This window comes from Nitrospirillum goiasense (assembly GCF_034427435.1).
Lineage (GTDB): Bacteria > Pseudomonadota > Alphaproteobacteria > Azospirillales > Azospirillaceae > Nitrospirillum.
In genome coordinates this window covers 1,197,447-1,295,000 of record NZ_JAXQNP010000004.1, presented here as the reverse complement: position 1 = coordinate 1,295,000, position 97,554 = coordinate 1,197,447, and the positions used below count along the sequence as shown (strand labels likewise).

Below are 97,554 nucleotides of genomic sequence, written 5' to 3'. Positions count from 1 at the left end.
GCCCCTTCAGCACCTCCACCTTGTCGAAGACCACCAGGTCGGGTGGGGAGAAGATGCGGTCATCCATGGTGGTGGGGATGCCGTCGAACTGCAGGTTGGTGATCTCGAACCCACGCGAATAGAAGTTCACGCGATTGCCGTCGATGGGCTCCACGATCACGCCCGGCGTCTGGCGCAGGGCGTCGTCCAGGGTGACCAGCTTCTGTTCCTGCAACTGCTCCGCCCCCAGGACGGAGAGGGACTGCGGCAGTTCATGCGGCGTCATCGGCAGCTTGGCCGTGACTGTCCGGGCCTTTTCCCGATCCGCGGTGATGATCACCGTCGCCGCGGTATCTCCACTGTCCGTCACGGCCCCGTCCGGCGCCGCCGCATCGGACGCCGCCTGGGCCGCCATCACCGGCAGCAGGGCGATCAGCGCCACGGTCCCCATGAGTCCCCAAGCACGCGCCGGATTCCCGACCTTATTCATGTCTCGATATCTCCAATTTCAGAAGGCTTGCGCCGCGTTTCGGCGCTCCGGCGCCCCCGCGCCGGAATGAGGGGCGGCCAAGGCCGCAGTGATCTCGCGCGCCCGGATGGGCAGGACGGACAGAAGGGTGTCGCTGAGGCCGTGCGTCGGCTCGTTGCAGCCTTGAAGGAAAATCCCCGCCGTGCAGGCGTCGGTGGTGGCCAGGCGATAGTCGCGCCGCACCCCCTCCCCCGTCAGCCAGGGGGTCAACGGCTCCAGCAGCCGGTGATGCTGCTGGCGACGATAGCCGGTCGCCAGCACCACGCCGCCATAGCGGCGGGTCCGGCGCTCGCCCCCATCCAGGCTCGCCAAGTCCAGCAGCACGCCGTCAGGCCCGCTGGTCAGCCGCACCTCGCGCACCTCATGGCGTGGCAGCAGGCGGTGCCGGTCCAGCCGTTCCACCTTTTGCTGATAGAGGATGCCGTAGACCGTCTCGATCAGGTCGGGGTCGACGACGGCGTAATTCGTGTTCTGGAATTCCCGCAGTATGCGCTCCCGTTCCTCCACCCCGCGGCCGTAGTGGTAATCGGTATAGGCCGGGTCGAAGATCTGGTTGACGAAGGGGCTGCTGTCGGCGGGCCGCATGGCCGGCGCCCGGGCGATCAGGTCCACCGCCACGCCCCGGGCATGCAGATCCAGGAAAATCTCCGCCGCACTCTGGCCGAAGCCGATGACCGCGACGCGGCCGGCCCGGGCCAGGGTTTCGGCGCTGGCGAGATAACTGCTGGAATGGATGACGCGGGCGTCGGCCAGGGCGCCGGCGAAGATTTCGGGCACACGGGGGGTGGCGCCCACGCCGATGACGACATTGCGCGCCAACCAGGTCCGCTCACGCCCACCACGGCCGCGCGACCGCGCCCGCAGACGCAGCACCCGGCCGTCCTGCACCTCCGGCTCCAGCGCCACCACCTCCTCGCCATAGTCGCAGCGGTCGGCGAAGTGACCTGCCACCCAGGCCAGGTAGTCGTTGAACTCCCGCCGCGTGGGAAAAAAGGTGCGCAGGTTGATGAAATCCTGCAGCCGACCCTGGACATGTAAATAGTTGAGGAAGCTGTAGGGGCTGGTCGGATCGCGCATGGAGACCAAGTCCTTCATGAACGAGATCTGCATGCGGCTGCCGTCCAGCAGCATGTTGCCGTGCCAGACGAAGCTGTCCTGCCGTTCCAGGAATCGGCAGGAGAGGTCAGGCCCGCCCTCGGCCAAGGCGATGGCCAAGGCCAGGTTGGATGGGCCGAAGCCAATACCCAGGACATCCAGCGTCCGGGGCGGCTCATTCAGGCTGACGGTCGTTCCCATGACTCAGCCCCCGGTCTTGGGCGCGGGATCGGCGCGCGGCAGCCACAGCCGGTCATCGAAGAAGCGTTCCCGCAACAGCATCACCAGCAGGGCGCGCTTGTGAGGAAAGTTGAATTCCTTGACCTTGGCGAAGCCGGAACGATCGAGGTTGCGGATCTGCTGGTGGTGATCGGCCCGCGGTTCACCCACGATGCGCTGGGTGCGCACATCGTCCAGGAACATGAAATGGACCAGCGACGGCAGCCAGGCGCTGACATAGGCCTTGCCCCGCACGCTCTCGTCCCCGATCAACACATGCCAGCCACGGTCATAATCCTGGGCGTCGTAGAAGGCGCCGATGCGGTTTTCCTTGGCCCAATAGACCTCGAAATAGCCGAAGGCCTCACCGTCCAGGCTGGCGATCAGCGGCAGGGTGTGCGGGTCTTCCAACTGGTTTTCCAGATAGGCCCGGTGCTGCTCCAGTTCGCCCTCCTCCTGCCAGAAGGCGGCGACGCGCGGATCATTCATCCAAGCGTGGAAGCGGTTGAGGTCGCGGTCCATGTCGGTCAGACGGAACGACAAAGTGCGGTCCAGCCAGGGGATGCGCCGCTCATACAGCAGGCCCGGCACCTTGGCCGGACGGCGCGGGTGGTAGCGGCCGTGGCTCAGCATATGAACCTGGGGCTGCAGACTGCCGCCGGGGCCGCGCAGCCACAGCTCCGGCTTCTGGTACAGGGCGGCGGCCAACACACGCGCCACACCACCCGGCGCCATCGTCAGGACGCCTTCAGCCTCCAGCGCGGCCCGCAGGTCGGCCGGCAGGGACAAGCTCAGGTCAGGCGGGTCGCCCGCCTGGGTCAGGGCAGCGTCCAGCGCCGCCAGCGCCGCGACGGTGCGGGAACCGGCGCCGCCCATGTCGTGCAGGAAGGCCAGGACCGGCCCGCCCTCCGCCTGATCCAACCGCCAGCGCTGGCGGACGGCGCCGCCCATCTTCACCACCAGGGTATCGCCTTCCCATAGGCAGCGCGGTGCGACACCTGAAACGTAGGGAATGGTGCCCGCGGCACGGTTATGCGGATCGCCTGTCATTGCTGTCGCCCTCCCGGCGGCGCCGACACTTGCGACGCCCCGTCGTTGAAGGTGTGGCCCAGGAGTTGGCCGGAGCCGGCGTCGGCCGGCGCGGCCGACCAGGGGGTCAGCACGCCGCCGTCGCAGCGCAGGACCCGGTCGGCCAGGGGGAAGTAGCGGTCGTCGTGGCTGACCGCGATGATGGTGCGACCGCCCCGCTTCAGGTCGGGCAGCAGCTCCTCATAGAAAAAGCGGCGGAAGGCGGGGTCCTGGTCGGCCGCCCATTCGTCCAACAACAGGATGGGCCGCCGCTCCACCACGGCCGACAGCAGCGCCAGACGCTTGCGCTGCCCTTGGGAAAAGCGGGTGTCGGAAAGGCGGCCATCGGCGATGGCGACCTTGTGGTCCATGCGCAAGCGCCGCAGGAAATCCCGGGCCAGATCCTCATCCAGGCAACCGTCGGGCCCCACCAGATGATCAAAGAGATAGGCCGGGGACAGGACGGCGCTGACCTGCTCACGGTGCCAGCCGCGCAAATCCTCCGTCACCGCCACCCCGCCCAGGCGCAGGTGGCCGGCGGCCGGCCGGCGCAGGCCCGCCAGCAGGGCCAACAGCGTCGACTTGCCGCCGCCGTTGCCGCCGACGATGAACAGTGTCTCCCCCACCGGCACCGTCAGGTCGACAGGGCCCAAGTGGAAGCCCGCCTCCCCATCTTGGCCGGGGTGGTCGTAGGTGACGCCCGACAGCTCGAACAAGGGCGGCGGCAGGGCCGTGGCGCCGGCGGGGGTGGTGGCCGCCAGGATGGGGCCACACGGCACGTCGAAGCCGGCGCGGTGCGGCGCCAGGTTCAAGCTTTCCACCTTGGCCAGCGCCACGCCACCCGCCATCAGGATGGGCAGCGTGCCCACCAGGTCGTTCAGCGGCATGCGCAGGAACAGCAGCACCAGGACGAAGCCCGCCACCTGTTCCCGCGCCAGACCCAGACCGGTGCCGACGACGAACAGGCCGACAATCAGGCCCAGAATGACCAGGGCCGTCCAACTGAGGCTCAGGACCCAGTAACGGTCGGCACGGGTTTCGGTGGCACGCGCATGGTCGGCCGCCGCCTCCACGTCCAGGCGATGGAAGACGGCGCGGCGGGCGGCGTTCAAGGCCAGTTCGCTGCGCCCCTCGATGGCCCCCCGATAGCCGGCGAACAGCCGATCGTCGGTGGCGCGCACCTCCATCATCAGGCGGCGCATGGCCATGACCCAGCCCTGGGCGCAGGCCACGGCCAGGCCCAGGACGATGGCGCTCAACAGGAACAGCTGCCACGACAGCCAGGCCAGATAGGCGAAGCCGCCGCCCAGCAGGATGCCGTTGTAGAAGACGAAGGGCAGGCGGTTGAAGGCCTGGCCCACCGCCGTGATGTCCTTGGTCAGGGTGGCGTACAACGCCGCCGCGCCGATGCCCTCCAGCCGGTCGATGTCGGTGTCCAGCAGGCGTTTCACCGTGGTGGTCCGCATGTCGCGCACCACGCGGTGGCCCAGCGCCGTCAGGATGGCCTGTGAGGCGAAGCCGCAACCGAACACCAGCAGCAGGGCCACGCCCAGGATGGCGAAGGTAGTGGCGTCGGCGGCCAGCGAGCCGGCGATCAGGCGGTTCACCAGGGCGATGACCACCAGGCCGGCCACGGCACCAACGGCGCCCAGCGCCAGGGCCAGGGGCAGGCGCGCACCGAAGCGCCGCATCAGCGTGGACAGCAGTCTCATAACGTATCCAGCAGATTGGCCATGAAGGCGATGTCCTCGGCCTCGTCCACGGCACCCAGGGCGTCCACCAGGGCCGCCATGGCCCCCAGGGTCGGCGCCTGGAACAGCCGGGCCAGGGGGATGTCGCGGCCGAAGGTGGTGCGGATGCGGGTCTGCAGGCGGGCCAGGCGCAGCGAGTGACCGCCCAGCAGGAAAAAGTCAGCGTCCAGCCCGGTGACCGGCCGGTCCAACACCTCCGTCCACAGCCCGGCCAAAGTGGCGGCCACGCCGGTCAGGGGGGCAGTATCGGCGGCAGATGGCGGGGCCGTCGCCTCCGGCGGCGGCAAGGCGCGGCGGTCCAGCTTGCCGCTGGCGTTGAGCGGCAGGCGGTCCAGCCGGACGTAGATGGTGGGCACCATGTAGGCCGGCAGCCGCGCGGCCAGGAAGGCGCGCAGGTCGGTCGGAACGCCTTCCCCTCCGGTCATGAGATAGGCGCACAGGATGGCCTCCCCATCCGCCGGCATGTGGGCGGTGACGGCGGCCTGGCGCACCTGGGGGTGCGCCTCCAGCGCGCCTTCCACCTCCGCCGCTTCGATCCGGAAGCCGCGCACCTTCAATTGGTGGTCAGCACGGCCCAGGAATTCGATGGTTCCATCCGGGCGGCGGCGGGCGCGATCACCGGTGCGGTAAATCCGGCTGCCAGCGCCGCAGCCGGGCACGGCCCCATCGGGAAAGGGATTGGGTGCGAAGGCCGCCGCCGTCACCCCCGGCTGGCCGGCATAGCCACGCGCCAGGCCAATGCCGCCAATCCACAGATTCCCCGCGGCGCCAGGGGGCACGGGCTCCAACTGACTGTCCAGGATGAACAGGCGGTTGTTGGCGATGGCGCTGCCGATGGCCACGGCAGGTGCCGCCCCGTCCGCCGGCGTCACGGCATGCGCCGCCGACCAAACGGTGGTTTCGGTGGGGCCGTAGACGTTCCACAGGCGGACACCCCGGTCCAGCAGCCGGCGGGCCAGGTCGCCGCGCAACGCCTCACCCCCGCACAAGGCGCGCAAGCCCGGCCAGCGGCGGTCCGTGGCATCCAGCAGCATGCGCCAAGTGGCCGGTGTCGCCTGCAGGCAGGTGACACCCTGATCCCGGATAAGCCCATCCAAGGCGATGGGATCCAGCGTCTGCGACCGGCTGGCCAGCACGACTGCGCCACCGGTGGTCAGCGGCAGGAACAGTTCCAGGCCGGCGATATCGAAGCCCACGGTGGTCACGGCCAGCAGGCGGTCATGCGGCCCGGCCGCCAGGTGCGCCCCCATGGCGCGCAACAGGCTGGAGATGGCCCGCCGGTCGATCTCCACCCCCTTGGGCACACCGGTGGAACCGGAGGTATAAAGGCGATAGGCCAGTTGCCGGGGATGAACGGGCAAGCCCAAGTCGCCGCCGTCTTCCTCCCCGCTGGCCCCGTCCCCATCGGTGACCCCATCGCCCTCCAGCACCAGGTGGGGGCGGGCATGGGCCAGGATGGTGTCGATACGGGCGGCGGGCTGGTCGGGGTCCAGGGGCAGATAGGCGCCGCCGGCCTTCAACACCGCCAGCAGGGTCACCACCAGCGCCGGCCCCCGGAGCAAGCGCACGCCGACCAGGGTGTCGCGGCCCACGCCCCGCGCCACCAGGCGGCGGGCCAGACGATTGGCACGGCGGTTCAGGTCGCCATAGCTGACGGCGGCGCCGTCGAACACCATGGCGGCACGGTCGGGCGCCCGCATGGCCTGGGCCTCAAACCGGGCCAATAGGTCGTCGGCCGGCCCCAGATCCAGGGCTGTGTCGTTGCCAATGGCCAGTTCGTGGGCCCGGCCCACTGTGTCCAGCAGCGGCAGCGTGTCCACCGCCGCGTCGGGGTTGGCCAGCAGGCCGGCCAGCAGCGTGGCGAACGCGCCGGCCATCGCGGCCACGGTCGCCGGATCGAACAGATCGGTGGCGTAGTCGATGGCGCAGTGGATGGCCGCCGGGGTGAGCGTGACCTCCAGCGCCAGGTCCACCTTGGCCGTCGTCTCCGCCACCGGCATGGGCTCGATCGCCAGGCCCGCCAGACGCACGGTCGCCGACGCGCCCATCTGCACATTGACCATGGTCTGGAATACGGGCGCGCGGCTGGGATCGCGCGGGGAAGACAGCCGGGCCAGCACTTGGTCGAAGGGGGCGGCGCCGTTGCCGATCAGGGTGCGGGCGGCATCGCGCAAGCGGCGGCACAGCGCGCGGCCGGTCAGGCCCGGCTCCATCGCCGCCGGGAAGATGGCGGTGTCGACGAAGAAGCCGATCAGCTCCTCCAGTTCCTCATCCTCACGCCCCCCCAGGGGCACGCCCACGGCGAAGCGCCGCTGCCCGCCCCAGCGGGACAACACCACCTGCCATGCGGCCAGCACCAGGATGAAGGGGGTGCAGCCTTCCGCCCGGCCCACCGCCTTGAGCACCGGCAGCAGAGGGGCCGGCAGGTCGAAGGCATGACGGGCACCCCTGCCAGACCACACCGCCGGGCGCGGCCGGTCGGTGGGCAGGTCCAGGGCCGGCAGCGGTTCACCCAGTACGGAGAGCGCACCATCCACCGCGCGCGCCACCCGCCGCTGCGCCCCGGGCCCGCGCTGGGCCGCGGCGTAGTCGGCATACTGCAGGGCCAGGGGCGGCAGCAGGCCGGCGACGTCGGCCCCCTCCTCCTCCATCAGCGCCGCCTGATAGGCCCGCATCAGGTCCCGCGCCAGGATGGGATTGGACGCGGCGTCGGACAGGATGTGGTGCAGCGCCAGGATCAGGGTGTGGTCGGTGGGGCCGGTTCTCACCAGCGTGGCGCGGATGGGCGGGGCCGCCGCCAGGTCGAACGGCCGCATCGCCTCCGCCCCCGCCCGCGCGGCGGGATCGCCCACCTCTTCCAGGACCAGGCGCAGGGCGGGTGCGCGCTGGATAAGCTGGATGGGCCCGTCCTCCCCTTCCGCGAAGCGGGTGCGCAGGATGGCGTGGCGCCAGACCACCGCCTGCAGCGCCCGCTCCAGCGCCGTCCTGTCCAGCGGGCCCGCCAGGCGGAAGGCCCGGGTCAGGTTGTAAGCGGTGTCAGCGGGATTGAAGCGGTGCAGCAGCCACAGGCGCTCTTGCGCATGCGACAGCGGCGCCGTCCGTTCCACCTCGTTCACCAGGCCATCCATCGGACCCACCTCATACGCTAATCAGACTTAGTCGCGATTTGGGGGCGCGCTATTCCGCCGCCAGGGCGATGCCCGGCCGGTCGGCCAGGGCCGCCTTCAGCCCGGCCCGGAAGCGGGCGGCGATCTCATCCACCTCCTCGGCGGTGACGATCAACGGCGGCAGGAAGCGCATGACGGCGCCATGGCGCCCCCCCACCTCCAGGATCAGGCCCCGCTCCAGGCAGCATCGCTGTATCTGGCGGGCCAAGTCACCGTCGGCCGGCCGCGCGCCCAGGCGCAATTGCGGCCGGCGTTCGTCCACGACCTCCACCCCGACCATCAGGCCCAGCCCGCGCACGTCACCCAGGCAGGCGTGATCGACCCGCAGGCCGTTCAGGTGATCCATCAGCCGCCGCCCCAGGATGGCGGCCTGTTCATCCAGGCGGTCGGCGCGGATGCGGCGCAAGGTTTCCACCCCGGCCGCCATGGCCAGTTGGTTGCCGCGGAAGGTGCCGGCATGGGCGCCGGGGGCCCAGCGGTCCAGGTCCTGGTTGTAGACCACCACGGACAGGGGCAGCCCACCCCCAATGGCCTTGGACAGCACCACCACGTCCGGTTCGATACCGGCATGCTCGAAAGCGTAGAGGCGGCCGGTGCGGCCCAGGCCGGTTTGCACCTCATCCACGATTAGGGCCACGCCATGCTCACGTGTCAGGCGGCGCAGGCCCTGTAGCCAGCGCACCGGCGCGGGAATGACGCCGCCCTCGCCCTGCACCACCTCCACCACCACAGCGGCGGGAAGCAGCACGCCCGATTCCGGGTCGGTCAGGATTTGCTCGATCAGGGACAGGCCGGCGTCCACCCCCGCCTCCCCGCCCAGCCCGAAGGGGCAGCGGTAATCATAAGGGTAAGGCAGCATCTGCACGTCCGCCCCCATGGTGCCCAGCGGCTCCTTCGGGGCGCGGTTGCCCATCAGCGCCAAGGCCCCCTGGGTCATGCCGTGGTAGGCGCCGGAGAAGCCCAGAACGACGCGCCGGCCGGTGGCGGTGCGCGTCAGCTTCAGCGCGGCCTCGATGCCGTCGGCGCCGGTGGGGCCGCAAAACTGGATGCGCGCCTTGGCGGCGAAGGCCGCCGGCAGGCTGGCGAACAGATCCTCGACAAAGCGATCCTTGACCGGCGTCGTCAGGTCCAGCGTGTGCAGGGGCAAGCCTGACTCCAGGGTCTCACGCAGGGCCGTCACCACATCCGGGTGGTTATGCCCCAGGGCCAGGGTGCCGGCGCCGGCCAAACAATCGATGTACACCTGCCCCGCCCCATCGCGGACATAGATGCCGCGCGCCTCCCTCAGCGCCAGGGGAATCCGGCGAGGATAGGAACGGGCGTTGGATTCCCGCGCCGCCTGCCGGCGCAGCAGGGGATCGTCCTGCAGGCGGATGGGCGGCTGGCCGCGAAACCCGGTCAAGGTCAACGGCACAGCACCCTGAAGGTCGCGAGACATCGCGCATCTCCCTTGGTCTTGCGAAGACGCCGGCCCATTGGCGCGGGCCGGCGGCGAGGTCAACGCGCTTGGCCCGCCGCTTCCAGAGCGCGGCGCAGGCTCAACGGCCGCATGTCCGTCCACACCGTCTCGATGTGGGCCAGGCACTCATCCCGCGTGCCGCTGACGCCAACCGCCTGCCAGCCGGCGGGCAGCGGCTTATGGTCCGGCCAAATGGAATATTGCTCTTCCCCGTTGATCACGACGTGGAAGCGGGTGTCAGGGCTATCCCAGCTCATACGTGGTCCCCATCGTTGCCTAACAACTTCTTTATAATTGATAGTGATTCTTATTTGCAAGTCATTTCAGGCTGGGGTAGCGTTAGCCACGTTCGGGGACGATCGGTACGTCAACAGCGGAAAGCTTGATCACATCGGATTGGGCGGTGGCGCGTGCTGGAGAAAAACCACCGATGGTTTTACGGGAATTCCTGCCCCGGTCAACTGATGAAAGTGATTCTCATTCCTAAGACATAGGCCCCAGCATGTCCCCTGGCGGGATAGTCGCGCCGATTCGGGGGCGTCCTCAGCGGTGTCTGGGAAGCAGGCAATCACACGGAATGGATTGAAATGGATACACTTCCTTCCCCCACCATCCCGCCCGCCGTAGCAAGGGCTCAGCCCCTGCAGTTGACCCCCCTGCTGGGGGACCGGGACGCGCCCCTGCCCCTATTGGTAACGCCTAAGGTGCCGGGCACGGTTTGGCGTGAGGTCTTCACAGACATCAAAAGGGTTGTGGCCCAGGTCCTGCCCACGGTGGGGGGTGTGGTGTTCCGGGGGCTGGATATCCAGGGCGACGCACCGTTTCGCGCCTTCGTGGAAGCCTTCAGCCGGCCACTGCTGGATTACGACTTCGGCTCCACCCCGCGCTCGATGGTGGAACCGGGGGTCTACACCTCCACCGAATACCCGGCGCACCAGTCTATCCCCCTGCATAACGAGCAGTCCTACACCCTGCGCTGGCCGGGCACGATCTGGTTCCATTGCGTGACGGCGTCGGAAACCGGCGGCGCCACACCCATCGCCGACAGCCGCGCCATCTACCGCGCCCTAGATCCCGATGTCCGCCGGCGTTTCGCGGAGCGGCGGCTGATGTATGTGCGCAACTACGGCAACGGCTTGGACCTGCCATGGCAGCGTGCCTTCAACACCGACGACCCGGCGGCGGTGGAGCGGTTCTGCCGCGCCAACGCCATCGAATGGGAATGGAAGGAGGATGGCGAGCTGCGCACCCGCCAGATCTGCCAGGCAGTGGCCCGCCATCCCACGACGGGGGAGATGGTGTGGTTCAACCAGGCCCATCTGTTCCACGTCTCCGGCCTGCCTCACGCCGTGCGCGATACCCTGCTGGCGGTGGTGGAGGATGAGATGGACCTGCCCCGCCATGTCTTCCACGGCGACGGCGCCCCCATCGCGGAAGCCGACTTGGCCCACATCCGCCGCGTGCTGGACGCCCACACCGTGTCGTTCCCCTGGCAGGCAGGCGACGTGATGATGCTGGACAACATGCTGGCGGCCCACGGCCGCGCGCCCTTCACCGGCGCCCGCAAGGTGGTGGTGGCCATGGCCGACCCCATCCATGCCCCTGAACTGTCCGCCGCCGCGCGCTGACCGTTCCCGCACACAGCGCCCGCCCATTTGCCCGTCACCTTGCCCGTCACCTTGATGGATGCACCCATGACCACGACGCGCACGGCGCCCGCCGCGCCGGACTGCCCGCCCGACCACGCCCCCGCCGCAGCCCATCCCCTGGGCGAGGAGCAACGCGCCCTGTGGGCGGCCTATCGCGCCGCCCCGGGCGAGGCCGGATACATCATGGCCTACGCCGGCGCCTTGCTGCCAGGCATGGACCCCCATCACCTGGCCGCCGCCTTCACCCATGTCATCGCCGGGCATGAGACGCTGAGCAGCGCCTATGACGAGGATGCCGATGGCACGCCGGTGATGCGTCCGCTGCCCGCCGTCGTGCCGGACGTGGCCATCGTCACCATCCGCTTCCCGGATGATGACGCCCGTGCCGCCTGGCTGGCGGCCCAGGCGGACGCGCCCCTGGATTTGGAGGCCGGCCAGGTCTGCCGCGTAAGGGTGCTGGTGGAGGACACCGGCGCCCACGTCGTCGTGGCCGTGCACCATATCGCCGGTGATTTCCTGGCCATGGAATCACTTACGGAACAGGTGATGCTGGCCTATGAGCAGTTGGCCCAGGGGCTGGCGCCCGCCCCGGTCGTCCCCGGCCGGTACTGGGCCTGGCTGGACCGGCAGCGTGCCGCTTTGACGGGACCGCGCGGCCTGAAGCTGGAAACGTTCTGGCGCGGATTGCTCACCGATCCGCCGCCGGAACTGGAGCTGCCATCGGATGGTGGCGACGACACCGGGCCGCACGAATCCGAGATCACCTTGCCCCCCGGAACCACGGCGGCGCTACGCACCTTGGCGGAGCGCCTGGGCGTCGGCCTCTTCCCCCTGCTGACCACCCTGTACCACGTGTACCTGGGACGCTGGAGCGGGCGGGATCGTTTCCTGATTGGCACGCCCGTGTCCGGTCGCATGGGGGCGGCGGACCGCGACCTGATCGGTTGCACCCTGAATGTCCTGCCGTGGCCGGTGGACCTGCGGGACGATCCCACCTTCGCCGATCTGGCACGTCGCACCCAAGCCACCTTCAAGGCCATGCTGCGACACCACCGCCTGCCCTTGGCGCGCATCGCCGCCGCCATCGGCCGGGGCGGTGCCCTGTTCCAACACATGACAACCTATGTGGCGGCGGGGGAACGGCGGCTGATGGGCCACTACATCCCCCATCTGCGGTTCGCCACCCAACGCGGTGGCGCCAATGACCTGAACCTGCGCTGGGTGGATGGCGGCGACCGCCTGACCCTGCAATGGCGGCAGGACACCGCCCGCTACAGCCCCGCCACCGTCGCCCGCATGCAACGGGGCTTCCTGGCGCTGATGGAGCAAGCCCTGGCGACGCCCGGGGTTCGCATCTCCACCCTGCGCGCCCATGCTGAGGGTGACGGCGCAATACTGAGAGGCCCGGCGGCCGGGACGGGCACGGCGCTGGCCCTGTTCCACCACCACGTGGGCCGCACACCGGGCCGCTTGGCGGTGGAATGCGGGACGGACAGCCTGAGCTTCGCCACCCTGGACGCCCGCGCCGCAGCCCTTGCGGGCCGCCTGGCCGCAGCCGGGGTGCGACCGGGTGACACCGTGGGCCTGCATCTGCCGCGCGGCGTGGATTTGGCCGTGGCCATGATCGCCGCGTGGAAGACGGGCGCCGCCTATCTCTGCCTGGACCCGGCCCTGCCGGCCGCGCGCCTGGCCTTCATGGCCACCGACGCCGCCGTGCGCCTGGTTGTGGGCGATGAGAGGTCGGCGACGCTGGCGCTGCCCTGGCTGGGCATGACAGGAGCGCAGGCACCCAGCGCCCCGCCGCCACCCGCAACACCCTCCCTGCCCGCCTACGTCATCTACACATCCGGCTCCACCGGCACACCCAAGGGCGTGGTGGTGACCCAGGGCAACCTGGCCGCCTATGCCCTGGGCGTGCTGGACGCGCTGGACCTGCCGCCGGAGGCCACCCTGACCACCCTGGCCGCCGTCACCGCCGACCTGGGCTACACGGCCTGGTTCGGCGCCCTGCTGGGCGGCCGCACCCTGCGCATCATCGACACGGCCCTGGCTGACGACCCCGACGCCCTGGCCCACCATCTGGCGGAACGGCCGGTGGATGCGCTGAAAATCGTGCCATCGCACCTGGCGGCCCTGATGGCGGTTCCCCAGCCGGCGCGCCTGCTGCCCCGCCGGCGTCTGGTGCTGGGCGGGGAATCCCTCTCCGCCGACTTCGTGGCGCGGGTGCGGGCCTTGGCCCCCACGTGCCAGGTGGTGAACCATTACGGCCCCACGGAAACCACGGTGGGCTGCCTGACCTGGCAGGCCGGCGACGCCGATGACGCCAGCGTGCCCGTAGGGCGGCCGCTGGCGGGCACCCATGTGGCCGTATTGGACCGCCATATGGAACCGGTGCCCACGGGCGTACCCGGCGAGCTGGCCGTGGGCGGTGCCGGCGTGGCCAGCGGCTATCGCGGCCGTCCAGCCCTGACCGCCCAGCGCTTCGTGCCCGACCCGGCGGTCCCTGGCGGCCGCCTATACCTGACGGGCGACCGGGTGGTGATGACGCCGGACGGCGCCATCCGCTTCCTGGGCCGCGCCGACGACCAGGTGAAAATCCGGGGTTTCCGCGTGGAACTGGGCGAGGTGGAGGCGCATCTGCGCCGCCTGCCCGGTGTGGCCGAAGCGGCGGTGGTGGCCCGTCCAGTCCCGGGCCTTGCCGCACTGCGGCTGGTGGCCTTCATTGCCGGCAGCGACCTGCCGGAGCCCGCCGCCCTGATTCACGCGCTGGCCGCCCAGGTGCCCGACGCCATGGTCCCCGCGAACCTCACGGTATTGCCGGCCCTGCCGCGCCTACCCAACGGCAAGATCGACCGCGCCGCCCTGCCGGCGGAAAACACGCCACATGACGCCGCCCCCACGGCCGGGGCCGCCTTGTCGCCGGTGGAGGCAAGCTTGTGCGCGCTTTGGGCGGACGTGCTCGGCCGCCCCACCGTCGGGGTGACGGATGACTTCTTCGCCATTGGCGGTGATTCCATCCTGGCGCTTCAGGTCATCGCCAAGGCTCGCCCGCAAGGCCTGCCGCTGACGCCCAAGATGCTGTTCCAGAAGCGCACCGTGGCCGCCGTTGCCGCGGCCCTGGCGGCGCTGCCGGCCAAAGCGCCCAGGAAGGCCGCCACGCCCGCGGCCGACCTGCCCTTCGCCCTCAGCGGCCTGGGGGCGGAGGCGCTGGGGACGCTGAAGGCCGACCGGCCGGACGTGGTTGACGCCTATCCCCTGTCACCCCTGCAGCAAGGCCTGCTGTTCCACAGCCTGCTGGATGGCAAAAGCGGCGCCTACGTCAACCAATTGGTGCTGGACGCCACCGGCCCCTTCGCCCCCGAGGCCTTCGCCCACGCCTGGCAGGCCACCGTGGACGCCCACCCCCTGCTGCGCACCGCCTTCCGGTGGGAGGGGCAGGACGCGCCCCTGCAACTGGTGCAGCGCATGGCCACCCTGCCGGTCAGCCGGCATGACTGGCAGGCATGGGACGACGGGACGCAGGAAAAGGCGCTGGCCGATTTCCTCACCGCTGACCGGGCCTCAGGCTTTGTGCTGGAGGCGGCCCCCCTGATGCGTCTGGCGATCATGGACCGGGGTAACGGCCGCTGGTGGCTGGTATGGAGCCGGCACCACCTGGTGGTGGACGGCTGGTGTTCCATCCTGCTGCTGGACGAGGTGCTGGAGCGCTACCGCGCCCAACTGGCGGGAGAGGCGCCCCACCTGCCCCACCGCCGCCCCTTCCGCGACCACATCGCCTGGCTGGCCCGCCAGGACGCCGCCCAGCCCCTGGCCTTCTGGGCCGACTTCCTGGCCGGCGCCCAGGATGCGCCCCCCCTGCCCATGCTGCGCCCCGTCCAGCCGGGTCCGGCCGTGCCGCTGAACCGAACCGTGGTGCTGGACCGGTCGGAGACGGCGCGCCTGACGGCCGCCGCCCGCGACCTGGGCGTCACCCTGAACACCCTGGTGCAGGGGGCTTGGGGCCGGACCCTGGCGGCTCTGTCGGGGCGTGACGACGTGGTGTTTGGCGTCACCTCCGCCGGCCGGTCCATGGAGCTGGCGGGCGCGGACGCCATGCTGGGCGTCTTCATCACCACCCTGCCCCTGCGGATGAAGCCAGCCGCCGGCCGCCGGCTCGGCGACTATCTGCGCGCGGTGCAGGCCGACAACGTGGCCATGCGCGAGCATGAGCACGCGGCCCTGGCCGACATCCAGAAACAGCTGGGCGGCGGGGTGCTGTTCGACACCCTGCTGGTCTTCCAGAATCTGCCCATGCTGGAAGGACGCCAGCGCCGCGTGGGGGCCCTGGAGCTGCGCCAACGCCAGAATGTGGAGCGCACGCATTACGGCCTGACAGTGGAGGTGTTCCCGGGGGAGGAGCTGGGGGTGGCGCTGGACGCGGACGCCCGTCGCATCGACGCGGCCGCCTTGTCCCGGGTGGCGGACGGCTTCCGCGCCACCCTGCTGGGCATGACCCGGGGGGCTAACACCCCCCTGGGCGGCCTTCCCACCCTGGGTGCCGCGGAAATGGCGCTGCTGCGCCGCTGGCGGACCAGCGCCGCCGACTATGCCCTGCAACCCGACTGGGTCGCCCGCGTGGCCGACCGGGCGGCCCGCCATCCTGACCGTGTCGTCGCCCGCTGCGACGGCGCCACCCTCAGCTATGCCCAGCTATGGGAACGGTCGGAGCGGTTGGCCCGCGGCCTGGTAGCCGCCGGCCTCACGCCGGATGGCGTCGCCGCCCTGCTGCTGCCGCGCGGACTGGAGTTGCTGACCCTGATGGTGGCGGTACTGCGCGCCGGCGGCGCCTGGCTGCCACTGGACCCCGCCCATCCGCCCGCCCGCTGGGCCCAGGTGATCGGGCAAGCGAAAGCCATTCTTGTCCGTGACCCAGCCATCCCCTGCGACCTGCCGGCCCTGACGCCAGCCGACCTGCTGGACCGGGTGGCGGAGGGGACATTGCCGATGGCCGCCCCGGACGGGCGGCAGTTGGCCTATGTGCTGTTCACCTCCGGCTCCACCGGCACGCCCAAGGGGGTGATGGTCAGCCGCGACGGCATGCTGAACAACATGCTGGCCAAAGTGGCCCCCCTGGGGCTGAGCGAGGGCGACGTCATCGCCCAGACCGCGCCGGCCTGTTTCGACATCTCGGTCTGGCAGACGCTGATGGCGCCCCTGCTGGGCGCGGTGGTGGAGATCATTCCCGACGCGGTGGTCAAGGACCCCGACGCCCTGCTGGACCGGCTGCGCACCGCCGCCGTCACCGTGTTCGAACCGGTGCCGTCGCTGATGCGCGCGCTGGTCGAGAGGGATGCGGTGGGGGGTGCGCCCCTTCCCCTGCCCGCCCTGCGTTGGGTGCTGCCGACGGGGGAGGCGTTAAGCGCCAACGACGCCCGCGCCTGGTTCGCGGCCTATCCCAACATCCCCTTGATGAACGCCTACGGCCCGGCGGAGTGTGCCGACGACGTGGCTTTCCATCCCCTGCGCCATGCGCCGGAACCAGGCGCCGTCATCCCCATCGGCCGGCCCACCGCCAACGCCGACCTTCGCGTGATGGACGACGACCTGTCCCCAGCGCCCGTGGGCGCGGTGGGGGAGATCGTCGTGGGTGGTGTGGGCGTGGGCCGGGGCTACAGCGGTGACCCGCGCCGCACGGCGGCGGTCTTCGTGCCCGACCCCGACGGCCCGCCCGGCGCCCGCGTCTACCGCACCGGCGACCTGGGCCGCTGGACACCGGATGGCCTGCTGGAATGGGCCGGCCGCAAGGATTTCCAGGTCAAGCTGCGGGGCTTCCGCATCGAACCGGGCGAGGTCGAGGCCGTGCTGGAACGCCATGCCGGCGTGCGCCGCGCCGCCGTGGTGGCCCGCCGCGACCGGCTGGTGGCCTACTGGCAGGCGGCGGGGAATGAAGTCGCCCCCGACGATCTGGCCCGCCACGCCGCCGCCCACCTGCCGCCCTACATGGTGCCGGCGCACTGGGTTCCCATGTCCGCCTGGCCGCTGAACGCCAACGGCAAGCTGGACCGCACGGCCCTGCCCGAACCCGGCATGGACCCGGCGGTGGGTGAGGCGCCAGCCACGGAAACGGAACGACGCCTGGCCGATGTGTGGCGAGAGCTGCTGTCCATCGAGGCCGTCAGCCGCGACAGCGATTTCTTCGCGGCGGGCGGCCATTCCCTGCTGGCCGCCCGGCTGGTGGCCCGGCTGCGGCGCATGGGGTGGGACGGCCTCGCCCTGCGCACGGTGTTCGAGGCGCCGACCTTGCGCCGGCTGGCCGCGCGGCTGGATGCCGGCACGGCCACCGACGGGGTGGGTGCCCTGCCGGCGCTGCGCCCCGTGCCGCGCATGGGGCCCCTGCCCCTGTCGCCGGCGCAACAGCGGCTGTGGCTGGTCGACCGGCTGACGGGAGGCGACGCCGCCTACAACATGGCCGCCACGCTGGACCTGCGCGGCGACCTGAATGCCCAGGCGCTGGAGACGGCGCTGAACGCCGTCATCGCCCGGCATGAGATCCTGCGCACCGCCTATCCGGAGAACGACGCGGATGAGGATGGGGTGCCCATGGCCGTACCGGCGGCATCCCTGACCCTGCCCTTGCCCGTGGAGGATCTGTCCGGTCTGCCGGCGGCGGAGCGGGACGCCTGCGCCCTGGCCCTGCGGGAAGGGGATATGGGCCGCCCCTTCGATCTGGCCCAAGGCCCGCCCCTGCGCGCCCGCCTGCTGCGCCTGGCGCCCGGCCATCACCAGTTGGTCTTCGCCATGCACCATATCGTGGCCGATGGCTGGTCGGTGGGCGTGCTGACCCGCGACCTGTCCACCGCCTACCGCGCGGCACTGAACGGAACGGCACCGGACTGGCCCGCCCTGCCGGTGCAATACGCCGACTATGCCGCCTGGCAGCAAGCCGTGCTGTCCGGTGACGGGTTGCGCCGCCGCCTTGCCTTCTGGCGCGGCCATCTGGCCGGCGCCCCGACGCAATTGCGTCTGCCCACCGACCGGCCCCGGCCGCCGGTGGCGCAGACGGCGGGCGGCTCCCTACGCTTCGCCGTGCCGCCGGACCTGCTGGTCCGCTTGGGCGAGTGGGCGCGGACACGGGGCGCCACGCCCTTCATGGCCCTGCTGGCCAGCTTCCAAGCCTTGCTGCACCAGGTGACGGGCGACGATGATCTGGTGGTGGGCACCGATACCGCCGGCCGGCCCGTGCCGGAGGTGGAGGAACTGATCGGCTTTTTCGTCAACGTGGTGCCCCTGCGGTCCCGCCGCCGGCCGGGCATGACGCCGGCCGACATGCTGGACCAGACCCGGCATACCGCCCTGTCCGCCTTCGACCAGGACGCCCTACCTTTCGACCGCATCGTGGAGGCGGTGGGCGTACCCCGCGACCGCAGCCGCAACCCCTTGGTCCAGGCCTTGTTCGTGCTGCAGAACGTGCCGGAAGGGGGGTTCGAGCTGCCCGGCCTGGCCGTCACCCAACTGCCGGCGCTGGAGCGACGCAGCAAGTTCGACCTGGCCCTGTTTCTTGAACCCCAGTGGGAACCCCAGTGTGAACCCCAGGGAGTTGGCGGAGCGGACGGCATGGCGGCCGATTGGGTCTACGCCACCGCCCTGTTCGACCCCGCCACCATCGCCCGCTTCCACCAGGCCTGGATCGCCCTGCTGCGCCACGCGGTGGACGCGCCGGACCAGCCCCTGCCCATCGCACCGCCGGAGGCATCGATCATGAGCACCGCCACCCAGCGCCTGAACGCCAAGCTGGCCCGCCTTGGCGCCCCAGCCACGCGCCCCGCCATCACCCCGCTAGGGGCGGAGGCTGTGCGCCAGTCCTTCCTGACGCCCGGCGCCACCTTCCCCGTGGTGCTGGAACCGGCGGCGGGCGGATTGGACCCCAGCGGACTGGACCCCAGCGCCTGGGCGGCGGCCAACCGGCCGCTAATCGACGGGCTGCTGGCCCGCCACGCCGGCATCCTGTTCCGGGGCTTCGACCTGCCCGGCCCACAAGCCTTCGAGGGCTTCGCCGAAGCCATGGAGCCGGGCGGCCTGTTCGGCGGCTATGGCGACCTGCCCAAGAAGGAAGGGGGACGCAACACCTATCGCTCCACCCCCTATCCGGAGCGGCAGATGATCCTGTTCCACAACGAAAGCGCCCACCTGGACCGCTGGCCGCGCAAGCAGTGGTTCTATGCGGAGCAGGTGGCCCCCGTGGGCGGTTGCACCCCCATCGTCGATGGACGCGAGATGCTGCGCCGCCTGCCCGCCGACCTGGTCGCCGATCTGGAACGCCGAGGCCTGCTGTATGTGCGTACCTTCACCCCCCGTCTGGACGTGAGCTGGCGCGATTTCTTCAAGACCGGGGACCGCGACGCGGTGACGGCCCGCTGCGCGGCCGGGGGCATCGAGTGCCGCTGGCTGGACCCGGAGACGCCGCAAACCCGTAGCCGGGGGCCGGCCGTCATCCGCCACCCCCTGACGGGGGAGCGCAGCTTCTTCAACCAGGTGCAATTGCATCACCCTCATTGCCTGGAGGCCGACGTGCGCGAGGATCTGCTGGACCTGGTGGGCCTCGACCGCTTCCCGCGCAATGTCCTCTATGGCGACGGGACGCCCATCCCCGACGCGGTCATGGCGCGGATCGGGGAGGCGTATGAGGCCTGCGCCGTGCGCTTCGACTGGCGCAATGGCGATGTCGTGATGCTGGACAACATGCTGGCCGCCCACGCCCGTGATCCCTATGAGGGGCCGCGCCGCATTGTCGTGGCCATGGGCGCCATGACGGACCGTGCCAGCCTGGCCGCCCCTGGCACGGCGGAGGTGGCGTGATGACCATCGCCCTGACACCCCGCCAGTCCGAAATCCTGACCTCGCTGGGCACGGGCGCACCGGATGGCCATCCCTGGCGCCTGACCCTGGACATCCAGGGCCAAGTGAATGAGGCGCGCTTGCGCCAAGCCCTGAATCAGGCCGTGGCCGCCCATGCGGCCCTGCGCCTGGAAATCACCGACGGCGGCCAGCGGGTGCGCGCCGCCGCGCCCATCGCCTGGGCAACCACCGCCTGGACCTCGACGGACCGCCCCCCGATGCAGGCCGCCTTCCAGCGCATGGGTGGCGATTCCGGCCGCCTGATCCTGACGCTGTCGCCCTTGGTGTTCGACCGGGGCAGCGTGGCGCCCCTGCTGCGCACCCTGGCGGCGGCCTATGCCGGGCGGGCGGAGGAAAAACCCCGGCTGGACTTCACCCGCTACGTCGCCTGGCGGGAGGAACTGGCCCAGGCGCCGGAGGCCGCCGATGGGCGCGCCTATTGGCGATGCCAGACGGGGCCCGAACCGCGTCTACCCTATCGTGGCGCCACAACGGCCAGCGGCCGGGACCAGCATCAGGTCCAGCGCCCCTTGCCCGACATCGGCCCCCTGACCCAGGCGCTCATCGCCCGGGGCACAGCGCTGGAGGCGGCCCTGCAGGCGCTCTGGTGGGTGGTTGCCGCCCGCGTCATGGGGCAGGAAAGCTTCCGGGCTTGGTGGCGGCACGATCCGCGCCGCGACTACGACGCCTTCCAAGGGACCGTCGGCCTGCTGGAAGATTGGCTGCCCGTGGCGGTCACGGTGCCGGGCGACAGCACCCTCGCCGACATCCTGGCGGGCGCGACGGCGCTGCTGGAGGAACACCGGGCACAGCAGGAATATCGTTCTGAAATCGTAACGAATATGCCTTCCCTTGGCTTCGCCGTGCATGAGCCCCTTCCCGCCGTGGCGATGGGCGGCCTGGTCTGGACCGCCGCCACGCTGGAACGGCCATTGGGCGCCGTGGCATTGGCCCTGGACCTGACGCTGGACGGCGGCCGTCCCACGGTGGCCACGTTGCGCTATGACCCGGCGCTCTACGGGGACGGCGCCATGGCGGCCCTGCTGGACCAGTATGCCACCGGCCTAGCGGCGTTGCTCCCTCATCTGGACGGCACCGTGCGCGACCTGCCCCTGCTGGGCGACCGCGACCGCCGGGCGCACGCGGCCTTGGATCAACGGGCGACGGCGATCGCGGCACCCGGCGTGGTCGACCTGTTGCTGCGTTGGGCCACGCACCAGCCCAGCGCCCCGGCCCTCTGCGAGGGCGACGCGGTGTGGAGCTACGCCGAACTGCTGCGCCGGGTGGACCATCTGGCCCGCCACCTGCGCCACGCCGGCGTGACGGCGGAGACGCGGGTGGCCTTGGCCCTGCCACGCGGGGCCCCGCTGGTCCTGGCGCTATGGGCGGTGCTGCGCGCTGGCGGCACCTACGTCCCGGTCGATCCAGCCTGGCCCGAGGCACGCCGCGCGGCCACGCTGGCGGCGGCCCGTCCGTTCCGGGTGCTGACGGCGGAGGACGTGGCCCAGCTGCTGGCGCAGCCGGCGCCGGACGTGCCTCTGCCCCCACCCGGCGATCGGGACGCGGCCTATGTCATCTTCACCTCCGGCTCCACCGGCACGCCCAAGGGGGTGGTGGTGGAACATGCGCAGTTGGCGGCCTATGCCGCGGGCATCACCCAGGCGCTGGACCTGACCCGCAACCGGCGCTTCGCCCTGACCTCCACCGTGGCGGCCGATTTGGGCAACACCACCCTGTTCGGCGCGGCCGCCACCGGCGGCTGCCTGGTGGTGGCGGATGACGCGGCCATGGCGGACGGGGCGGCCTTCGCCCGCTTCATCGCCGACCAGGACATCGACTGCCTGAAGATCGTGCCGTCCCACCTGGCGGCCCTGTTGGACACGCCCGCCCCGCGCCTGCCCCGCACCTTGGTGCTGGGCGGGGAGCGGGCACCGGCGGCCCTGCTGTCCGCCGTGCGGGCGCTGGATGCCGGCGTGCGGATCTTCAACCACTACGGCCCCACCGAAACGACGGTGGGGGTGATGGTGCACAAGCTGGATGGCGACGACACCCTTCCGGACGGCCTGCCGCTGGACCGCGTGCTGGCCGGCACCGTGGTCCGGCTGCTGGATGCCGCCGGCCGGCCCGCCCCCCTGGGCGCGGTGGGTGAGGTGCATGTGGGCGGCGCCCAGGTCTGCCGCGGCTATCTCGATCGGCCGGAAGATCCGGCCTTCATCGCCGATCCCCTGACCCCCGGACAGCGCCTGTACCGCACCGGCGACCTGGGCCGCCTGGGACCGGACGGCGCCCTGCGCCTGATCGGCCGGATCGACGACCAGGTCAAGGTGCGGGGCTATCGGGTGGAGCCGGCGGAGATCGAGGCCGCGGCCCTGGCCCAGGACGGCGTGCGCCAGGCCGCCGTGCGCCCCTGGGGCGAGGGTGCCGACCTGCGGCTGGTGCTGTACGTCGTGGGCACAATGGATGCCCCTGCCCTGCGCGCCGCGCTGGCGCGGCACCTGCCCGACGCCTTCGTCCCCGCCCAGGTGGTGACGCTGCCCACCCTTCCCCGCCTGGGCAACGGCAAGGTGGACCGCGCCGCCCTGCCCGCACCCGATGCCGGAACCCCCGCCGCTGCGGCCACCGCCACCAGCGACCCGCTGGAGGACATGGTGGCCGGCCTGGTGGCGGGGCTGCTGGAACGCGGTGCCGTGGGGCGGATGGACAATCTGTTCGACCTGGGCCTGCACTCCCTGCTGGTCATCAAGCTGGTGGCGCGGCTGCGCCGTCGCCTGGGGGTGGAGGTGACTCCCGCCCTGGTGTTCGACCACCCCACCGTGGCCGCCCTGGCCGGGCAGCTGCGGGCCCTGGGCGCTGATACGAACGCCCTCCAGCAGGCTGTGGCCTGACCCCCTTCTTCCCATTTCACGGACGGTCCACCCCATGGCCCAGACGACCTTGGACATCGCCCAGCGCTTCGCCCAGCTTCCGCCAGAAAAACGGCGCGGCTTCCTGGAGGCGCTGGCCGCCCGGGGATTGCCCTTCACCCGCCTGCCCATCCCGCCGCGGGCCCCGGACGCGGCCCCCCTGCTGTCGCCGGCGCAACGGCGGCTATGGGCCCAGGCGCAATTGGACCCCGCATCCGCCGCCTATACCATGCCCGGCATTTTCCGCCTGCGCGGCGCGCTGGACATCGCGGCCCTGCGGACGGCACTGGGTGGCCTGGCGAGCCGGCACGCCATCCTGCGCACCGTCTACCGGCCCGACGGCGCGGGCGGCAGCCATCCCCTAGTCCTGCCCCCCGGCCCCGTGGCCTTGGATCATGTCAATCTCGACGGTCGGGCGGACGCCGACACCGCGGCCCGCGCGATGGCGGAAGAGTTCGCGGCCCGGCCCTTCGACCTGGCGACCGAGGCGCCGCTGCGCGCCCGGTTGCTGACGCTGGCAGCGGATGAGCATTGGCTGGTGGTGGCCCTACACCACATCGCCGCCGATGGCGCCTCCCTGCCGCTGGCTCTGGCGGACCTGGCGGCAGGCTACGCAGCGGCGCGGCGGGGTGAGCCTCAAGCAGCCGCGCAAGCCGTGCAATACGCCGACGCCGTTGCCTGGCAGGCGGCCTGGCTGGAGGGTGGTGAGGCCGACCGGCAGCGGGACCATTGGCGCGCCCGAATGGCGGACGCGCCCCCTGCCCTGGCCTTACCGGCGGATGGCAGCCCGCGCACGACGGCAACAGACACATCCCAAGCCGGCGCAGAATGCGCCGTGGCCCTGCCGCCGGCCCTGGCCCATGATCTGCGCCGCCTGGCGCGCGACGGCGGGCACACTCTGTTCACGGCCTTGCTGGCGGCCTACGCCATCCTGCTGTCCCGGCTGACCGGGCAGGATGACCTGATCATCGGCATCCCCGCCGCCGGCCGCCGCCAGCGGGAAGCGGAAAGCCTGATCGGCTGTTTCGTGAACACCCTGCCCGTGCGCCTGCGCCTGGACGACCGCGCCGGCTTCGCCACCCTGATGACCCAGGTGGCCACCGAGGTGGCGGCGGCGCTGGACCATCAGGATTTGCCGCTGGAGGACATCGCCACCCTGGCGCCCGCGCGGGAGGGCCACCCCCTGGTGCAAGTGATGTTCGACCATGCGCCGGCGCCGCTGGGAACGCTGAGCATGGACGGACTGACGGTGGAATCCCTTCCCCTGCCGGTGCGCACCGCCAAGTTCGACCTGGCGCTGGGCAGCGTGGAGCAGACGGACGGCGGCATCCTCGGCCGGCTGGCCTATCGCACCGGATTGTTGGGCCCCAAGTCCGCCCAGCGCACGGTGGAGCGGTGGCGGGCGCTGCTGGCGCAAGCCGTCGCCGCCCCCGACCGTCCCATCACCAGCCTTGATCCCCGCACCCCCGCCGAGGTGGCGGCCATCACCGCCTGGCATCGCGACCCGGCCTGGGCCCTGCCGCCACCGCCGGCCGTGCCGCTGCTGATCGCCCGCCATGCCGTCACCCGGCCGGACGCGCCCGCCGTGCTGTTCGACGACAGCACACTGACCTTCGGCGCCCTGAACCGCCGCGCCAACCGCCTGGCCCGCCGCCTGCGCACCCTGGGGGCCGGGCCGGAGGCGCGCGTGGGCGTCTGCCTCAACCGCACGCCGGACCTGATCGTCACCCTGTTGGCGGTGATGAAGTCGGGCGCCGCCTTCGTGCCGCTGGACCCGGATTATCCGCTGGAACGGTTGCGCGCCATCCGCGCCGGCGCCGGCCTGTCGCTGATGGTGGGCGCCCCTCTGGACGACCTGCCCACGCTGGCCGGCCCCGGCGACGGCACGGCGGGGCTGGATGATGGCGATCTGGACGTGACGCCCCATCCCCGCAGCCTGGCCTACATCATCCACACCTCCGGCTCGACTGGCGTACCCAAGGGGGTGGCGGTGGAGCATGGGGCGCTGGCCATGCACTGTGTGGCCACCGCCGCCCTCTATGACATGACGGCGGGCAGCCGCGAGCTGCATTTCCTGTCCTTCACCTTCGATGGCGCGCAGGAGCGCTGGATGACCGCCCTGACCCAGGGCGGCAGCCTGGTATTGCGTGACGACAGCCTGTGGACGGCGGAACAGACCTATGAGGCCATCCGCCGCCATGGCGTGACCCACGCCGGCTTCCCGCCCAAGTATCTGCAGCAGTTGGCAGCCTGGGCGGAGACCCAGGGCGATCCGCCGCCCGTCCACCTCTATTCCTTCGGGGGGAGGCCATGCCGCGCGCGGGGCTGGAGCGTCTGTTTGCCAGCCTGCGCCCCCGCCGGGCCATCAACGGCTATGGCCCCACGGAAACGGTGGTGACCCCGCTGGTGTGGAAGGGCGATGGCACCACCCTGCCGGACACGCCCTATGTCCCCATCGGCCGGCCGGTCGGCGACCGCAGCGCCCACATCCTGGATGGCGACCTGCGCCCCGTGCCCCTCGGCGTGCCGGGGGAACTGTGGATCGGCGGCAGCGGCCTGGCCCGGGGCTATGTCGGCCAGCCGGCGGCCACGGCCGATCGCTTCATCCCCGATCCCTTTGGGGACACCGGCGCCCGGCTGTACCGCACCGGCGACCTGGCCCGCTGGCGCGAGGACGGTACGGTGGAATATCTGGGCCGGCGCGACACCCAGGTGAAGATACGGGGCTTTCGCGTGGAGCCGGGAGAGATCGAGGCGCAACTCATGGCGCAGGCGGGCGTGCACCAGGCCGTGGTGGTGGCGGATGAAACGGGCGGCGCCACCCGCCTGGTGGGCTATGTGGTGCCGGTCGCTGGGGCCACGGTGGAGGTGGCGTCGCTCGCCACCCGGCTGGCTGAAGTGCTGCCCGCCCATATGGTGCCGGCGCGCCTGATGCTGGTTCCCGCCCTGCCGGTGACCCCTGCGGGCAAGTTGGATCGCACCGCCCTGCCCGCCCCCCGATGGGAGGCGGACGGCCAAGTCGCCCCCCGCGACGCGCGCGAGGCCATACTGGCCCGGCTGTGGGCGGAGACGCTGGGCCAGGCGAGCGTGGGTGTCACCGATAACTTCTTCGAGATCGGCGGCGATTCCATCCTGGCCTTGCAGATCGTGGCCCGCGCCCGGGCGCAAGGACTGCGCTTCACACCCAAGCAGTTGTTCGACCGGCAGACCATCGCCGCCTTGGCCCCCGTGGTGGTGGAGACGGGAAGTGCCGCCCCGGAGTTGCCGGTACCGGACGGCCCGTCCCCCCTCACCCCCATCCAGTCCTGGTTCTTTAGTCAGCCCATCCCCCGGCGCCAGCGCTGGAACCAGTCGGTCCTGCTGGCCAGCGACCGGCCGCTGGACGCGAAGGCGCTGGCCGGCGCCCTGGCCCTGCTGGGCCGCCATCACGACGCGCTGCGCCTGCGCTTCACTCAGGATGCGGACGGCGCATGGTGGCAAAACCATGCAGCCGAGGCTGACATCCCACTGGATGAGACAGCGGCCCAGACGGCGGCTGACATCACCCGGCTGTGCGATGAGGCCCAGGATGGCCTGGATCTGGCGCACGGGCCGCTGATGCGCGCCCGCCTGATCCGACAGCCCGACGGTGGCCAGCGTCTGTTCCTGGTCGCCCACCATCTGGTGGTGGACGGCGTGTCCTGGCGGGTGCTGCTGGACGATTTGCGCGCCCTGAACACCGGCCCCTGCCAGGACCGCGCCCTGCCCGCCCGCACCGCCCCCTATGCGCTATGGGCCCGGCGGCTGGCCGACCTGGCCCGGACGCCGGCCATTCAGGCGCAATTGCCCCGCTGGCGGGCGGCCCTGGATACGGCCCCCCTGCCGGTCGACCGGCCGGGCGGCCCCAACACCCGGCGCCACGCCGTCACGCGCACCCTGCGGTTGGACACCGCCGCCACCCAGGCCCTGCTGACCACCGCGCCCGCCGCCTATCGCACCCGCATCGACGTGCTGCTGCTGGCCGCCTTGGCGGAGGCCGTGCGCCACACCTGGAAACGCCCCGCCATCACCGTCCACCTGGAGGGGCATGGGCGCGAACCGTTGTTTCCCGAGTTGGATCTGGAGCGCACGGTGGGATGGTTCACCAGCGTCTACCCCGTGCGCCTGGAGACCGCCGGAGACTGGGACGCCACCATCCGCCGAGTGAAAGAGACCCTGCGCGCCGTGCCGGAGGGCGGCATCGGCTTCGGCCTCCTGCGCCATCTGGCCCCGGACGCGGCGACACGCGACGCGCTGGCGGCCCCAGTGTCGCTGTCCTTCAACTATCTGGGCCAGTTCGACGGCGCGCTGCGCGACGGCCCCTGGCGGGCGGCGCTGGAGGATTGTGGCGTCGGCACGGACCCCGACTCCTCCCTCGGCGCCCTGATGTCACTGGACGGGCAGGTGCTGGACGGTGTGCTGGCCCTGCACCTGCGCTATAGCACCGCCCTGTTCCGCGAGGACACGGCCGCCGCCTTCCTGGCCGCCTATGAGGCCGCGCTGACCGGCGTCGTCCAGCATTGCCTCGCCACGATTCCGGGCCAGGCGACACCGTCGGACTTCCCCCTGGTGGAGCTGAGCCAGGCGCAGTTGGATACCCTGCCCGTGCCGGCGCCCGACATCGCCGACATCCTGCCCGCCACCCCGCTGCAGGCCGGAATGGCGCGGCACCATCGTCTGCATCCCGATAGTGACGCTTACGCCGTCCAGGTCTGGGCCTTGATCGATGGCCTGGACCCCACGCGCATGGTGGCCGCGTGGGAAGCCATGGCCAGGCGCTGTGACATCCTGCGGGCCAGCTTCGCCTGGCCACGCGGCGATTGCGACGATCCGGTGCTGCTTGTGCGTCGGGCCGTGGAGCTGGACGTACAATATCCGGACTGGCGGGGTGAGGCCGATGTCGACACCGCCTGGAACAGGCACCGGGACGCCGAATGGCGCCGCGGCTTCGTGCTGGACCGGGCGCCACTGATGCGCCTGACCCTGGCGCGGACGGGTGACCGGCAGTACCGCTTCCTTTGGACCTGGCACCATGCCCTCTTGGACGGATGGAGCATGTCGCGGCTGCTGGGCGACATCCTGCGCCTTTATGACGGCGAAACGCCGCCACCGCCCGCTGGCAGGTTGCACGACCTGGTTGCCTGGAAACAGCGGCAGGACGGCGGTGCCGCTGACTTTATCTGGCGGGCGGAGCTCGCTAACCTGCCCGAACCCACCCGTGTCCGCGACCATCTGGCACCTCCAACCGAAGCGGAAGCCGATGGCGCCGTGGAACACGTGCTGGATGAGGACGCCGTACACCGGCTGAACACCGTGGCGGCGCGGGAGCGGGTGACACCGAACACCTTGGTGCAGGCGGGCTGGTTGCGGGTGCTGTCCCAGGTGACAGGCCGAACCACGGTGGCCTTCGGCGCCACCATGTCGGGCCGCGGCCTGGACATGCCCGACATCGACAGCGTCATGGGCCTGCTGGCGGGCACCTTGCCCGTGGTCCACACCCTGGCGGCTGGGGAGGACAAGGGCACCGCCCTACGCCGGCTGTTCGAGCAGAACCTGCGCCTGCGCCAATTCGAGCACGCGCCGCCGCCCCACCTGCAGTCGTGGAACGACCCGGCAAACGCCCCCTTCGACAGCACGCTGGTGTTCGAGAACTATCCGGTGGACGAGGCTTTGCGTCATGAGGTGCGGGGAGACATGAGTTTCAGCGACGTCAGCAACCGCGGCCGCCTCAGCTATCCCCTGGCCCTGGTGGTGGTTCCCCGCGCCACCCTGGGGCTGCGGCTGGAATATTGCGGCCGGACAGTGGGGGAACGGAATGCCCGCGCGCTGATGGACAGCCTGGCGGCGCATGTTCTGGCACTGGCGGCGCATTAGAGTTTTTCTGACTTTCGTCGAAGCGTCAGGAAAACTCTAAGCGTCTGTTACCCCCGCCCCCCCCTCAACCGTGCCGCCCGAAATCGAAGATCAGGGGCTGGGTGATGGGCACCTGGCGGTTGCGGCACACCGCCAGCAGGCCCGTGCCGCCCAGTTCCCCCATCCAGCGGGTGTAGACCCCCTCCAGCATGTAGGACATCCAGGCGGGCGACATCGAGGTGGGCGCGGTGTCACCGGGGTGGTGGGATGGCCCGGCATGGGGCACGGGGTAGGCGCCGTGGCTGATGCGCAGGAATTGCCCCTCATCCACCAGCCGGACCCAGCCCCAGTCCAGCGCCACCCAGCAATCCCCGATGGCCCGTTCCAGATCTTCCAGGGATTCGCAGGGCGGCAGGGCCATGCCTTCGGCGAAGCGCAGACCGACCGACCGGTAGAAGGCCTGCGCGGCCGCCGGTTCCACACCGCTTTCCAGTTCAGCGAACAGGGTGTGGATGAAGGCGCGCCACTGAAGGGCGCAGGATTGCCACCGATGATGGCGGAGCGTCACGGCATCCGGTGATTCCGGCGCGGCGGGCGACGCCTGCAGGGCGGCGAACCGTTCCTGAAACGCGGCAAGCATGGGGGTCAGTCTCCAAGAGGGGTTTTCAGGGTGATGCGGCCGGTGCTCTCGGTCCAATCGGCGGATCGTTTCACGGACAGCGAACCACCCAGCGTGAGGAAGGGGCTGATCCGGTATTCAAAGGTGCCGTTCAGGCCATACCCGATGTTGGTCGTTTCCTGCCCACCGAAGCGCGTGCGGAACAGGCTGTCGGTGACACGGTCGGCCGAGAGCGCCACCAGCGCCGCCTGGCTGGTCGGATCGTCCGGGAACAGGTCCGTCGCCTCTTCCCGGAAATGCTGGACGCCCAGGCTGCCACCCAGCGAATACCGGAAATTCGCCCCCTGCACGGTGTAATTGACAGGGAACGTCAGGGCGTAGAACTCCTGCGGGCTGAAATAACCGCCCTGGCCGTAGGTGAAATAGCGCAGGTTGCGGTCATAGCCCATGCCCGTGGCGTTCACGCCCAAGGTCAGGTCGGAGGCGGACGTTTTCGCCAGGTGCATGTAGGCGCCCAGCGTGGCCTGGACATCCCGATTGGCGGTGACATGGACACCGCGCAACTCGCCATAGCCCACATCGCCGTAGACGCCCAGGCTTCCATCGTCATAGGCCAGGCCCGCCTGGGCCGCCGTCTTGGTCACCCCACCCCAGGTCTGGCCGGTGACGGGATCACGGGCACCGGCGTAGCTCAGCACGCTGTCGGTGACCGCGCGGCGCGACAGGTCGAATTGCAACTGGGTCACATCGGAAAGCTGCGGCGTCCACTTCAGGCCACCGACCGGACGCACGACACGGAAGCCCAACGGCGTGGCTCCCACATCCAGGGCCACGTCGTCCAGCCGGTACGACAGCTCCGGCGCCACGCCGTTGGCGTCTTGCGCTTCCGGCTTGGTCACCTGGGTCGTGGTCAGGAACATGTTGCTGCCGAAGCGGCGGTAGGTGTCGGTGTTGGAACCCATGTCCCCGGCATCCACATGCACCCCCGTCAAGGAGGCCTGCACCTGCCCCATGCCGAACAGGGGCATGCTGAACCCGGCCTTGGCCCAGGATTCCACCAGGCGGCTGAGGCCGGACTCACCGGAGCGCAGCCGCGCCTGCACCTCGCCCACGAAGCGGGGCTTGGACTGTTCCTCCACCGCCGCCGTATCCGCCGCCAGCGTAGTCAGCAGGGGGTCGCCCAGGGGCACCGCGTCGGAGGCCCTGGCGGCATCGCGGAACGGGTTGGCGTCGGTGGCATCGGCGGCGGCCACCTGCATCGGGCCCCGCCCGAGTTGGGCCAACCGCAACTCTTGCGCCGTCTTCAGCTCCTTGAGGGCGGTGCCGCTGTCGTCCTCCTTCCGCGCCAGTTGCGCCAAGGCCTGGTGCACCTGCGGGTCGTCCGGATGGGCCCGGACCGCCGCGGCCAGGATCCGGCGCGCCTGACGCGTCTCGCCCGCGGCGATGGCCGCCTCCGCGGCCCCCCGTTGGGCATCGAGGTCGTCGGGGTGGTCGGCCAAGACGCCGTCGAGCAAGGCCAACGCCTCGGCCGGACGGCCGGCGCTGAGGTAGATGCGCCCCATGGCCTGGGCCAGGGCCGGGTCCCCGCTGTTCGCCTTGAACAGCGGGGCGATGGCGTCGTACGCGTCGGCATAGTCGCCACGCTGGCGCGCGCTGTCGGCGATACGAACCGCCATGGCCGACTTCAGGCCCGCGAGGCCCTGGCGCTCCGTATCGCTGAGGTCGGCGCGCTGCTCCAACTGGCGCAGCAGGCCGGCCGCCTCGGCCCCCCGGTCGGCCTTCATCAGCAAGGCGGTATATTGCAGGAGCGGCGTGGCCGACATCTGGGCGCCGTAGACGTCCGGCTGCAACAGGCTGAGCGCGGCCTGCGCGTCCCCAACCTCCGCCAGGGCCCCCGCCAGCAAGCCCCGGGTTTCCGCCGTCCGCGCCATGGGGCGCAACGCCAGCAGGCGCGCCCGGGCCTCGGCCGGCGGCTGCATCTGGGCCAACGTCATGTCGTGCCGCAGCGTCGCCTGGTCCAGCAGGGCCGTCATGGCCTCCGTCTGGGCGGCGGCGGGCACGCGCTCCAGCAGGCCACGCACCGCGGTCCAATCCTGCCGGTCGGCCTGGAACAGCGCGGCGGCATGCAACAGGTCGACCCGCGCCTCCCCCGGCGTCACCGCCATGATCGATCGTGCGGCGGCATCGTCATGCTGAGCCACCAGGAAGCGGGCGTAGTCCAGGCGCAGCCAGGCGTCATCGGGCGCCAGTTGCCGGGCCTGGATGAACGCCGCCCGGGCGCCGAGCGTATCGCCGGCGGCCACCGCAGCGTTGGCGCGGGTGTGGGCCAAGCCCGCCTGCAGCACCGTGTAGGCCGGGGATAGGCGCAGCGCCTCGGCCTCCGGGCTGGCCGCCAGGGCTTCCGCCTCACGGTCGCGCCGCTGCCGCAGCAGGACGTTGAACAGGCCGGACAGCGCGGCGGACTGGCTGGGGCTCGCCTTCAACACGGCGCGATAAGCGTCCTCCGCCTCGGCAAGCTCATCCCGCCGCACCCGCACGTCCGCCAGCAGCAATTCGGCGGCCTGCCGGTCGAGGGGTGCCCGCGCGCCGGCGGCCAAGGCCTGGGCCCGATCCTCCGCCGAGGCCAGGCGCCCCGCGTCGCGGTCTTCGGTCGCCGCCTGCATATCCCGCCAAAACGCGGCGCTGGCCAGCGCGTCGCGCCATTGCGCGGCTTGGGCCGGGGCAGCCCTGGTGGCCGCGTCCAGCAGGCCCGCGGCCTCGGCGAAGCGGTTCTGGCGCAAACGCACCAAGCCAAGCCCGGCGCGCGCCTCCGCATCGGCGGCATTCTCCTTCAGGGCCGACTGGAACTCCGCCTCGGCCACGTCCAGCCGTTCGGCCCGCAGGGCGGCATAGGCCCGCGCCCGCGCCACACCCCGGTTGTCGGCGCGGGTGGCCGGCTTGTCCAACGCCGCGTAGCGCGCCTTGACCGCCCCGTCATCCGGGTTATCGGCCAAATATTGGGCATATGCGGGCTTGTCGGCCGCGCCGGCGTTCAACCACAACAGCGTGTCATGGCGTATCTTCTTGGCCGCGTCATCCAGCGGCGCGGATTTCGCCATGGCCGCGAGTTGGGACAGCACCTCCCGCCGCGTCGCCTCACGGTAGCTCAGCACCCGCAAATAGCTGATCCGCGCCTCGGCCGGCGCCCCGGGCTGTTCCGCCAGTTGGCGCAGGCCATCCCGCGCCTCCTCCCACCCGCTCTCGGTGCCGGCCAGCGTCTGGTAATACTCCAACGCCAGGGGGATGGTCGGCGGGGGGCCCTGGAAGATCTCCTTGTACTTGGCGATGGCGCCGGCCAGGTCACCCGATTGCGCCGCCCGCCGCGCATCGGCCAAGGTGGCCCGATGGCCCCCAGCCTCCGCTGCCCGCACCTCCGCCGCGACATCCGGGCTGGCCGTGCGCAGGGCGGACAGGCGGCGCATCAGCGCCTCCGCCTCCGCGTGATGCCCTTGGTCAGCCTCGATCTCCGCCAAGCGGGCCAGCGCCACTGGCTGGTTGGGGGCTACGGTAAGCACGGCGTTCAGGGTTTCCCGGGCCAGGTCCGGCCGGTCGCGCCGGACCCAGAAGTCGGCCTTCTCCAGCATCAGGTTCAGGGCGTCGGGCATCGTCTCCGCCCAGGCGGCGGAGAGCGAGGACAACAGCAGGAATCCGGCGAGCGCGACGGTCTTACGCATGGGACGCCCCCTCAGGAACCAGTGCGGGCCAGACGGTTCTGGGCCCGGCGACGAAGGAAGCGGATGGACGGGATGGAAATGAGCAGGATGGCGAGACCGAGGGCGCCGAGCACCAGGATGGGATGGCGCGACGCCCCCCACACCACCAGCATCAGCGGCGGCAGATCGCCCACCCAATAGCGGCGCCCGACCTGGAAGCTGGACACATCGGCACGATTGAGGATGACCAGGTCGCCCTGGATCTTGGGCGCCGTGCGCGGCTGCCGCAGGGCCTCGACCAGACCCGGCAGCAGGTCCGCGCTGCCGGCCGTCAACGCCACGACGCTGCGCTTGGGGGTCAGGGGCGACTCAAAGCCCATCATCAAGGCCAGCTGCGTGCCGCTGACCAGGACGCGTTCCGCATCGCCATCGGTCAACACCCCCGCCGACACCGGGTCGGCATCCAGCAACTGGGTCAGCCGCTGCAGGGGCGACAGGGTGTTCAGGGCCATGACATCGTTGGTGATGCGCACGGGTGCGGCGGCCGCCCAGTCCCGCAGCAAGGGTTGATGCGCCGTATCGCCGATCAGCAGCAGGTCGCGGTTTTCAAGGCCGGCCGTTCCCTCGGACGCCCGCCGCACGGTCACCTGGGTGGCCGGCATGCCCGTGCTGGCGCCCATCAGCCCCATCATGCCCAGATAGGCGGTGACATCCCCCGCCTGCGGCTTTTCCGGCAGCACCACCACCGTCTGCGACAGATCGGCCATGCGGGTGTAGGGGAAGCCCGCGCTGGCCAGCGACGCCATGTTGGGCAGGGCCGCGAAATGGTGGACGGAGGACAGGTCCAGGGTGCTGTCGGGATCGACGCCCGTGCGCAGGTTGTCCGGGGTCGTGCCGTGACAGGCGCCCCGATCCACCGGCCGCAGCGAGTACATGAACTGAAGCTGGTTGCGGCCATAGAATAGGTAGGGCGGAACCTCCACCGTCCGCTGGCGGGCGGTATAGTCGCCCAGGGCGTAGGTCCGGAACCAGTCCGTCAGACCGTCCTCGCGCAGCTTGAGGCTGGTGACGTAGGTCCCGTTGAGGGAGACGTCGAGGCGGGACTGCTCCATATCCAGCCAGTTGCCGCCCGGGTAGCGATAATTGACGTGCAGCGGCACGCCCCGGTTCTGCCAGACGAACAGGTCCGGCGGCAGGCGGAACGGCACCTGCATCGGGCCCGGCGCCATGCCGTTGCTTTGCAGCACGTCGGCCCCCACCAGCTCACCCAGCCGGACGGACCGGTCCAGGGGCAGCCAGCGCGGCGCGTCGTAGGGTTGACGCGGAACCAGCAAGGGCGGGGTCGCCCGCACCTCCGCACCGTTGAGCGCGGAGGCGCCCAGCACCAGGGTCAGCGCGGCGGTGCGCAGTTCCTCGTCATTGCGCCCCATGATCAACAGCAGACGCCGGTTGGGGGCCACCGGATTGGGACGTACCGCCACCATGGGACCGTCCACCGCCCCCAGGTCCAACTCCGCCGGATGGTTGGCCGGCGTCGCGAAGACCACCGCATTGTCCCGCGGCAGTCGGCCGCCCAGCGACGGGAACGAGGCCGGACGATAATCAGCCAGGGCGCCAAACCAGGACGCCGCGATGCCAGCCGCCCTCAGCACGCCGTCCGAAGGCTCGTCCCCCAGCAGGAAGGACAGCGCCAGGGGCCGGCTGTCATGATCATTGAAAAACGGACGGGGCAGGATGGACAGGTCGGCGGCGACCGGCAGTCGCTGCAGCGTCAGGCGCAGGCTGGAGTTGGCGCTGAGCAGGGCCCAGAGGCTGGAATGCAGCGGATCCTCGCAGCCGGTGGCGTAGTGGCCGATGAACTGGAAGGTCAGATGGTTGTCCTGCTGGATGAGAAGGGGATTGACCGGCAGGTCCACCACCTGGCCGCCGGCCGTGGCGGCGTTGAGGGGGATGGTGGTCAGCAGTTCGTCGTTCAGCAGAACCTTGAGCTGGCTCAGATCCTTCAGCAGCGCGGGCGAATTGGTGATGGACAGGGTGAGCTTCGCCGCCGTGACGACATCGTCCCGGCGGATGGGGAAATCGACGGTGCGGAAATCCTGCATCCCATGGAAGGTGAGCGCCCCGGCGCCGAGATCCGTCAGGGTCAGCACCTCCCCGCGCGCCGGGTCCAGCGGCGTCGCGTCGGTGGGCTCCCCCTCCGCCCCGCCCAGGGGCGATGGGCCTGCGGGCGACGCGCCCACGGATGATGGACCAGCGGGCGGCGCGGCCGTCGGCATGGCGGGCGTGGTCTTGGCCACACGGGCCGGCGCCGACATCGCCCGCGTCGCGGGCAGCAGCAAAAGACCCGCCAGCCCCAAAGCGACCATCAGGCCACCCGTCCGCCGAGCCCGCCGCCGCGCGGCGATCAAGCCAAAGCCGTTGCACATGACCGCCCAGGCGGACCGCCGGACCCCCGTCACCGATTGACCGGTCCAATCCAGCCAGGCGTCGGCGCGCCCGAAAATGGCGCGCACGAGTTGCCGGTGCTGCCAATCGTCCAGATTATCGAACGCCAGGCGCACCGTGCCGTTGCGCTGTTCGATGACCCGCGCGGGCAGCAGGACGGGCAGGCCGCGGGCGGTCAACTCCACCGTGACCCTGTCGGCGATGCCGTCAATCGACTGCCTGTGGTCCATCGCCAGCAAGGCGCCGCCCATGGAGATGTTTCGGGTTTGCCCCACGAAGGCGCGGCCGTCCGGCAGCGTCACCGCCATCTTGAGACGGGCGCCGATGCGGACCTGCCGGCGCACTTGCCGCTTCTCCACCCCCGCCGCCGCTGCCGCCGCCAGGATGGCGATGCTGAAGAAGGCCCAGAACAGGTTGGCCACCAGGACCACCACCTCCTGGCCCTGCATACCCTCATACAAATACCGCCCAATGCCCCAGACATAGCCGCCGAGCAGCAGCAGCAAGGTGGCCAGTTGCGGCAATACCGAGCGACCGTCGAACTGGTCACGGTCAAGGATGTCGCCCTTGCGCGTGACGTTGAAGGCCCCCTTGTAGGGGTTCAGCACCGTGCGCAGTGTTGGCACCAGCAGATGGAACGCCAACATGGTCTCGTAGACCTCCGCCATGAAAAGCGGCCGCACCGCCCCTTGCAGCCTCTGGTTCACACCAACTGACAAGATGAGGTGGGGAATGGCATAGGCCAGGACGAGGATCGGGCTGGCGCCGATGATGTTCATGCCGAACAGCAGGTAACAGAGGGGCGCGGTCAGCACGACGATGCGGGGCAACGCGAAGAAATAATATAGCATGGCGTTGAGGTAGCAGAGGCGTTGGGGCAGCGTGAGGCCGCGCCCCAGCAACGGGCTGTCCAGCCGCGCGATCTGGACCATGCCGCGCGCCCAACGCGCCCGTTGCCCCAAGTGCTGCACCAGCCGTTCGGTCGCCAGGCCCGCCGCCAGCGGCAGGCGCAGATATTCGGTGTTCCAGCCATGGCGCTGAAGACGCAGGGCGGTGTGGGCGTCCTCGGTCACCGTCTCCACGGCGAAGCCGCCGATCTGCGCCAACGCCTCCCGGCGCAGCACCGCGCAGGAGCCGCAGAAGAAGGACGCGTTCCATAGGTCGTTGCCGTCCTGGATCAGGCCGTAGAACAGCAGGCCCTCCCCCGCCAGTTCGTGGCCCCGGGTCAGGTTGCGCTGAATGGGATCCTGGGAATAGAAGTGATGCGGGGTCTGGACGATGGCCAGTTTCGGATCGCGCAGGAAACCGCCCACGGTCATTTGCAGGAAGGCCCGGTTGGGAATGTGGTCGCAATCGAAAACGGCCACCAGCTCCCCATCGGTGCGGGCCAGGGCCGCGTTCAGGTTGCCGGCCTTGGCGTGGCGATTGTCGGAGCGTGTCAGGTAGCCGACACCGTTGCGCGCCGCGAACTCCTTGAACTCCCGCCGGTTGCCGTCGTCCAGCACATAGATGCGCATCTTGTCCGCCGGCCAGTCGATGTCCTGCGCCGCCCAGATGGCCTGGCGGACGATCTCCAGCGGTTCGTTATAGGTGGGAATTAAGATGTCAACGGTCGGCCAAGCGGCGATATCGTCGGGCAACGGTGTCGACGTCCGCCCCAGGGGCCATACGCTCTGGACATAGCCCAGCGCCATGCCCAGCCCGGCATAGATCTCCGCCAGGAAGAGGAGAATGCTGAACAATCCTTCGACAGGATGGGACAGGACGAGCGTGTCCGTCATCCGCCACCAAAGGTAGCGCGCCGTGTAAATCGACGAGGTGACGCACAGCAGGACGGACACTTCCCGCGACCGGCGGCCATACAACACCAGCAGCATCAAGACGGCCCCAACCCCCAGGGCGATCTGCGCCTTCAGGTACAGGGGAGTGATAATGACACCGACGGCAAACAGGCACCCAAGGGCCAGCATGGCCATGTAGACGGGCGTGGTTGGCTCCATCCACGGCCAAGCGAAACGCCGAATGGCTGGCACCGATGGCGGCGGGGGCGAGGAAAGCTGGTTCATCGGGTCCACCATCTCAAGGCGCGTCGGCCGAAACCGGATGCCGGTTGGGGAGGGGAGGCAACAGGCGGCGGGAAAAGGGCCCGCACCTTGGAAGCGAGGTCGGTGATATCGGCAGCGGCGCGGGAGGCGGTCTTGCGGCTGAGGATCGGGCTTTGCGCGGCGGCGGCCTCGGCCACGCATTCATCGCGATGGATCGAGCCGATCAGCCCATCCTTGAGCAGGGTTCCCAACACGGACGCGACATCGTGGTTGAGCCGCCGGGCCGGGTCGACCTGGTTCAGGACATACCGCTTGGCGACGGTGGACGGCAGCCGCCCGGTGGTGAAATGGCCTGACTCGATCTTGGGCACCAGCGACAGCGACACCGCGTCGGCCAGAAGCACCACCAGCTCCAGATCGGCCACGCGCCGCATTTCCTCCAGATAGACCGACAGGCCCGGGGCCTGGTCCACGACGACATACGCGCCGCCGGACGCCAGCCGGGCGCATTCCGCCGCCAAAGCCCCCTCACCCGCCAGCACGCGCGCCTCCAGCCGGGGCAGCTCGACATTCGGCACGTGCCCGAACGGCAGCACCCGCACGCCCATCACCATGCGGGTGGCAAGCTGCGGCCGGCCCGCCGCAGTCCACGGCGCCTGGGCGAAACCGGGGGTGTTGATGGACAGGCCGAAATGCAGGCGCAAGGAATTCTGGGGGTCGAAATCGACCGCGACCACCTGCTCACCAGCCTGGGCCAGGGCGAACGCGAGGTTGCCGGCAAGGGTCGTCTTCCCGACCCCTCCCTTGGGGGAGGACACAACAATCAGGGGCATGGATCGCCTCGAAAAGGAAGGGAAGCCCGAGACGCGCGCCTTGGGATCAAGGCGCTGGCGCTTCCCTCGGCGGAACTAGGCCTCAATGCGAACGGGGGCCCGGTGCACCACCATCCTGCGGAGCCTGCGCCAACCGTTGGAACAGTTCCGCGATCGACGTCCGGCCCGGGGCGGCAGGCCGTCGCTGCGTCGAGGGGCCGGTGGGCCAGGCCGCGATGGCGAAGCTTTCCGGCGCAAGACCCAAGGGCACGTAGTCACCGCGAGAAATAGTCGCATCTTCGGCAACACCGATACCAACACCGCCGGCATTTCTATTATTGCTTGCGGCCGCCCCAAGTACACTGATTGGGTCATTTTCCTGAAATTCGCGATATGGAAAATCTGGCATACCAGAATTAACCAAAAGGCTCCTGATGTCGTCCTTCATTTTCAACCGCCATTCATTTTTTGAGAGGCGAATACGCAAGCTTGATAGAATCTGTCGAATAATGACAAATTCTTACAATCGTGACTGATCGCTTTCATAGTTGATGCCTATCTAAAACTTAAGGGCCGTCACGTCAAAAGGATTCCTAAGCCTTCCAGACGTATCCTTCCGTATAGATAGTTGGAAAATTGGCACGAAAAAATCTCGATGCAGAAGAAAATGATATTAAAATTTCGTAGCACTTATATAAAATTATGGTTAATCCATAAAAAAATATCTGTTCATCAATAAATTGGTTATTTGCGCCATGATATTTTAAGAATAAATGCGGGTCCACGGCTAAATACCCGAATAATATGATCTTATATACTGTCATATTTAAAAATATCATGAGTTTATATTTATGCGATAAGCATTAAGTTGCATTACTCCAGAAAAATCCCGGGATTAAAACATGCGACATAAAATCACCCCCCCTCAACAGCTCGAGCCTCCCCCGGCAACGCAATGCTAGTGCACGGACCATGCCAAGTGAATTCCGTGTTAATTTGACGGGATAGCGCCCGAACCCCGCCATTCTCGGCCGGCCCCGGACATGTCGGACACGTCGGACACACGGGACACGTCGGACAGTCATAGCTTTGTGGGCAGCGGGGAAAGCGGACAAGCACGGGCAAGGGCGCCAGAGCACCGACCGCGCGTTAAGCCAGACATTACTTTCCTTCCAGGACAAGCCTTGCCACCAACTGGCGGCGCAGGCCCGCAATCAGGATGGTCACCGCGCGCTGGCGCGCACCGCGTCACCCTAACGGAAGTTGCGCCAGTAGCGTCAGGCTGGCGGAAAAGTAGTCATCTTCCGCGGTCAATTCCCTCGCCGGCGCGGCGCCAGCAACAATAAGTTTCGCGACAGACAAGTATCCGCCATGTTCGGTATAAGGCGCCACGGCGCCGGTCACCAAATCCACCCAGCCAGGGGGCGGCGCGTTCAGCCACAGGGCCCGGAAGGGCGCGGCCAAGTCGGGGGTCAAAAGGCCGGCCAGCGCCAGATAAAGGGGGATCCGTACGGCATCATATCCAAACCTGGGTGGAAATCGGGGATCGGGGGCCAGTTCCCCGTCCTGACGCCGGCGGAGCCAATCCGGTGGCAGGGAATGCGCGCCGAACCGTGCGCCACGGATCAGGTCCAGCCCGCCGCTGGCGACGGCCTGCCAGGTCTGGTCCGCGCCCGGTACCGCCGCCATCCGCTCCAGCGCCGCCAACTCCTGGAAGGCTGGGAAAACGTAGTAAGAAAGATTAAGCGTCAGCCCGTCCTCATGCTGGAAGCCCTGGATGCCCGGCAGCAAAAGCGGCGCGGCCGCGCGTCCACCCGCCACCAACAGCTTTTCCCGGATCGCCGCCGCCATATGCAGCGCGGCCTCCCGGTAATCCGGCGACGTCCATCGGCGCGCGGCGCGTGCCAGGGCCCAAGCGGTCAAAAGGTCGCCGTCCGTGGCATTATTGCGATCGGGCACCGGCACGGAAACATTAGGCAGCCATCGCCATGCCAACAGGCCATCGTCGCGCCGCAGGTTGGCCCGGGTCCATTCCCAAATCGCGGCGAAGCTGTCGCGGTCATCCGCGGCCAGCGCGAACAGAAGGCCGGTGCCCTGCCCTTCGGAATGACTGATCCCATGATTGCCCGTATCGACGACGCGGCCCGTGGCACGAACGAAGCGGCGGCGATAGGCTGTCCAGGCGGCGCCAAAGGGCTCATCCATGGCCCAGACAGGATAAACGGCGGCGATGCCCGCCAAACCCGCGACAATCCCCCTCCGACTTAACACAACTCCCCCTCGATTTATTATCCGATCAATGAACATATTAACAATATTGCCAATGAAAGCATTGTTTGAATCTAAATACAGGGAGGAACGATCAAATTTCAACAGACACATGCACCTGCGGGCAAAAATAACCCTGTGAATACATTGACATCAATGACCACACTGCGCAGCATTAGGGGATGCGTCTGTTCGGCGTTCGGTTTCGGTGAATTTAAGAGCAAAGCGGTCGCAATCAGAGATGGCTCGGTTCGCGAGCGGCGCCATCCAACGACCAGCACGTGGTGTCCGCTGCGGAGATTCACCCACGCGCGCCCAGGAGTGCAGGCCGGAATCGACGCTGGGCTTTTACCGTCAATGACTTGACATATACCTAGTCAGCGTAATCGTCGCAACTCGTCACAATTCGTCAAATTTAATTAGAGGTAATATCGATGAACATCTGTCTATTGCCCTTTCTTTGAGATTTATCCTAAATTAGGAATTCGGGGAATTTTATAAACGCAGGCGCACGGGGCTTCTTTGGGGACCTACATCAGCAGTCAACTTTCAGACGGAAGCGACAATCCCGTGGCGCTGGATGGTTTCATGTGTCGCGAACGGGGCGAAGGGGTGCGGGCCATCATCGGCGGTGCGCTGTCCCCGCGGGAACGCGCCGGTCATTGGCGGCCCATTTCCGATGCCCTCCCCATGCACGCGGCGGAGTTCATGGGCGCGCTGGAAGACGCAGGCGTTGGCACTAGCACGGGCTGGGCCGTCGCGTTCAGCCATGATCATTATCTAACCACCTGCGGTGGCGCCCAAAACTGCATCAATGATGAGGAAGCGGCGCTTCGGGCCGGCGGCTGGGCCTATCTGCATTTCTGTCCCGTCCAGCCCTTGCCCCTGTTGTCCGATGTCTCCATTGCGGTCGATATGCGGCTGCTGGCCTCGTTGAACGGCCGCAAGGTCGGCGTCGTCACCATGGCCGACGTCATCACGGCGCTGACGTCGTTGGGACAACGGAACGGCGCCATCGCCTTCATCATCCATCATCTGCTGGGACATGCGCCCGAGTTGATCGCGGAAGCGATCGCCGCGTGCCCCGGGGCCCAGACATTCTTCTGGGCGCATGATCTTTTTGCCCTGTGCCCCAGTATCCACCTTCTCCGCAACGATGCCGTCTTTTGCAAAGCCCCCCACTTAATTCCGGCGCGTGCGACATCTGTGTCGCGGGAGAGGAACGGCCTGCGCATGTCGCCCGGATACAGGCATTCCTGAAGACGACGCAGCCGACCGTATTGGCGCCATCGGACACCATTCTTCACTTATGGCGGCAGCGCATGGGCTTTTCCGGTCCGTCGATGGTCCTTCCCCCTTGCGGCGTCGACTTTGGCCCTTACGCCCCGCCCCGTCCTGAGGGGGGGCCGCTCAGGGTTGGCTTCCTGGGTGGCGATCTGCATGGCAAAGGCTGGACCGTGTTCGCGGCCCTGGCCGCCTGGCATCGGGGCGACAGCCGATATGCCTTCTTCCAATTGGGCACCCGCGACCTGGCCGCGCCCAACGTCACCCATGTCCACGCGGAGGTGAGCCGCGCCAACCGCCAAGCCATGGTGGAGGCGGTCGGCAAGGCGAACCTGGATGTCGTGATCAACTGGTCGCTGTTTTACGAAAGCTTCAGCTTCACGGCGATCGAGGCCGCTGCCGGCGGCGCTTTCGTGATCGCCCGCAAGGCCGCGGGAAATGTGTGGCCGCTGATCTCCGCCCTGGGACCCGGCCGAGGCGTCGCCGTGGAAACGGAAGTCGAGCTGCAGGCCATGTTCGTCGAGGGCCGCGTGCTGGACTTGGTGACACAAGCGGATCGGCGTCGAGGTCGGCTCACACTCAATTGCGGCACCGGAAGCATTTTACTGTAAAGAACGGCGATGCCTGGAATTCATTGTTTCACCAGCGTTTCCTGCAGCTATCTGGATCGGGCTGGCGTCCTGGCGGAAACCGTCCGTCGCCATCATCCGAACTGGACGCTCTGGCTGCTGCTGTCGGACGACCCGCCGCCGGGATTCCGTCTGGATCTGGCGGCGTCGGGATTCGACCATGTCATCAACAGCCGGGATCTGGAGATCGGGGACTATCGCAGTTGGGCCTTCACCCACGATGTCGTGGAGCTTTGCACCGCGGTCAAAGGCCCCATGATGCACAAGCTTCTGAACGATGGGGCCGACGCCGTCGTCTATCTTGACCCCGACATCGCCGTGTTCGCGCCGCTGGCCCACGTCACGGCCATGTTGGAGCGGCATTCGGTGATCCTGACCCCGCATGTCACGACGCCGGAAACCACTCTGGGCGGCATCCTGGACAATGAAATCGGTTCCCTGAAGCACGGTGTCTACAATCTGGGCTTCGTCGCGGTTCGATCCTGCGGCGAAGGCAAGCGGTTCGCGGCGTGGTGGCGCGACCGCCTGCTGCAATTCTGCCGGGACGACGTTGCCAATGGTCTGTTCACGGACCAGCGCTGGTGCGACCTGGTTCCGGCGCTGTTCCGGGACGTGGGGGTTTTGCATGACCCCGGTTACAACGTCGCCTCATGGAACCTTGGCAGCCGACCAATCACCATCGATGCCGATGGCGTGATCCGCGCGGGGGGCGAGCCTTTGCGCTTTTTCCATTTCACCAAGGTCAACAGTGTCGGCGAGGCCATGCTCGCCCGCTACGCCTATGGCGATACGGAGGTTTTCGAACTGCTGCGCTGGTATCGCCAGCGGCTGAAAGCCCACGCGATCCAGGGAATTCCGGAAAGGTGGTGGGCGTACGGCACCTATTCCGACGGCACCCCCATCCCACGGTCCCATCGCCTGGCATGGCGGGACCGAGTGGACGTCCGCACCCATTTCAAGGATCCCTGGACGCCGGGCGTCCAGGGCTTCCAGGCCTGGTGCGGGGCGGAAGGGATTTGATGAGGTCGAGCGGCATAAGTATCGAAAATGTTTTGATGTCGGAGTACGGGCCGTGCAGGAAATAATCACGCGATATGGCCGTCTGCAGGTCATGGACCTGGAAAATGACCTGGTCAGCCGCTTCCTCAAGAAGTACGGGGAATGGTCGTTCTGCGAGGCGCAGTTCATCGCCGAGAATTTGACCGACGGCGCCCGCATCGCCGACGTCGGCGCCGCCATGGGGACGTTCGGCCTGGGGCTGACGTTATTGCGGCAGCTTCACAGCCTATGCTGTGTGGAAGCGAGCCCGGCACTGTACCCGCTGCTGCGACACAATGTTCAAGTGAACAAGCCCCTGTCGGTCGGCGATGCCACGACGGTAAACGCCACCGTCGGGCCCGCGACCGCGGATTCCCGAGCGGCGGATGGTGGCAGACAGACCATGCCCACCTCGACCCTGCATCTGACGCTGGAAGCGCTGAGACGCGGGTACGGCCCCTTTGACCTGATCAAGATTTCGACTGGTGGCTCGGAATTGGCGATTTTGCAGGAGGACCAAGCCTTTCTGCGGAATTGTCCCGGCGTATTTTGGCTTGATTGCCAGGAGACGCCCGCCACCCTGGATCTGTTGCAGGTGCTGCTCGATAATGGCCTGGACGTCCATTATTTCGCATTCCCGGCCGCGGCCCGGAACAATTTCAACCGCGTGGGCGATACGGACTTTCATCTGGGGTACAAGGCCGGCCTCTGGGCGGCGCGCGGCCGGCCACCCCTGATGAACTCTCAACTGAGGGCAAAGGGCTGCGTGCTGAAGCGCATCGGTAGCCAGGAGGAGTTGCGCCACGCGCTATGGCTGACGCCCCGCCAGGCCCCAGCGGAATTGGCTGGGCATTCCCATGAGGAAATGGTCGCCCTGGCCGGCCGCACCCTGAGAGACGAAACCTTCGATGATTACCTTGTCGCCGGCGCGGCCAAGCGTCCGCCGGACAATGCCGCATCGACCACCGCGCATGACCAAATCCAAGCGCTGACGGAGCAACTGGCAGCGGAAACGGAAAAAAGCGCGAAACTTGCGGCCCTTCTGGACGCTGCCGGAAGCGAGCGGCGCGCGAGTCAGATCGTCCTGGCCGACGAACGCGCCCGCGCCAACGCGTTGACCTACCGTCTGGAAGCCGCCTTAAGTGAACGGCGCGCAAGCCAGATCGTTCTGGCGGACGAGCGCACGCGCGCGCAGGCGTTGGCCGCGGATCTCGAAACAATATGGTTTCAAAAGCGTGCGGCGGAGCAGGCCCTGGCTGAAGAAAAGCAGCGGGCCTCGAACGACCTTTCCATTCTCAACGAGATCAACGCCATCCTGGTGTCCCAGAACCAGGATTTGACACGACAGGCCCAGGCCCTCATTGAGCAGGTCAACGGGATGTACCGCTCGAGATCATGGCGCCTGACCCTGCCGCTGCGGATCCTTGGACGCCTGGCCCGGGGCGACATCCGGGGCCTGAAGCGATTGTATGCGGCACGCTCGAAAAGCGCATGACCGCCAGCACTGGATCGCCCGCACCACCAATCGCAATCCGAAAGTGACCATGCCGATGTTACATAAAACATCCGGGCCCCTTGATGCCAGCATCCGGGCACCGGGGTGGGACAGACTTGGGATCGCCCTAAGCCTTACCCTGGCTCTGGCATGGACCATCCTGATCTGCCAGACCGTTTGGCCGGGCCTGATGTCGTTCGACAGCCTCCTGGCCTATCGGCAATCGATTGACGGCATAGATACGGCCATTTCCCCACCCATGCACGATTATTTATTTTATCTCTCGCGTTTACTTTCTGGCGGGCCCGGCGGCTTGCTGGTCATTCAAAGCTTTGGCCTGTTCTTCTCCGCGAACCTGATCATCTATCGCGCCGCCAAAGGCGCTGCTTTGGCCACCGGTCTCATGCTCGTGTTCGCCGCAGCCTTCCTGGTGTTCCCGACAATGCTGGGGAGCATCATCGTATTATGGAAGGATGTCCCGGTCGCGACATTCTCTCTGGTGGCCATCTGCATATGGATCTCCTGTCTGGAGAGGTTCTCCGCAACCCGGATGGTCTATCTTTTTCTTTGCCTGACCATCGTCATTTCGTTGCGCTACAACGCCTTGCCGATTGTCTTGCCCTTCATGGCCCTGGTGGTCCTGAACCCAGCCGGTCCGGGAACGACGATGCGCAGAAGGATGGGAGCCGTCCTCGGGGGTGTGCTGGCGATGTCCATCGCCTACGGCAGCACCCTTTGGCGCCTTCCCGACTTCCAGCGCTTGCCTCCCGTCGAAAAGGCGGTGGCGGCCATCAAGCTGTGGGACATCGTCGGCATCTCAGCCTGCGAGGGGGAAAATCTGCTGCCGGAAGGCGTGGAAGCCGAACCACGGTTTTCAGCGGCGGACCTCAAGACGCTTTACGACCCCCGTCACGCCAACCTCACTCTCAAGAACCCGGTCTGGCGTGCCCATATGCCGCCCAACATCGCTCAATACGCGCCCGCCATCGAAACCCGCTGGCGCGAGCTGTTGGTTGGGCATACCGCGTGCTATCTCAAGACCCGCACCCGCGTCCTCCGGCAACAACTGGGTCTAGGCACTGCTGTCGTGCATTACCCCACCCATGACGGCATTGACGAAAATATCTATGGCCTAAAGCTGTCCCGGCCCGATAGGACCAACGCGCTGGTTCAAAAAATTCTACACTGGTCCAGCGACCCTGTCCGCCGCCCTTACATCCTATACATTCTCAGTATGGCCCTGGCCGTCGCTGCGATGCATCTGAACAAATGGCGGCTCGACCTCTTGCTGGCGATCAACCTGGGCAACGCGGGCTTCCTGTCTTTTCTTTACTTCGTGGCGCCTGCGGCCGACGCTCGCTACCTCTTTCCATCGAATGTGTTTTGTGCCCTATCAATAGCACTATCTCTGGCCGTCCTGGCGCAGTATGCGCGCGCGTGGCTGGCTTGGAATTGTCGGAGCGAGATGGCCCTGGCATCACCCGGGTCATAGATGCATCACTGGCAGGCATGCCTCGACCATGGCGGCGGCCATGTCAAATCAGTCGCCGAGCCGCCTGTCGTTGAATCCGCTCTGGAGCGCGATACACGCTTCAGATGGACTGAATTGAAGCGTGTATCGCGCGGCAAAACTCTACTGGTCCCGCTGCTCCTGCAGCAGGCGCAGGACGCGGTCGCGCTGCTCCGTCACGATGCGCAATTGCTCGTCCGTCTGGCGCCAGAGATCCAGCCGCTCTTGCGCCTGGATGGCCATGGCGGTCGCGCGGGCCCGTAAGTCGTCCCGTTCATCGTCCAGCAGCAGTGAACGGTAAGTCAGGATCTGAGTGGTGATCTGGACGCGCATGGCGTCAAGCTCCGCCAGCAGCGATGCTTGGCCGTCGTTCTGGGTCAGCGCTCCCAATAGATTATATAGGCGGCCAATGTCGAAGGGCGCCTCGGTGGCGGCACCCGCCGGCCCGGCGGCGCGGACCAGGTTAGCGCGGATGGTCGGCCCCTCAATTCCCTCCCCGGCGGGCACGATCCCCTCGGGCAGGTGCTGCCGGATCGCCGCCAGGACGACCGGGTCCCCCCCCGCGATCATAGCGTCGAACTGCAGCCAGACCCGGTGCCGTCCCCGCGTTTGCGCCTCAGCCTCCAGATTGTGCATGGCCCATAGCAGGTGGCTGTGCGCGGCACTCATTCCATCGCGCCGTGCCAGGGACCGGGCCACGGACCAGGGATCACGGACGACGTGGAGGTAACAGATGCGCACCGGCAAGGCATCAAGGTGCGGCTGCCAAAATGCCAGGGTACGGCACAGCCGGGGGTCCTTCATGAACCAAAGCGGCCGGGCGCGCGCCAGGTCCGTGAGAAAGGTTGCCGCCCGGTCCGCCAAGGGGGCGCCCGCCCGCTGCATGTCCTGGCCGGAAACCGTGTCGACGGTAGACCAGTCGGTTCCGGCGGCGGACAGCAGGAGATCGTTAAGGGTGACCAGCTCCTCATGTTCCCAATAGCCATCAGCGTTATCCTGGCTGGCCTGGATGAACCGGTCGCCCGCGCAAACGTCGCGACCCCCGAACCAGCCGGCAAGCGCCGATGTCCCGCTGCGGTGCATGCCCATGACGACAAAGCCGGTGGCGGACTGTCTCACCAATTCCGGCTTTTCGCGCAGCAGCCAGTCGAAATACGACCCAGGCCCCGAGCGCAGTGGCTGGGGAAAGGAGGTGACCAGCCCCAGGTCATCCCGGAGCGGCAGGCGCATGGCCTTGGAAACCGCCATGCCGTTGTCAAACCGACCATACGCCCACCATCCCTGGGGGATGCCGGGCATTTCCTGCGCGGCGATGGCCCGCTTGTACCAATGCCAAATCTCGTGGACATGGGGGTTGCCATCGGCGTAGCGCTCGGTCATGGCGTCGCCGTAGGCGTTGATCTTGGTGAAATGATAGAATTTCAAGGGGCTGCCATTGACGCGAATGCCGCCGTCCCGTCCGATCTCAACCCGCCGACGGCTCAGGTTCCAACTGGCGACATTGCAACCGGGGTCGCGTTCAACACGCACCCCGTCGAAAAAGGCCGGTACCAGATCGCACCATTTCTGGTCGGTGAACAGCCCCGCCGCCGGGTCGTCGTAACACGACCGCCGCAGCATGTCCGCCCACCAGCGGGCAAAACGGCGCCCCTCGGGCCCGTTCCGGACAGCAATGAAACCCAGGTTGTAGATGCCATGCCGGAGAGACCCCAGCTCATTATCGGCAATGGCGGATTGGGTGTCATTGGGGTCGATCTGATGCGGCGTCAACAGGATGGCGCCATCGTCCAACCGGGCCAACACGCCGTCGAGGGAGGAAAACACCGCGATGTCCGGGTCGAGATAGACAACGGTGTCGCATCCCTGCCGTAGCATCTCAGCCAGCATCGGGCCTTTCACCGCCGTGCAAGCCTCCACCAAGTCATGGCGGAAAATCCAACTGTCGAAGGACGGGATGCCAAGGTCGCGCGCGAAGACCACCCGGTCGAACCCGGCATGGGCCTCGTCCGCCGATACACCCTGGGGCAATTCATCGACTATCAGGGCCCAGAGGGTCCAGTCGGGATGAACCCGGCGCAGGGTCTGGGCCAACACCCGGGCCCGGGACAGGTAGGTGTAGGTGAAGCTGGTGAAGCAATGGACGCCGGTCATGCCTTAACCCTCAATCCTGACAACGCCCTCAAGCCCGTCGATGACGGCCGCCGTCGCATCACCGTAGACCACCCGGCCCGTGGCCATCCCCTCCCGCAGCCGATCCCGGACGTGGACGACCGCCTCGAACGTGGTGAAGAAATCAAGCAAGGCGCGGTCGCTGGCGAACACGCGGCCGCGATCCTCCCCCAAAATGGCATCGGCGACATCGCCGCTGTCCGCCAAGGCCACCACGTCCGCCCCCGCCGCCGCCGCCTCGTGCACAACAAATGACACGGTTTCCGGCAGGATGGTCAGCGCGAGGACCAGGTCGATCCCATGCGCCTCCAGGGCCTGCGCAAGGGGGGGGCGCCTTCGGTCATTGCGAGGCCCGTCGTTTCGGGGCCATCCGTCGCAAGGATGGGCACCTCGGTGACACCCGCCAGTGCCCGGAAGCTCCCGGGGGAGCGAAATGGTGGAACCGATAGCTGAAACAGCCCTGAAGGGTTTGAACCAGTTCCTCAAAAACCTCCCAGCCGGCCTGAAAGCTGGGGTTGCCGACGAAGGCGACACGGACGGGGGCGTTCGGCAAGCCCAGCAGGGCGTCATCGTCGCCCAGCAGGCGACGCATCCCCTGTTCCACCAGATGGCTCTGAGCCAACACGGCGGTCGACACCGACGGAAGGAGTGCCGCCCCCCGCCACAGGTCAAGCGCCGACCGCGACGGCGCCATCACCTCAAAATCGATGGCCTTGAACAGCCGCGTCATGAGGGGCAGATGACGGCGCCGAGCCTCGCCATACAAACAAACACCGCAGGCAAGGCTATCTGGCGGCGGGGCACCACAGAAGGAAAGGTCGTTACGCAGCAGTAGCGGATTGGCACAGAGGGATGAGAAATCCTGGACCCAGAAGCAATTGCGCACCGGCCGCAACGCCCGTTGCACGGCGACCACGCCCGCCACGTCATGGCCCAGGATGCCATGAACAGTGAAGACACGGTGCAGCGTTTGGGCCCCCAAATCCTCGGCCAGAACATCGGCTAAATCAGCGTAGTCCGATAAACCCACGCGCTCACCATCGACCGACACCTCGATAAGGCTTCCCGCCGGCTCGTCACGATGGGACGCCGACGACGGCGCCCCGGGCCGGAGGTGGATGTAGCGGTAACCACGGTCGATGAAACGGCGCCGCTCGTTTGGGAGCAGCACGCCACCACCACCCGTGGGAACCGCGGCCACGCCATGATCGATGGCGACAACCACCCCCCGTAAGCCGCCTTCAAGTCCCTCAGCGCCCTGGTCCGATGGCTCAAGCGCGAGCGCCTCCGTCAGGCGCGCCCGGGATATCCGGGTAATGGCGAGGGGAGGCTGAGGGGAGGCCCCCTCTTCCAGCGTGGGCAAAATCCGCAGCATGGCCCGCCGGTGCCTGTCCGGCGGATATCCTCGCCGGCCTTCCTCCCTGCCCGCGACGATGTAATGCCAGAATGGGTTGACACCCGCTTCGACAACATCGGGATTGGTGGCCAGATAATAGGCCGTATCGAAGAAAGGGGACGGGTTGCGCCCCTGGCGCCAGCCGTCCTCACAGTATTGCCGCAACAGGGCGGCAGCGGATGTGGCCGCGCCCTCCGGCGTGGCCTCCGCATACGCGGCCCGATAGAAATCGGCATCGAAATGGGGGGCGATGGTGGCTGCGGCCGGGTCGGTGGCGACGTCGCCGGCGATTGTCGACGCAGGGGTGGGAGAGGTGGCACCCGCGGCGGCGGTGGCCATGAGGTTGGCGAAGGCCAGGGCGCGGGCCAGCGGCAACCCGGCGGCGCAGAGATGCTCCACCGTGAGGCGCAGCGCCTCGTTGGAAAAGACCGTCGGCGACGGAACAGCGACGCCGGGTGCCGCGATACGGACGTTGGCGGCCTCCACCTCCCCGCCGCGTCGGCTGATCCGTATCTCGGCCCAGCCGGCATTGATTTCGAGATGCGACAACCGCAGAGCCGAGCATACAAAAGGTTTGAAGGGGGCGTTGCCGATCAGGACGGAGGCATCCTCGACCTCATCGAAGACCCGCTGGGCCGTCGTCAACGCGACGCCGCCGACAGGACGGCAATCATCCGTATCCAGCACGGAAATAATGACAACGTTACTGAAAAAATCCGAAAAGCATATAACGTGCACTATCCCTGTCCCTTTATCCTCCGCAAATTGACAGTGATCTTCCCCCAATACTGTCATCATGAGGAGCTCCGCTACTCGGCCTCGATACCATGAACCGTACAGGACAACAAGGATACCGGAAAGCCGCCACACCCGACGACGCGGAAACAAGGTCGTTGAAATTGTGTTCCAGGTTTGTGTACGGGGCAGTCATTCGGTCCGCGAACGGGCTCTTGTCCGCGAGGGTGGAACAACCGCATATAGTAACTGGATAGGGGGGCGTGGCCCCGCTCGCTGACCAGCTACCGGGAATGGACGCGTCGCGGTGATAGGGCCGAATTTTTTAGGTATCGGGGCACAGAAGTCGGGCACGACCTGGATCTATGAAAACCTGTCGTGCCACCCCCATGTCAGGTTTCCGGGGGGCAAGGAAATCCATTTCTGGAATGCCCGTCGGGACCTCGGCGTGACATGGTGGCTGGACCAATTCGGGCCCAGGCAGCCGGGCCTTCGGTCCGGGGAGATCACCCCGGCCTACGCCACGGTCGACACGGACACCATTCACGCAATCCATGAACTTTGTCCGGACCTGCGCCTGTTCTATGTGCTGCGCAACCCCATCGACCGGGCATGGTCGGCGGCACGCATGGCGGTCCTGAGGGCCGAGATGACCCTGGACGAAGCGTCCGAGCATTGGTTCCTGGATCATTTCCGGTCCGCCGGCTCCCGCCGCCGGGGCGCTTACGGGGAGGCGATTCAACGCTGGCGGTCCGTCTTTCCGGCCGAGCAGCTGATGGTCGCCCTTTTCGACGACCTGCAGGCCCAACCCCGCGCCTTCCTGTCCCGGCTGTGCGGACACATCGGCATCGAGGCCGGCTTTTACGAGGCCGTGCCGGAAGAAGCCCTGCGGCGGGCGGTGTTCACGGGGCCGTCGGCCCCCTTGCCGCCGCCGCTGCGCCGCGCCCTCATCGACCAGTATGGCGAGGCGGTGGAGACCTTGGGCCACCTGCTGAGAATCGACCTGTCACATTGGCTGGCCGAGCCATAGAGAGCGGAACAAAAGCTTAGAGTTTCCCTGACGCTTCAACGAAAGTCAGAAAAACTCTAGGCCCGCATCCGCCCCCCTTGGAAACCATGGACCAAACATCTGGCGGCGGCGCCCAGCCGACGTCAGATCCGGGCCCGGACCCCGCCGAAAACGCCCCGGCCCGGCCGCAGAAAGCCGGTGGGGTTCTGATAGTCCTTGTCCAACAGGTTGGTGACACGGCCATAGACCGTGACCGTTTCGCTGAGATCGTAGTTGGCGGCCAAGTCCACGGTGGCGTAACCGGGCGCCTTCAGCCGAGGGATGGAGAAATCGCGGTTGCCGTCAATGAAGCTGCCCACCGCCACCACGTCGCCGTCCAGCGACAGCCGGTCGGTCGCCTGCCAGCGCACGTCCACGCTGCCCTTGTGCCGGGGCCGGCGCAGCAGTTCCTGGTTCAGCACATCGTCATAGGCCTGGGTATAGGTGTAATCAAGCCGCACGGTCACGGTTTCCAGCGGCTTCACCACGACGAAACCCTCCACCCCCTGGGAGTGCGCCTTGCCGATGTTGGCATAGCTGGTGAAGCTGGCGTTCTGGGTGATCAGGTCGGTGAAGTCGATGTGGAACCAGGTGGCGCCCGCCTGCACCCGGCCCGCCGCCATGTCCTGTTCGACCCCCAGGTCATAGCCGGTGCTGCTCTCCGGCTTCAGCTTCGGGTTGCCGAAGAAGCCGAAGGCCGGATAGTCCTGGAACATCTCGCTCAGGCTGGGGGCCTTGAAACCACTGCCGACGCTGGCCTTGAGGCGGGTGCCGGTGGCGGCCACCAGATAGGTGGGCGCCACGCGATAGGTCAGCGTGCCGCCGAAGCGGTCATTGCCGTCATAGCGGACGCTGACCGTGTCGTGGAAGTTCTCGAACAGGGTGGATTGCAGCTCGGCATAGCCGCCATCGAGGGTGGTGTCGGCCGCGACGGGTTGGTGTATGGCGTCGCGCTGATGCTCGGCCCCCACCACCAGGGTGTGCTGGGCGGACACGGCGTAGTCCGCCTGCCAGTCGACCTTCACCCGATCACCGACATAATAGGTGTCCCCACTGTCGGGGGAGCGGGCGCTGGTCTTGACGCTGCCGTAGGCGACGCCCAGCGTCTGGTTCAGGCGGCCGTCCAGCAGGCTCACATGCGCGGTGCCCCGGGTGTAATACTGCAGCGTGTCGTTCTGGCTTTGCTGCGCCGCCGGATGGCTGGGAAAGGTGCTGAAGTCATCGCCCGTGAAGCGCAGGTCGGTCTTGGTGTAGCGCCCCACCAGCCCCAGGTCGACAGTGTCGCTGACGTCGTACCCCAATTTGGCGGACGCGGTGACGTTATCGTAGCCGTCGTCGTTCCGCTTCTCCCCCGCGGCCAGCAAATCCAGCGGCGTCACCGGCGTGGCGCCGGACCGGAAATGGGCGATGGTGGCGGCGTAATGCAGCGGCCCGGTGGCGCCGCTGACCCCGCCATTCTGGTTGAAGGTGTCGAAGCTGCCGCCCTCGATCCCCGCCGTCAGACGGGCGGGGCCGTCGCCCGCCTTGGTGATGATGTTGATGACGCCACCGATGGCGTCAGAACCGTAAAGGCCGCTCTGCGGCCCGCGCAGCACCTCCACCCTCTCGATGTCCGGTGTCAGGAACTGGCCGAAATCGAAGGCGGCGTTGGGATTGCCCGGGTCGCCCATGTCGATGCCGTCGACCAGCACCTTCACATGGTTGGAATTGGCGCCGCGCATGAAGACATAGGCCTGCCCGCCGGGCCCACCGGTCTGCACCATGTTGAGGCCGGGCACGTCCTTCAGCGCGTCGGGCAGGGTCTGGGCCTGCTTGGCGGCGATGTCGGCGGCGGTGATGAGCGTGACGCTGCTGGCCACCTGCGATACCGGCGTCGGCACGCGGGTGGCGGCCACGACGATGTCGGTGATGGCGTCCCCGTCATCGCCGGCATCGGCACGGGCATGCGGCGACAGGGCCACAAGGGCGGCGGTGGACAACACGGCGGTGGACAGCACAATAGACAGGCGCATGGATTTCCCCCTCGCGATCAATCACAAGAGGTCGCCCCACAGGCACCGACATCGGCAGCACGGGCAGCTTGGCCCCGTCCCGGCGACGACCCCCAAACGGTGTCGTCGCGACGGTTTCCCCCGCAGTCCCCGGCGCACCCCGGCCGGCAACAGGACGACGGCGCGAGGCAGGTCTCCTGGCTTCCGGGTCACCGCTTCCATCCACCTTCCCAGGGCTTGGGGGCCCCAGTGGCGTATCGGATGGTCGCTCACCGGTCACAGTTGCGGGGGCAGCCGCGGACTTGAGATACCGCGTTCCCTTTCGATCCCTTGCGGGAACCTTGCGCCTGGGGCCGGAGCATACGCCAGGCGCCGCGCCGGTCAACCAGGGCGCGCGGTCCCGCCCGCAGGGCAGATCAGCGCCAAGCGTAATTGAAGCTGAGGGAGATGCGTTCCTCATCGGCGCGGTTCAGCGCCACCTCGTGCCGCAGCCAGCTTTCCCACATCAGGAGGGTCCCCTCCCGCGGCTCCACGGCGATGGTGGGTTGCAGGCTGCGGTCGGCCTTGGCCTTGCGCGGCGGCGCCGCCATCATGAAGGGCAGGCGCGGATCCTCGAACTTCAGGACCGAGGCGCCGGCCGGCACGCGCACGTAATAGGTGCCGCTGATGACACTGTTGGGATGGATGTGCGACCCATGGAAGCCACCCGGATCCAGCACGTTGATCCACAGGGAATCCAGTTCCAGCTTGCGGCCGCCCAGGTCCCAGTCCTGCACCTTGGCGAAGGCCTTGGCATGGCGGTCCAGCTGGGCCTTCAGCTTCTTCAGGATGGGGAAGCGCCAGATGAGATCGTCCAGCGAGGCGTAGCTGGTGTACCCGGTGTAGCCGTGCTTGTCCGACCAGCGCTGGCCGGCGCCATCATCCTCCGCCGCCGTCAGGCAACAGGTCGCCACCTCCTCGTTCAGGGGCAGCATCTCCCCCAGCTCGGCCCGGTAGATACGGGTGGCGAACAGGGTGTCGATGTGGGCGGCGGGCGCGGGCGTGGGGGTGTCGTCGGTCATGCCTGGGCTTTAACGTGCGGGCCCCCGGGCCGTCAATGCGGCAGTGATGGGGCACCGCCCGTGAGCGGCCGGGCTGCCCACCGTATGGCCGATCCCGCAAAAGCAGTTGGGCGTGGGCTGGCTTCTGCCGGTATAAAGGGAACCCCTGGAGGCGCCCGCCCTTATCTCCAGGCTTCGCCTTTAATGACGATCGGCCCAGGCATCCGCCACCATGCGGACGCCCAGAGCCGGCACCGCTCACGGAACGCGCATCCATGCATCTGGCCCCTGACGCCCTTCCGCCGGACGTCCGCAAGGACGACCCCCATGCCGGCATCGGCTTCACCGAGTTCGTCCTGATGGTTTCGGCCATGATGGCCATGAACGCGCTGGGCACGGACGCCATGCTGCCGGCCCTGGGCCAGATCGGCCGGTCGCTGGGTGTGCTGGAAGAGCCGCGCTGGCAGTGGATCGTGACCGCCTTCCTCCTGGGCTTCGGCGGGGCGCAAATCCTCTATGGCCCCATCTCCGACCGTTATGGCCGCCGGCCGGTCCTGCTGTGGGGTATCGTCTTTTACGCCCTGGGCAACCTGGCGGCGGCACTGGCGCCCACGTTCGAGCTGCTGCTGGCCGTGCGGGTGGCCCAGGGTGTGGCCGTCGCCTCCACCCGCATCGTCGTCGTGTCGCTGGTGCGCGACTGTTACGCCGGGCGGCAGATGGCCCGGGTCATGTCGCTGGCCTTCATGGTGCTGCTGGCCGTGCCCATCCTGGCACCCAGCCTGGGGCAGCTGATCATGCTGGTGGCGCCGTGGCGCGCCATCTTCGCCTGCCTCACGGCCTATGCCCTGGCGGTGGCCCTGTGGCTTTGGCGGCGGCTTCCGGAAACGCTGCACCCGGAATACCGGCGGCCCATCGACGTGCCCACCATCCTGGCCGCCGCCCGCCAGACGGTGACGGACCGCCAGGCCATCGGCTACACCCTGGCGCAGACGCTGATGATCAGCGCCGTCTTCGCCTACCTCAACAGCATGCCGCCCATCTTTGACACGGTGTTCAAGGCGCCGGCGCTGTTCCCCCTGATCTTCGCCCTGACCGGCATGTCGCTGGCCGTGTCCGCCCTGCTGAACGCCCGCATCGTCCTGCGGCTGGGCACCCGCCGCCTGTCCCACAGCGCGCTTCTGGGCTTCATCCTGTTCACCGGCATCCACACCCTGATCGCCCGCACTGGCGAGGGCTTGGTGGCCTTCACCGTCCTGCAGATCCTGACCATGTTCTGCTTCGGCCTGGCGGGCAGCAACTTCGGCGCCATGGCCATGGAGCCGGTGGGCGCCATCGCCGGCACTGCCGCCTCCGTCCAAGGGTTCATCAGCACGGTGGCCGGCGCCCTGATCGGTTTCGTGATCAGCCAGCACTTCGACGGCACCACCCTGCCCCTGGTTGGCGGCTTCCTGGCGTGCGGCACCGGCGCCCTGCTCATCGTGCTGGTCACAGAACGCTTCCGCCTGTTCCAACCGCATATGGGCAAGTGAGGGCGGGTGGGCCCTCACCGATGCTCGGGCTTGTCCTCCGGCAGCGGCCGCCCGTCGTGCAGGTAGGGCGGCGCCTCGATCAGGACGAACACGATGCGGGCCGGCGTGGTGGTGCTGGGGTTGCGCCACAGGTGCATGGTGCCGCGCTGCACGATGATGCCGCCGGCGCCCACGGTCTTCTTCACACCGTCGTCTAGTTCCAGTTCCACCTCGCCCGACAGGACGATGCCATAGTCGATGCTATTGGTGCGGTGCATGGGGGACACGCCGCCCGGCAGCATGTCCACCACCCGGATGACGGACCCCTGGTTCAGGGTCAGCCCCGCCTCGCGCAGGCGGCCGTCCGTTTCGTCATTGTTGTCGGCCGGAACCGTGGCCGTCGTCCAGAGCAGGGTGAAGGCGGCATCGCCGGAGGGGATGCGCCGGGTGGGGAATTCGTCGTCCGCCGTGAAGACGGCGCGGGCCTGGGCATCGTGCCCCGTCACCACGCGCCGGACCGGCGGCAGCCCGGAATCGCTGATCATGATGCAAGTCTTTCCCGTGGAGCCTGACCCATAAAGCCTGAGGGGCGGCGGATCAGATTTCGGCCAACAAGGCCGCCTGCGCCTTCGCCATCATGGCGCCCATGGTTTCCGGCGACACATGGTCCTGCTGGGCCTTGCCGATGGCGACGCTGCTTTCCACCACCAGGCGGCAGCGTTCGAAGCGGCGGTCGGTGAAGGCCTGGAAGGCGGCCGGCACATCGGCGTGACGCCGCAATTCCTCCACCAGGACCACGGCATCCTCCACCGCGATGCCGGCGCCCGACGCCAGGTGCGGGGTGGTGGCGTGGGACGCGTCGCCGATGAGGATGCTGCGCCCCTTGAACCACTTGTCGCGGGGCAGCAATACGGCCTCAAGCGGACGGACATTGACCCAAGAGTCCGCGTTGAGCGCGTCGCGCACCGCGCCGACCGGGCCACTGAAGGGGGCCAGCAGCGCCGCCAAGCGCTGATAGGCCGTGGCCTCGTCCACCCGCCGCATTTCCGGCACGTTTTCCAGCAGCCACATGTACATCAGGTCCTGGCTGACCGGCACCAGGCCGCAGGTCACCGGCGCGCCGACGAAGAAGTGGGAGCGGTCGATCTCCGGCGGGCGCTTGGCGACGACACGCCAGCAATACTGGCCGGTGTAGGCCGGCCGGGGCGCGTCGGGGAACAGGAAGGACCGCGCCTTGGAAAAGGCGCCGTCGGCCGCCACCACGAAGTCATAGGTGCCGGTGCTGCCATCGCTGAACCGCGCTTCCACCCCGTCGCCCTGATCCACCCATTCGGTGGCGGTCAGGCCCAGGCTGACCTTCACCCCCGCCTCACGCGTCAGGCGGGACAGCATGGCATGCAGGTCGGGGCGCATGATGCCGCCGGAAACCGGCAGGTCGGGCTGGATGGGCCGGTCCTGCAGGTCGGCCACGGGGGCGCCGTTGGGGGTGCAGATACGCCCACCCTGGGTCACGTGATAGCCCCGGGCCTTCAGGTCGTCCAGGACGCCCAAGGTACGGAAGGCGCGGTAGGTCGGGCCGGTCACGGTGATGCCGGCGCCATAGACGCGCCAGTTCGGATCGGCCTCGACCACGTGCACGGGCCAGCCGGCCCGGCTGGCCAGGATGGCGAAGGACATGCCGCCGATGCCGCCGCCCAGGACAAGGATGGGGGCGCGGTCCACGCGCGATGAAGACTGAGACATCGCCAACTTCTCCCGTTTCTTCCCTATGCGCGCCCTCTCAAAAAGGGGTGCGTCACGGGCGATCCTAAGAGCCGCTCAGCTATTGTTAAAATTGATTTGGAAGATATCTTGGCACCGGTTCGGCCAATGGCTCGCCGGCGGAAGCAACGGCGTTAAGGCGGGAAACGAATGGATTCCAACGACATGGCCCAGTCACCGGAAGGCTCCGCGCGCAAGCCGGCGGCGTCGCCCAACCGACCGGCCACACGCCTTGCCACACGCCTGGCCTTCCTGGCCGCCGGGTTCAGCATGTCCTGCTGGGCCCCGCTGGTGCCCTACGCCCGCGCCCGCCTGGGGGTGGACGACGCCACCCTGGGCCTGTTGCTGCTGTGCCTGGGCGTAGGGTCGGTGGCGGCCATGCCGGCGACCGCGCCCTTGAGCGGCCGGCACGGCACCCGGCCGCTGATCCTGGCTGGTGGGCTGGGCATGGCGCTGGCGCTGCCTGCCCTGGCCACGGTCGGCAGCCTGGCCGGCATGGCCGTGGCGCTGCTGGTGTTTGGCGCCTCACTGGGCACGCTGGACGTGGCCATGAACGTGCACGCGGTGGAGGTGGAGAGCGATTCCGACCGGCCATTGATGTCGGGGTTTCATGGGCTGTTCAGCGTGGGCGGCTTTTGCGGATCGGGGGGCATGACCCTGCTGCTGGCCGCCGGCATGGCGCCCTGGGTCGCCGCCAACCTCAGCGCCGCCCTGGTGCTGGTGATGCTGGCCTTGGCCGCCCCCCGCCTGCTGCGCAAGCGCCCAGCGGGGGCCCAGGCGGCAGGCCAGGCGGCGGGCGAGCGCACGCCCCTGTTCGTGGTGCCCCGGGGGATCGTCCTCCTGCTCGGGGTCCTGGCCCTGATCACATTTCTCACCGAGGGGGCGCTGCTGGACTGGGGGGCGCTGCTGCTGACCGATCATCGCGGCGTGCCGCCGACGCAGGCCGGGTTGGGGTACACCCTGTTCTCGCTGTCCATGACCGCCGGGCGCCTTACCGGGGACCGGGTGGTGGCGGCCCTGGGCAGCCGGCGCGTCATGCTGGGGGGCGGGGCGGCCGCCATCGCCGGCCTGGCGCTGCTGCTGCTGGCCCCCCAGACGCCCCTGGGGACGGTCCTGGCCTTCGCCGGGTTCCTGCTGGTGGGCGCCGGATCCGCCAACCTGGTGCCGGTGCTGTTCAGCGCGACCGGGCGCCAGCGGGTCATGCCGCCGGCCCTCGCCGTGGCCGGCATGACCGCCATCGGATACGCCGGCATGCTGGGCGGCCCGGCCCTGATCGGCTTCATCGCCCGGGGTTGGGGACTGCCGGCCGCCTTCGCCTTGCTGACCGCGCTGATGCTGCTGGTGCCGCTGTCGGCCGGCCGCGTGGGCCGCATCGACGCCCCCGCCAACGATAGCCACTGAACGCGCGGCCGGACGTTATGTCGCGCGCCCGCCACCAGCGCCACAACCCGGAATGGTTGATCCTCAGCCCACCACGGGTAGACTTGAAACAATAAACACAGGGGCGGGGGTGGACATGGCGCGCACGGAAACGATGTCTCTGAAAACGCTGGCGGTGCTGGCGGTGATCCTGACGGCCGTATCCGGCATCATGGAGGTCAGCAGCCGGCGCACCACACTTTCCGTCATGGCCAACGCCGGCTTCTTCCTGTTCGCGGCATCGCTTTATTTCGCGGTCAGGAACAGGCTGTCGGATCAAACCGCCCGCCTTCTCGGGGGTATTTACTTGCTGATCTGCGTCGCTGCCGTTTGGTATATCGGCGCCACTTTATTGGGCTTCTGACGCCCATACCTCCCGCACCACCGTCTGCAACTGTCCGCCCAGGATGGGCTTGTACAGGATGGCGGCGGGGTGATCGGTGTTGATCCGTTCCAGGGTCGCGGGCTCGCGTGACGCGGTGATGAAGATGACCTTGGACCCGACGGAATGGTGTATGGCCAGGGCCGCGTCCACGCCATCGCCCTTGCCCTTCAGCCGCATGTCCATCAGCACCAGACGGGGGCGCTCCGCCTGGGCCATGGCGATGGCGTCCGCCGCGGTGGCGGCGGTGCCGCACACCTGCAAGCCCATGTCCTGGATCTGGATGCTCAGCGTTTCCGCGATCAGGAATTCGTCGTCGACGACCAGCACGCAATCCCTCAGCGGCCCGCTCATGGCGCCGCTTCCTTTTCCGGCTGCGGCGCCGTCGCCACCGCAGGCGCCGGCAATATGATTTCCGCCCGCGTCCCCGCGTCGAACCGCATCGTGATCGTTCCGTCCAACTGTCCCACCAGGCCCCTCATGATCATACTTCCCAGCCCCCGCCCATAGGCGCCGGGGGCCTGATCCGCATCCGACGCGGCCCCCGCCCCGTCATCGGCAACCACCAGCACCACGTTCCCATCCGGGCGACGCCGCATATCCATTGTGATGGTCCCCTGTCCATCGGGGAAGGCATGTTTCAGCGAATTGGTGATCAATTCGGTCACCAACAAGCCCAGGGGGATGGCGAAATCCAGGGTGACGATCAGCGGACACACGGAAATCCGTAGCGACACCCGGTCATCGGCGCCGGAGTGCAGGATGTTGCTGGCCAGTTCCTGCAGGAACGGGGCGATGTCGAAGGTCTCCAGGTCCGGCGATGTCATCAGTTGCTGGTGCACCAAGCCCAGGGCATAGACGCGGCTGCGCAGCCCGGCCAGCGCCTGGCGAGCGTCCGGGTCGGTCAACTGCATGCTTTGCATCATCACCAGGCCATCGATGACCTGCAGGTTGTTCTTCACCCGGTGGTAGACCTCACGCAGCAGCAGGTCGCGCTGCTTCAGGGCGGCCGCCCGCTCGCCCAGGGCCTGTGTCAGTTGGGCGTTGGCGGCGCTCAGCTCCGCCGTCCGCTCCGCCACCCGCCGCTCCAGCTCCGAATTGGCGGCCAGCACCTTGGCCTCGCTATCCCGCAGCAGCGCCGCGGTGCGCGACTGCTCCTCGACCGTGCGGGTCAATTCGGCGTTCAGCAGGCTGAGCTGGGCGGGCGTGGGCAGAGCCAGCACCCGGGGGACCACCGGCCACAGCATGACCGCCGTGGCCACCGACAACAGCGCGGTCACCAGCTTCTCCAGCCCTTCCACGCCATAGGCCGGCACCCACAGCGTCACCACCGACAGCATGTGCGTCAGACCGCAGGCCAGGATGAAGGCCATGAACAGATGGCCGACCCAGCGATACGCCAGGTCGCCGCGCTTGCGGACGAACCACGCCAAGGTCAGGGGAATGGAGAAGTAAGACAGGCCAATGATGGCGTCGGACCCGGCATGCAACCAAATAAGCCCCGGCACCCAGCTGAGACAAAAGCCATGGGGCGTCAGGCCGGACGGATCCAGCAACCAATCGGTCAAGCTCATAAAGGCCGGCCCTCCACCGCCGGGATACCGCAGGTGGCAGGGCGACGCGCCCCTAAACCTCCGCGAGCGCCAGACGGTGGGCCGCGCCGTGGCGGCCGTCAAGTCATGCGTTAGGGGGCATCCGCTCGTCTGACACCCAGGGGCGGTGATCCCGGCGGATCAGCCAGCCTTGGCCGCCGCCGCCGTGACCTCTCGCCGCACCAGCCTGTCCAGCAAGGGGAACTGGGGATCACCCAGCCAGGCGCGCACCGCCGCCACATCGGCCAGGGCATGCAGCGCGGCCGTCGCCTGTTCCGGACGGCCAACCTTCACCGAAATGCCGCCCAGGCCATGCACGCTTTCGAACGCGTGTTCATCGGGCACGTCATCACCGATGAAGATGGGCCGGCGCCCCTGGAAGGGCGGCGTCGCCATGAAGCGATGGACGGCATCGCCCTTGAGCGCCTGGGCGGGCAGAAGCTCCACGCCCACATTGCCTTCCACCACCCGATATCCCTCAGGCAGGTTGGGTAAGGCGGCCTTGGCCAAGCGGGTGATGTGCTCCAGACTTTGAGGGTGGGGGCCGGTGTGGATGGCCAGCACGGGCCCCTTGCGCTCGATCACGATGTTGGGGGCATGGCCCAGTTCGGCCTGCGCCCGTTCCGCCAGCGCCGCCAGGGCTGGGGGTTCCTCAGCCGCCACCGCCGGTTCGTCCGGCGACAGGCGCAGCTCAATGCCGAACAAGCCGCCGGCGCGCAGGCGCAGGGGCTGGAACAGGGTGTCGATGGACGCCAGCGACCGGCCGCTGATCAGCGCCAGCGCCCCGTCCAGCTGCCGGTCCAGGTTGGCCAACAGGTAGCACAGTTCATCATCGACCACCACGCCGGTGGGGTCCTTGTGATGTTCCAGCAGCGTGCCGTCAATATCCAGGAACAGGGCCCATCGGTCCCCGGCGGCGGGCGCCAAGGCGCTATCAGCCATCGCTTCAGAAGTGGTTCGGCTCAACGCTTTTTCCTTTCCCCATGCTAACAAGACGGACAACGTTGCGGCCCAAGGAGCTGCGGCCAAGGGCGCCGCGCGCCGCGTGCTGGCGCGCCAGCCGGGCCGTGACGTGGGCGGTGTGATGGCGTTTGCGCAGGCGGGCGCCGTCCAGCAGCATGTTGCCGGCCCAGCGGTAGATGTTGTTTTCACGCACCGTCTCGCGCATGCGGCGCATCCGCTCGCGCTGTTCCTCCGGCGACATGGTCAGGCCGCGCAACAGCGCGTCGGCCGTGCCGCAGGTGTCGTACGGGTTGATGATGATGCTCTCGGGCAATTCCTTGGCCGCCCCGGCGAAGCTGCTGAGCAGCAGCACGCCCTGCTCATCCTCCCGCGCCGCCACGAATTCCTTGGCCACCAGGTTCATGCCGTCGTGCAGGCTGGTGACCATGCACAGGTCGGCGGCGCGCAACAGGCCGTAGACCTCGTCCTTGCCATAGGATTCGTTCAGCAGGTGGATGGGCTGATAGCCGTCATGGCCATAGCGGGCGTTCAGTTCATCCACGAAGTCCAGGCATTCGCGCTGGCACTGCTGATAGGCCGGCAGGGCCGTGCGGCTGGGCGCCGCGACCTGCAGCACCACCAAGCGGCCGATCCATTCCGGATGGCGCTTGAACAGCTCCTCCACCGCGCGGAAACGGTCGATGATGCCCTTGGTGTAGTCGAAGCGCTCCACCCCCACGCACAGCTTGGCCTGCGGCGGCAGGTTGAACCGCTCGAAGATGTCGCGGCGGCAGGCGGCCACCGCCGGTTGGCGCGCCAGCGAGGCCGGCGGCCATTCGATGGAGATGGGGTGGGCGTGCACGTGGGTGGTCAGCCCGCCGAAGGTGACGGCGGCCGAATCCCGCTCGATGCGGCTTTCCAGGAAGCGGTCCACCGTCTCGATGAAGTTGTTGCAGTAATACTGGGTATGGAAGCCCACGACCGAACTGCCCAGCAGGCCATCCAGGATGCGTTCCCGCCAGGGGCAGATGCCGAAGATCTCGGCGTTCGGCCAGGGGATGTGCCAGAAGGTGATGATGACGGCATCGGGCAGCCGCTCGCGGATCATGCGGGGCAGCAAGGCGAAGTGATAGTCCTGGATCAGGACCACCGGCCGCTCATCCCGCGCCTCCTCCACCACCACGTCGGCGAAGCGGCGGTTCACCGCCTCGTACACCTCCCAGTCCTCGGCGTTGAAGCTGGGCCGGGTGAAGGCGACATGGCAGAGGGGCCACAGGCCATCGTTGGAGAAGCCGTAATAGTAATGCTTCTCCTCATGATCGCTCAGCCAAACCCGGCGCAGGGTGTAGGACGGGTTTTCCGGCGGCACGGCGATGCGGTCGTCCGCGTCCACCATGAGATGGTCGGCCGAACCGCTGCCATGGGCGATCCAGGTGCCGGAGCAGGCGCGCATGACCGGGTCCAGCGCCGCCACCAGGCCGCCGGCCGGCGCCCGCAGCTTGACCACGCCGTCCGGTTCCAGGTCATGGATGAAGGGTTCGCGGTTGGACACCACGATGACCTGCGCCCCCGTCAGTTCCGTCTTCAGAAGATGCCGCAGCGTGTCGGGCGTCCAGGTGCCCAGGCGGTCGGTGGCCACCCCCTCGCTGCGGGTGGAGCGCAAGGCCCGCTGGGCGGCGGCATGCGCGTCGCGGGCGTGGGCGACTGGACCAGACGCGATTAGGGCGGAAAGGCTTGGCGAATGCCCCGTCTGGCCCTGGCCAACGTCCCGCATGGTGTGCTGACGCACGGAAATGGTGGCGTCATCCAGTGACGCCGGCCGTTTGCGGCCCCAGCGCAGCAACAGCGCGCAGGACAGGGCGAGGGCCGCGGCGGACAAGAACAGGCTGGCCCCCACCAGGTAGACGCCCGCGGAATCTTGCGACAGCAGCGCGCCCGGATCGATGTCCATCATGGTGATACCCATACCCTATCGGTTAGAAGACTATGACCTGGTATTATGATTATTAGGCCCAGGCCATATGTCCCATTACATGAGAGAATACCCTTAACCGCGCCATTTGACTGGACAGGCTTAAGTATTCACATATCAATCCCGAACCTTCACGTTGTGTTCCACAGCCGAAGTCCAGGATGCGCCCGCCAACACTCACGAGCGGACGATGAGGGGCACCAGGCCCTCCTCATGGTCGGAAATGGAGGCGATGACCTGCCCCCCCATGCGCTGGAAGAACAGGTCGACGGTATGCTCGCCCACGGTCAGGCGCCGCACGGTCAGTTGATCGATGCCGATGGGCAGCTTGGGCCGGTTGACATGGATTTCGCCCCGCCAGCCGTCGATCTGGATACCGAGGCAAGCCTGCAGCAGCATGAAGACCGACCCGGCGGCCCAGGCCTGGGGCACACACGCCACCGGATAGGCGATGGGCGTTTCCCCCTGCTCACGCGGGAAGCCGCAGAACAGCTCGGGCAGGCGCATGCCGAAGCGCACCGCCGCCTCGAACGTGTCGCTCATCAGCTTGACCACGCCGCCGCGCACACCATAGCGCGCCAGGCCGGCGGCGCAGATGGCGGTGTCGTGCGGCCAGACGGACCCGTTGTGATAGGACATGGGGTTGAAACAGACCTCGGTATCCGCCAGCGTGCGGATGCCCCAGCCGGTATGGAAGGCGCCGGCCAGCAACTGATCGGCCACGCGCTGCGCCCGTTCGGGTGAGGGCAGACCCACGAACAGCAGATGGCCGACATTGGACGCGCGCACGCGGCAGGGCCGGCCCTTGCCATCCAGCGCCAGGGCGTAAAAGCCCAGATCCTCCATCCAGAAATGGGTTTCCACCGCCTGGCGCAAGGCCTCCGCCCGGTGCTGCCAATAGGCGGCCTGCGCGTCCTCCCCCGGCGGGTGGCCAGGCGGGCCAGGCCGCGATAGGCGGCATAGACATAGCCTTGGACCTCGACCAGGGCGATCGGCCCCTCGGGCAGGCTGCCGTCGGCGTGCTGGATGCTGTCGAAGCTGTCCTTCCAGCCCTGGTTGGCCAGGCCGGATTCCTCGGCGCGCTGGTAGTCGACGAAGCCATCGCCATTCTGGTCGCCCGCCCCCTCCATCCAGGCGGCGGCGGCGCAGAGCGATGGCCATAACTGGTCGATGAAGGCCATGTCGCCCGTGCGGTCCGCGTAAACGGACGCCAGGTAGATGTACAGTGGGGTGGTGTCGACGCTGCCGTAGTAGCGGCCGAAGGGCAGCTCGCGCAGCACCGCCATTTCGCCCTTGCGCGTCTCATGCAGGATCTTGCCCGGCTGGGCGTCGCTGAAGGGCGCCGTCTCGGTGGCCTGGTGGGTGGCCAGGAAGGCCAGCACCCCGCGCGCCAGACGGGGGTTCAGCCACATCATCTGCAGGGCGGAGATGATGCCGTCGCGCCCGAAAGCGGTGGAGAACCAGGGGATGCCGGCATAGGGATAGGGGCCGGTCGCCAGTTCGGTCGTTAGCAGGGCCGTGTCGGCCTGGGCCCGCGCCAGCCAATCGTTGAACACCCGGCCGGAGCTGTAGACGCTGGCGCCCCGGCGCCGCTTGGTGCGCATTTCCAGCCGCGCGCGCACGGCGGCGGCGCGGAAGCGCACACGGCTGGGCGTCGCCGTGCGCTCCGTCCCCACCTCGATATACAGGACGTGGCCGCCGCGGGTGGGCAGGTTGACGTTGAACACGGCGCGGTCACCCTGAAGGCGATCCGGCGCCTGGCTGAAGGACAGGGTGGCCTGGCGGGTAACGTGGTCCAGCCCCTCATAGCTCAGCGTCACGCCGTCGCCGGACAGCTGGGCCTCGTGCGTGCGGCCGCGCAACTGGCGGGTGGACCCGCGCACCTCGAACATGTCACGGAAATCGGCGGTGAAATTGAGGGTCAGCGGCACGACGATGTCGCTGCCGCCGAAGTTGGACAGGGTCACCCGCTCATACATCCGGTTTTGCCACAGGATGCGCGTGCGCTCGATATGGATGACGCCCCACAGGGTCATGCCGCCGCCGGGGGCGGGCATGGGCACATTGGTGCTGTTGGCGGTGAACAGGATGTTGTCCTCGCTGAGCGAGGCGCCCAGCAGCGACGGCTCCTTGTCACCGATGCGGAGTTGATAGCGGGACAGGATGCGCGTGTCGTCCACGAACAGGCCATCGCCCTGCCCCTGGATGTCGCCGTGCGCGTCGGCCACGACGAAACAGTCGCCGTGCTTCAACGCGAACAGGCGGAAGGTCTCACGCGGGCCGCTGCCATCGGGGCCGGCCAGGCCGATGGCCGGATCCAACTGTCGTTCGTCGAGGGCTGCCATGGAGGTCTGGTCTCGCTCGCGGGGCCGGTTGGATCAGGAAGTGGCAGGGGCGGCGCGCCCCCGCAGCAGGCTTTCGTAGGCCGCGACGTAGTTGCGGGCCATGGTGGACACGGAGAAACGCTGCTCAAACACCTGGCGGATGCGGGCGCGGTCCAGGCCGCGCGCCTTTTCCACCGCGTCCACGGCGGCGGCGATGCTGTCGACGACAAAGCCGGTGACGCCGTGGTCCACGATCTCGGGCATGGCGCCGTTGTTCCAGGCGATGACGGGCGTGCCGCAGGCGAAGGCCTCGATCACCACCAGGCCGAAGGGCTCCGGCCAATCGATGGGCATCAGCAGGGCGGCCGCGTCGCCCAGGAAGCCGGGTTTGCCGGCGTCGTCGATCTCACCGACATGCTGGATGACGCGGCCATCGATGCGCGGCTCGACATGCTCCCGGAAATAAGGGCCGTCATCGTCGCCCACCTTGGCCGCCATTTTCAGCGGCAGGCCGGACTTTTCCGCGATCTCGATGGCGCGGTCCGGCCGCTTGTCCCGCGAAAAGCGGCCCAGGAAAGCCAAATAGTTCCCGGTGCCGCCGGGCCGGTCGGCGGGCGGGCGGTACAGGTCCAGCGGCAGGCCGTGATAGACGGTGGCCAGCCAGTTCGCCTCCGCCAGCGGCCGCCGCTGGCGGTCGGAGATGGAGATCATGGGGTAGCGCGGCCACAACCCGTAGGACGGCGCCAGGTCGACATAATCCAGGCGGCCATGCGGGGTGGTCACCGTCTTCCCCGGGCACTCCTTGAAAAAGGGGAAATGCATGAAGTGGCTGAGATGGAAGTGCAGCACGTCGAAGTCTTCGGCGCGGGCCCGCACCCGTTCCAGCATGGCCAGGTGCGCCGCCACGGGCGACTTCAGCGGCGCGTCGTCCAGCCACAGGGCCTTGGGCCGCATGGGCACCACGGTGGCCTTGGTGCCCGACTCCCCACTGGCGAACAGGGTGACGTCATGCCCAAGATCAACCAGCGCATCCGTCAAATAAGATATAACCCTTTCAGTACCACCATAGTATGTGGGCGGCACCGTTTCGTACAGTGGAGCGATTTGCGCAATCTTCATCGACGGCATTTTCCAAAATCGATGATGGGGATTGGCATCCGCGACATGGAAGTATTGATTGTGCGGTGCCGAAGGAACCGCGACAACCGTATCACCACAGGGTGATGGCAACCATAATTCTTAATGAATAGGGCATGGGGGCGAAGCCGGCAGCGATTTCTGAACCGCTGCCGCGACCTGGGACTTTTGGACTATGACCGGTGCGTGCCCAGGGGGCGCGGGCTAGGCTGCGGGCTTCACCTTGGCCGCATAGCGCTGGCGGACGGCTTCGTCGGCGGCGGGGCCGGGGACCAAGCGGAAGTCGCGGCTGGTGGCCGGCTTGCCGCTGACACGGTCCACCAACATCAGGTCGGCGGGCAGGCCGGTCTGGGTGTCCACCAACTGCACCGACGGCCCCTCGGGCGCGAATTGCCGATTGCCCCAGGCCAGAAGGGCCAGCATGACCTCCCGGAAATCGCGGCCGCGGTCGGTCAGCACATATTCGTGGCGGGGCGGCCGCTCACTGTACTGCCGCTTTTCCATCAAGCCCGCCTCGACCAAGGCGGTCAGGCGCCGGGTCAACATGTTGGGGGCGATGTCCAGGCTTTTCTGGAACTGGTCGAAACGCGTCATGCCATGAAAGGCATCCCGCAGGATCAGGATGCTCCACCACTCCCCCACCCGTTCCAGGCTGCGGGCGATGGGGCAGGTCAGGTCTTCGAAACTTTTGCGCTGCATGGGCAGGCCCCGGGGCACAGCCCTTGGGTATATGCCAGGGGCGGCGGATCACGCATCCGCGACTTTCATCGTGCAAGTTTACGGCCGGCGCAGTGGGCTGCGCAAGGGCCGGCCTGTCAGAAACGCAGGCCCTGGAACCAGCGGAACAGGGATTGAAGGCCGGTGTAGAGATGGCCGACCCCGATGGCGTCCATCCAGTCCTGCCAGGTCTGCACCCAGCCGGACAGCCGGTCCGTCACCGGGTTGATGGGCAGGCCGTTGACCCAGTCGGCCAGCGGGTGGGCGCCCAGCGCCAGGGCCACCAGGCTGGCCGCCGCCAGCGACAGCGCCACCGGCCACAGCCGGGACGGCGCGGCCCCCTCGATCACCTCCACCGGGTTATAGCGGGGGCGCGCGGCAGACCGGGCGGATGCGACACCAGGGGGGGCGCCCTTGGCGGCGGCGGGGATGCGGCTGGTGGGGATGGCGTTCATGGAGGCCCGCCCGTCAGAACTGGAAATAGATGAAGGGGGCGACACCCTCGGGCGCGCAGGCCTGGATCAGCACCACGGCCAGGCCCACGGCGGCCCCCATGGCGGGCAGCGGCACGCGCCGCACCCAATCCTCCACCCGGGCCAGCCGGTCGCCCGGCAGGAACTGGCTGGCCAAGGTGCCGGCGATCAGCGCCAGGGTCAGCGGCGTCACGGCGGTGGGCAGCACGTCCCAACGGCCGAAACCGGCCAGGAACCGCCCGGCCAGGTCCAGCGTGGGCGCCCGGAAGAAGATCCAGGTGAAGCAGACGAAGTGGAAGGTGGCGACGATGGCCACCCCCCGCCGCCAGCCGCGCAGGCGCGGCGCCTCCCATTCGCCCAGGGTGATGGCGCGCAGGCGGTTCACCAGCAGCTCCACCACCAGCATGCCGCCGTGCAGCGCCCCCCAGATGACGAAGGTCCAGTTGGCGCCGTGCCACAGGCCGCCCAGCAGCATGGTGATCATCAGGTTGCGGCAATGCGCCCACAGGCCACCCCGGTTGCCGCCCAGGGGGATGTAGAGATAGTCGCGCAGCCAGGAGGAAAGGGAGATGTGCCAGCGGCGCCAGAATTCCTGCAGCGAGCCGGACCGATAGGGCTGGTTGAAGTTCTGCGGGAAGCGGAAGCCCAGCAAAGCCGCCAGGCCGATGGCGATGTCGGTGTAGGCGCTGAAATCGCAATAGATCTGCATGGCGTAGCCATAGGTGGCCAGCAGCAGATCCAAAGCGCCGTAGCGGTCCGGATCCATGAACACGGCGTCCACCAGATCGGTCGCCAGGTAATTGGCCACCACCACCTTCTTGAACAGCCCGCCGATGATCAGCAGATAGGCGCGGGTGGCGCGGATATCGTCCGGGTTGGGACGTTCCCCGATCTGCGGCAGGAAGTGCGAGGCGCGGACGATGGGCCCGGCCACCAGCTGGGGAAAGAAGGAGATGTAGAGCACCAGGTTCATCAGGCTGGCCGGCCGCCGCAGGGTGCCGCGGTACAGGTCCACCAGGTAGGAGATGCCATGGAAGGTGAAGAAGGAAATGCCGACCGGCACCACCATGTCCAAGAAGCCCAGGCGCACGGGCAGGCCCAGCACCGTCGCCGTGTCGTTGACCGCGTGGCTGGTGAAATCCGCGTACTTGAAAAAGGCCAGGACGGCCAAATTCACCGCCACGGCCAGCGACACCGCCAGCTTGGCGCCACGCGGCGTCTCCTGGCGCACGATGGCGTGCCCCGCCAGGTAATTGAACAGCGTGCTGCCGCCCAGCAGGAAGAGATAGCGCCAGTCCCACCAGCCATAGAAGACATAGCTGGCGACGGAAAGGAAGGCGATGCGGCCCTGCGGCCACCGCACCAGCGCCCAGGCGAGGGCGAAGACGATCAGGAAGAACAGGCCGAAATTAAGGGTGGGGAACAGCATCGGGGTCCCCTCACCGGCCGGCCGCGACGCCGGTGTCGCCAACCATCACCGGGCGGGGCGGCGCGGCACCGGGCTGGACATAGCCCTGGTACTGGTCCATCAGCCAGGCGAAGAAGGCATTGGCCGTCAGGGTATAGCCCTCCGGCGTCAGGTGGACATGGTCGGCCCGGGCCAGCGGCACGGCCTGGCGCACCCACCGGTCCATGCCGCAGGCACCCGGCATCAGCTGCGACCAATCCCAGAACACATAGTCGCCGGACTTGGCCCCCTGCGCCTGCATGGACCGCACCCGGCCCAGCATGGGCGGCGTGTACCAGGCGCACTTGCCCAGGGGCGGGGGCGTGTCCTGGCAGGGGAAAACGGCTTCCTTGTCCGCCACCTTCTTGCAGGCGGCGGATTCCGCCTGGCCATCCAGGGGGCCCAGCACGATCACCGCGACGGGCCCGGCGTTCAGCCGGCGCAAGGCCGCCTTGAACCGGTCCTGATAGGCGGCCAGGTCCAGGTCGCGGTCGAATCCCTCATTGGTGCCGTAGGCCAGGATCACCAGATCCGGCTTGCGCTTGGCCAATTCCAGCGCGACCGTCTCGGGGTTCCAGCGGTCCATGGTGGTCAGGCGGGCGCCGACCACGCCGGCGCTGTCGAACACCACGCCGGGCTTGGCGCGATCCAGCGACCAGCCGGCGATGTCCACCGGCCGGCCGTCGGCGGCCACCAGCTTCAACTGCTGCGCCTGGCCGGCGGTGGGCAGGGTGATCCAGTCCGCCTGGCCGGCGGGGCCTTGCGTCGAAATCTGCTTCACCACCCGGTCGTCGATCAGCACCAGCAGGTCGCCGCCCCCCGGCTGGCGGACCACGGTGACGCCGGCGATGTCGAAGCCCAGCCCATCCTTGGGCGTGACGCTGATGGCGGCACCACGCGCGCGGCTGCGGGCGACGAAGCCGGTCATGCCCCAGCCCGGCGGCGGCGTGTCGCTAAGGCTGTTGAAATACTGCCACTTGCCTTCCTGGGTCACCGCGACATCCGGGCGGCGCGACCCGATATAGGGCTTGCCCGCCGGCATGTAGCCGGGACCGGCCGACCCAAAGCGTTCCTGCAAGGCGTCGCGCAGGCGGGTGGTGAAGACACCGCCGGCGGTGTGGCTGTCCCCCAGCTGTAGGATGTCGACCGTGCCGCCGTGGCCGGCCTCGATCGCGGCCAGGCGCTGGAAAAGCCGTTCAAAGCCCGGGTTGCCGTCATAGGGGGAGGGCACCCGCGCCGGCAGCGCCGCCGGCGGGGCGGCATGCCCGGCCACCGCCGGGGTCGCTTTGGAGATGTTGGAGGCGGTGCGGCCCGCAGGGGCGGCGCTGCAAGCCGCCACCGCGGCCAGCATCAGGCTGAGAGACAGGAGATTTCGGCGCATCGGATCAGAGCTGCCGCGCCAGCGGGCCCATGAGCGGGCGGCCATGTGACCCGATGGATGCGCCGGCGGCGGCGCCGGTGGCGGCCCCCGGCGTCTGGCCCGACGATGGGTTGACGGGCAGGTCGGCGGGGGTGACATGGGGTGGGGCAACCGGTGTCGTGGCGCCGGTGGCGGCAGCGGAAGTCGTGGATGGGGGCGTGGCGGGCGTTTCGGCGGTGGTGGGTGCCGGTGACGCGACGGCCGGGGTCACGGCGGGAGCGGCGGCGGGGGCCGGCCGGGCGGGGGCGTCCGCCGGCTTCGGCGCCAGCTTGGCCACGGGCGCCGACGCCATCTGCAAGCGGGTCAGCACCTTGCTGGCCACCAGTTGGTAGCCATAGCCGGTGAAGTGGATGCCATCGTCGGAGCGCAGCTGCTGGCTTTTCTGCCGGCTGTCGTCGATGCGGGCCATGAAGTTGCCGTCGGCGTCCAGGTAATCCTGGTAGAGGGGCAGGAACACGGCGCCGTACTTCTTGGCCTCCGCCTCATAGAGGCCGGTCATGAACTTGGCGTCCTCGTTCGTTTCGGGCTTGCGCATGACCGGAAGTCCGATCCACACCGTGGTGACGTGGTGGTCCTTCAGCGTCTGCAGCAGCCAGTCGATGCGCTGGGTGTAGACGTTGGTCCAGCCGGGTGACTTGAACAGGTAGCCCTTGCGGTTCTCATCCCGGACGCCTTGCATGTCATTGGCGCCGAACATGATGATGGCGTAGCCGCCCTCCCCCGCGTCGTCGATCTGCCGGGCGGTTTCGGCCTGCCAACTGGCATAATCGGGGCGGGTCAGCCCGGCGCCCAATTGCGAATGCCGCACCAAACGGGTTTGCGGCTGGGACTTCAGCCGGTCGTACAGGCCGCTCCACACCCCGTCGGCCAGGGAATCGCCGTAGACGGATATGGTGGTTTGGGCCGGGGCGGCAGGGGGCGGGAGGGTCGCGGGTGGGGCGACCGGCTCAGCACTGGCGACGGCGGACAGACAAAAGAAAGCGCCAAAAACAATAACTAACCGGCGGTTCATCGAGCGCCCCTGACTGCCGAACCTAGTTAACCCATAAACGACACGGACGGCGCCAATACGACCGCCCGCACCGTCATACCGGGAGTCCCGGCGCCTGTCACGCGCCGGCTAGGGATAGCTCCACCGCCTAGGTGTCACGCCGTGAGGAACAGGGCCTGTTCCTTCTGCCGGCGGGCGGCCAATCCCGGCAGCGTGACCAGCTCGCCATTCACATGCGCCTTGTCCCACACCAGGAACTGCGCGGCGGCACCTTGATAGTCACCCTGGTTCAGCAGGCGCAGCAGCGTGGACTGCGTCAGGGCGCCGACACCCAGGTTGAAGGCGAAATCGGTGAGGGCCGCATACTGGTTGTCGGTCAACGGCACGGTCACCGCCGCCATGACGCCATTGCCGGCCGTGGCCAGATCCTGGGCCAGCAGGTCCTGGGCCTGGGCCTCGGTGATGGTCATGCCCGGTGTGACATCGGGCCCGGTGTGGCCGTAGCCGATGGTCAGGTGCCCGGCCGGGCAAAGATAGGCGGTCAGGTTCAGGCCCTCGGACTCCTCGGTCAAGGCGATCCCCGCTGCGTTCACGGCCCTGGTCATTCGCTGCTTCATCTCCTCTTGGGGCGCCCTGGAAAGACGGCGCAATTCAGGATTGCCTATATAGATACGTTATACCCGCGACAAAACCGGAAAGCCGATCCGGCCGTCGTCAATTTGACCAAAGGGCCGGGCGTCTCCGCCTTTCGTCCGCCCTCCTTCGTCCGCGTTGGGCGCACGGTATCTCCATTGTATTGTCGGATGCTTAAGGTTCCCCCGTCCCGCCCAGGCCCGAAGGGGGTAATCCAAGCATTGGCCTCACGAGAAAGGTCCGCCCCGCGATGATCCGTCTGCCGCTACCCCGCCCGCGTCTGCCCCGTTTCCGCAGGGCGCACCTGATCGCCGCGGTGGTTTCCGCCCTGGCGGCCCTGCCCATGGCGGCCAAGGCGGAATATGCCTACACCGCCAACGGCACCATCCTGCGGGCCGGTCCCGGGGGCGGCTATCCCGCCATCGCCAGCCTGCCGCCCGGCGTTTCGCTGAACGTCTATGGCTGCCTTGCCGGCTGGTCGTGGTGCGACGTGGATTTCCAGGGCTATCGCGGCTGGCTCTATGGCGGCAGCCTGCTCTATCCCTACCAGGGCCAGCGCGTTTACCTGCCGCAGTTCGGCGGGGTGATCGGCCTGCCCGTCATCACCTTCTCGTTCAATGAGTATTGGGGCCGTTACTATCGCGACCGCCCGTGGTTCGCGGATCGCCACCGGTGGGAACGCCTGCCGCCGCCCCGGCCCATCTATCGTCCGGGGCAGGACTTCCGCCCCGGTCCGGGCCCCGGCCGCCCAGGGTGGGAGCATCATGATTGGGATCGCCACGACGGCCGTCCTGGCCCCGGCCCAGGTGGTCCTGGTGGGCCTGGCCCTGGCCGTCCCGGCCCGAGGGGGCCGGATCATGGCCCGGGCGGCCCGCACGATGACCACCGCGGCCCCGGTGGTGGCGATCATCGGGGTGACGGGGACCACGGCCCCCGCCCCTGACCTCCCGGACGGAGGGCGCCGTCAGCCGACCGCCACGGCGATATCGGCCGGCGCCCCCGCCCGGGTCGACAGGCCCGGCGGGGCAGCGATCAGGCGCAGGCGCACCGTGCCGTCACCACCGACCGGAACCGCTGCCGCATGGTAGGCCGTGCCGGTGACACGGCCCTGCCAAACCCAGCTGCCCCGCCCGTCATCGGCGTAAACATCGTGATGGGCGGCCAAGGGATCGGGTGCCCAGCGCAGACGCACCTCCGCCCGGCGGCTGTCGGTGCCCGTCGACCGCGCTTGCGCCATCAGGCCGCGCGGCGCCGGCATCGCGACATCGCCCGGCATGGCACCGGCGTACACTTCACCGACGCGGACATCCATCACTTGGCTCGCGCCCTTGGTGGCGGCCCCCAGCAGCAGGGCCGCGATGGTGCGCCCGCGATAGGGGTCCAAACGCAGCGTCAGGCGGGACCAGCCGTCAGCCAGTTCCTGCCTGGGTGCGCCGGCCAGGGGCAGCCAGACGGGCGCCGCAGGCCTATCGGCGAACACGAGGCCCAGGCGCAAGGCATCGGCCCCCTGCCCCTTCACCACCAGTTGAACCACGGGCGCGATGGCCGCCTGCACGGTCAGCGCGGTCTTGTACAGCCATATCCGCGTCGCGTTGGCGGGCCCCAGCGTTCCCGTGATGGCCAGGGAGGACCCGCCGTCAAACGCCGTGTCATAGGCATAATCGACCGCCAGCAAATCCGCCGTCGCTGCGCCAGTGGCTCCTGCCAGCGGCTCAACCCGCCATTGCCAGGTGGGCAGGATGTCCTGAATGCCCAGGTTGTACCACGGCTGTTCCGCCACCACCGCGCCATCGACATGGAAGCGGTCGCCCTCGCCCGTGTTGAAGCGGGTGACGAAGGGGAAGGCGCCAATGACCGAACGCTCGGCGATGAAATTGGCGACGCCGTAGGTCATGGGCAGGTTCAACTGGTCCGTGGCCTTGGGGGCCGCCGGGTCATGGTCGGTGTAGCGGTGGCGCCCCCGGGCGGCGTTGGGAAGATAGGCCTGCGCCTGGGCGGCATCTGGCGCGTTGTCGGCGGCGGGATTCTGCGACTGCCCACTGAAGAACTGGCGTTCCAGGATGCCCAGGATGCGGCGGTCGGAGTGCGCGCCCGGCGGCTCACCCAGCGGCCCACCGGGAAGCGCCCGCTGGGTCCGCACCACGCGCAGCAAATTGCGCAGCCCATCCTCCACGCTGTAGACCTGAAGGCCGCCATAGGCGTAGCCGCCGTCGTTGGGGTGGATGACCTGCGGTGCGGCGGCCCCCAGATAGCCGGGCCCGGGATAAAGCTGGAAGCCGAAATAGGCCACGGCGCGCGGATCGAAGCCATTGCGCAGGCAATAGGCGCGCACCTCCAGCGGCGCCACCGGCGCGCCGGAGCAGCAGTTGCCCGGCCCGCCATAGCGGCTCCACCCCTGATCCAGCATGGTGCTATCGGCGAACGCCTGGCCCGGCCGGTCGCCCCGCCGGCGCATCAGCCAGTCCATGTCGGTGCCGCCGTCGTAGAACTGGATGTGGAAATCGGTGAGGCCGCGCCCCTTCGCCTCGTCGCGCATGGCGGCGACCCAGTCCAGGACCTGGGCCTCCGCCGCCTCCGTCCCGTTCTCGAAATTCACGAAATAGCCGTCGAAGCCGAAATACGCCGCCAGGTCCACCAGCTTGCGGGCAACCTGGGGCATGGGCACGGCGCTGCCGTCGTAATGGCGGCGGTCGGGCTGGAAGATGGTGCCCAGGGCCAGGGCGCCATTGCGGTGGGCCACGTCGACCAGCGCCGGGTTGGGGATCATGCCGGTGCCGCGCCAACCCACGACGATGTCGTGATAGGTGAAGATGCGCGGCACCTGCACCCCACCCGGCAAGGGCGCGCCATAGCGCCGCCGCATCAGCGTTTCCTCGGAAACGCCCGCCGCGAGGGGGCCATAGCAGTCGGACAGGCTGGCGACACCCGGCACCGGGTCCAGCGCCGGATGGGCCTGGGTGGCGGCGAACGGCGCGATGCGGTGGGCGCGTCGCACCTGGGACTGAAAATACGGCGCGTCGGCGTCCGCCTGGGGATCGTACGCCATCAGGGCCTGGAAGGCGTCCCAGCCAGCCCCATCGGGTGCGGGGGTCAGCGGATAGCGTGGGGCCCAGGCGCCCCCACCCGCGAGGGCATCCGCCGCGCGGGCGGACAAGGCGGACGGCGGCACCATGCTTCCCGCCGCCAGCGCCGCCAAGGCCAGAGAGGCGAAATCCCGGCGCGATAGCCGGGGGGATGGACCGTAAGGCCGGGATGGACCGTAAAAATGTGCCGACACGGGTGTCCCCCACGCTGCGGATAGAAAAAGCCCCGCGCGGCGTATACCGCGCGGGGCCATGACCGGCATCAGAACGAGACGGTGAAGCCCATCTGCACCATGCGGCCCAAGGCGTCATAAACCTGAGGGATGGTGTTCGAACGGGCCAGCGAGATGTTGTACGAGTTGGCCACGATCGGCGGCATCTTGTCCGTCAGGTTGTTGACGGTCAGCCGCAGGCTGATCTGCTCGTTGACCATGTAGCCCACCGCCACGTCGAAGTAGTCATACGACGGGATGGAGGTGAAGGTGGTGACACGGGTGGACGCGCTGGCGCCCAGCGCCGGGTCGTTGCTGTTGGCGGCGTTGGTGACGCCGGAAATGTGGCGCCAGTTGAGGGAAATGCTGTAGGCGCCGCCATCGCGCATGTAGGTGCCGCGCAGGTTGTGCGTCCAGGCCGGGAACGGCTGGTTGCAGCGCGGGCCGAAGTAACCGACACAGCTGGCGGCCAGCGAGTTGGGCGTGTCCTGCCCGCCGGTGCGGGTGCTGAGCGAGCCGTTGAAGTCGAAGTCGAGATGACCGCCCAGCTCGGCCACCGGCAGCAGGTACTGGGCCTGGAAGTCGTAGCCCTCAGCGAAGGTCTTGTAGTTGTTGGTATTGCCGTAGGTGACGAAGCCGGTGCTGGGCGTACCGCCGCGCACGGTGTCGTAGCTGGTGAGCGAGCCGTCGGGGTTGCGGTTGAAGTGGCTGCAGTAATAGGCGGTGGCGAACAGCGCGCAGCTGCTGCTGTAGAAGTCGTCGTAGTTAAAGCCGATCGAGCTGTCGATCATGATCAGGTAGCGGTCGGCCGACAGGGTCAGGCCCGGCAGGAAGCTGGGCTTCAGCACCGCGCCGTAGGTCAGGGTGTGGGCCGTTTCCGGGTCCAGCACGAAACCGCCCTGGCGCGCCAGGCAGGCGTTGTCGTCGCACTGCTTGATATGGCCGTACTGGGCGGCGGTGACACCGGTCAGCTGGCAGGCGGCCAGGCTGGCCGTCGGGTTGCTGCCGGCGCAGATGTCGGGGCCGCCCGAGGTGAAGTCGATGGCCTGGTTGTTCTCATAGATGTTGGGGGCGCGCGCCGCCTTGTTGTAGCTGGTGCGCAGTGTCACGTCCGGCACCGGGGCGTAGGTGCCCTCGATCTTCCAGGTGGTGAAGGTGTCCGGGTTGGTGTCGTACTTGGACCAGCGATAGCCGCCCTGAGCGGACAGCAGGTGCACGAAGGGCTTGTCCTGGACCAGCGGCGCCTGGACCTCGATATAGCCTTCCTTCACGCTCTGGCTGGCCTTGAAGTTGCTGCCGTAGCCCGCGTTGCTGACGAAGGCGTCGTCGACGGTGTTGTTCTCCATGTCCTTGCGGTATTCGCCACCGAAGGCCACCGCCACGCCCTCATTGGCCAGCGGGCTGGTGACCCCGTACCGTCCCAGGTCGCCGTTGACGTTGACGGTGGCGTCCCACAGGGTGCCGATCTGCTCCTGCGTGCCGCCGTAGCCGCCCTCATAGAAATTGACCAGGGCCGAGCTGCCGCCGTTGGCCACGAAGATGTTGGCCGGAACGCAGTTGGGGCTGGTGCCCGCCACCTTGGCGGCGCAGGTGGGCGTGCCGTTGACGTTGACGACGTTCAGAGAGTCGGCCTGCGTCTGGTAGACCGGGTTCTCGAAAGCCGGCTTGTAGGTCTTGTCGAAGCGGGCGTACACGCCGCCGACGTCATAGTGCCAGGCGTCCAGGACCTTGCCGCGGAAGCCGGCCGTGACGCGCTGGTTTTCATTCAAATAATAGTCCTTCAGCTGCGCCGTGCTGTCGAACTGGTAGCGCACCTCGGTCGGCATCAGGGTGTTGGTGCCCGCCAGGGAACCGCACAACGCCTGCTGCTGCTGCGCCGACATCAGGGGGTTGTTGCAATTGATGTTGTAGGACGACTCACCGAAAACCGAGGGCGAGTAAAGCCGCGATGTGCGGAACTGGTTATAGGAAGTGTCGCTGGAGATCAGGTAAGAGCTGTAGAACTCGACCGAATCGGTCAGGTCATAATTCAGGAAAAATCCGCCATTGATGCGCTCATCCTGACGCTGCAGATAATAGTCCTGGTAGGAATTGTATCCATACGTCTGGTCGCGGGTGACAAAGGTCGCCGACCCGTCCTTGGCGTTGGAGAACACCTTGCCGGCGTTGTCGCCGGACTGCGGGCTGAAATAGCCGTACTTGGAATAGGTGGAGGTCTGGCAGGATAGCGGACCGTCGGTGGTGGCCTGGATCAGGCCGCAGGCGGAAAAGTCCCGGTCCTTGTACAGCACCGGTTCCGTCCGGCGGTAATCGGCGAAGGCGCGGACATTGAGCCGGCCATCGGCGAACGAATGGCCCCAGGCGGCGCTAAAATCGCCACGCCCGCCGTCCCAGGCCTGGCCGTTGGGCGAACCGATACCGTAACGGTCGGCCACCGGCTGCACGATGGTGCGCTGGTTGTAATGGTCGTAAAGGCTGTAATTGCCGCTGACCTGGAAGCCGTTGAACTCCTTCTTCAGCATGAAGTTCACCACGCCGGCCACCGCGTCGGAGCCATAGGCGGCGGACGCGCCGCCGCTCAGCACGTCGATGCGCTCCAGGAAGGCGACGGGGATGATGTTGACGTCCAGGCCGATGTTGGTCGCCACCCGCTGGCCGTCGATCAGCGTCAGGGTGCGGCCGAAGCCGATGCGCCGCAGGTTGATCTTCTGCGCGCCATCGCTGTCCTGATAGGTCTGCTGGTTGTCGGGCGACACCTGCGGCAGGCGGTTCAGGATGTCCTCGACGTTCAAGGCGCCCGACTGCTGGATTTCCAGCGCCGTCACCGACGTGATGGGCGCCGCCGAGGTCATGTTGGGCCGCGCCGCGATGTGCGAACCCACGACCACCACTTCCGTCAGCTCATCGGCGCCGCCATCCGCGCCCTGCGCCGCTTGCCCCGCCGCCCATGCGGACGGGGCCCCCATCAGGCCCATGGCGCCCAGGGCAACGCCCAGCGCCACGGTGGACGGGACATATCGTGAAACCATAGTGTGCCCCCTGTTTTGTTTTGTTGCCAGTTTGCCGGCATAAAACGCCCGTGACGGTAACCATAACACTTCTGAAACCAGTTTCAATGCATATATGAAACTGGTTTCACTAATGGTGCAACGATGCAATCCGACCATCCAGATCGTGACCGGCGTGGGGGCGGGCGCGGTGGCATCCGCCGCATACGAATTCTTGTTGTGGCCGGCCCCCCCTCCTGTGCCATGAAGGACGTACCGGCTGTGTTTGCGGCCGAGGCACAAAGCCGGCGCGACAAAGCAGCGCGGGGAAAATCAAGGGATCGGGAGGGGATTGCATGGTGCCGGTTGCAGGCATGGCCTGGGTCGACTACGCCATCGTGGCGCTGTATCTCATCGGCATCGTCTCATTGGGGCTGTACCTGGCCCGCCGCCATTCCTCGACTGAGGATTTCTTCCTGGCGTCGCGCGGCACCACCTGGCCCGTCATCGGCCTGGCCTTGCTGGCCTCCAACATCTCATCCACCACGCTGATCGGCCTGGCGGGGGCCGCCTACGGCACCGGCATCTCGGTCTACAACTACGAATGGATGGCGGCGGCCGTCCTGGTGTTCTTCTGCGTTTTCTTCCTGCCCTTCCTGCTGCGCTCCAAGGTCTACACCCTGCCGGAGTTCCTGGAGCGGCGGTACAGCGGCCTGGCGCGCAGCTATTTCTCAGGCCTGACCCTGTTCCTGAACCTGGTGGTGGACACGGCCAGCGCCCTGTACGGCGGCGCGCTGCTGTTCAAGCTGCTGCTGCCCGGCGTGCCCCTGTGGCAGATCGTGATCGTGCTGGCGGTGTCGGCCGGCATCTACACCATCGCCGGCGGCCTGCGCGCCGTGATCTATACCGAGACCATCCAGGCCGTGCTGCTGCTGACGGCATCCGCGATCATCGCGGTGCGCACCTTCCTGAAGGCCGGCGGCTGGGACGCGGTCATGGGCGCCGTCGATCCCGCCAAGCTGTCGCTGATCCGGCCCCTGAGCGACGCGGCCGTGCCCTGGCCCGGCCTGCTGACCGGCGTGCCCCTGCTGGGCTTTTACTTCTGGTGCACCAACCAGTTCATGGTGCAGCGCGTGCTGTCGGCCAAGGATGAGAACCACGGCCGCTGGGGCAGCCTGTTCGCCGGCGCGCTGAAGCTGCCGGTGCTGTTCCTGATGGTGCTGCCCGGCACCGCCGCCATCCTGCTGTACCCCAACCTGAAATCGCCGGATCTGGTGTTTCCCACCCTGCTGTTCGGCCTGCTGCCCGCCGGCCTGGTGGGCCTGGCGGTGGCGGGTTTCATGTCGGCGCTGATGTCGTCCATCGCCTCCACCTTCAATTCCGCGTCCACCCTGTTCACCATGGATTTCGTGCGCCGCTGGAAGCCGGAGATGCAGGGGGCGGCCCTGGTCCGCGTGGGCCGGATGGCCACCCTGGTCATGGCCGTGGCGGCCATGGCCTGGGCACCCCAGATTGAGCATTTCGGATCGCTGTGGCAGTACCTGCAGGTCATCATCGCCTATGCCGTGCCGCCTGTCATGGCGCTGTACCTGGTGGGCATCTTCTGGCGCCGGGCCAACGCCGCCGGGGCCGCCGCCTGCATCGCCGCCGGCGTGCTGGGCGGGGCGGCCCTGTTCGTGGCCAACACGGTGCTGGACGTGGTCAGCATCCACTTCCTGTACGTGGCCCCCCTGCTGTTCGTGCTGTGCGCCACGGTGCTGGTGGTGGTCAGCCTGGCCACCGCCCCTGACGCGGCGGAGAAGTCCGCCGGCCTGGTGTGGACCCCGGCCTTTTTCCGCGAGGAGACCGCCCGGCTGGCGCACGAGCCGTTCTGGCGTAACTACCGCGTGCTGGCCGGCCTGTTGCTGGCCGCCACCGCCGCCATCGTCTACACCTTCCGCTGAGGGGCCGGCCCATGGGCGATCCGCTGCGCGTGTTGCCGGCCGGCACCAGCCGCCCGGATCTTAAGGAGCCGGAGCCGCGACGCGCATTGCGGGGACGCGCGGCCGATTGCTATCATCCGCGCCCAGGGGAGCACCAAGAGGCCGGAAGCACGGGGATGCGGGTCAAGCGTCCGACATCGTTCGACATCGCCGAACTGGCCGGCGTGTCGCAGTCCACCGTGTCCCGCGCCCTGCGCAACGACGCGATGGTCAGCGAGGACACCCGCCAGCGCGTGGCCCAGGCGGCCCGCCTGCTGAACTATAAGGTCGACGTCAACGCCCGCAACCTGCGCTCGCAGAAGACCAACACCCTGGCCCTGCTGCTGTACGAAGACCCGGTGACCAGCCAATCGCTGATCAACCCCTTCTTCCTGTCCATGCTGAGCAGCATCACCAAGGCGTCCGCCCGGCGCGGCTATGACCTGCTGATCAGCTTCCAGCAGTCCAGCGACGATTGGAGCGCCGACTACGCCGCGTCCAAGCGGGCCGACGGCCTGATCTTCCTGGGTTATGGCGACTATCTGCGCTACGTCGACAAGATCAGCCGCCTGGATGAGGTCAGCACCGCCTTCGTCACCTGGGGCCCGGTGGTGCCGGGACAGCCGGGACACTTCATCGGGTCGGACAATGTCCACGGCGCGCGCGAGGGCGTGCGCCACCTGATCGCGCGCGGCCGCCGACGCATCGCCTTCCTGGGGGACATCTCGGAACACTGCCCGGAGTTCCGCGACCGCTATCGCGGCTATGTCGAGGCGCTGGGCGAGGCCGGCCTGCCGGTGATCGAGGCGCTGTACGCCGATGCCGCCGCCTCGGAGGAGGTCGGCCACCAGGCCATCCTGGACCTGATCGACCGCGAGGGGCCCATCGATGCCGTGTTCGGCGCCTGCGACCTGCTGGCCATCGGCGCCATGAACGGGCTGCGCGAGCGGTCCTTGCGGGTGCCGGAGGATGTGGCCGTGGTGGGCTTTGACGACATCGTCGCCGCCCCCTTCACCTCTCCACCCCTCACCACCATCCGCCAGGACACGGCGGCGGCGGGCGAGTTGCTGGTGGAGAACCTGCTGCGCCTGATCGAGGGCCGCCCCATCGAGACGACCCAGATCGCCACCAGCCTGGTGGTGCGGGGCAGTTGCGGCGGACGCTGACGCCGGGAGGTCCAGCCCCGGGGCCAGGAGCGGCCCCGGGGTTGATCCTCGCTTACGGCCGGGTCGCGTAGCGCACCGCCACGGGGGCGTAGAGGTCCCAAACCCCGCCGTCGTGCAGCGACCGCAGCAGCTTCACATACTCCGCATGCGCCCAGGCCAGGGGCGTCGCGCTGTCGGTGCCGGCGCCGGCCTTGTAGCCGCGGCCGCCATCACTGCCCACGCCATCCCACACCTGTTCCGGGATCATCAGGCCCTGGTTGGCGAAGCGCTCAAGGGCGCGGACGTAGGTGGTGCGGATGGCCTCAATCTCCGCCGGCTTGGCGCCGCCGGCCTTGGCCGCCGCCAGCGCCAGCTCATAATGCCCACGCTCCCCCGTCAGCAGGGGCCAGACGCGGCCGCGCTGGGTGGGGGTCATGGTGCCGCTGACGGCGTAGTTGGCGCCGGTCGCCCGGTCCTCGCCATAGCCATCGTTGCCGTAGCGGCGCCAGCCGGGATAGGCGGTGGGGTCGCCAGCGAAGTGGAACGTGTACTTGACGCGCAGGTTCTCCGGCAGCGCCTCGTCATCCAGGACGGCCAGGCTGGCCTTGATGACGGGGTCGCTGGGGGCCCGCACGCCATAGCGCACCAGCTCCAGGAAGCCGCCGTCGACATAGGCGTCCTCGGTCAGCGCCTGCTGCCCGTTGCGCACCGCCAGGGGCGTGTGGGCGTTGGGTTGGCCCGTGGGCGCGATGCGCAGGTAATAGCCGGCTTTCGAGCCCCCAAGGGAGGCCGTTCGTGCCAGCTGGCCATTGGTGGTGACGGTCGCAGCCTCCAGCCCGGCGGAGTATGCGTCGGCGGCGGCGTAATAGCGCTTCACCGCCGCCTCATCCCCCGCCACGTCCGCCAGTTCCGCCGCCACCGTCAGGCCGGCGATGACCGCCGCGGTGGTGGAGGGCGAATTGCCGGCCTGTTCCTCCCAGCGTTCCTGCTGGGTCGCCGGCGGGCGGATGGTTTCCTTGTTCCAGCCGATGCCGGCGGTGCCGCCCTTGACCAGGAAGTCGGCGGCGGGCTTCACCATGCCGTGGTAGAGCGCCGTCACGTCGGCGTCGCTGATGACGCCGTTGCGCCACAGGCGCCAGGCCAGCATCAGGGGCATGGCCGTCTGGTCCAACTGCACGCCCACCCATTCCGGCGTGCCGTCCACATGGGTCTTCTGCAGGAACCAGCCGCCGTCGCCGTGGTTGCCCGGCGTCTTCGGGCCCACCTGGATGGTCTTCAGGTAGTTCAGCGCCGCCTTGGGCGTGTCGGTGTCGCCCAGGGCCAGCAGGGCCATGGCGCACTGGTAGAAGTCGCGCGGCCAAACCGCCTTGTAGCCCGTCTCGGGCTTGTCGGCCTTCTGCGTGTCGCCCCAGGGCGCGGAGAGGGAGGCGATGAGCGCGCCGGGATGGGTCTTGTCCTCCTGCGCCTTCAGCACCAGGGCGCTGGCGTATAGCAGCTTGCCGCCATCCATGGCGACCTTGGCCAACTCCGGCAGGGGCGCCAGCTTGGCCTGATACCCTTCCCAGCCGGCGTCATACGCCGCCAGCACGGCATCATGCCCGCGCTTCAACGTGGCCGACGCGGCGGCATCCGCCGCCTTGGCGCTGTCGCCGAAGCCGACGACGATGTCGAAGGTGGCCTCGCCCGTCACGGGCGCCAGGGCGCCGGCCAGGGCCACATTGCCGGCCTTGTCGCCGGTGGTGGTGTAGTCCGCGTCCAGCTTGCCGGCCTTTTGCAGCTGGGTCAGCCCGTCGGAGGTGCCGACGAAGCCCACGCTGACGGCCTTGAAGCCCTGGGCGGCCTTCACCACCAGGTGGCGGTTGCCCTCATAGGCGTGCAATGCGCCCTCGGTCCCATCGGCCTTGTCACCGCCGCCGGTGCCGGCCATCTGCGGGTCCACCAGCAGGTAAGGGGTGACGGTGGCGCCTTTCAGCGCCCGCACCGTCACACGCACCATCAGGGTGTCGGCGGCGGGGTCGGTGAAGACCTGCTTCTCGATCTCATACTTGCCGTTCTTGGCCTTGTTCACGACCTTGTAGGCCAGCGAGCGGGGGCGGCCGGCGGCATCCACGTCCAGATAGCTGGTGGTGCTGTCGGTGTCCCTGTCCTCCACATCCAGGAAGCCTTCGCCCTGGATGGCGAACTTCAGCTCGCGCAGTTGCACCTCATGGATCAGGCCGTACATGGTCTCGGTGACCACGCCCTTGGCCAGGGAGAACCAGACGCGCGACGGCACGGCCTTGCCGGGCTGCGCATCATAGGCATGGTAGGCCGTGCCGATGCCGGTCTTGCCCGCATAGGCGCCCGTCGCCGCCTGCCCCGGCGCGCCCGGCGCCACACCGGCCAGCGCCACGCCGCCCATCATGCTGCCGGCCAACAGCACCGCCATCAGCGCCGCCGCCCGTTTCCGTCCCATCGTCTTGTTGTTCGTCATTCCATCACCAGGCTCGTAAAGAAACAGGCCACCACTGTCCCCCGCAGTGCGCTGCACAAGGCTTTGAATACGTATGGAAAGCCGGGGGTGGAAGGGGGAAATACGTATGTGGGTCGCGACTTATCGCGACCAAGGCCGACGGGACGGCGGCAGGCGCGCCTTGGGCGGATGGGGATTGTTGAAACCGCCAGGAAGTTCATCTTCCCAGGCAAGCAGCCAACCATTCACCGCCAAGGCAGCGAGCGCCATCATGACGGCAAGCCAGATAGGAAAATGGCCCAGGAAGACGAGCAGAATGACCAGACCGACGGCGATCACCAGCAGGACCAGCCGCACGATATGCTCAGATTTCATAATGCCCCTAAGCATCACCGGGCGTTCGGCGCGGCACTTCCCTTAGAGGTGTCGGAGGGGGCCGGCGGCGGAACGGCAGCGCCCTTAGGCATGGGCACATTGATACGCGCCACGGGGAAGATGCTGTCCATGGCGGGAGATCGCGTACCACTCTGGGAAGTCTGCTGCTCGGCCACGGTAACCACCTCAAACGCTGCTTCCATACGTCATTTGAAAATAAGCCTTCGCTTCGCTTTCCGCCAGTGTGAAGAGTTTTGGCGGCATTTCCAAACCGTCCGGAAAATGCTTCCGCTCAAGCTTCAGCTGCATCTCCATGATCTTCTGGCGTTTGTCCATGATCACAGGATTGGATGGGGGAGATGCGAAGATATTCTCCCATTCAAACTGAACTTCTATCAGCAGACTTTCCAGGTAGCGGGTCAAATCAGCGGCAGCTTTATGCTGTTTCACAAACGGGAATACGTCTTTCAAGGCGTCCACAACCTGGGACACGGCGATAATGGCGCCCCAAACAAAGGAGAGCTCCTTCCATATCGCCCATGCCGCAATGGAACCGCTGGACGCCACGCCACGGATAACGCCCAGCCTTGTCGTCCATTTCGCCCGATCATTGCGATAAAGGCGGATGGCGATCGAGTCCGCCTTTAGCTGCACAAACTGCTTCCAATACAGTTGCTGCTGCCGATGAGGGGCGGCCATCGGATCGGACATGGCGCCTCTATATTTCCGTGCATATACGGAATAGACGCTCCCATAAAGCGATTCAGAATCCAAGCGGCGACGACAGGGAGCACCCGCCACCGTCGCCCCTATTTCGGCCGCGACAGCACCAGGCCGCCGAAGGGCGGCAGGGTCCAGCCCTGGGTGCCCGACTGCGGCGCGCCCACGCTGTCCACCACCGGCCAGTTCGCCCCCTCCGGCGTCGTCCACGCCCCGGGCCCGAAGTTGAACAGGCACAGCAGCGTCTCATCGCCATGGCTGCGCTCGAAGGCCAGCACGTGCTCGCCCGCCTCGATGAAGCGCATGTCGCCCACGGCCAACGCCGCGTGGGCCTTGCGCAAACCGAGCACCCGGCGTGTCAGCGCCAGGTGCGAGTGGGGGTCGGCCTGCTGCCGGTCCACCGCCATCGCGTCATGATCGGCGCCCACGGGCAGCCAGGGCTGGGCCGTGCTGAAGCCGGCGTTGGGGGCGCCCGATGTCCAGGGCATGGGCGTGCGGGCGCCGTCGCGGCCCAGGGTCAGGGGCCAGTTGGCGATGGCTTCGGGGTCCTGCAACTGCTCGAACGGGATGGCCACCTGGGTCAGCGCCAGCTCCTCCCCCTGGTAGAAGAAGATGTTGCCGCGCAGGGTGACCAGCAGCAGCGCCGCCATGCGGGCGAAGGCCGCGCGGTCCTGCGGCTTCGCCCAGCGGGAGACGCAGCGCGGCGCGTCATGGTTGGAAAAGGCCCAACTGGGCCAGCCCAGGCCGGGCTCATCCGGCCACAGCTCCAGCGCCTTGCGCACCAGGGCGGGGGTCAGGGTGTCGGCATAGAGGAAGCTGAAGTCATAGGCGCTGTTCAGGCGCGTGTTCCCGGCGGTGAAGGCCTTCATCTCGCGGTCGGCACCGGGGCCGCCCACCTCCGCCACCGTGAAGCGGTCGCCGCCGTAGCTGTCCAGCACGCCGCGGATACGCTCCAGGAACTTCGGAATGTCCGGGTGGGACATGTTCCTGGTGTGCAGCTGGAAATCGAAGGGCCGGGTGCGCAGCGCGTGCGGGTCGGGGTTCACCGGATTGTCGGTGAAGGCCGGGTCGTGCATGGAGAAATTGATGGCGTCCAGGCGGAAGCCATCCACCCCCCGGTCCAGCCAGAAGCGCGCCACGTCCAGCAGGGCATCCTGCACCACCGGATTGTGCACGTTCAGGTCCGGCTGCTCGGTCAGGAAGTTGTGCAGGTAGTATTGGCCCCGCCGCGCATCCCAGGTCCAAGCCGGGCCGCCGAAGACGGATTGCCAGTTGCAGGGCGGGCTGCCATCGGGCTTGGCATCGGCCCAGACGTACCAGTCGGCCTTGGGGTTGGTGCGGTCCTGCCGGCTTTCCTGGAACCAGGCGTGCTGGTCGGAGGTGTGGGAATAAACCTGGTCGATGATGACCTTGAGGTTCAGGGCATGCGCCCGCGCCACCAGGGCGTCGAAATCGGCCAGGGTGCCGAACAGCGGATCGACATCGCGGAAATCGGACACGTCATAGCCGAAGTCCCGCATGGGGGAGGTGAAGAAGGGCGACAGCCAGATGGCGTCCACGCCCAGGCTGGCGACATGGTCCAGGTGACGGGTGATGCCGGGCAGGTCGCCCACCCCGTCATTGTTGGCGTCGGCGAAACTGCGCGGATAGATCTGGTAGATCGCCGCCCCGCGCCACCAGGGTCGGGGGCCGCCCGGTCCGGTATGGGTGGGGTGTTCCATGGTCATGAAGCCTCTCCAGATGCGCAGACAACGTAGTCAAGGGGGGCCACCCGCACAGCATAGCTGCCGGGGGCGGTAGGGGCAGGGCCGCATCGGCCGTGCAGGGCGGTGAAACTGGTCCATTGGGCGCCGACCTCGACCTGGGCGGTCACCGGCTGGGTCCCGGTGTTGACGGCCACCAGCACCTCCCGCCCAGTGGCGGGGTCGATACGCGAGACGGCGAACAATCCCGGCTTTTCGCTGGCGTAGCGCAGGACGCTGCGGCCGTGGCGCAGGGCCGGCTCCGCCTCGCGCAGGCGCGCCATCTCGGCCAACGCCTTGTACAGCGGGTGGTCGGGGTTGAAGCTGGGGGTGGCCGTGGTGGCGGTGGTGCCCACCAGGCGTTCGGCGTTGTAGGACGGGACGCGGCTGCCGAACATGTCCTCGCGCCCCGCGCGATCCTCCCCGCCGCTGAAGCCCTGCTCATCCCCGGCATAGACGACGGGCACGCCGCGCTGGGTGAACATCAGGGCGTTGGCCAGGATGACGCGCTTCAGGATCTCCTCCTCGCTGGCCTGGGGGAAGGCCTTGCGGGCGAAGAAGGCGAAGCGGCCATGGTCATGGTTGCTGACGAAGGTGGGCAACTGGCGCGCCGCGTCCTCGCCCCCCTCGTACAGGGCATCACCGTCCAGCATCAGGGCCAGCCTGTCGGTGCCCCTGGTCCCCGCCACCGTGTCGATCACGGCGCGGCGGAAGGCGAAATCCAGCACGGCCGGCAGCTTGTCCACCCGCGTGTGGCGGGCCAGGACAGCGACGCGGCCGTCGGTGTCCGCCACCTCCCCGAAAATGTGGAAATGGGGAATGCCCTTGGCCTTGGCGCGCGCCAGCATGGCCGGCACGAAGGCCTGCCAGAATTCCCGGTTCACATGGCGGGTGGTGTCGATGCGGTAGCCATCGATGCCGTAGCGGTCGATCCAGGCGCCATAGATGTCGATGAAGCCGCGCACCACGTCCGGGTGCTCCGTCATCACATCGTCCAGGCCGCCGAAATCGCCGTAGAGGGAGCTTTCGCCCTTGAAGGTCGATTCACCGCGATTGTGGTAGTAGCGGGGGTCGTTCAGCCAGTCCGGCGCCTTAACATGCCGTTCCGCCTCGGGCACGATGGGGGTGTAGGCGTAGGCCGGGTCCGTCAGCCGGGCGAAATTCTCCGCCGTCTGGACCTCATCGCCCATGAAGCCGGCATTGATGGCGGGGCCGGCGGTCCCCCCCTTGCGGGTGTAGGGATAGTCGGCCTTGGAGCGATAGGGGCAGGGCTTGGGGCCCCCACTCGCCGGGGCGCATTCCTTGTACTGGATGACATCGGCCGTGTGATTGATGACGATATCCAAATACACTTTCATGCCCCGCGCGTGCGCCGCCTCCACCAGGGCCTTGAAGTCGTCGTCGGTGCCGAAGTGCGGATCGACGTGGGTGAAGTCGGTGATCCAATAGCCGTGATAGCCGGCGGACTGGTGGCCGGGCGCCCCCTGCACCGCCTTGTTCTTGAAGATGGGCCCCACCCACAGGGCGGTGGCCCCCAGGCCCTGGATGTAATCCAAGCGCCGGATCAGGCCCTTGAGATCGCCGCCGTGGTAATAGCCGCTGTCGGTCGGGTCATAGCCCGTCACCGACCGGTCGCCGGTCAGCCCACCGCCCAGGCCACCCCTGTCGTTGGCGGGGTCGGCGTTGTCGAAGCGGTCGGGCAGCAGGAAATAGACCACCTCATCCTCCGCCAGGCGGTCGCGGTAGTCCGCAGCCCGCGCCGGCATGGGCCCGGCCGACAGCAAGACGCCGGTGGCAATGATCAGGGTTGAGGCGAGCAGCGCCAGGCGGCGGCTGAGGGGTGTCATGCGGTCCTCGTCAGGCTGTCGGGCTTGCGCAATGGCGGGCGATGAAGTCGGCATGGGGGGGCATGGCGTCCACCTCCCGCGTCACGGCGGCCCGCATGTCGTCCAGGAAGCGGCGCAGATCCTCCTCCGACAACTGGTCGGCCAGAGGGTGATGGTCGCGCGGCCAGACGCCCTGCCCCAGGAAGACGTGCAGCCAGCTGACCTCGCTGAACAGTTCGTCATGGTCGCGGGCGACGCGGCCCAGCGCCTGGAAGACGCGCATGCGCCGGGCCAATTCCTCGGGCACCGGCCGTTCCCGGCACTCGCGCCAGAAGGGGCTGTCGCCGCGCTCGGTAGCGGCGTAGTGCAGGATGATGAAGTCGCGGATGCGCTCATACTCGATGGCCGAGGCGCGGTTGAACTCCTCCGCCACGGAGGGGTCGAATTCCCGGTTGGGCAGGAGGGTGATGAGCCGGGACAGGGCCGACTGCACCAAATGGATGCTGGTGGATTCCAGCGGTTCCATGAAGCCGCCGGCCAGGCCCACGGCCACGACGTTGCGGTTCCAGAAGCGGCGGCGCCGGCCGGCGGCGAACCGCAGCGGACGCGGGTCGGCCAGCGCCTCCCCCTCCAGGTTGGCCAGCAGGGTGGCGGCCGCCTCGTCATCGCTGACATGGCGGCTGGAATAGACGTAGCCGTTGCCGGTGCGGTGCTGCAGCGGAATGCGCCACTGCCAGCCCGCCGCCCGCGCGGTCGAGCGGGTGTAGGGCGTCAGGGCGGTGCCGTCATGCGCGCTGGGCACGGCCCAGGCCCGGTCGCAGGGCAGCCAGTGCGACCAATCCTCGAACCCGGTGTTCAGCGCCTGCTCTATCAACAGGCCGCGAAAGCCGGAGCAGTCAATGAACAGGTCGCCATGGACGCGCGTGCCGTCCGCCATCTCCACCGCGTCGACGAAACCGTCATGGGCGCGCAGCACGGTGCGGACGATCCTGCCCTCCGTCCGCCGCACGCCGCGCTGTTCCGCGAACCGTCGCAGGTATTGGGCGTATAGCCCCGCGTCGATGTGGAAGGCGTAGGCCAACGGTTCCAGCGGGCTTTGCCGGCGCGGTTCCGGGCGGGCGAAGCGTCCCCGCCGGGCCGCCACGCTGTTCAGGATGTAGGGTTCCCAGTCGTCGGTCATGCCCAGGCGGTGGGCGCGCAGCCAGAAATCCTGGAAGTGGCCCAGACCCAGCGCGCGGCCGAAGGCGCCGAAACTGTGCAGGTAGCGGTGCCCCGGCCGCAGCCAGTCCACGAACTCGATCCCCAGCTTGATGGTGCCCTGGGTCTGGCGCAGGAAGTCGTTGTCATCCAGGCCCAAGGCGCGGTTGAACACGCCGATGGGGGGGATGGTCGCCTCGCCCACGCCCACGGTGCCGATCTCTTGCGATTCCACCAGGTGGATGCGATGGCCGCCGGGGCCGAGGACATGGCTGAAAAGGGCGGCCGCCATCCAGCCGGCGGTGCCGCCGCCAACGATGACGATGTCACGGAGGGGGGCGAACGTCATGGCCTGTCTTCCAGGTCGCTGTTGCCGGTACGTCCCCGCCGGGGCGGGGAAAAGGGTGAGGCGGGCCCCGGGGCCGTTGGGGCCTGGGCCCGCCTCACGAGGGCTCGGGGAGAAAGGCAAGAAGCGCCCCGCCGGCTGGGAGGCCGGCGGGAAACCTCACCCTATCGGCTCAATACTTGTAGGAAGCACCGAGCAGATAACGAACGCCGTACTTTTCGTACCGCCAATTCTGCGTGGTATCGCCGTTGTAGTAGGTGATGACCGGCTCATCCGTCAGGTTCTGGGCCTGCAGGACGATGGACAGGCCCTTCAGGGCGCCTTCGCCGAAGTCATAGCTGACCTGGGCGTCGACCAGGGTCTCCGGCACCGCCATGTCGAACTCACGGCCCTGGCCGAAGCCCGTCTGTTCCGAGAGGTAGCCGGAGCGGTGGGTGACCGAGACGCGGGCGCCGAAGCCGCCGTTCTCGTAGTAGAGCGTGCCCTGCTCCGTCCACTTGGAGTAGCCCGCCACCGGCAGCGTGCTGTTGCCGCTGCCGACCCCCTGGGAGCCCGCCTGCAGGTCGGTCTGCGTCCAGCCGGCGGCACCGTTGATGCCGAAGCCGCTCAGCTTGGACCACACCATGTCCAGCGGCACGGCGAACGCGGCTTCCACACCCTCGATCATGCCGCCGGCGCCGTTCACCGGCACGGTGACATAGCCGAAGTTGGTGGCCGGCGTGGCGGCGGAGTTGGGGTTGATGCCGGTGAAGTCGGTCAGCGTGCTCTTGTTGTAGATGTTGTTTTCCAGGTGCTTGTAGAACGCCGCCAGCGACAGGTAGCCGGCCTTGTTGAAGTAGTATTCGTAGGACAGGTCGACGGCGTCGGCGTACCAAGGCTTCAGGTAGGGGTTGCCGCCGTTGCCGCTCCACGGGCCATTGTTGGGATTGGAAATCCCGGCCTTCGAGGCGTCGAAGCCATAGGACAGGTTGGCCTGCATCTGGTCCATGCGGGCCCGCATCATCTCACGGGCGGCGCCCAGGCGGATCTGGTGGTCCGGGTTGGGCAGGACGAAGGCCAGATTCAGGCTGGGCAGCAGGTCGGTGTAGCCGACGCCCAGGGTGCGGTCCTGGTACTTGTTGGCGGCGGCGATGGCGACACCGGTGGACGACTGGTCGGTATGGACCAGTTGCAGACCGACGTTGCCCATGACCTTCACCGCCCCCAGGGTACCGTCCACGTCCGCCTTGACGAAGCCGGTGGTGACCTTTTCGGTCACGGTGTAGTGGCTGTCGCTGGTGCAGTTGGCGCGGTACTGGGCGCAGGGCACCAAGCTGTAGACGCCGCGGGACAGCAGTTCCACCGGGTTGTAGGCGACGGTGTTGCCCAGGCCGATCCAGCTGAGGTCAGCCGTGCCGACCATGGCCCACGACGGGATGGGTGCGCTGGCGCCCCGCACGCCGGTCAGCGGATCGACCGCCGCGGTCAGGTTGGACGTCAGGGTGACGTACCATTCCGGCTGATAGTATTCCTTGTTGCGCTCGGTGTAGTTCACGCCGATGTCGATGTCCTTGAGGAAGGCGACTTCGTGGAAGTCCTTCTTCAGGTCGCCCCTCAGCGAAAGCAGATCGTCGTGCACCCGCGGCTTGTTCAGATAGCCGTTCTGGGCATAGGGGGTGGTGCCGCCGTTCCAGTTGTTGGGATCGGTCAGCTTGATCAGGTTGGGATCGGCGTAGTTGAGGTTGTGGGTGTACTGGTACCCGGCCTCATTGGTGCCGACATTGGTGAACCCGATGGTGTCGGTGGCGCCCGACGACCCGCTGGAGCCGGTGCCGAAGTAGGATTCGAAGCGGGTGGTGGTGCGGTCCGCCAGGCTGTAGCCGGCGTCCAGGGTGCCGGTCCAGTCGCCCTTGGTGTACTGGCCGTTCCAGCCCATGGAGTACAGGTCGGACTGGGTGGAGCCCACGTCGCTGCGGCCCACGCCCTTCACGCCGCTGAACGCGCCGCTGGTGATCATGTCGCCGGTGACGGTGTAGCCGGGCAACAGCGCCACGGCCGGCTGCGCGCCGTTGACCGAGCCGTTGCCCCACTGCAGCGGCATCTCGATGCCGCGCTGCCACTGATAGTCCTGGTAGTGGGTGTAGAAGAAGTCCAGCGACGTGGTGAAGTTGTCGGTGGGCTTGTACTGCACCGTGCTCATGATGCCGGTGCGGTTGAACTCTTCGGAGTTGGCGCGCACCTCGTCGCCACCGATGACGTACTGGCCGTTGGACAGCTGCGGATAGCCCCAGACGCGGGAGGTTTCCTGCTGGGTGGGGGAGTTCAGGTGCGCGATGGACAGCGACACGCCCAGGGTGTCATGGGCGAACTGGTCGATGTAGGTGGCGCTGGCGCGGTAGCCCTTGTCCTCGCTGTCGGAATTCAGCTTGCCGATGGAGGTCTGCTCATACCGGGCGGAGGCGGACAGCACCCGCTTGCCGTAATCCAGCGGACGCACGGTCTGCAGGTCCACGGTGCCGGCCAGGCCCTGGGCGGTGAAGCCGGCCTGGGGGGTTTTGTAGACCACGGCGCTGCTGATGATTTCCGAGGGGTACAGGTCGTATTCGACGCTGCGGTTGTTGCCCGTCGACACCTGCTCGCGCCCGTTCAGGGTGGTCAGAGTGAAATCCGGGCCCAGGCCGCGCAGGCTGATGACCTGGGCGCGGCCGTCGACGCGCTGGGCGGCCAGGCCGGGCAGGCGGGCCAGCGATTCCGCGATGGAGTTGTCCGGCAGCTTGCCGATGTCTTCGGCCGAGATCGCTTCGACGATCTGGCTGGCGTCGCGCTTCGCCTCGATCGCCGATTCCAGCGAGTGGCGGAAGCCGCTGACGACGATTTCCTGCATGTCATCGGTGGTGGCGGCGTCCGCCGGCGCGCTTTGCGCCATGGCGGTGCCGTGCATCAACAGCACCGCGGTGCTGACGCCCAGGGCCAGCCTGGCGGCCAGCGCGATCTTCGTGTTTTTCATGGCACCCTCCCCTTAAGTCTCGCCTTCGAGCGGGCCGTTACCCGGCCCAGTTGCTGCTGTTTCTTCAAGGCGCCCACCCCCGCGGATGGACACCCCCCGGGTCGCCCCGGCATGAACGAGGGCCCTGACGCCCCCGGTCGACGGGGCGCCATGCACGACGTCATGACTGTCACGGTGTGGATGGGAGATGGTTCAGGGGGAACCCGCCAAGGCCTACGCGGCGCCCGGCCCGTCCTGTCACCCTGATCACGCATCATCCTGGATGGGACGCCTTGGCGCCCGGCCCCGTATCCTCCCGAATTTGTGACGATCATAGTGGGGGGCGGATTTTTGTAACATAGCCCGCATACGTATGTGCAACGACCCAGTAACAGTTGCATACGTATTCAGAATGCAAGGTTTGCTTAACCAATTTTGCTTTTGTCGGGCAAGTAATCGCCTTCGCAGGCGCACAATGTCGCCAACCGAACCTTTGGGCAGCGGCCCTGCGTTACAAAATTGCATGAAGCGCAGGGCCACAGCATCGGACGTATCCGCGACATAGTCGCGTCCTTACGAACTACGCAGGGTGTCGCGCTGGCAGGGCCGCGTCGTCTGCCCTATCATTCGGCGCCTCGACCAGTTTGCCCATAAGCCCGCGTCCTTTCCTGGAACGACGGGCCCATCCGGAGGGAAACCATGACGAAGTCCATTCTGCGTGCCGCGCTGGTGTCGGCCACAGCGGCCGCCACCGTCGGTGCGCCGTTCGCGGCCCTGGCGGCCGCCCCGGTCACCACCACCATCCACCTGATCACCGCCACCGGCGTGGGCCCGGCCATCGGCACCATCACGGCCACCGAGGGCAACGGCGGCCTGGTGCTGACGCCCAAGCTGACCGGCCTGGCGCCGGGCGTGCACGGCTTCCACCTGCATGCCAACGCCTCCTGCCAGCCGGCGGAAAAGGACGGCAAGCCCGGCGCCGGCCTGGCCGCCGGTGGCCACTTCGATCCCGCCAGCACCGGCAAGCACCTGGGCCCGACCGGGGACGGCCACAAGGGCGATCTGCCGCCGCTGACGGTGGCGGCCGATGGCAGCACGGCGCCCGAGCCGCTGACCGCGCCGCACCTGACGCTGGCCGACATCGCCGGCCACGCCTTCATCATCCACGCGGGTGGCGACAACTTCTCCGACACGCCGGAGCCGCTGGGCGGCGGGGGCGGCCGCATCGCCTGCGGCGTGGTGGGCGAGAAGTAGCCGCCCTTCCCCCACTTGTAACAAATCCTGATACGGCCCTTGTTCCCCAGTGCTCGCCCTGCCTATAGTCGTAGGCATAAAGGCGGGTCGGCAGCGATACCGCCCATGACAAAACCGGGAGGGTGCTGGCGGGGGGACAAGGGCCGACAAGGCCGTCGCATCCCAGACTCCGTGCCGGCGCCCCCAGGGAAAAACGCGGGGGCGTGATGGCGGAGCGGGCAGAGAGCGGGACAAGCCGGGCGGACGAGGAAGACCGGGCGCGTGGCCTGAACGCGGCGGCCGTCCGCGCCATGGCGGCGGGCCAGCCCGCCCGGGCGCTGGCCCTGCTGGAAGAGGCGCTGTCCTTCTCCCCGGCCCAGGTGCCTCTCTGGCTGAACCTGGCGGCCGCCCATCGCGCCCTGGGTGAACCCCTGGCCGCGCTGGCCGCGCTGGATCGGGCGCTGGCACTGGAGCCGCGCGCCTTCATGGCCCTGCTGATGCGCGCGTCGCTGCTGGATAGCATGGGCCACGCCCGCCAGGCGGGAGCCGCCTATGGCACCGCCCTGCAATTGGCGCCGCCAGAGACGGCGCTGGACGCGCCCACCGCCCGCGCGGTGGCCCGCGCCCGCGAGCGCCACGCCCAATACCTTGCCGAACTGGATGGTTTCCTGAAGGGGGAGATCGACAGCGATCTGCGGCGTTGCCAGAGCGGTGAGGCGCGGCGCATGGCCCGCTTCGTCGACGGGGCGCTGGGCCGGGCCAAGCCCTATCACCAACAGCCCGCGCAGTTCTTCTACCCCGGCCTGCCGGCCGCGATCGAGTTCTTCGACCGCGCGGAGTTCCCCTGGCTGGCGGAGTTGGAGGCCGGGACCGACGCCGTGCGGGCGGAGTTGTCCGCCGTCCTACGGGACGAGGACGACCCCAACCAGTTCGTGCCCTATATCGACTATCCCGACGGCTTGCCGCTGGACCAGTGGGCGGAGCTGAACCATTCGCCGCGGTGGAGCGCCTTCCACTTCATGCATTACGGCCGGCCGCACGCTGAGAACCGGGCCCGCTGCCCCCGCACGGCCGCCTTGCTGGACGCCATGCCCCAGCCGCAGGTGCCGGGCAAATCCCCCGCCGCCATGTTTTCGGTGTTGAAGCCCCGCACCCGCATCCCGGCCCACACCGGCGTGTCCAACACGCGGCTGGTGGTCCACCTGCCCCTGGTGGTGCCCCCCGGCTGCGGCTTCCGCGTGGGGAACGAGACGCGGGCGTGGAAGGTGGGCGAGGCCTGGGTGTTCGACGACACCATCGAGCATGAGGCCTGGAACGACAGTGACCAGACCCGCGTCATCCTGCTGTTCGATATCTGGCATCCACACCTGAGCGAAGCGGAACGCGAGATGATCACCCGGATCATGACCGGGATCGACCGCTTCAACGGCGACCTGCCGCCGGAGAATGGGGCCGGCGGCGGCCTGTAACGAAGGCGCCGCCTTTTTAACCCACGGTGTCGGCGGCGGAGGCGCCGGTGGGGACCCGGGGCGCCTTTCGGTTGCGGTTCACCACCATCTCATCATGCAGCACGGTGATGATCCCGCTGCCGGTACGCACGAACAGGCCGGGCACGATGGCATGCACCAGGCACGCCATACCCCCCAGAAGCATCCGCACGCCAAAGGATGTCGCCACCAGAGCGTGCTCACCATAGCTTTCCTGGACCGAACTCGGATGGTCGATGAACAGCTTGCGCAACATGGTCCCTGCTTCCCTCATCCAGTGCCGGCCGCTCACGGGCCGCCTGCCGTCAAGAATAACGCAGACCGG

The 97,554-nt window shown here is 68.1% G+C and carries 60 protein-coding genes, 2 pseudogenes and 1 riboswitch (1 of these 63 cut by a window edge); of the genes and pseudogenes, 19 read left to right on the top strand and 43 right to left on the bottom strand.

Going from position 1 to position 97,554, the window contains the following annotated elements:
* The 7 genes in view from ULB03_RS27260 to ULB03_RS27230 are tightly spaced (at most 59 nt apart) and all read right to left on the bottom strand, a layout consistent with a single transcriptional unit that may run on beyond the window.
* A protein-coding gene (locus ULB03_RS27260) for a TonB-dependent siderophore receptor (RefSeq protein WP_322486221.1) crosses the window boundary here: on the bottom strand, positions 1 to 430 show its 5' portion. 1,724 nt of this gene lie to the left of the window's left edge; the window shows 430 of its 2,154 coding nt (coding positions 1-430); the start codon lies at positions 428 to 430; the stop codon falls past the left edge of the window.
* A gap of 57 nt (positions 431 to 487) precedes the next feature.
* Positions 488 to 1,804 (bottom strand): lysine N(6)-hydroxylase/L-ornithine N(5)-oxygenase family protein, encoded by a 1,317-nt coding sequence (locus ULB03_RS27255; protein WP_322486220.1) that lies wholly within the window; start codon positions 1,802 to 1,804, stop codon positions 488 to 490.
* Positions 1,805 to 1,807: 3 nt separating this feature from the next.
* The gene (locus ULB03_RS27250) at positions 1,808 to 2,872 is read right to left on the bottom strand and encodes a GNAT family N-acetyltransferase (RefSeq protein ID WP_322486219.1); all 1,065 of its coding nucleotides are present in this window, start codon (positions 2,870 to 2,872) and stop codon (positions 1,808 to 1,810) included.
* Complete coding sequence (locus ULB03_RS27245) at positions 2,869 to 4,602, bottom strand: cyclic peptide export ABC transporter (protein ID WP_322486218.1); 1,734 nt, start codon at positions 4,600 to 4,602, stop codon at positions 2,869 to 2,871. The genes ULB03_RS27250 and ULB03_RS27245 overlap by 4 nt, the downstream gene beginning before the upstream one ends.
* On the bottom strand, positions 4,599 to 7,769 hold the full coding sequence (locus tag ULB03_RS27240; RefSeq protein WP_322486217.1) for an amino acid adenylation domain-containing protein: 3,171 nt from the start codon (positions 7,767 to 7,769) through the stop codon (positions 4,599 to 4,601). The genes ULB03_RS27245 and ULB03_RS27240 overlap by 4 nt, the downstream gene beginning before the upstream one ends.
* Before the next feature lie 49 nt (positions 7,770 to 7,818).
* Positions 7,819 to 9,246 (bottom strand): diaminobutyrate--2-oxoglutarate transaminase, encoded by a 1,428-nt coding sequence (locus ULB03_RS27235; RefSeq protein WP_322486216.1) that lies wholly within the window; start codon positions 9,244 to 9,246, stop codon positions 7,819 to 7,821.
* A gap of 59 nt (positions 9,247 to 9,305) precedes the next feature.
* Entirely contained in the window at positions 9,306 to 9,524 is a 219-nt protein-coding gene (locus tag ULB03_RS27230; protein WP_322486215.1) for an MbtH family protein, read from the bottom strand.
* Between the two features lie 330 nt (positions 9,525 to 9,854).
* Between ULB03_RS27230 and ULB03_RS27225 the strand changes: the two genes are divergently transcribed.
* The 5 genes and pseudogenes from ULB03_RS27225 to ULB03_RS27205 all read left to right on the top strand — a co-directional run bounded on the left by ULB03_RS27225 (position 9,855) and on the right by ULB03_RS27205 (position 28,585).
* Complete coding sequence (locus ULB03_RS27225; RefSeq protein WP_322486214.1) at positions 9,855 to 10,895, top strand: TauD/TfdA family dioxygenase; 1,041 nt, start codon at positions 9,855 to 9,857, stop codon at positions 10,893 to 10,895.
* Positions 10,896 to 10,961: 66 nt separating this feature from the next.
* Positions 10,962 to 19,751 carry a non-ribosomal peptide synthetase gene (locus ULB03_RS27220; protein ID WP_322486213.1) on the top strand — a complete coding sequence of 2,930 codons (8,790 nt, stop codon included), beginning with the start codon at positions 10,962 to 10,964 and terminating at the stop codon, positions 19,749 to 19,751.
* Positions 19,751 to 22,675, top strand: a complete 2,925-nt coding sequence (locus ULB03_RS27215; RefSeq protein WP_322486212.1) for a non-ribosomal peptide synthetase — start codon at positions 19,751 to 19,753, stop codon at positions 22,673 to 22,675. The genes ULB03_RS27220 and ULB03_RS27215 overlap by 1 nt, the downstream gene beginning before the upstream one ends.
* A 34-nt stretch (positions 22,676 to 22,709) precedes the next feature.
* Positions 22,710 to 25,204, top strand: a pseudogene (locus ULB03_RS27210) (condensation domain-containing protein); the annotation flags it as partial.
* The gene (locus ULB03_RS27205; protein WP_416211203.1) at positions 25,205 to 28,585 is read left to right on the top strand and encodes a condensation domain-containing protein; all 3,381 of its coding nucleotides are present in this window, start codon (positions 25,205 to 25,207) and stop codon (positions 28,583 to 28,585) included.
* 64 nt (positions 28,586 to 28,649) lie between these two features.
* Here the strand turns inward: ULB03_RS27205 and bcsD are convergent, their stop codons facing one another.
* The 6 genes from bcsD to ULB03_RS27175 all read right to left on the bottom strand — a co-directional run bounded on the left by bcsD (position 28,650) and on the right by ULB03_RS27175 (position 40,550).
* A complete protein-coding gene (gene bcsD, locus ULB03_RS27200; RefSeq protein ID WP_322486209.1) occupies positions 28,650 to 29,204 on the bottom strand; it encodes a cellulose biosynthesis protein BcsD in 555 nt (184 codons plus the stop codon).
* Positions 29,205 to 29,209: 5 nt separating this feature from the next.
* Positions 29,210 to 32,896: a cellulose biosynthesis protein BcsC gene (locus tag ULB03_RS27195; RefSeq protein ID WP_322486208.1), complete on the bottom strand. Its 3,687-nt coding sequence runs from the start codon at positions 32,894 to 32,896 to the stop codon at positions 29,210 to 29,212.
* 11 nt (positions 32,897 to 32,907) lie between these two features.
* Positions 32,908 to 37,386 carry a UDP-forming cellulose synthase catalytic subunit gene (gene bcsA, locus ULB03_RS27190; RefSeq protein ID WP_322486207.1) on the bottom strand — a complete coding sequence of 1,493 codons (4,479 nt, stop codon included), beginning with the start codon at positions 37,384 to 37,386 and terminating at the stop codon, positions 32,908 to 32,910.
* Entirely contained in the window at positions 37,383 to 38,198 is an 816-nt protein-coding gene (bcsQ, locus tag ULB03_RS27185) for a cellulose biosynthesis protein BcsQ (protein WP_322486206.1), read from the bottom strand. The genes bcsA and bcsQ overlap by 4 nt, the downstream gene beginning before the upstream one ends.
* An 82-nt stretch (positions 38,199 to 38,280) precedes the next feature.
* Positions 38,281 to 38,625, bottom strand: a complete 345-nt coding sequence (locus ULB03_RS27180) for a hypothetical protein (RefSeq protein ID WP_322486205.1) — start codon at positions 38,623 to 38,625, stop codon at positions 38,281 to 38,283.
* Positions 38,626 to 39,425: 800 nt separating this feature from the next.
* Complete coding sequence (locus ULB03_RS27175) at positions 39,426 to 40,550, bottom strand: glycosyl hydrolase family 8 (protein ID WP_322486204.1); 1,125 nt, start codon at positions 40,548 to 40,550, stop codon at positions 39,426 to 39,428.
* 465 nt (positions 40,551 to 41,015) lie between these two features.
* Between ULB03_RS27175 and ULB03_RS27170 the strand changes: the two genes are divergently transcribed.
* The 5 genes from ULB03_RS27170 to ULB03_RS27150 all read left to right on the top strand — a co-directional run bounded on the left by ULB03_RS27170 (position 41,016) and on the right by ULB03_RS27150 (position 46,383).
* Positions 41,016 to 41,705, top strand: a complete 690-nt coding sequence (locus tag ULB03_RS27170; RefSeq protein ID WP_322486203.1) for a hypothetical protein — start codon at positions 41,016 to 41,018, stop codon at positions 41,703 to 41,705.
* A 62-nt stretch (positions 41,706 to 41,767) separates the two neighbouring features.
* Positions 41,768 to 42,340 (top strand): glycosyltransferase family protein, encoded by a 573-nt coding sequence (locus tag ULB03_RS27165; protein WP_322486202.1) that lies wholly within the window; start codon positions 41,768 to 41,770, stop codon positions 42,338 to 42,340.
* Between the two features lie 9 nt (positions 42,341 to 42,349).
* A complete protein-coding gene (locus tag ULB03_RS27160) occupies positions 42,350 to 43,378 on the top strand; it encodes a hypothetical protein (RefSeq protein ID WP_322486201.1) in 1,029 nt (342 codons plus the stop codon).
* Positions 43,379 to 43,430: 52 nt separating this feature from the next.
* Positions 43,431 to 44,891 carry a class I SAM-dependent methyltransferase gene (locus tag ULB03_RS27155; RefSeq protein WP_322486200.1) on the top strand — a complete coding sequence of 487 codons (1,461 nt, stop codon included), beginning with the start codon at positions 43,431 to 43,433 and terminating at the stop codon, positions 44,889 to 44,891.
* Positions 44,866 to 46,383, top strand: coding sequence for a hypothetical protein (locus ULB03_RS27150; RefSeq protein WP_322486199.1), 1,518 nt, complete (start codon positions 44,866 to 44,868; stop codon positions 46,381 to 46,383). The genes ULB03_RS27155 and ULB03_RS27150 overlap by 26 nt, the downstream gene beginning before the upstream one ends.
* Before the next feature lie 141 nt (positions 46,384 to 46,524).
* Here the strand turns inward: ULB03_RS27150 and ULB03_RS27145 are convergent, their stop codons facing one another.
* The 3 genes from ULB03_RS27145 to ULB03_RS27135 all read right to left on the bottom strand — a co-directional run bounded on the left by ULB03_RS27145 (position 46,525) and on the right by ULB03_RS27135 (position 50,764).
* Positions 46,525 to 48,552, bottom strand: coding sequence for a sulfotransferase family protein (locus tag ULB03_RS27145; RefSeq protein ID WP_322486198.1), 2,028 nt, complete (start codon positions 48,550 to 48,552; stop codon positions 46,525 to 46,527).
* Between the two features lie 3 nt (positions 48,553 to 48,555).
* On the bottom strand, positions 48,556 to 48,828 hold the full coding sequence (locus ULB03_RS27140) for a hypothetical protein (RefSeq protein ID WP_322486197.1): 273 nt from the start codon (positions 48,826 to 48,828) through the stop codon (positions 48,556 to 48,558).
* A gap of 82 nt (positions 48,829 to 48,910) precedes the next feature.
* Complete coding sequence (locus ULB03_RS27135) at positions 48,911 to 50,764, bottom strand: DarP family protein (protein ID WP_322486196.1); 1,854 nt, start codon at positions 50,762 to 50,764, stop codon at positions 48,911 to 48,913.
* Between the two features lie 244 nt (positions 50,765 to 51,008).
* Here ULB03_RS27135 and ULB03_RS27130 point away from each other — a divergent pair, with 244 nt between their 5' ends.
* Positions 51,009 to 51,731 carry a sulfotransferase family protein gene (locus tag ULB03_RS27130; protein WP_322486195.1) on the top strand — a complete coding sequence of 241 codons (723 nt, stop codon included), beginning with the start codon at positions 51,009 to 51,011 and terminating at the stop codon, positions 51,729 to 51,731.
* Between the two features lie 122 nt (positions 51,732 to 51,853).
* Here ULB03_RS27130 and ULB03_RS27125 read toward each other — a convergent pair whose 3' ends face one another.
* Positions 51,854 to 53,761, bottom strand: a complete 1,908-nt coding sequence (locus ULB03_RS27125) for a TonB-dependent receptor plug domain-containing protein (protein ID WP_322486194.1) — start codon at positions 53,759 to 53,761, stop codon at positions 51,854 to 51,856.
* A gap of 149 nt (positions 53,762 to 53,910) precedes the next feature.
* A riboswitch (cobalamin riboswitch) is annotated at positions 53,911 to 54,099 on the bottom strand.
* A gap of 57 nt (positions 54,100 to 54,156) precedes the next feature.
* Entirely contained in the window at positions 54,157 to 54,801 is a 645-nt protein-coding gene (locus ULB03_RS27120; protein ID WP_322486193.1) for a TIGR02466 family protein, read from the bottom strand.
* A gap of 254 nt (positions 54,802 to 55,055) precedes the next feature.
* On the opposite strand from ULB03_RS27120, the gene ULB03_RS27115 reads away from it, so the two are divergent.
* Positions 55,056 to 56,309: a multidrug effflux MFS transporter gene (locus ULB03_RS27115; protein WP_322486192.1), complete on the top strand. Its 1,254-nt coding sequence runs from the start codon at positions 55,056 to 55,058 to the stop codon at positions 56,307 to 56,309.
* A 14-nt stretch (positions 56,310 to 56,323) separates the two neighbouring features.
* Here the strand turns inward: ULB03_RS27115 and ULB03_RS27110 are convergent, their stop codons facing one another.
* Positions 56,324 to 56,833, bottom strand: coding sequence for a cupin domain-containing protein (locus ULB03_RS27110; RefSeq protein ID WP_322486191.1), 510 nt, complete (start codon positions 56,831 to 56,833; stop codon positions 56,324 to 56,326).
* Positions 56,834 to 56,885: 52 nt separating this feature from the next.
* Positions 56,886 to 58,031: an FAD-dependent monooxygenase gene (locus ULB03_RS27105; protein ID WP_322486190.1), complete on the bottom strand. Its 1,146-nt coding sequence runs from the start codon at positions 58,029 to 58,031 to the stop codon at positions 56,886 to 56,888.
* 168 nt (positions 58,032 to 58,199) lie between these two features.
* On the opposite strand from ULB03_RS27105, the gene ULB03_RS27100 reads away from it, so the two are divergent.
* Positions 58,200 to 59,450 (top strand): MFS transporter, encoded by a 1,251-nt coding sequence (locus ULB03_RS27100; RefSeq protein ID WP_322486189.1) that lies wholly within the window; start codon positions 58,200 to 58,202, stop codon positions 59,448 to 59,450.
* 115 nt (positions 59,451 to 59,565) lie between these two features.
* Entirely contained in the window at positions 59,566 to 59,832 is a 267-nt protein-coding gene (locus ULB03_RS27095) for a hypothetical protein (protein WP_322486188.1), read from the top strand.
* Here the strand turns inward: ULB03_RS27095 and ULB03_RS27090 are convergent.
* The 13 genes and pseudogenes from ULB03_RS27090 to ULB03_RS27030 all read right to left on the bottom strand — a co-directional run bounded on the left by ULB03_RS27090 (position 59,818) and on the right by ULB03_RS27030 (position 73,470).
* The gene (locus tag ULB03_RS27090; RefSeq protein WP_322486187.1) at positions 59,818 to 60,204 is read right to left on the bottom strand and encodes a response regulator; all 387 of its coding nucleotides are present in this window, start codon (positions 60,202 to 60,204) and stop codon (positions 59,818 to 59,820) included. The two genes, ULB03_RS27095 and ULB03_RS27090, sit on opposite strands and share 15 nt — an antisense overlap.
* On the bottom strand, positions 60,201 to 61,424 hold the full coding sequence (locus ULB03_RS27085) for a sensor histidine kinase (RefSeq protein WP_322486186.1): 1,224 nt from the start codon (positions 61,422 to 61,424) through the stop codon (positions 60,201 to 60,203). Before ULB03_RS27085 ends, ULB03_RS27090 begins: the two co-directional genes overlap by 4 nt.
* A 159-nt stretch (positions 61,425 to 61,583) precedes the next feature.
* Positions 61,584 to 62,408 (bottom strand): trehalose-phosphatase, encoded by an 825-nt coding sequence (gene otsB / locus ULB03_RS27080; RefSeq protein WP_322486185.1) that lies wholly within the window; start codon positions 62,406 to 62,408, stop codon positions 61,584 to 61,586.
* Positions 62,389 to 64,338 carry an alpha,alpha-trehalose-phosphate synthase (UDP-forming) gene (locus tag ULB03_RS27075; protein WP_322486184.1) on the bottom strand — a complete coding sequence of 650 codons (1,950 nt, stop codon included), beginning with the start codon at positions 64,336 to 64,338 and terminating at the stop codon, positions 62,389 to 62,391. The genes otsB and ULB03_RS27075 overlap by 20 nt, the downstream gene beginning before the upstream one ends.
* A gap of 195 nt (positions 64,339 to 64,533) precedes the next feature.
* Positions 64,534 to 65,517, bottom strand: coding sequence for an amylo-alpha-1,6-glucosidase (locus ULB03_RS27560; protein WP_416211202.1), 984 nt, complete (start codon positions 65,515 to 65,517; stop codon positions 64,534 to 64,536).
* Between the two features lie 533 nt (positions 65,518 to 66,050).
* Positions 66,051 to 66,701, bottom strand: a pseudogene (locus tag ULB03_RS27555) (glycogen debranching N-terminal domain-containing protein); the annotation flags it as partial.
* 33 nt (positions 66,702 to 66,734) lie between these two features.
* Positions 66,735 to 67,799 (bottom strand): glycosyltransferase family 4 protein, encoded by a 1,065-nt coding sequence (locus ULB03_RS27060; RefSeq protein ID WP_322486181.1) that lies wholly within the window; start codon positions 67,797 to 67,799, stop codon positions 66,735 to 66,737.
* Positions 67,800 to 68,021: 222 nt separating this feature from the next.
* The gene (locus ULB03_RS27055) at positions 68,022 to 68,516 is read right to left on the bottom strand and encodes a winged helix-turn-helix transcriptional regulator (protein WP_322486180.1); all 495 of its coding nucleotides are present in this window, start codon (positions 68,514 to 68,516) and stop codon (positions 68,022 to 68,024) included.
* A gap of 116 nt (positions 68,517 to 68,632) precedes the next feature.
* Positions 68,633 to 68,989, bottom strand: a complete 357-nt coding sequence (locus ULB03_RS27050; RefSeq protein WP_322486179.1) for a hypothetical protein — start codon at positions 68,987 to 68,989, stop codon at positions 68,633 to 68,635.
* 13 nt (positions 68,990 to 69,002) lie between these two features.
* Complete coding sequence (locus tag ULB03_RS27045; protein ID WP_322486178.1) at positions 69,003 to 70,436, bottom strand: MBOAT family O-acyltransferase; 1,434 nt, start codon at positions 70,434 to 70,436, stop codon at positions 69,003 to 69,005.
* A gap of 10 nt (positions 70,437 to 70,446) precedes the next feature.
* Positions 70,447 to 71,835 (bottom strand): GDSL-type esterase/lipase family protein, encoded by a 1,389-nt coding sequence (locus tag ULB03_RS27040; RefSeq protein WP_322486177.1) that lies wholly within the window; start codon positions 71,833 to 71,835, stop codon positions 70,447 to 70,449.
* Between the two features lie 4 nt (positions 71,836 to 71,839).
* Positions 71,840 to 72,886, bottom strand: a complete 1,047-nt coding sequence (locus ULB03_RS27035) for an SGNH/GDSL hydrolase family protein (protein ID WP_322486176.1) — start codon at positions 72,884 to 72,886, stop codon at positions 71,840 to 71,842.
* A 134-nt stretch (positions 72,887 to 73,020) separates the two neighbouring features.
* Positions 73,021 to 73,470, bottom strand: coding sequence for a lysozyme (locus ULB03_RS27030; RefSeq protein ID WP_322486175.1), 450 nt, complete (start codon positions 73,468 to 73,470; stop codon positions 73,021 to 73,023).
* A 278-nt stretch (positions 73,471 to 73,748) separates the two neighbouring features.
* Here ULB03_RS27030 and ULB03_RS27025 point away from each other — a divergent pair, with 278 nt between their 5' ends.
* Positions 73,749 to 74,441 (top strand): SH3 domain-containing protein, encoded by a 693-nt coding sequence (locus tag ULB03_RS27025; RefSeq protein ID WP_322486174.1) that lies wholly within the window; start codon positions 73,749 to 73,751, stop codon positions 74,439 to 74,441.
* Positions 74,442 to 74,462: 21 nt separating this feature from the next.
* Here ULB03_RS27025 and ULB03_RS27020 read toward each other — a convergent pair whose 3' ends face one another.
* Together ULB03_RS27020 and ULB03_RS27015 are read right to left on the bottom strand one after the other, a co-directional pair.
* A complete protein-coding gene (locus tag ULB03_RS27020; protein ID WP_322486173.1) occupies positions 74,463 to 76,775 on the bottom strand; it encodes an endo-beta-N-acetylglucosaminidase in 2,313 nt (770 codons plus the stop codon).
* Positions 76,776 to 76,843: 68 nt separating this feature from the next.
* Complete coding sequence (locus ULB03_RS27015) at positions 76,844 to 79,822, bottom strand: TonB-dependent receptor domain-containing protein (RefSeq protein ID WP_322486172.1); 2,979 nt, start codon at positions 79,820 to 79,822, stop codon at positions 76,844 to 76,846.
* Between the two features lie 314 nt (positions 79,823 to 80,136).
* Between ULB03_RS27015 and ULB03_RS27010 the strand changes: the two genes are divergently transcribed.
* Both ULB03_RS27010 and ULB03_RS27005 read left to right on the top strand, forming a co-directional pair.
* Positions 80,137 to 81,723, top strand: a complete 1,587-nt coding sequence (locus ULB03_RS27010) for a sodium:solute symporter (RefSeq protein WP_322486171.1) — start codon at positions 80,137 to 80,139, stop codon at positions 81,721 to 81,723.
* A 155-nt stretch (positions 81,724 to 81,878) separates the two neighbouring features.
* On the top strand, positions 81,879 to 82,907 hold the full coding sequence (locus ULB03_RS27005) for a LacI family DNA-binding transcriptional regulator (RefSeq protein WP_322486170.1): 1,029 nt from the start codon (positions 81,879 to 81,881) through the stop codon (positions 82,905 to 82,907).
* 52 nt (positions 82,908 to 82,959) lie between these two features.
* Here ULB03_RS27005 and ULB03_RS27000 read toward each other — a convergent pair whose 3' ends face one another.
* The 7 genes from ULB03_RS27000 to ULB03_RS26970 all read right to left on the bottom strand — a co-directional run bounded on the left by ULB03_RS27000 (position 82,960) and on the right by ULB03_RS26970 (position 94,530).
* Positions 82,960 to 85,359: a glucan 1,4-alpha-glucosidase gene (locus ULB03_RS27000; protein ID WP_322486169.1), complete on the bottom strand. Its 2,400-nt coding sequence runs from the start codon at positions 85,357 to 85,359 to the stop codon at positions 82,960 to 82,962.
* 120 nt (positions 85,360 to 85,479) lie between these two features.
* The gene (locus ULB03_RS26995) at positions 85,480 to 85,713 is read right to left on the bottom strand and encodes a hypothetical protein (protein ID WP_322486168.1); all 234 of its coding nucleotides are present in this window, start codon (positions 85,711 to 85,713) and stop codon (positions 85,480 to 85,482) included.
* A gap of 186 nt (positions 85,714 to 85,899) precedes the next feature.
* Positions 85,900 to 86,424, bottom strand: coding sequence for a hypothetical protein (locus ULB03_RS26990; protein ID WP_322486167.1), 525 nt, complete (start codon positions 86,422 to 86,424; stop codon positions 85,900 to 85,902).
* A 98-nt stretch (positions 86,425 to 86,522) separates the two neighbouring features.
* Positions 86,523 to 88,160 carry an alpha-glucosidase family protein gene (locus ULB03_RS26985; RefSeq protein WP_322486166.1) on the bottom strand — a complete coding sequence of 546 codons (1,638 nt, stop codon included), beginning with the start codon at positions 88,158 to 88,160 and terminating at the stop codon, positions 86,523 to 86,525.
* Positions 88,157 to 90,022 (bottom strand): alpha-amylase family glycosyl hydrolase, encoded by a 1,866-nt coding sequence (locus ULB03_RS26980; RefSeq protein ID WP_322486165.1) that lies wholly within the window; start codon positions 90,020 to 90,022, stop codon positions 88,157 to 88,159. Before ULB03_RS26980 ends, ULB03_RS26985 begins: the two co-directional genes overlap by 4 nt.
* Before the next feature lie 10 nt (positions 90,023 to 90,032).
* Positions 90,033 to 91,547, bottom strand: coding sequence for a tryptophan halogenase family protein (locus tag ULB03_RS26975; RefSeq protein WP_322486164.1), 1,515 nt, complete (start codon positions 91,545 to 91,547; stop codon positions 90,033 to 90,035).
* A 169-nt stretch (positions 91,548 to 91,716) separates the two neighbouring features.
* Positions 91,717 to 94,530: a TonB-dependent receptor gene (locus ULB03_RS26970; protein WP_322486163.1), complete on the bottom strand. Its 2,814-nt coding sequence runs from the start codon at positions 94,528 to 94,530 to the stop codon at positions 91,717 to 91,719.
* A gap of 678 nt (positions 94,531 to 95,208) precedes the next feature.
* Between ULB03_RS26970 and sodC the strand changes: the two genes are divergently transcribed.
* On the top strand, positions 95,209 to 95,763 hold the full coding sequence (gene sodC, locus ULB03_RS26965) for a superoxide dismutase [Cu-Zn] SodC (protein ID WP_322486162.1): 555 nt from the start codon (positions 95,209 to 95,211) through the stop codon (positions 95,761 to 95,763).
* Positions 95,764 to 95,969: 206 nt separating this feature from the next.
* Positions 95,970 to 97,211: an aspartyl/asparaginyl beta-hydroxylase domain-containing protein gene (locus ULB03_RS26960; protein ID WP_322486161.1), complete on the top strand. Its 1,242-nt coding sequence runs from the start codon at positions 95,970 to 95,972 to the stop codon at positions 97,209 to 97,211.
* Between the two features lie 16 nt (positions 97,212 to 97,227).
* Here ULB03_RS26960 and ULB03_RS26955 read toward each other — a convergent pair whose 3' ends face one another.
* A complete protein-coding gene (locus ULB03_RS26955; protein ID WP_145735858.1) occupies positions 97,228 to 97,485 on the bottom strand; it encodes a DUF6356 family protein in 258 nt (85 codons plus the stop codon).
* Positions 97,486 to 97,554 lie beyond the last annotated feature (69 nt).

Coding starts and splice junctions, on each gene's coding strand:
- ULB03_RS26995 (WP_322486168.1), bottom strand. CDS start 85,713: ATGAAATCTGAGCATATCGTGCGGCTGGTCCTGCTGGTGATCGCCGTC.
- ULB03_RS27560 (WP_416211202.1), bottom strand. CDS start 65,517: ATGGCCATCGCTCTGCGCCGCCGCCGCCTGGATGGAGGGGGCGGGCGA.
- ULB03_RS26955 (WP_145735858.1), bottom strand. CDS start 97,485: ATGTTGCGCAAGCTGTTCATCGACCATCCGAGTTCGGTCCAGGAAAGC.
- ULB03_RS27150 (WP_322486199.1), top strand. CDS start 44,866: ATGCGGCACGCTCGAAAAGCGCATGACCGCCAGCACTGGATCGCCCGC.
- bcsQ (WP_322486206.1), bottom strand. CDS start 38,198: ATGCCCCTGATTGTTGTGTCCTCCCCCAAGGGAGGGGTCGGGAAGACG.
- ULB03_RS27180 (WP_322486205.1), bottom strand. CDS start 38,625: ATGAAGGACGACATCAGGAGCCTTTTGGTTAATTCTGGTATGCCAGAT.
- ULB03_RS26985 (WP_322486166.1), bottom strand. CDS start 88,160: ATGACCATGGAACACCCCACCCATACCGGACCGGGCGGCCCCCGACCC.
- ULB03_RS26970 (WP_322486163.1), bottom strand. CDS start 94,530: ATGAAAAACACGAAGATCGCGCTGGCCGCCAGGCTGGCCCTGGGCGTC.
- ULB03_RS27115 (WP_322486192.1), top strand. CDS start 55,056: ATGCATCTGGCCCCTGACGCCCTTCCGCCGGACGTCCGCAAGGACGAC.
- ULB03_RS27135 (WP_322486196.1), bottom strand. CDS start 50,764: ATGATGACAGTATTGGGGGAAGATCACTGTCAATTTGCGGAGGATAAA.
- ULB03_RS27100 (WP_322486189.1), top strand. CDS start 58,200: ATGGATTCCAACGACATGGCCCAGTCACCGGAAGGCTCCGCGCGCAAG.
- ULB03_RS27060 (WP_322486181.1), bottom strand. CDS start 67,799: ATGAAGATTGCGCAAATCGCTCCACTGTACGAAACGGTGCCGCCCACA.
- ULB03_RS27245 (WP_322486218.1), bottom strand. CDS start 4,602: ATGAGACTGCTGTCCACGCTGATGCGGCGCTTCGGTGCGCGCCTGCCC.
- ULB03_RS27045 (WP_322486178.1), bottom strand. CDS start 70,436: ATGCTGTTCCCCACCCTTAATTTCGGCCTGTTCTTCCTGATCGTCTTC.
- ULB03_RS27220 (WP_322486213.1), top strand. CDS start 10,962: ATGACCACGACGCGCACGGCGCCCGCCGCGCCGGACTGCCCGCCCGAC.
- ULB03_RS26980 (WP_322486165.1), bottom strand. CDS start 90,022: ATGACACCCCTCAGCCGCCGCCTGGCGCTGCTCGCCTCAACCCTGATC.
- ULB03_RS27225 (WP_322486214.1), top strand. CDS start 9,855: ATGGATACACTTCCTTCCCCCACCATCCCGCCCGCCGTAGCAAGGGCT.
- ULB03_RS27000 (WP_322486169.1), bottom strand. CDS start 85,359: ATGACGAACAACAAGACGATGGGACGGAAACGGGCGGCGGCGCTGATG.
- ULB03_RS27025 (WP_322486174.1), top strand. CDS start 73,749: ATGATCCGTCTGCCGCTACCCCGCCCGCGTCTGCCCCGTTTCCGCAGG.
- ULB03_RS27250 (WP_322486219.1), bottom strand. CDS start 2,872: ATGACAGGCGATCCGCATAACCGTGCCGCGGGCACCATTCCCTACGTT.
- ULB03_RS27075 (WP_322486184.1), bottom strand. CDS start 64,338: ATGATGGACATCGATCCGGGCGCGCTGCTGTCGCAAGATTCCGCGGGC.
- ULB03_RS27120 (WP_322486193.1), bottom strand. CDS start 54,801: ATGACCGACGACACCCCCACGCCCGCGCCCGCCGCCCACATCGACACC.
- ULB03_RS27085 (WP_322486186.1), bottom strand. CDS start 61,424: ATGAGCTTGACCGATTGGTTGCTGGATCCGTCCGGCCTGACGCCCCAT.
- ULB03_RS27005 (WP_322486170.1), top strand. CDS start 81,879: ATGCGGGTCAAGCGTCCGACATCGTTCGACATCGCCGAACTGGCCGGC.
- bcsA (WP_322486207.1), bottom strand. CDS start 37,386: ATGAACCAGCTTTCCTCGCCCCCGCCGCCATCGGTGCCAGCCATTCGG.
- ULB03_RS27145 (WP_322486198.1), bottom strand. CDS start 48,552: ATGACCGGCGTCCATTGCTTCACCAGCTTCACCTACACCTACCTGTCC.
- ULB03_RS27050 (WP_322486179.1), bottom strand. CDS start 68,989: ATGAACGCCATCCCCACCAGCCGCATCCCCGCCGCCGCCAAGGGCGCC.
- ULB03_RS27165 (WP_322486202.1), top strand. CDS start 41,768: ATGGGCTTTTCCGGTCCGTCGATGGTCCTTCCCCCTTGCGGCGTCGAC.
- ULB03_RS27105 (WP_322486190.1), bottom strand. CDS start 58,031: ATGTCTCAGTCTTCATCGCGCGTGGACCGCGCCCCCATCCTTGTCCTG.
- ULB03_RS26960 (WP_322486161.1), top strand. CDS start 95,970: ATGGCGGAGCGGGCAGAGAGCGGGACAAGCCGGGCGGACGAGGAAGAC.
- ULB03_RS27195 (WP_322486208.1), bottom strand. CDS start 32,896: ATGCGTAAGACCGTCGCGCTCGCCGGATTCCTGCTGTTGTCCTCGCTC.
- sodC (WP_322486162.1), top strand. CDS start 95,209: ATGACGAAGTCCATTCTGCGTGCCGCGCTGGTGTCGGCCACAGCGGCC.
- ULB03_RS27110 (WP_322486191.1), bottom strand. CDS start 56,833: ATGATCAGCGATTCCGGGCTGCCGCCGGTCCGGCGCGTGGTGACGGGG.
- ULB03_RS27235 (WP_322486216.1), bottom strand. CDS start 9,246: ATGTCTCGCGACCTTCAGGGTGCTGTGCCGTTGACCTTGACCGGGTTT.
- ULB03_RS27230 (WP_322486215.1), bottom strand. CDS start 9,524: ATGAGCTGGGATAGCCCTGACACCCGCTTCCACGTCGTGATCAACGGG.
- ULB03_RS27040 (WP_322486177.1), bottom strand. CDS start 71,835: ATGCGCCGAAATCTCCTGTCTCTCAGCCTGATGCTGGCCGCGGTGGCG.
- ULB03_RS27055 (WP_322486180.1), bottom strand. CDS start 68,516: ATGCAGCGCAAAAGTTTCGAAGACCTGACCTGCCCCATCGCCCGCAGC.
- ULB03_RS27035 (WP_322486176.1), bottom strand. CDS start 72,886: ATGAACCGCCGGTTAGTTATTGTTTTTGGCGCTTTCTTTTGTCTGTCC.
- ULB03_RS27240 (WP_322486217.1), bottom strand. CDS start 7,769: ATGGATGGCCTGGTGAACGAGGTGGAACGGACGGCGCCGCTGTCGCAT.
- ULB03_RS27015 (WP_322486172.1), bottom strand. CDS start 79,822: ATGGTTTCACGATATGTCCCGTCCACCGTGGCGCTGGGCGTTGCCCTG.
- ULB03_RS27095 (WP_322486188.1), top strand. CDS start 59,566: ATGGCGCGCACGGAAACGATGTCTCTGAAAACGCTGGCGGTGCTGGCG.
- ULB03_RS27160 (WP_322486201.1), top strand. CDS start 42,350: ATGCCTGGAATTCATTGTTTCACCAGCGTTTCCTGCAGCTATCTGGAT.
- ULB03_RS27030 (WP_322486175.1), bottom strand. CDS start 73,470: ATGACCAGGGCCGTGAACGCAGCGGGGATCGCCTTGACCGAGGAGTCC.
- ULB03_RS27215 (WP_322486212.1), top strand. CDS start 19,751: ATGACCATCGCCCTGACACCCCGCCAGTCCGAAATCCTGACCTCGCTG.
- ULB03_RS27090 (WP_322486187.1), bottom strand. CDS start 60,204: ATGAGCGGGCCGCTGAGGGATTGCGTGCTGGTCGTCGACGACGAATTC.
- ULB03_RS27010 (WP_322486171.1), top strand. CDS start 80,137: ATGGTGCCGGTTGCAGGCATGGCCTGGGTCGACTACGCCATCGTGGCG.
- ULB03_RS26990 (WP_322486167.1), bottom strand. CDS start 86,424: ATGTCCGATCCGATGGCCGCCCCTCATCGGCAGCAGCAACTGTATTGG.
- ULB03_RS27255 (WP_322486220.1), bottom strand. CDS start 1,804: ATGGGAACGACCGTCAGCCTGAATGAGCCGCCCCGGACGCTGGATGTC.
- bcsD (WP_322486209.1), bottom strand. CDS start 29,204: ATGCTTGCCGCGTTTCAGGAACGGTTCGCCGCCCTGCAGGCGTCGCCC.
- ULB03_RS27125 (WP_322486194.1), bottom strand. CDS start 53,761: ATGCGCCTGTCTATTGTGCTGTCCACCGCCGTGTTGTCCACCGCCGCC.
- ULB03_RS26975 (WP_322486164.1), bottom strand. CDS start 91,547: ATGACGTTCGCCCCCCTCCGTGACATCGTCATCGTTGGCGGCGGCACC.